Here is a 115,343-nt window from a genome sequence, read left to right on the forward strand (position 1 = left end):
AGATATTCAATTGTGCATTTTGGACAGTGCATTGATTCTCCTATTAGCTATAACGTGTGAACTCATGGGCCGGTTTGTAGCCGCGAAGCGGCGGAGAACCGGTCCCGTGAAGTGATTTGTTATGAGTGCGATCACTTCCAGCTAAATGTGTATGATCGAGAAACCCCTTCAGAACTCCCACTAGTTTTTATGTATTCTATTTTCGATTTTACACAGAGCTCAGAATTCTTAGTCATTTCTTCAAATTCATCTGGGGAGTAACCTCTTCCAATTGGAAGCCCATTTTTTGAGGCACTGCAACCAGGAAGAGTCGAAAGAAGTTCTTTGTCAAACTCAAATGTCGTAACGACATAGGTGCTTAGGTAGAGACTAACGACGGCAATTGTGCAAAAAAGATACACGAAAATCTTTAATTTCTTATTCATAGCTATATTGCTCATAACGCCCGCGTAAAGCGCGCGAGGTACGAGCGTCGCCTTTGACGCGCTTGTTAGCACTTTTCACGCTTATACTGGTCATAATTTAAACTGTACGTTGGCAGCTCTGAACCGAAGTGGAGCTCTATTTCTCGGGCTCCTGCTCCTAAGCAAAGCTCCCGATAGACTCGCTCTTCAATTCCGGTAACTCCACCCTCTAGTTTCTCCATTGGATGAAATATGACCCTAGGCGACGGTGCTATCCACCTGTTTTTGTGTAGCTCTCGAAATCCATGCATTAATAGTTTCTCTGCAACTTGGAAATCGTGAACTAGAAGCCTTGGATGCTGAAAGGGGTTGACAATGATATCCCGCTCGCTCGAAGGCAAAGCCTTCACAGAGTTTCCGATCGCAACAACAACCCGCTGGCCTTTTTCATTGTTTTTCAGCGCCATCAATGGCTCTTCATCGAAGACCTCTTTTGTGTCAATACAATAGATCTTGAGTCGGCCAGCCCAAAGCTGAATATAAAGATCGCTTGAGAACACTGCCTTAAGGTATTGAAGCATAGTTTTCCTGATTGATAGCTAACGCCCAACTCAGCGGGCAATTGAAGCGCAGCGTAAATTGATCCGCTGCAGTTGTTTGTTAGGCAATTGGGCACTCGCTAATTTTGCGTGCAAAGTAATACTCCTTTGCCCTGGAAACGGATTCTTTGTTTACTTCTGCTAATTGCTGTCTGCTAATCTTTTGATCTGACCCCCCAGCCCAGAATGCCAATTTGGGAGAGATAGGGATAAAAGCAAAATCCCCGTAGCCATCTGCGACTATGAATTCACCATCTTGAGCCTCAATTAGCCCCCATTTAAAATCGCTACACATGTGCCAATCACGATCAAGACTAATTTGAATTTGTAGACCAGACGCAAACCTAGATGCCACCACTCCACCGTCTCTAACAAAACTAGCATTTTTGCTTTCCAGTATTTCTTCCTGTTCCTTGGTTAAACCTGACCCCGACACTCCTTTTAGCACGACGTCTGCTGGACTACCGAGATGGTAATCGTGCCTTAAACGCCACAGAAGACAATATTTTGAAATTGCCTGATGATTTCTATCTGAAAAACTTTTTATATCGTCAATTTCTTTATGGAAAGCATTTTCTATAGGAACCATGTATCCAGTTTCCGCACGTTGGTCCCACGTGCGTTTGGTGCTAAATATTTTTGCTCTCTTATGCCTTTTGACTATCGCACCAGAGGAGAGCTCCATTACTTCTACTTTCTGATCTGAATCATAGAATAATGAAATCGCATGAGCCGTGTGGAAGTGTTGCTCGATGGCCAGCTGTCGCGGATTCTTTTTGATGGTAGGTTCGTATGCCATGTCTTTTTTTTGCCTAACAGTGATTAGACCGCGTTCTGCGGTAATGACTAATGAAGGCTTCGGCTTAACGTCGGCCTTCATTCCTTTTCTTAGCTCGTTAACCATATTTAAATCAATGTGTTAGCTGACCACTGAGTAATTCCTTCGCTATTCGCTTGACTTCTCTATTTCGGGAATCTATTACTACTGTATGGATAAACAGTATAGGAGCCAGCATGGAAGCCACCTCTCCAAAACCTCGCCTTCGCGATCAGTTTCGCGCGGTAATCCGCGTTAATCATTACAGCATTCGTACGGAAAAAAGCTATTGGTACTGGATACGCTATTTCATCCGCTTCCATCAGTTGCGCCACCCGCTTGAGCTTGGGCCGGCGGAAGTGAATGCTTTTCTGAGTTGGCTCGCCACTGAACGACAAGTGGCCGCGGCTACGCAGAATCTTGCGCTCAATGCCATCGTGTTTCTCTATGCCCGGGTGCTTGAGCAACCTCTGGGTGATATTGGGGAGACAGTGAGGGTCAAACGCCCTGCTCGGTTGCCGACGGTGCTCACCCATGCCGAGGCGACAAAAATTATTGCTGGGCTACAGAAGCCATACGATTTACTTGCTGCGCTCATGTACGGATCGGGTTTACGCGTGGTTGAGTCAGCACGTTTACGAATCAAGGATATCGATTTTGACAAGCAGGTCATTGTCGTCCGAGATGGTAAGGGCGCGAAAGACCGAACCACTCTGCTTCCTGCCCCCCTAATGGATCGGTTGAGGGAGAGGCGACGAGCAATACGCGACGCTTGGAAGGCGAAGGACCCGTTCTTCCAGGTCCCGGTCAGCTTGCCGTTTGCGTTACGCCGGAAGTATCCGTGTTCACCCTACTCTTTCGAGTGGCAATGGCTTTTTCCTTCATCAACTATATCTGTCGACGAGGATGGCACAATCGTTCGGCACCATATTCACGTCAGCTCGATACAAAAAGCCGTGAAGCAGGCAGTACGCCAGTCTGAGATAGGCAAACCGGCGGGGTGTCATACGTTTCGCCACACCTTCGCTACTGAACTGTTGCGGCGAGGAAGCGACATACGCACCGTGCAGACCTTAATGGGTCACTCTGACGTCAAGACCACCCAGATCTACACCCATGTACTCGGTCAGGGCTTTGCCGGTGTGCAAAGCCCCCTGGGCTGAGCCGTCTTCAGGCACGCTACCGCCCTATCCTGTTCCCGGACAATTGGAAAATGCGCATTATTATTGGTTTGCAAGGAGTGCAGGCAGTCCGTGCCTGGGAGCGGGGATGTTTCTGGCATTCCTTTGCTGTCTTTGAGATTAATTCAGAGCAGCGGGAAATGTCCAAGGAGATTTACCAGGGATGTGATCTGCTTGCCCAAAAGCAGAACCCCGGCGAGGGCCGGGGTTCTGTTTACTCATTGGGGCGGCCTTAGCCGACCCAGACTCGTGCGTTACGGAACATGCGCATCCAGGCCCCGTCTTCGCTCCACTCGCTGGGATGCCAGGAGTTCTGCGAGGCCCGGAAGACGCGTTCCGGGTGCGGCATCATGATAGTGACGCGGCCGTCACGTGTGGTCAGGCCGGTGATGCCACGGGCGGAGCCAGCGGGGTTGGCCGGGTAACGCTCCGTCATGCGGCCACGGTTGTCGACGTAACGCAGTGCGACGCTGTTGCTGGCTTCGCAGGCGTCCACTGCCCCACTATCGGCAAACTCGGCGTGGCCTTCACCGTGGGCAATTGCGATCGGCAGACGCGAGCCAACCATGCCGCTGAGGAAGATCGATGGCGAGGGCTGGATTTCGACCATGGCGACCCGTGCTTCAAACTGCTCGGAGCGGTTGCGTACAAAACGCGGCCAATGGTCGCTACCGGGGATCAGCTCGCGCAGGTTCGAGAGCATCTGGCAGCCGTTGCATACACCTAACGCAAAGGTATCGGGGCGGGCAAAGAAGGCGCTGAAGTCTTCCCGGGCCTGGGCATTGAAAAGGATCGATTTGGCCCAGCCTTCGCCGGCGCCAAGCACGTCACCGTAGGAGAAGCCGCCACAGGCAACCAAGCCTCGGAAATCCTCGAGGTGTACCCGGCCGCTGAGAATATCGCTCATGTGCACGTCCACGGCGGTAAAACCGGCACGCGTGAATGCGGCAGCCATTTCCACCTGACCGTTGACGCCCTGCTCGCGCAGGATGGCAATACGCGGACGGGTGCTGCCGCTGATATAGGGTGCTGCTACATTTTCGTTAATATCAAAGCTCAGCAGCGCCTGCAGGCCAGGGTTTGCATCATCGGCTAGCAGTTCGAATTCCTGGTCGGCGCAGTCCGGATTGTCACGCAGGCGCTGGATGTGCCAACTGGTTTCGCTCCAGGCACGCTGCCAGCTTGCCCGGGTGCCGGTCAGTACGTGAGCGTCATCAAAGGTAAACCAGAAATCCTGCGGTGCCTGTGGCTGGCCGATCACGGCGCTACAGTCACCCAGGCCTGCTGCGGACAGCTGGCTGAGCACGGCTTCGGTATCGCCCTGTCGCACCTGAATCACCGCGCCCAGTTCTTCGTTGAACAGCACTGCGGGCAACTCGCTGGCTGAATCGGCCAGTACATCGAGCTGAATATTCAGGCCACAATGACCGGCAAAGGCCATTTCCGCCAGGGTAGTCAGCAGACCGCCGTCGGAGCGGTCGTGGTAGGCCAGCAACAGTTCATCGTCATTCAGACCCTGGATCACGGCGAAGAAAGCCTTGAGGTCTTCGGCGTCGTCCAGGTCTGGAGCGGTCTGACCAATGCTGTTATATACCTGCGCCAGAGCGGAACCGCCAAGGCGGTTCTGACCGCGCCCCAGATCGATCAGGATCAGGTCGGTATCGCCCTGGTCCAGATGCAGCTGTGGGGTCAGTGTCGCGCGCACGTCCTGTACCGGAGCAAAACCGGTGACGACCAGGGACATCGGCGAAGTCACGCTGCGATCTTCGCCAGCATCATCCCAGCGGGTCTTCATCGACATGGAGTCCTTGCCCACCGGAATGGTGATGCCGAGCGCCGGGCACAGCTCCATGCCGACGGCGCGAACCGTGTCATACAGACGGGCATCTTCGCCAGGGTGGCCGGCGGCGGCCATCCAGTTGGCCGAAAGGCGGATATCGGAGATGCTGTCTATGCGCGAGGCGGCCAGGTTGGTAATGGCCTCGGCGACAGCCATACGGCCGGAAGCCGGTGCGTCGAGCAGCGCCAAGGGTGTGCGCTCGCCCATGGCCATGGCTTCACCTGTGTACACATCGAAACTGCTGGCTGTGACGGCGCAGTCAGCGACAGGCACCTGCCATGGGCCGACCATCTGATCGCGGGCAACCAGACCGGTGATGCTGCGATCACCAATGGTAATCAGGAAGCTCTTGCTGGCAACCGACGGCAGACGCAGCACACGGTTAGCTGCCTCTTCCAGGGGCAACTCGCTGGCGTCGAATGCGTCATTGGGCTCTGCTTCACGCTCGACGCTGCGGTGCATGCGCGGCGGCTTGCCGAGCAGTACCGACAAAGGCATATCAACAGGTTGATTGTCGAAGTGGCTGTCGCTCAGGGTCAGCAACTGCTCTTCAGTCGCTTCACCCACTACGGCAAAGGGGCAGCGCTCGCGCTCGCAGATGGCCTGAAAGCGATCAAAGTCGCTGTTATCAACGGCCATCACGTAGCGTTCCTGGGATTCGTTCGACCAGATCGCCAATGGGCTCATGCCCGGCTCATCGTTGGGGACGTTGCGCAGCTCGAAACGCCCACCACGACCGCCGTCGTTAACCAGCTCGGGGAAGGCGTTGGACAAGCCGCCGGCACCCACATCATGAATAAAGGCGATCGGGTTCTTGTCGCCCAACTGCCAGCAGCGGTCAATCACTTCCTGACAGCGGCGCTCCATTTCCGGATTCTCACGCTGGACCGAGGCAAAATCCAGGTCTTCAGCGCTGCTGCCGGTATCCATTGAGGAAGCAGCACCGCCGCCCAGGCCGATCAGCATTGCCGGTCCGCCGAGCACGATCAACTTGGCGCCCACCGTAATTTCAGCTTTCTCGACATGGCCAGCACGGATGTTGCCCATCCCGCCGGCAAGCATGATCGGCTTGTGGTAGCCACGGATCTCCGGACCCCGTGGTGAGCTGACGGTCTGCTCCCAGGTACGGAAGTAACCGGTCAGGTTGGGCCGACCGAATTCGTTGTTGAAAGCAGCGGCGCCCAGGGGACCATCAATCATGATCTGTAGTGGCGTAACAATGCGCTCGGGCTTGCCGTTGTCTTCTTCCCAAGGCTGCAGGAAGCCGGGAATGCGCAGGTTGGATACGGTAAAGCCAGCAAGCCCCGCCTTGGGCTTGCCGCCGCGGCCGGTAGCACCCTCGTCACGAATCTCGCCACCGGAGCCGGTTGCGGCGCCGGGGAAAGGGGCAATCGCGGTCGGATGGTTATGCGTCTCGACCTTCATCAGAATATGCACGGGCTCTTCGTGGGCACGATACTCGGCACTGCCTGCCACGGGGAAGAAGCGGCCGGCAACAAAGCCTTCAATGACTGCCGCGTTATCCTTGTAGGCGGAAAGAACACCTTCGCTGCGCAGCTGATAGGTGTTCTTGATCATGCCGAACAGGCTCTTGTCCTGAGCCTGGCCGTCGATGTCCCAACTGGCATTGAAGATCTTGTGGCGGCAATGCTCGGAGTTGGCCTGGGCGAACATCATCAGCTCGACGTCGCTGGGGTTGCGCTTGAGCTCCTTGAAGCTGTCGACCAGATAGTCGATCTCGTCATCAGCCAGGGCCAGACCGAGGCTGACGTTGGCCTGTTCCAGTGCCTGACGGCCACCGGCAAGAATATCCACACGCTGGAAAGGCTGCGGCTCTGCGTGGCGGAACAGGTCCTCAGCGGCCTCAGCGTTATCCAGCACGCGCTCGGTCATGCGGTCGTGCAGCAGCGCCGCAACCAGTTTGTTATCCGCGTTGCTCAGCTCGCCGCTCTCGCAGGTGACGTGATAGGCAATGCCGCGCTCCAGGCGGATAACAGATGCCAGGCCGCAGTTATGCGCAATATCGGTCGCCTTGCTGGACCAGGGAGAAATGGTGCCAAACCGCGGCACTACCAGAAACTGGCTGCCTTGCGCCTCTTCCGCCGGGACCGATGGACCGTATCTGAGGATGCGCTCAAGCACCTCCAGCTGCGTTTCATCGAGCGCTTCGCGCAGCTCGGCAAAGTGCATGAACTCGGCATACACGGCGCTCACGCCGGGGACCCGTTCCTGCAGTCGGGCGAGGAGCTTGTCACGGCGGAATTGAGAAAGGGCTGGGGCGCCACGCAGTGTATGCATGCTGGTTACGGCCTCGGAGAAGTGAAAAAAGGAAGGCCCATAGGATACCCCAAGCTGGCCCCGGGGGCCATGCCAGGCTGATGACACATAGTCGAACAGCAAGCGGCTATTTACGCCCGTTGGTTTTGCATATACTGATGGGATGCCAGCCAAACTGACTCGAATCGCTCTGCTGCCGCTTTCGGCAACTTTCCTTGTTGCGGCATTGTTGTCGGGCTGCGAGCAACCTACCACCCGCCTGGAGCAAATGCGCGACCAGGGTACGGTGCGCATGGTCACCCGTAATACGCCGACCACCTTCTATCAGGATCGCCACGGCAATACGGGCTTGGAGTACGAGCTCAGCAAGCGTTTTGCCGACAGTCTTGAGCTGGAGCTCGACGTACAGACGATCGATACGCTGGACGAGCTGTACGGACAGATTGCTTCCCCGACCGGCCCGCAAATAGGTGCAGCCGGAATAACGGTCAATCCGCAACGCACCGATCAGGTTCGTTTCTCAACGCCCTACATGGAAGTCACCGCCCAGGTGGTGTACCGCCGTGGCGATTCTCAACCGCGCTCAATCGAGGATCTGTACGGAAAACGAATCATGGTGCTCAAGGGCAGCACCCTGGCGGATCAGTTACGTGATTTACAGATTGAGCATCCCCAACTGGTCTTCGAGGAGTCGGATCGTGTCGAAGTGGTCGACCTGCTGCGTCTGGTCAACGATGACGAGATAGACCATGCGGTGGTGTATTCCAACGAGCTGGTGGTCAATCAGGCGTTCTATCCTGCAGTGCGTGTCGGTTTTGATCTCTCCGACCCGCAACCGATGGCATGGGCCCTGCCACCCGGGGAGGATGACAGTCTGCAGCAAGCGGTAGATGTCTTTTTCGCCAGCATTCGCGCCGATGGCACACTGGACCAATTGATCGAACGCTTCTACGGCCACGCCGATGTACTGGATTACGTTGGTGCCCGCGGCTTCGCCAGGCACATGCAACAGCGTCTGCCGCGCTACGAAAACCTGTTCCGCCAGGCTGGCGACCAATACGGGCTGGACTGGCGTCTGTTGGCCGCGATGGGCTATCAGGAATCCCTGTGGGATCCGGATGCCGTTTCGTTCACCGGCGTGCGCGGCATCATGATGCTGACGCTGCCGACGGCCAAGTTCGTCGGCGTGACCAACCGCATCGATCCCAAGCAAAGTATTTTCGGCGGTGCACGGTATCTGATCTGGGTACGCGACCAGTTACCCGAAGACATCCCCGAGCCCGACCGTACATGGTTTGCCATGGCCGCCTATAACGTGGGCATAGGCCACCTGGATGACGCCCGCAATCTGACCCGCAGCAACGGTCGCGACCCGAACCGCTGGATTGACGTGAAGGATCACCTGCCGCTGTTGTCGAAAAAAGAGTGGTACAGCAAGACTCGTTACGGTTATGCCCGTGGCGCCGAGCCCGTGCACTACGTACAGAACATTCGCCGCTACCACGAGATACTGCAGTGGGTGACCCAACCCCAGGCGGAGATGGCACAGGCAGATGCTGAGCAATACCACGCGCCGGGAATTCTCGATCAACTACCCCAGGGTTTCTGAGCTACCCCTGATCGCTTCAGGCTTCTAACCAATGACTACCGCCGCCCCTTGAAAAACGCCTTGAGTATCGCCCCACACTCCTCGGACAAAATCCCGCCCTCCACCTCGATCCTGTGATTCATCCAGGCCTGATCGAGCACCTGAGCGCGGCTGATCACCGCGCCAGCGCGGGGCTCGCTGGCCCCGAATACCAGGCGCGAGACGCGGCTATGGATAAGCAGCCCCGCACACATGGTGCAGGGTTCGAGGGTGACATAAAGGGTGGTATCTGGAAGACGATAATTGCTCTGCGCCAGGGCAGCCTGGCGAAGTGCAACCATCTCCGCATGGGCGCTGGGATCCTTACTGCTGATCGGCTGATTGAAGCCCTTACCGATCACCTGCCCCTGATAAACCAGCACTGCACCCACCGGCACCTCACCCAGATCTGCGGCAAGTTGCGCCTCGGCTAGCGCCAGGCGCATGAAGTCGATGTCGGCGGGCTTCATCGGCTGACGCGATCAGATCAGCTTACGGGTTCTGAGCAGCTCTATTACCTCGGCAACGCAGGTGTCCAGATTCTGCTTGCTGGTATCGAGAACCAGATCTGCATCGTCCGGCGCTTCGTACGCATAGGAAACACCCGGTACGGTGCCCTCGGCATTGGCAGCATACAGCCCCGACGGATCGCGCTCCTGGCAGACGTCCATGGGTGTATCCAGATACACCATCAGGCAACGCTCACCGAGAATGTAACGGGCCTGGGCGCGACTTTCCGCGGTTGGAGCCACGAATGCACCCAAGGCAATAAGGCCCGCCTGGTTCATCTGCCGAGCAATACGCGCGCCCTTGTGCAGGTTTTCAGCACGGCCTGCAGCGTCCTGGGTAAGACCCTTGCTCAGATCCTGACGCAGTTCCTTGCCATCAAGCACGTAGCAGGCACGGCCACTGTCGAACAGCTTGCGCTCGACCGCATAGGCCAGAGTGCTCTTGCCTGAACCGGACAACCCGGTGAACAGCAGAGTAACCGGCTCCTGGCCGAAACGCTGGGCACGTTCACTGGCGGTCACATGGGCGAAACCGCCATGGCGACTACCGGTGGTGTTCTGGCCCAGCAGACCCTTGGCGACAATCATGCCGGCGCCGACGGTGCCGTTGGTCATGCGGTCGATCACGATAAAGGATCCGCTGGTGCGGTTGGCACGGTAATCGTCATAGGCAATCGGACGCTCGAGTGACAGCTCTACCCTGCCAATCTCGTTCAGGCCCAATTCGGGCGCATCCTGCTGCTCCAGCGTGTTGACGTCTATGCGATGCACGATGCGCGTAAAGGAGCCCGGGCTGTTGCTGGTGGCGCGCTTGATATCGTACTTGCGGCCCGGCTGCATTGGCTGGTCGGCCATCCACACCAGGTTGGCTTCGAACAGATCGCCAATCAAAGGACGGTTGTCGATATGCGCGAGTACGTCGCCGCGGGATATGTCGATCTCGTCTTCAAGGGTCAGGGTAACTGCCTGGCCGGGGCCGGCACTTTCCAGCTCGCCGTCGAAGGTCACGATGGATTTGACCCGGCTGGTCTTGCCCGAGGGCAGCACCACAAGCTCGTCACCCTTGTGCACTACACCCGATGCCAGCGTGCCGGCAAAGCCGCGGAAGTTCAGGTTAGGACGGGTAACCAGCTGTACCGGAAAACGCAGGTCCTTGAGGTTCCGGTCGGCCGCCACTTCTACGGTTTCGAGGATTTCCATCAGGGTCTGGCCGGTATACCAGGGGCTGCGCTCGCTACGGTTGACGACGTTGTCACCCTTGAGGGCAGACATCGGCACGAAATGCACACTATTGCCGTCGAGCGTTTCCAGTCCCTTGGCAAACTCGCGGTAATCGTCACAGATCTGATTGAAAACGCCTTCGTCGAAGTCCTTCAGGTCCATCTTGTTGACGGCCACGACGATATGCTTGATGCCCAGCAACGAGGCAATGAAACTGTGACGCTTGGTCTGCGTCTGCACACCGTAGCGGGCATCAATGAGGATAATCGCCAGGTCACAGGTCGAGGCGCCGGTGGCCATGTTGCGTGTGTACTGCTCGTGGCCGGGGGTGTCGGCGATGATGAACTTGCGTTTGGCGGTGGAGAAATAGCGGTAGGCCACATCGATGGTGATGCCCTGCTCCCGCTCGGCCTGCAGGCCATCGACCAGCAGCGCCAGATCAACTTCTTCGCCCGTCGTGCCGGACTTCTTGGAATCGCGAGTAATGGCTTCCATGTGATCTTCGTAGATCATCTTGGAATCATGCAATAACCGCCCGATCAGCGTACTCTTGCCGTCGTCGACGTTGCCGCAGGTAAGAAAGCGCAGCAGTTCCTTGCGTTCGTGCTGGCCCAAATAAGCCAGGATATCTTCGCTGATCAGTTCTGATTGGTGACTCATGTATCTCTCCGGGCTAAGCGCCCCGCTTAGCTGAAGTTAGAAATAACCCTGGCGTTTCTTTTCTTCCATCGACCCGGCTTGATCGTGGTCGATCATGCGGCCCTGGCGCTCGGATGTGCGGGTCAGGAGCATTTCCTGAATGATTTCCGGCAGTGTGGCGGCCGAGGATTCGACCGCCCCGGTGAGCGGGTAACAGCCCAGGGTACGGAAGCGAACCATTTTCATTTCCGGCTTCTGCCCCTCTTCCATGGGCATACGATCATCATCGACCATGATCAACGAGCCATTGTGCTCGACCACCGGACGCTCAGCGGCGAAATACAGGGGGACGATCGGGATGCTTTCCAGATAGATGTATTGCCAGATATCCAGCTCGGTCCAGTTCGACAGGGGAAAGACCCGAATGCTTTCGCCCTTGTGTACCTTGCCGTTGTATACGTTCCACAGCTCAGGCCGCTGGTTCTTGGGATCCCAGCGGTGGTGCTTGTCACGGAAGGAATAGACGCGCTCCTTGGCGCGGGATTTTTCCTCGTCGCGACGGGCGCCGCCAAAGGCTGCGTCGAAGCCGTACTTGTCCAGCGCCTGCTTCAGTGCCTGGGTTTTCATCACATCGGTGTGCACTGCACTGCCGTGGGTGAAGGGACCTACGCCCTGGGCCAGACCCTCGGCGTTCTGGTGCACGAGCAGATCCAGATCCATTTCTTCAACCATGCGCTCGCGGAACTTGTACATCTCGCGAAATTTCCAGCCGGTATCAACGTGCAACACCGGGAACGGCAAGCGGCCAGGATAGAACGCCTTGCGCGCCAGGTGGAGCATCACGGCGGAGTCCTTGCCGATCGAGTAGAGCATCACCGGGTTCTGGAACTCCGCAGCCACTTCACGAATGATGTGGATGCTTTCCGCTTCCAGTTGCTTGAGATGAGTCAGTTTTTCCAGCATGGCGTACTCGCGATATCAAGGGGACGACGCGCATCCCGAGGTCAGTTGGCCGCATTGTAACAAACGCCCGGCAATCTAATAAGGCGTGTTTTAATACCTTTAAAGCATATCAATATAGCTCGCGACGCCGTACCGACCGCGCATCAGACCGGGTTGTCGATATCAATAAATTCATGCTCCAGCCCAAACCGCTCGGCCAGATGCTCGCCCAGGGCCTTGACGCCATAACGTTCGGTCGCATGGTGCCCTGCGGCAAAAAAATGAATGCCGTTTTCCCGCGCTGCGTGAACCGTGGGCTCCGACACTTCCCCGGTCACGTAGGCGTCTGCGCCTAATGCGATTGCACGCTCGATATAACCCTGGGCTGCCCCGGTGCACCAGGCGATGCGCTTGATAGGTCGGTCATTACCGGCAATATGCAGCGGCTCGCGCTGCAGCACATCGGCCATATGGCGGGCCAGCAGATGGCCTTCCACTGCATCGGGCAACTCACCATAGAGCCCTACGGAGCGAGGGTTATCCGGCTCAAGACCGCCCAACACCTTCCAGCCCATCAGTCGAGCAAGCTGCACGTTGTTGCCCAGCTCGCCATGCACGTCCAGAGGCAGGTGGTAGGCCAGCAGATTGATATCTGCGCCCAGTAGCGCCTTCAGTCGGCGGTGCTTGATACCGGTCACAGCGGAGGACTCGCCTTTCCAGAAGTACCCATGGTGCACCAGCAGCATCTGCGCGCCTGCGGCAATGGCAGCATCCACCAGTGCCTGACTGGCCGTCACGCCCGTCACCAGCCGCTGTATCTGGCTTGCGCCTTCAACCTGCAGGCCATTGGGGCAATAATCCTGGAATGCATTGGATTGCAGCAGATCGTTGCAGTAGTCGACCAGTGTTGATCGGTCCACCATGGGGAACCCTCCTGTGTGTAAAACGTGCATGTATTGTCTGCCCTGAGCGTCTGTTTGGCCAGTTCTGCGCCTGACGGACCAATCCCCCGCGCGACACCTGCTTTTATGGATGTGATCCCCTTATACTGTGCACCATTGATAGCCATTGGCTGTGGGCGGAATCGGGATCGGGACTGATTAATGAATGAATTGATGCGCGACTGGGGCTGGCCAGTGGCCTGCGGCGTGCTGCTGGCACTCGTGCTACTGCAGTATTACCCGCAGTCAATGGGCATACCTACGAGTGAGACTATTATCGAGGTCGCCTCATCGGCTGAACCCAGTCGTTCCGGCCAGGGCACCTCATCCTACCGCCTGGCTGTGCAGCGTGCAGCTCCGGCGGTCGCTAACGTGTATACCACCAAGCGTGTGGCCAACCAGGCTGATCAGTCTGCGCAGCCCCAAAAGGCTACGGGTGATTACGCTGACGCCCTGCCCGCGCCGGGCACAAGCGATTCCAGCCTGGGCTCGGCAGTGATCCTCAGCCCCGATGGCTATCTACTGACCAACAATCATGTGATTGCCGGTGCAGAACAGATACTGGTCGGATTGCGCGATGGTCGCGAAGCGATAGCTACCCTGGTGGGCACCGACCCTGAAACCGATCTGGCCGTGCTCAAGATCCAGCTCGGTGACCTGCCATCAGTATCCATCAGCGCTGCCGGTGAACAGCAGGTTGGCGATGTTGTGCTGGCCATCGGCAATCCATTCGGGCTGGGCCAGACGGTAACAATGGGTATCGTCAGTGCGACAGGCCGAAATCAGTTGGGTCTCAATACCTACGAAGACTTCATTCAGACGGATGCCGCTATCAACCAGGGCAACTCGGGTGGTGCACTGATCGACACCGCAGGGAACCTGGTGGGCATCAATACCGCCATTTTTTCCCAGTCAGGTGGCTCCCAGGGTATCGGTTTTGCGATCCCGGTGAACCTGGCAGCGGAGGTGATGCAGGAAATCATCAAAAATGGACGAGTGGTCCGAGGCTGGCTGGGGGTTGAAGTGCAACCCCTGACCGCCGAACTGGCCGAAGCGCTCAAGGTGGATGCAGGCACAGGCCTGGTCATCTCCGGCGTTTACCGCGATGGCCCCGCATCCCAGGCGGGTCTGAGGCCGGGTGACGTGATACTGCGAATCGAAAACGAGCCGGCGATCACGGGTCGACAAGCAATGAACCAGGTAGCCACAGCAGACCCCGGGGAAACCGTTACCATTGAGGTGCTGCGCGAAGGCGAGGCAATAAGCTTCGAGGCGGCGGTTGGGGTACGTCCCAACTTCCGCCCCTGACCACGGCTATCTCAGAGCAGATCCTGAAGCGCAGCAATGAGCTTGCTGTTCTGCTCCTCGGTGCCTACGGTGATGCGCAGAAACTGATCGATACGCGGCTTCGCAAAGTGCCGCACAATAACACGCTGGTCCCTGAGCCCTTTCGCCATTGCAGCGGCGTCATGCTCAGGGTGCCGGACAAACACGAAGTTGGCCGTCGACGGCAGGACTTCAAAGCCCATATCCTGCAGCGTCTGCGCAAGGTGAACCCGACTCTGGATGACCTTTTGCCGAGTCGCTTCAAAATAAGCGGTATCGACAAAGGCTGCCTCGGCCCCGGCTAAGGCCAGGCGGTCCAACGGGTAGGAGTTGAAGCTGTTCTTTATCCGCTCCAGCGCTTCGATGAGATCGGCGTTACCCACTGCCAGGCCAACGCGCAAACCGGCGAGAGAGCGTGACTTGGACAGGCTCTGAGTGACCAGCAGGTTCGGGTAGCGATCGACCAGACTGATCGCAGTCTGGCCGCCAAAATCCACATAGGCTTCATCTACTACCACGACTGAATCGGTATTGGTCTTGAGCAGCCGCTCGATTGCATCCAGGCCCAGTGCAATACCCGTAGGCGCATTGGGATTGGGAAAGATAATGCCGCCATTGGGCTGCTGGTAATCGTCGACATCGATACAAAAGTCATCGCTCAGCGGTACGGTCTGCGCCTGGATACCGTACAAGCCGCAATAAACCGGGTAGAAGCTGTAGCTGATATCCGGAAACAGCAGCGGCTGCCCATGTTGGAACAACCCATGGAACACATGCGCCAACACCTCGTCAGAGCCATTGCCAACAAACACCTGGGCGCTCTGCACTCCGTAGTACTCAGCGATCGCCGCCTTCAGACCCTCGGCATCGGGCGCAGGATAAAGCCGCAGGCTATCATCGGGTACCGCTCGAATGGCTTCTATCGCCTTGGGCGAGGGTCCGTAGGGATTTTCATTGGTATTCAGTTTGACCAGATTGTCCAGCTTTGGCTGTTCACCAGGCACATAGGGCACCAGGTCTTTGACAAACGGGCTCCAAAATCGACTCACAGGTAAGTCCTCGCCAGCATGGAGCCAGAAGCGGGAAGCTGAAACTGGAAAGAAAACCAGACACCAGACCGGTATCGGACTTACTTCCAGCTTCCAGCCTTAAGCTTCCAGCTATTAAGGTTTGATCCGGTATTCCGCGCTGCGCGCGTGTGCAGTCAGGCTCTCACCACGGGCCAGCACGGAGGCTGTCTTGCCCAGCTCGGAGGCGCCGTCGGGCGAGCAAAAGATCACCGAGGAACGCTTCTGAAAATCATATACGCCTAGCGGCGATGAGAAACGCGCTGTGCCAGAGGTAGGCAATACGTGGTTCGGACCTGCGCAATAATCACCTACCGCTTCAGGGGTATAGCGGCCCATGAAGATGGCGCCGGCGTGGCGAATCTGCGACAACAGGCTTTCCGGGTCGGCGACCGATAATTCAAGGTGCTCGGGAGCAATTCGATTGGATACTTCGCAGGCGTGTTCCAGGCTGTCTACCTTGATCAGTGCCGCACGGTTTTCCAGGGACACCCTTACAATGTCAGCCCGCTCCAGACTGTCGAGCAGCCGATTGAGACTGGCCTCAACGGCGTCAAGAAAATCTGCATCCGGCGATAGCAATATGGACTGAGCATCTTCGTCGTGTTCAGCCTGGGAAAACAGGTCCATGGCGATCCAGTCAGGATCGGTTTGCCCGTCACATACCACCAGAATCTCGGAAGGTCCGGCAATCATATCGATGCCAACCTGGCCGAATACCGAACGCTTGGCAGTCGCCACATAGATGTTGCCGGGGCCGACAATCTTGTCGACGCGCGGGACCGTTTCGGTTCCGTAAGCCAGGGCCGCTACTGCCTGAGCCCCGCCGAGGGTAAATACCCGATCGACGCCTGCCAGACACGCAGCAGCCAGCACCAGCTCATTGATCTCGCCACGGGGCGTGGGAACGACCATGACAACCTCACGCACACCCGCCACCTTGGCCGGAATCGCGTTCATCAATACGGATGAGGGATAGGAAGCTTTACCACCCGGCACATAAAGACCAGCCCGATCCAGCGGCGTGATCTGCTGGCCAAGAACGGTGCCGTCCGGCTCGGTGTAACGCCAGGAAGGCTGCACCTGATGCTCGTGGTAAACACGGATTCGCTCGGAAGCAAACTCAAGAGCCGTGCGCTGCTCGGGCGTAATACGCTCCAGCGCCAGTTCCAGGCGCGCACGGTCCAGGGTCAGGTCAGCCATGGAAGTGACATTCAACCCGTCAAATCGGGCGGTATATTCGATCAGCGCAGAATCGCCACGCTCCCGGACAGCAGCGATGATCTCTTCAACACGTTGATTGACGCTTTTGTCCGAGACGCCTTCCCAGGCCAGCAAAGTGTCGAGATGCTGGCTGAAGTCAGGCTGACTGGCGTCCAGACGGGCAATTTTCAGCGGTGCATTCATCTCATTCACCTTTCAGATCAACTGGGTTTTTCGGGAATTCTCAGGCCGTCCGCTGCTCAACGGCAGCAGCGAGCAACTCGATCAGTGCCTTGATGCGGGCGTGCTTCATTTTCATTGCCGCCTTGTTGACCACTAGCCGGGAGCTGATAGTGGCGATCAGCTCCTGGGCCTCAAGGCCATTGGCGCGCAGGGTATTGCCGGTATCGACTACGTCGATGATCTTGTCTGCCAGGCCCACCAGCGGTGCAAGCTCCATGGAACCATACAGCTTGATGACCTCGACCTGACGGCCTTGCTCGGCATAGTAACGGCGCGCCACGTTGACAAACTTGGTGGCGACCCGCAGTCGACCTTTGGGCTCGGGGGTGTTCACCGGGCCAGCGGTCATCAGTCGGCAATTGGCAATCTTCAGATCCAGCGGCTCATAGAGCCCCTGGCTGCCGTATTCCATCAAGACGTCCTTGCCAGCTACACCCATATCCGCCGCACCCAGCTCCACATAGGTAGGCACGTCGGTGGCGCGAATAATCAGCAGCCGTACATCAGGGTCAGTAGTCTCGAAAATCAGCTTGCGGCTTTTTTCCAGATCTTCCAGCGGCTCAATGCCAGCCAGCTTCAGCAACGGCAGTGTGTCGTCGAGAATGCGGCCCTTGGACAGGGCGATAGTCAGACTCTGGGTCATGGGTGATCCCTTGTTTGGCTCAGGAAACGCGGCGGATGATACCGCCGAGCATCTGTAGCTTTTCCTCAATGCATTCGTAACCGCGATCAATGTGGTAAATCCGGTCGACCAGGGTTTCGCCCTCGGCAACCAGGCCAGCAATAACCAGGCTGGCCGAAGCGCGCAGGTCTGTGGCCATGACTGGCGCACCCTTGAGTTTCTCGACTCCGGTCACAATTGCGGTGTTGCCCTCAATGGTGATGTGCGCACCCATGCGGTTCATTTCCTGTACGTGCATGAAACGGTTTTCGAATACCGTTTCTATGACCGTTGAAGTCCCTTCGGCAACCGCGTTCATTGCAATGAACTGGGCCTGCATGTCGGTGGGGAACGCAGGATAGGGCGCCGTACGCAGATTGACTGCCTTGGGCCGATTTCCTTTCATGTCCAGGGAGATCCAGTTCTTGCCGGTATCGATCTGGGCACCAGCCTCGGTCAACTTGAGCAATACGGCTTCAAGAATGGTCGGATCGGTATCCTTGAGTTTGATGCGCCCGCCCGTTGCCGCAGCAGCGACCAGGTAGGTACCGGTTTCGATACGGTCAGGCATGACCGAATAGCGCGCTCCGCTCAGACTCTTCACACCATCGATAACGATAGTATCGGTGCCGTGACCGGTGATGTTTGCACCCATGGCGATAAGGCACTCGGCCAGGTCCACCACCTCGGGTTCGCGCGCAGCATTTTCCAGAACGGTCCGGCCGTTGGCCAGGGTAGCGGCCATCAGTATGTTTTCGGTGCCGGTTACCGAGACCACATCAAAGAAAAAGTGCGCGCCACGCAGACCGCCCTCTGGCGCACGGGCCTTGATGTAACCCTCTTCGACGGTAATCTCGGCGCCCATGGCTTCAAGACCACGAATATGCAGATCTACCGGGCGTGAGCCAATAGCACAGCCACCGGGCAAAGCCACCTCGGCATAGCCAAAATGCGCAACCATCGGACCCAGCACCAGAATGGACGCACGCATGGTCTTGACCAGCTCATAGGGCGCTACCAGCGTAGTGATGCGCGTCGGGTCAACAGCCACATTCATCCGCTCGTCGAGCACGGGCTCCACGCCCATACGACCAAACAGCTCGATCATCGTGGTGATGTCGTGCAGGTGTGGCAAATTGCAGACTGTCACCGGTCCGTCCGCCAGCAGGGTGGCCGCCAGAATCGGCAGCGCAGAGTTCTTGGCCCCGGAAATGCGAATTTCTCCATCGAGGCGATTACCGCCGGTGATGAGCAGTTTGTCCATGTGCAGTATTTTCTCTTGTCGGGCGCAGTAGCGCGCCAGGTAAGTGTGGCTTTGAGGTGTTACCGCGTTAGGCGCGCTGACTCCAGGCGTCACGGGTAAAGAATTTCATGGTGACGGCATGGATGCTTCCATCCGCTATCTGGTCGCCGAGTAACGCATAGATCTGCTGTTGACGCTTGACCGGGCTCATCGCCGCCAGGCTATCGCTGATCACCATCAGCTGAAAATTACAGCCCTCGCCTTCCACCACTACCTCAGTGTCGGGCAACTGCGGCTCTATCAATTGTTTAACCTGTTCGGACTGCATGTATTTCCCATCCGTTTTTAAAAAATGATCAGACTGTGAGCGTGGCCAGCCAGTCTTCCAGTTCACAGACCCGGGCAATGCTCTGCAGGCCAGCGGGCACATTCTGCAACCGCAAACTGCCTGCTCGCCCCTCAAGGGCGCGAGCAGCGACCAGGATCAAGGACAACCCGACACTATTGGTCAGGGTGACCTTGCCGAAGTCGAGCGTGACATCGCCGGACTGCGTCTTGATGGCATCCACAATGTCGGTTCGCAGACTTACCGCGGAAGTAAAGTCCAGCTCGCCCTCAATGCGGATCAGCCCACTGCTGTCACTGGCAATACTGGCGCTCAATTCTTGGCCTCTTTTTCCACTGTCTTGGCTGATTCGGCAACCACGCTGCCCCAGTTGGCGATGAGCGCATCCAGATCACCACGATGGGTCTGCATTGCCTGGGCAAACTGATCGCGGAACAGCAGCCCCATATTGATACCTTCGACTATGACGTTACGTACCTTCCATTGGTCGTCAATGCGCACCATGGTGTAGGTAACGGGGTACACCATACCGCTGGAGGTACGAACCTCCATGTCGACACTGGTGCGGTCATCCCCATATGTGCCCCGCCCTGTGGGCGGCAGCACCGTGATCGTACCGCTATCAAATTCAAGCAGGGCATTACCGTAAAACTGCACCATGCTGCGCTTGAAGGTTTCAATGAAACGATCCATCTGCTCCTCTGAAGCCCGGCCGCTGTAACGCACAGTCATCACACTGCGAGCTATACCGCGAAAATCCACTACCGGGTTCATGATTTCATTGAGCCCGTTGAGGAAAGCCTCGGTATCCTGCTTGTAAGTCTCACGGTTGGCGTCCAGAACCTCCATAACTCGTACGGAAGTATCTTCGACGACTTCATGGGGCGTTAGCGCTGCATGCACCGAGAGAGGAGCAGCAAGGGCCAGTACCAGCATTGCTTTGAACATGGCACGCATAATCATTCTCCGTATTAATCTTCTTTGACAGTACTGAGGAGGAAACGCCCGATCAGCTCTTCCAGTACCAATGCAGATTGAGTGTCCACAATTCTGTCGCCATCCTTGAGCATGGTCTCTTCACCGCCCACGCTGATGCCAACATATTTTTCACCTAGCAAACCCGCAGTCAGAATCGAAGCTGCACTATCAGAAGGCAAGGTGTTGACGTCACCATTGATCGCCATCTCGACGCGCGCAGCGTAGCGGGCCTTGTCGAACTCGATTGCAGTGACCTGACCGATAGTCACACCGGACATGGTGACCTTGGCGCGGGGGGTCAGCCCCGCGATATTGTCGAAATGGGCATGGACGGTGTAGCTATCTGTCCCCGGGCTGACGCTCAGCCCACTGACCCGAAGCGCCAGGACCGCCAACGCCATGATGCCCAGCAATATGAACAGGCCAACGGTCAACTCTAAAGTACGGGTACGCATGTCTCGTTTCCTTGCTGATCAGAACATCAAAGCTGTGAGAATAAAGTCCAGGCCGAGCACGGCAAGGGAGGCGTAAACTACGGTACGGGTGGTCGCCCGACTGATACCTTCCGAAGTGGGTTCGCAGTCATAACCCTGGAAAACCGCAATCCAGGTAACAACAAAAGCAAAGGCCACCGCCTTGATAAGACCATTAATGATATCGCTGCCAAACTCGACAGAGTTTTGCATGTTGGCCCAGTAAGAACCTGAATAAACGCCGAGCCAGTCAACCGCGACCATGGCTCCACCCCAGATCCCTACAACGCAGAAAATCATTGCCAATAGCGGCATGGACACGAAACCTGCCCACAAACGCGGTGCTATGACGTACTTGAGCGGATCGACACCGATCATCTCCAAGCCCGAGAGCTGCTCGGTAGCCTTCATCAAACCGATCTCGGCCGTCAGAGCTGAGCCCGCGCGTCCGGCAAAAAGTAGCGCTGTCACAACAGGCCCCAATTCACGCAGCAGGGTCAGCGCTACCATCTGGCCGACTGCCTGCTCCGAGCCGTAGGTGCTGAGAATATTGTAGCCCTGCAGGGCCAACACCATGCCGATGAACAGTCCCGAGACAATAATGATTGCCAGCGACAACACACCGACCGCATAAAGCTGTTTAACGAAAAGATTCCAGCCGCTACCGAAGTTGGAGCGACCCAGGATCGCATGGAACAGAAACACCCCGGATCGGCCCAGAGCTGCGATCACATCCAGCCCCGAGGCACCCATCAATGCCACGCGATCAGCAAGCGTTTTCATTTGTGTTCACCCTTTCGCAGCAAATCATCGGTGAATTCGTCCGCGGGAAAGTGAAACGGTACCGGACCATCGGGCTCGCCTCGCATGAACTGACGAATGCGCGGGTTATCCGACTCCATCAGTTCCTCGGGCGCACCATGGCCAAGCACACCACCATCGGCGACGACGTAAAGATAGTCGGCGATACTGGCAGTTTCGGCCAGATCATGGGAAACCACGATACTGGTCAAGCCCAAGGCATCGTTCAGCAGCCTGATCAACCGTACCAGAACCCCCATGGAAATCGGGTCCTGACCTACAAATGGCTCATCATACAAAAGCAACTCGGGATCCAGGGCGATGGCCCGGGCAAGTGCCACGCGCCGCTTCATGCCCCCCGAAAGCTCATCAGGCATAAGCGCGTGTGCGCCACGCAAGCCAACCGCCTGCAGCTTGAGCTTGACGATGTCAGCAATCATGTCTTCGGTAAGCTGGGTGTGCACGCGCAGGGGAAAGGCCACGTTTTCAAACACGCTGAGATCGGTAAACAGCGCTCCGCTCTGAAACAACATGCCCATATTCTGACGGGCACGGAAAAGAGCCTCGCGCTTGAGCTTGGGTATATCCTGACCGTTGATCAGTACCTGGCCGCTTTCCGGTTTCAACTGCGCACCAATCAACCTCAACAGGGTCGTCTTGCCGCACCCGGAGGGCCCCATGATACCCGTCACCTTGCCACGCGGAATACGAATATCCACACCATCGAAGATGATGCGCCCGCTGCGCTTGAAGGTGACCTGCTTAAGGTCAACGATGAACTCTGAATCGTCGGTCATAAAAAAATCGGGCTTCCTGGCTGCCGGCACAAAGCGGGCAAATTGAACGCGTTAATATAACAGTTCGGAGTATCCAGCCCAAGTAAGGGCTGAACAATTAAACCACGGCGCAATATCCACCAACACATTGCCGGCCCGGCACGACCTCGAAAGCCGCACTGGAGCCGCGAACGGATGAGTTAACGCCAACAAGCGGCTATACTCCTGGACCTGTTTACAGATGAAGTGTGCATATGCCTGAATTTGATTTTACAGCCTCCGCGCGGCGCAGTATCGAGATGGAACGTGACGCGGTTCACAGCCTGCTGGAACGTCTTGATGACGACTTCGTAAAGGCATGCCAAGCCTTGCTGGCATGCACCGGACGCATTGTGGTGACCGGCATGGGCAAGTCGGGACACATAGGCAAAAAGATAGCAGCTACCCTGGCCAGCACTGGCTCCCCGGCTTTTTTTGTACATCCGGGCGAGGCCAGCCACGGCGACATGGGCATGATTACCCGGCAGGACGTGGTCATTGCCTTGTCCAACTCGGGCAACACAGCCGAAGTAGTCACACTACTGCCATTGCTCAAGCGTCTTGGCGTGCCGCTGATCAGCATTACCGGCAATCCGGAATCAGTCATGGCCAAAGCTGCCTTGGCCAACCTGCATACCGGTGTTGCCCAGGAAGCCTGTCCGCTAAATCTGGCACCCACATCCAGCACGACTACCGCATTGGTCATGGGCGACGCTCTGGCTATCGCCCTACTTGAAGCCCGCGGTTTCAGCGCCGAGGATTTTGCCTTTTCTCACCCTGGCGGCACACTCGGACGCCGACTGCTGCTATTGGTGGACGACATCATGCATGGCGGGGAGCGTATGCCCATGGTCGCCCCGGAGACGTCCCTGCGCGACGCACTGCTGGAAATGACCCGCAAGGGTCTGGGCCTGACTGGCGTATCGGACCAGCAAGGCCGACTTGCCGGGATATTCACCGATGGCGACCTGCGTCGCACGCTGGACCAGAATCTGGATATCCATACCTCCAGCATTGCCCTGGTGATGACGCCGCAATGCAAGACCGTAAGCCAGGGCGCCCTCGCCGCCGAGGCGTTGAAAATCATGGAGGACGCCAAGATCAATGGCCTTTTCGTGATCGACCAGGATGGACGCCCGGTGGGCGCACTTAATATGCATGATTTACTGCGCGCGGGGGTGGTATGAACCCATCAACAACCGGCATGGATACAGACCTTGGCCGCCGTGCAGCGGGCATTCGGCTGGCGATCTTTGATGTCGACGGCGTGCTGACTGACGGCAAGCTGTTCTTCATGCCGGACGGTACCGAGTTCAAGTCCTTCAACACTCTGGATGGTCATGGCATCAAGATGCTGATGGCATCAGGGGTGGAAGTGGCGATTATCAGTGGTCGCAAGTCACCGCTGGTGGAGAAGCGGGCAGCTAATCTGGGGATCAAGCACCTGATCCAGGGCCGCGAGGACAAGCTCAACGCACTGTCCGAGCTACGCGCGATACTGCCTTTCGAGCTCGAGCAGATCGCCTTTCTCGGTGATGATTTGCCAGACCTTCCGGTCATGCGCCGCGTCGGGCTGGGTGTGGCCGTGGCCACGGCTGACAGTTTTGTGCGCGAGCATGCCCACTGCGTCACCGGGGCTGCTGGTGGTGCTGGGGCCGCCCGAGAATTCTGTGAAATGATCATGGCCGCACAGGGCACGCTGGACAAGACACGCGAGGCTTATCTCTGATGATTGCCATCCCGCGCTACTTACGCACTGCAGGGCTTGTAGGACTGACAGTAGCCCTGGCACTGGCCGTAGGGTATTTCAATATTCGTCCTTCCTCCTTCGACCAGGAGATACTGGTGACTGATCCTCTGCAACCGGACTTTTTCATGGAAAACACGCAGATCCTCATGTTCAACGAACAGGGAACACCTGCATACCAGTTGCGCAGCGCCCGGGCGACACATCAACGCACTGATGACAGCACGCAGTTGGAGCAACCGAATCTGTTGTACTATCGCCCTGGCGAAGAGCATCCATGGCTGCTTCGGGCACAACAGGGCTCGGTGACCAAAGGCGGAGATCAGGTCGACCTGATGAACGATGTGCTGCTGCAGCGTCAGGATCCGAACGACCCATCAAGACGCATGACAACGCAGGCCCTGACCCTGTTTCCCGAGCGTGATTATGCCGAAACGGCACAAAGCGTTAGAATCGAGAACGCTGGCAGCGTGACAACCGCTGACGGCATGCAGGTTTTTCTAGATGACGGCCGCCTGGAGCTGCTGTCCAACGTACGAGGTCAGCATGAGCTGCAATAAATTCCTGTCTGTGGCTGCACTGCTAATGGTTGCCAGCCTGCCGGCAGTGGCATTACCCCAGGACAGCAACCAGCCGATCCGTATCCAGGCCAACAGCGCCTCGCTGGACGAGCGTCGCAACACCGCTGTCTACCGAGGTAACGTCATCATTACCCAGGGCAGCATGCGCCTCACCGGAAACCAGGTCACGCTGGCTACCGACAGTGACGGCGCAGTGAGCAAGATAACCAGTGTGGGAAGCCCGGCAACCTACGCCCAGACCCCGGGTCCGAACGATGGCGAAGTGAACGCCCGTGCCCAGACCATCGAATACTTCGCCGATAGCGAACGAATAGTGTTGATTGACCGTGCACGCCTGGAACAGCGCGGCAACACCTTTCAGGGCGACTACGTCAGCTATGACATCAACAAACAGATTGTGGATGCTGGGCGCCCGACAGCGGGCGGCTCGGGTGATCCGGGACGCATCGAAATAGTGATTCAGCCACGCCAGCGCGATGAAGCGGCCAATCCATGACCGGATCCTCCATGACCGAATCTGCTGCAACCATTCTCGAAGCGCGCCATCTGGCCAAGGCCTACAAGGCGCGAAAGGTCGTTGAAGATGTCTCCATCTCTATCCGCAGCGGCGAAGTAGTCGGATTGCTGGGCCCCAATGGCGCGGGCAAGACCACCTGTTTCTATATGATTGTTGGGCTGGTGAAGGCCGATAATGGCCACATACTGGTCGATGGTTTCGACGTGACGCATCTGCCTATGCACGGTCGCGCCCGCCAGGGCATCGGCTACCTCCCCCAGGAGGCATCCATCTTCCGCAAACTGAGCGTCGCCGACAACATCATGGCGATACTGCAGACTCGCAAGGATCTGGACCGCAAGGGCCGGCTCGACAAGCTGAGCTCCTTGATGCACGAATTTCATATCCACCACCTTGCCGACAGCAAGGGCATGAGTCTGTCCGGCGGAGAGCGCCGCCGTGCAGAGATTGCGCGCGCACTGGCAAGCGATCCAAAATTCATACTGCTCGATGAACCCTTTGCCGGTGTGGATCCCATATCGGTAAACGATATAAAACAGATCATCCAGCATCTCAGGGACAAAGGCATCGGTGTACTGATCACCGACCACAACGTGCGCGAGACCCTCGACATCTGCGACAAGGCTTATATTGTCAGCGACGGCCACATCATTGCCGAGGGTAACGCACAGGCTGTACTCGACAATCAGCTGGTCAAGGATGTGTATCTGGGCCATGAGTTCCGGCTATAAAATCAGGCCCAATTCAGGCATGCTAGATTCAGGCCAGCCAAGAACCAACGCCAGTAACAGCGCATAAGGTAATACGTCCGATAATGAAACCTACGCTCGTCCTCAAGATGGGGCAGCAGCTGACGATGACGCCGCAGCTGCAGCAGGCCATCAGATTGCTCCAACTATCGAGTCTCGACCTCCAGCAGGAAGTCCAGGAGGCTCTGGAAGCCAATCCCATGCTGGAAATGGCTGACGAGGGCGACGACGATCATGGCAGCTCCGGGACCGATGGCGCCGACAATGACGAAGCGCCCGCTGTCTCTGTACCCGAACCCGTTGAAATGGATGCTATTGATCAACATTCACAGGCCGCCGAAGAAGGCAACTGGAATGAACAGATCCCCAGCGAGCTGCCCGTCGATACCCAGTGGGAAGACGTCTATCAGACCTCAGCAAGCTCACTACCCAGCGGCGATGATGACGACTGGGATTTCACGTCCCGCACCGGTACCGGCGAAACCCTGCAAAGCCATCTGGAGTGGCAACTGAACCTGATTCCGCTTTCGGAAACCGATCAGCTGATAGCGCTCTCGATTATTGATGCAATCAATGCTGATGGTTACCTTGAAGAGCCCCTGGAGGAGATCCTTGCCTCCATCGATCCAGAACGCGAAGTCGAGCTCGACGAAGTTGAAATGGTGCTGCACCGGATTCAGCAGTTCGAGCCAGTAGGTGTAGGTGCGCGGGATCTGAGTGAATGCCTGTTGCTGCAACTCCGCCAACTGCCACCCGATACTCCCCTGCTGGAGCAGGCGCAAAAGGTTGTGCGTGATCATCTGGGCCTGCTCGGCAGTCGCGACTTCAGTCAGTTGATGCGTCGCACACGCCTGAAAGAGGACCAACTGGGTCGCGTCATCGCGCTCATCCAGACGCTCAATCCCCGCCCAGGCTCGGAAATAGCCTCGGGTGAACCCGAATATGTGATTCCCGACGTGATCGTCCGCCGCGACAGCAACCGCTGGATTGTCGAACTCAACCAGGAATCCGTTCCCAAGATCCGTGTCAACAGTCAGTACGCCTCCATGGTACGGCGCGCCGACTCCAGCTCGGACAACACCTACCTGCGTAATAACCTGCAGGAAGCACGCTGGTTCATCAAGAGCCTGCAAAGCCGCAATGAAACACTGATGAAGGTCGCGACCCAGATCGTCGAGCACCAGCGCGAGTTTCTCGAGTACGGCGAGGAGGCCATGAAGCCCCTGGTCCTGCACGATATTGCCGAAGCGGTAGGCATGCATGAATCAACCATCTCGCGGGTTACCACGCAGAAGTTCATGCACACACCACGGGGTATTTTCGAGCTCAAGTATTTTTTCTCGAGCCATGTCGGTACATCTGAGGGCGGCGAATTTTCATCTACGGCCATTCGGGCACTGATCAAAAAACTGGTCTCGACAGAAAACCCGAAGAAACCGTTGAGCGACAGCAAGATCGCTGGTTTACTGGAAGAGCAGGGAATTGATGTAGCCCGCCGTACTATCGCCAAGTACCGCGAATCGCTCAACATTGCTCCGTCAAGCGAGCGCAAGCGGATTGTCTGATCGGCGGGCCTGATACGCACAGTACAAGAGTGGGCACTATGGGGAACCGACTTCGTTTCCCTGTTTCATCAAGCCAATCAGGAGAAGTCATATGCAACTGAACCTAAGCGGTCATCAGCTCGACATTACCGATCCACTGCGCAATTACGTGAATGAGAAAATGTCCCGCCTGGAGCGACATTTCGACAAGATAACCAACGTCCAGGTCATACTCGAAGTCGAAAACTTCCGACAGAAAGCTGAAGCGATCCTGCATGTAGCCGGCGGTGAAGTAGTCGCCAACGCCGAGCATACAGACATGTACGCCGCAATCGACCTGATGACCGACAAGCTTGATCGGCAGCTGATAAAGCACAAGGAAAAGAACCTCAATCGCCAGCAAGGCGTCAACGACCGCTAAGGCAACCGTAGCCAAAACCCATGCAAATTGATCACATACTGACCCCCCAGCGCACCTTTGCCGGCGTGCAGGGGGGCTCCAAGAAAAAGATGCTCGAACTGATCGGCAAGATGATTGCCCAGCACAGCCATCTTGATCCAGACAGCATTTATCAGAACCTGATAGCCCGGGAGAAGCTCGGCTCGACAGGATTTGGTAATGGCATAGCCATACCCCACTGTCGCCTGGAGGATTGCCACAAGCCGGTAGGCGCCCTCTTCCAACTGCAATCGAAAATCGATTTCGACGCACTGGACGGAGAGCCTGTCGATCTTATTTTCGTGCTGCTGGTTCCCCAGGAAGCCACCGAACAACATCTGCAGATTCTCAAGATGCTCGCCGAAAAGCTCGACCAGGCAAATCTGCGTGACTCCCTGCGCGAAGCAGATGATGCCGATACGTTGTATCGGATCATAACTTCAGACACGGGTACCTGAGCCCCATGCATCTGGTCGTCGTCAGTGGTCGCTCAGGATCAGGCAAAAGCACAGCGTTGCATCTGCTTGAAGATAACGGATTTTATTGCATTGATAACCTGCCGGCAGGGCTTTTGCCGGACCTGGCGCGCCAGGCGAACGACGCTGGCATGCAATTACCCAAAGTCGCCATAAGTATCGATGCGAGGAATCTGCGCAGTGATCTGCAGCGGTTTCCCGAATTGCTGGCGCAGGTGCGCAACAGCGGCATTACCTGTGATGTGATTTTTCTCGCAGCCACCGACGAAGTACTGATAAAGCGTTTTTCAGAAACCCGTCGCAAGCACCCTCTCACTGACCAGAGCCACTCCCTGGCTGAGGCCATTGCGGCTGAGCTGAGATTGCTCGAGCCCATTATCGACCTGGCCAACCTCAAGATCGACACCAGTCATCTCAACCTCTATCAGTTGCGCGACACCCTCAAGCAACGCTTGCTGGGAAGTCAGGGCAGCACGCCGTCGGTTCTTATCCAGTCTTTCGGCTTCAAACGGGGCGTGCCGGTGGATGCGGACCTGGTATTTGATGTGCGCTGCCTGCCCAACCCTTACTGGAAGCCCGAACTGAGGCAATTCTCCGGCAAGGATCAGCCTGTTCGCGACTTTCTTGATGCACAGCCGGATGTGCAGGAGATGTACCAGGATATACGTGCGTTTCTGGACAAATGGCTACCCCGATATGCAGCAGGCGAACGCAGCTACATGACCATCGCCATCGGCTGTACTGGCGGCCATCATCGCTCGGTCTACATAGCCGAGCGCCTTCTGCTGGATCTCGGCAACAAGACCGCCAACATGCTTATTCGCCATCGGGATGTGCCCTGACCATGCTCACCAGGCGCACGCTGATCATCAACAAGCTTGGCCTGCATGCCCGAGCAGCGGCCAAGTTCGTTGGCGTAGCCAACCAGCACGGTTGCGAGGTCCGCATCGGCACGACGGAAGACAAGCAGGTCAACGGCAAAAGCATCATGCAGGTCATGATGCTGGCTGCCGGCAAGGGCAGCGAAGTGTGCATCACCTGCGAGGGCGAAGATGCCGAACAGGCGATGCATGAGCTACTGGCGTTAATTGAGGATTATTTCGAAGAGGGGGAATAAACCCCTCGGCCAGATCAGACCTGGATCCACACTTCGGATTTCAGGCCGCCCTTACTCACCGCCCACCGTCATTCCGTCAACCAGCCAGCTTCCGGTCAGGTTGTTGCCGCGGCGCTCGATGTCGGAGCCCACACAACGCAGGTTGGCGAACATATCCTTCAGATTGCCGGCAATGGTCACTTCCTGCACCGGATGCTGAATCTTGCCGTTCTCTACCCAAAATCCACCGGCCCCGCGGGAATAGTCCCCGGTCACGCCGTTCACGCCCTGCCCCATCAACTCCGTAACAAGCAGGCCAGTGCCCATTTCCTGCAGCAGGGCATCAAGATCGCCCGCGTTACTGGTGACATGCAGATTATGCACGCCCCCAGCGTTGGCTGTACTGGGCAACCCGAGCTTGCGCCCTGAATAGGTACTGAGCACCCAACTGATCAATTTGCCCTGATCCACAAAAGCCTGTTCGCGCGTAGCCAGGCCGTCACCATCGAAGGTGGAACTGCCAAGAGCACGCGGCATGTAGGGGCGCTCATCAATCGTCACCCAGGATGGGAAAATAGGCTGACCCAGTGCATCGAGCAGAAAGGTGGACTGACGATAGACTGCACCGCCGGCGATAGCGCCAATCAGATGCCCAAGTAAACCGGCGGCCTGGTCGGCCGCGAACAGAACGGGTACCTTTGCCGTCTTGATCGGCCGTGAGCCCAGCCGCGCCAGCGTACGCTGTGCAGCCTTGCGTCCCAAAGCCTCGGGGGTCGGCAGATTGCTTGCCTGACGATCCACGTCATACCAGTAGTCGCGCTGCATACCCTGATCCGACGCGACAATCATGACCGCCGATGCGCTATGCCGGGTACCCATGGAGCTGCCGATAAAACCGTTACTGTTGCCATAAACACGGCAGCCTTCCTGGGTGCTGACATTCGCACTGTCGCTGGTCAGGCGCGAGTCTGTTTCCAGGGCGGCAGCCTCACAGGCAAGTGCTCGCTCAATAGCTTCGCTGGCGTCAAGATTCCAGGGGTGATACAGATCAAGATCAGGCAGATCGCGGGCCATGAGGTCAGGGTCTGCCAGTCCGGCATAACTGTCCTCGGAGGCATGCTTGGCGATACCCAGAGCTGCCTTGATAGCCGCGCTGATTGCCTCATCGGAGGTATCGGAGGTGCTGGCCGAACCCTTGCGCTGTCCCACGTGCAAACTGATCGCAAAACCCTGATCGCGATTGAATTCCACCGTTTCCACTTCGCCCTGGCGCACCGCAACGGAAAGTCCGGTGTTCTGGCTCACCCCCACTTCACAGGCAGTCGCTCCCTGGCGACGTGACTCCTCGAGAATGAAGGCAACTCGCTGCTCCAGTTCATGGCGCAATGTATGGGGATCTTGCTGTCGGGCGGGCTGATAATCGGTCATGTAATCTCCTCTCAGGCGGGCATTGTACCGCGGACAGCTCCGCTGTGAACGGGTATCATGGCGCATTGAACAGTAACCGCATGTAGTAACGGCAGGCGGGCCGCAACGAGGTGACGATGACAGACTTCTACGACGAGGAACAGGACGACGAGGGCGTCAGCAGATCGCAGCTCAAACGTGAACGCGATGAGCTGCGGGCCCTTGGGCGCCGACTGATTGACCTCAAGCCTGCACAGCTGGCCAAGCTCAACCTGACCGATAAATTGCTGGCCGCGCTGGAAGAGGCGCCTCGGCACACGGCCCGGGGTGCATTAAAACGGCATTTGAGTTTTGTGGGCAAACAGATGCCAGACCAGGACGTGGATGCCATTCGCGCCTATCTGGACCGGCTGGACAGCAGCAGCCAGGCCCACGCCCAGCATTTCCATCAGATCGAACGCTGGCGCGACCGGCTGCTCACCGGCAATGCCGAAGATCAGGAAGCTTTCATGTCGGCCTACCCCCAGACTGACCGCCAGCAATTGCGCCAGCTGATCCGCCAGGCAGCAAAAGAGGCTGCTGAAAACAAGCCACCCGCGGCGTCGCGCAAGATATTCAAGCTGGTCCGCGAAACAGTCGAACAGGATCTCTGACCTCCCCGGGGCTGCGCCTTCAGGCAGCCCCTCAGCATCTCCCCCCTGGAATCTCACTTGCTGGATGCTTCTTTGGACAGCCTGTCACGGCAACGCTGACTCACTGATTCGCGCCTGGTTCTCACGCAAAAAAAAAGCCGCACCCTTGCGGGAGCGGCCTTCGAATTCGCCAACCGGATCTATCAATAACCCAGTGCGAAGTTCTCTTCTGCCATATCCATCAGGTCGTCAGCACCTGACAACATCGCATCCACATGCATGCGAGTACGCGGCAGGATACGCTTGAAGTAAAAGCGTGCGGTCTGCAGCTTGGCCTGGTAGAACGCCTCGTCCGAGGTACCTTCCGCCAGCTTGGCAGCTGCCAGACGGGCCATGTCTGCCCAGAAATAGGCCAGGCATGCGTAACCGGAGTACATGCAATAGTCGACCGACGCTGCACCGACCATTTCACGATCCTTCATCGCCGCCATGCCAATTTTCATGGTCAGATCGCCCCATTCCTTGTTCAGCGCGTTCAGCGGTGCAACGAACTCGGAAATAGCTTCGTTACCCTCTTCGTTCTGGCAGAACTTGTGAACGATCTTGGTGAAGCACTTGAGCGCCTCGCCCTGGGTCATCAGCACCTTGCGGCCGAGCAGGTCAAGCGCTTGGATACCAGTGGTCCCTTCATACAGCATGGAAATACGCGCATCACGTACGTTTTGCTCCATGCCCCACTCGGCGATAAAGCCATGGCCACCGTAGATCTGAACGCCGTGGTTAGCCGCTTCAAAACCGACTTCGGTCATGAATGCTTTTGCGATAGGCGTGAGGAAGGCCAACAGAGCATCAGCCTGCTTGCGCTGCTCTTCATCCTGGCTGTTCTTGACGATATCGACCTGCTTGGCAGTGAAATACACCATGGCGCGGTTGCCTTCGGCAAACGCCTTCATGGTCAACAGCATACGGCGAACGTCAGGGTGCACGATAATTGGGTCGGCAGCCTTCTCGGGCGCCTTGGGGCCAGTCAGTGCGCGCATCTGCAGGCGATCACGAGCGTACTGGATGCCGCCCTGGAAACCGACTTCGGCATGGGCCAGACCCTGCAGAGCGGTACCCAGACGGGCAGTGTTCATAAAGGTGAACATCGCGTTCAGACCCTTGTTCGGCGGCCCGATCAAAAAGCCGGTGGCACCGTCGAAGTTCATCACACAGGTAGCGTTACCGTGAATACCCATCTTGTGCTCAAGCGAACCGCAGTTCACGCCGTTGCGCTCGCCTTTCTCGCCATTGGCGTCGGGCAGGAATTTGGGAACGATGAACAGCGAAATGCCTTTGGTGCCAGCCGGCGCGTCGGGCAGGCGAGCCAGAACGATGTGGACGATATTCTCGGCCATGTCGTGCTCACCGGAGGAAATGAAGATCTTGGTGCCGTTAAGCTTGTAGCTGCCGTCGGCCTGAGGCTCTGCCTTGGTGCGCAGCATGCCCAGGTCAGTACCACAATGGGATTCAGTCAGGCACATGGTGCCGGTCCACTGACCGGAAACCAGCTTGGTCAGATAGGTGTGCTTGTGCTCGTCAGTGCCGTGCTGCGCGATAGTGTTCATGCAGCCATGGGACAGGCCGGGGTACATGCCCCAGGACCAGTTGGCCTGACCTACCATCTCGCTGACTGCCAGACCCAGGGACTCGGGCAGACCCTGGCCGCCGTGGTCGACGTCGTGGGCCAGGCTCGGCCAACCGCCTTCAACGTACTGGGCATAGGCTTCTTTGAAACCGGTTGGCGTCTTCACGCCTTCTGCACTCCAGGTACAGCCTTCGGTATCGCCTACGCGATTAAGCGGAGCAATGACCTGCTCACAGAATTTGGCGCCTTCTTCAAGAATGGCGTTAACCATGTCCGGGGTCGCGTCTTCGCAGCCGGGCAGGCTCTTGTAGTGTTCTTCATATCCGAGGAGTTCGTCACGGACGAAGCGGATGTCACGCAGGGGAGCCTTGTAATCGGGCATGGTACTTGACCTCAACGGTTATAACTGGATGCAAGAGCAGCTGGTGGCTGCGGATAAGTAGCTGCTTCAAGCAGCTGATTCAAACAGACGTTTGAAACATACGTTTAGACCAGGAATATGTCAAGCCCCAGCCAAGCGTTGACCTCGGAATTATTTGTAACCATCACGGACTCTCCCCTAGCGCCACAGGAAACAGGGCACAGGGTAATAAGGGAAAGGGTTGAGAATTGCAGTAAGGCTATGCCGGGTGGTTTCAGGCGCTAGCGCTGAAGGCGGCCTGTTCATACCTGGATGATGAGTCTATCTGTCGATAGGTGGCCAGCTCCCGGGAACCCGTAGCCGCCGGCGCAGTATCGGCCTGCTCAACGGTATCAACTTCTGATTCACCGGATTCATCAGTTGGCACGGCAGCCCCTGACTCACCTTCAACACTGCTGGAAGCGATCTCCGAACGTGCCTGCGCAATCAGTTGTGCTGCCTGGGCGGCCACGACTCGATCCTGACCCGACGGTTCGGCAGGTGCCAGCGCGGCGCGCTGTACCTGTTGCATCTTGTTGATGGTCGCTGACGGATCACCTGATACGGGGGATATGTCAATCGAGACCGAGCCGCCCGTAGCGTATAGACGACCATCGGGGCCACGACTGTAATCGTAACTGACACCGCCCGCATATTGGCCACCAACCGCCATGTGCGCCTGCTCATGGGCGCGGACCTCACGATCCCTGGCTGCCAGATCCTGGATCTCGGCCTGTTCGATCATTTCCAGCTTGGCTTCCTTGGCCGCCAGTTCCTGACGAACTTGTGCCTCGCGCTCATTGCTGCCTGGAGATTCTTTTGAAGCAGACCTTGCCCCCGAAGAAGGTCCCAATTGACCGCCAGCGGAATTGGTAGCCTGATCGCTCGCTGTGTCACCCCTTTCACCCGGAGCAGTAGATACTTGAGTCGCAGAAACAGCCTTGGGTAACTGATCATCCACGGGGGCGGGGCGCACGACTTCCGCGCGACTTAAAGAAGGTATGTAGGAGGAAGGCGGAGAATAAGAGCCGATGCTACTCATGGGGTTTCAGACGGCCTGACAAACTCAGGCGGTCACGTCCAGAAGAGTACCCAGCACTTCGGATGCCGTGTCGATGACGGAGGCACCCGCTTCAGCCTCGCGCTGACCCTGTCGCATCTCGACCAGGCTATCAACAAGATTTACCGGCCGATTACTGTCCACCGCTGTGGTCGCGGCTGGTTTGTCAGTAGCAGGCTGCAGAGGCACAGCCTGGGAAGCAGCCGGATCAGCAGCAACACCCACCCTTGCGATCTCTGCAGCTGCAGTCGACGCACGGTACTGGCCCTGACGAACACTGTTCATGCCTGCTGACATCAGATCGAGACTGGGCATGGGCATACCTCCCTTGAAGATAATTGATCTTATTGAAGCACAAAGCCAGTACGCGGAATACCGGCTGCCCTCGCTTTCAGACCAGCGGTGTTATATCCAGACAATCCGCCACAAGATCCGCCGAAGCATCCGCCAGCCATGGCACATGGCCCAGATACGGGGCCTTTATGAGGTTTTTCAGTGTAGCCAGATTCTCCTGCGGACGGCTCATATCTGGATCTACCTGATTGGCGACCCAACCGGCCAGCTCCAGACCGTCCGCCGCTATCGCCTCAGCAGTCAGAATAGCGTGATTGATGCACCCCAGGCGCATACCTACCACCATGATGACCGGCACACGGAGCTCGCGCGCCAGATCCGCCAGCGTCTGCTCGGGGTTGAGCGGCACGCGCCAGCCACCCGCACCTTCCACCAGGGTAAAATCAGCCTTGCGATCAAAGACCTGCAGACAACCACCTTCAAGCAGCTCGACCGTCAGAGTCGCCCCCTCTTCAGCCGCAGCGATATGCGGTGCAATTGCAGCTTCCAGGGTGACCGGATTGATCAGCTCATAGGCTAATGCCGGATCGCATTGTGCCTGCAAGGCCAAGGCATCCTCATTGCGCAAGCCCTCGCTAGTGCGTTCGCAACCGGCAGCGACAGGCTTGGCCGCTGCAGTTGTCAGCCCGGAGCGCCGGGCTGCACATAGCAGGCCACAGGCAATGGTTGTCTTGCCTATTTCAGTGTCGGTACCGGTCACAAAGTAGCGCTTGAGCATGTCATGACTCCTTGAACATGAGGATCTGTGCTACCTGATAGGTAGCGGGCAAGCCTTCGGTTTGGCGAAACGTTTCGTAAGCCTGGGTCAATGCGCGCAACCGGGCGCGTCCGGTCAAACCGCCCGGCCTACCCTGGTTGATATTGTGCGCACCCAACGCCTTGAGCTCGCGGGTCAGCTCACTGAGCTGTGCGTAGCGCAGCACATGGGTTTCTACCTCACACCTCCAGTGAGTAAAACCGGAGGCGTTGAGTATCTGGTGGAGCTCGTCGGTGGGCATGAATCGGTTAACGTGCACAAAGCCGTCTACCGCCTGCCAGGCGCGCTGCAGCTCGAAAAGTGTGCCTTCAACCAGGGTATTGAAAGCCAGGCAACCACCCGGACGCAGCGCTTGCCTGGCCTCTGCAACAGCTCGCGCAAGGTCGGGGCACCACTGCAACGCCAAGCTGGAAAAAATCAGGTCCTGGGATGCCGGACGCAATGGCAGGGCCTCTGCATCGGCTACTACCCATCGGGGGTGCCTGGAGAGCAGTTCATGCTCAGGGCCGTTGCACTGGCGGGCGAAACGTAGCATGCCCTCTGCCAGATCCAGACCGGCAACAGGCGCTGCGAAACGATGTGCCAGCGCCCGGGTGAAGTAACCGGTGCCAGCACCGAGGTCAACAATATCGAGGGGCTCGAGCTGCGGAGGCAGTTGCGCCAGAAGATTACTCCCGGCACTGCGCTGAAAAGCTGCCGCCTGATCGTAGGTAGCGGCTGCGCGACTGAATGAATCTGCAACCCGCTGCTTGTCTATAGAGGCGTCAGACATCGGCGCTCTCCAGGAAGCCCGCGATCTGCTCGGCAAGCCAGAGTGGCTGCTCCAGCACAATTGCATGGCTGGCGTCCGGATGCACTACTACCCGTGTCTGCGCAACGGCGGTCTCGGCCAGGCGTTCCAGTGCCACAGCAGCATCGATGGGCACCAACGCATCATTACCACCCAAACAATGCAGCATAGGCGCCGTGCTGCGCGATAAGGGCACACGATTATCGAGTACCGCCAGCAGCGCCAGACCATTTAGGCGTTGCTCATAATCGGCCTGATCCCATGCCAGTCTCTTGCCCAGGCTGCGGCGCTGCTCGCTGCCCTGGGTCACCAGTAATGCGAAACGCTTGAGGGTCTTCTCCGGCTCGCTGCGCATGTCCGCGTAAAACTGCTTGAACGTGCTCGAGGGCATTGCCGTCGTCCAGTCCGGTCTTGCGGCAAAACAGGCATTACTGGCAATGGTGACCACCGCGGGAAAACGCTCTGGAAAGCGTCTATGCAACTGCACTGCGAGCATGCCACCCAGGGACCAGCCGACCAGGACGCCCGGTCGCAGAAGTTCGGCCATGGCAGCCAGATCCGGCTCCATGCTGGAAAGCTGAATCAACGGCAGCGGATAGCTCTGAACATGGCGGCTCGGCAAACGTTCCAGCAATGCCTCACATAACGGCTGCATTGTTTCCGGCGCCATTGCCCAACCGGGCAACAGGCTGATATCAGTCATGGGTCTGCTCCGGCAGTTTGGTCAATGCATGCTTCAGGGCGGTGATCAATTGCGCCACATCATCCTCGCTGTGGGCGGCGCAAAGGGTGACACGCAACCTCGCAGTGCCTTGCGGCACAGTGGGCGGCCGAATCGCAGTAACCAGAATTCCTTGCTCACGTAGCGCAGCGGATAAGGCCAGCGCGCGCGCACTGCTACCAATCACAATGGGCTGGATCGGGCTGGGGCTGTCCATCAGCTCCAGCCCGAGGCCTTTGATGCCATTACGGAAAAGCGCAATCAACCGCTGCAAATGATCCCTGCGCCAGCACTCGTCGCGCAGTATTTGCAGACTGGCCAGCGTGGCGCAGGCGACTGCCGGCGGCTGGCTGGTGGTGTAAATGTAGGGTCGGGCAAACTGGATCAAGGTTTCCACCAAGTCTTGGCTACCAGCGATGAAGGCGCCCGCGGTACCAAACCCCTTCCCCAGCGTGCCAATCAGCACCGGCACATCCTCCTGGCTCAATCCAAAATGCTCGACAATGCCACCGCCGGTTTTGCCCAGACAGCCAAATCCGTGGGCATCATCGACCATGACCCAGGCGTCCCGGGGATGGGCGGCGGCGCAAATGGCAGGCAGATCAGCCAGATCACCATCCATGCTGAAAACCCCATCTGTCACGACCAGGGTATTGCCCACGGCTTTTTCCAGTCGGGATGCCAGGCTGGCGGGATCGTTGTGCAGATAGCGCGAAAAACGCGCCCCGCTGAGCAGACCCGCATCCAGTAACGATGCGTGGTTGAGTCGATCCTGCAACACGGTATCGCCCTTGCCCACCAGCGCCGTCACTGCTCCGATATTAGCCATGTAGCCGCTGGACATGAGCAGGGCCCGAGGACGGCCAGTAAACTCGGCCAACGCTTCCTCAAGCTGGTGATGCGGCTCACTGTGGCCGACCACCAGATGCGAGGCACCTCCTCCGACGCCCCATTGGCGCGCACCACGGGTGAAGGCATCGATCACTTCCGGATGATTGGCCAGGCCAAGATAATCATTACTACAGAATGCCAGTAACGCCTGCCCGTCTACCCTCACTCGCACGCCCTGGGGCGACTCAAGTAATGGGCGCTGGCGATACAGATGAGCAGCGCGGCGCTCGGCGAGGCGGGACGATAGGTCGAACGGCACGGTTGAGGCTCGGTATGGGGAAGTTAACGGGCGCAAGGTGGCAAGAGAACTTGAGCTGGAAGCTGGAAGCAAAACCTTGGCGCAGCGCTGCGGTTCCGGTTATAAGCTTCTAGCTTCCAACTTCTGGCTTTACGCTTTTCTCGATCACCCTGCGGCGTTGACGAACATCGCGCTATCACGTTGCTCGACCAGGGCTTGTTCGATCGCGGCCTGGTGAACTTCGTCATCGTGTTCCTGGCGTTCTTCGGGTTTGATGCCCAGGCGATCAAACAGACGCATGTCTTTCTCTGCCTGCGGGTTGGAGGTCGTCAGCAGGCGGTCACCGTAGAATATCGAGTTGGCGCCAGCGAAAAACGCCAGGGACTGGGTCTGCTCATTCATCTGCTCACGACCGGCGGACAGACGCACATGGGATTTGGGCATCATGAGGCGCGCAACAGCCAGGGTGCGGATAAAGTCGAAGGGGTCTACGTCTTCTTCATTTTCCAGCGGCGTACCCTTGACCTTGACCAGCATATTGATCGGCACGCTCTCGGGATGCTCCGGCAGGTTGGCCAACTGGATCAGCAGGCCGGCGCGGTCTTCCAGCGACTCACCCATGCCCAGAATACCCCCGGAACAGATCTTCATCCCCGCATCGCGCACGTAAGACAGGGTCTCCAGGCGATCACCGAATGTACGGGTAGTAATAATCTTGCCGTAGAACTCCGGCGAGGTGTCCAGATTGTGGTTGTAATAGTCAAGACCTGCGTCAGCCAGTGCCGCTGTCTGCTCCTTGGTCAGCTTGCCCAACGTCATGCAGGTTTCCAGGCCAAGCTTGCGTACACCTTTTACCATCTCCAGGACGTAGGGCATGTCCTTCTCGGAAGGATGCTTCCAGGCCGCGCCCATGCAGAAGCGTGTCGCGCCAATTGCCTTGGCGGCGACTGCTTCATCCAGCACCTTCTGAACTTCAAGCAGCTTTTCCTTCTCCAGACCGGTGTTGTAATGGCCGGACTGCGGGCAATACTTGCAATCCTCAGGGCAAGAGCCGGTCTTGATCGACAGCAGCGTTGAGACCTGTACCCGGTTGGCATCAAAATGCTGGCGGTGTACGGTCTGGGCCTGGAACAACAGGTCGTTGAAGGGCTGACGAAACAGGGCCAGCACTTCGGCGGGAGTCCAGTTGTGGCGGGTTACTGAAGCTGTCATGGGTTCAATCCTGGCAGTTGCACGGAAAACGTCGTTAGTGGAATCTAAGCACCGCATGATAACGATGGCAAGGAGGCTGTCAACCATTGAGCGCTCACGCGGTTTACAAGTGGCTAAAAAACACTCAACCCGGCCAATGCCTGCTTTGCCTGGGCACCAACCCCCAGACCACGCCCGGCCTCTGCGACCCGTGTCGATCCGACCTGCCCTGGCTCGGCAGTCAGTGCCGCCGCTGCGCTTTACCGCTGCCTTTTGACGACCAGCTCTGCGGTCAATGCCAGCGCAACACTCCTGCCTTCGCTCAGGTGGTCTGTCCGCTACTGTATCGATTCCCGATCGATAGTCTTATTCCCGCCTTCAAGTACCACGACCAGCTGATCTACGGGAGGCTAATGGCGCGTCTGCTCGCAGAGGCGGTGCGCTATCACTACAATGAAAATGATATGTCTTTCCCTGACAAGCTACTGCCGATGCCACTGCATAGGGCGCGACAGGCCAAACGCGGCTTCAACCAGGCACTGGAGCTGGCAAGACCGATCGCTGCCCAACTACAGATTCCCTTTTGTCATCGCAGCCTTTTGCGAGTGAGGCATACACAGGCCCAGCAGGGATTGAGTGCCGAAGACCGCAGACGCAATCTGGAAGGTGCTTTTCTGAGCACGCCGTCGTCAGCAATTCAGGGCCTGCATCTGGCCCTGGTAGATGATGTGGTTACCACGGGTGCCACCGCTGACGCCGCCTCTCGCGTGTTGATTGAGGCGGGGGCAGCAAGTGTGAGCATATGGTGCCTGGCCAGGACGCCCTGAGCGGTCGCGGCCAACCTGCCGCTTGCAGCTTGAAGCTTCTCCCCATAAGCGCCACCATGGCTGCCTATACTTGCCGGCTGCATAATCATGGACTCGCAACATCCCTTCGCTTCGCTGACACCCGATACCGTACTTGATGCGGTTGAATCCCTGGGATTTCTCAGCGATGCACGCACCCTGACGCTGAACAGCTACGAGAACCGCGTCTTCCAGATCGGCATAGAGGGCGTGCAGCCGCTGATCGCCAAGTTCTACCGGCCTGCCCGCTGGAGCGATGGGGCCATTCTTGAGGAACATGCCTATTCACTTGAACTGGCTGACCGGGATATTCCCGTGATACCTCCAATGCAGGTTGACGGCCGGACCCTGTTCGAATTTGCCGACTTTCGATTCAGCCTCTTCAAACGTTTTGGCGGGCGGGCGCCCGAGCTCGATAATCCAGATCACTTGCTAATGCTTGGCCGCCTGGTCGGCCGACTCCACGCCGTCGGGGCAATGCGGCCTTTCGAGCACCGTCCTTCGCTTACGGTGCAGAGCTTCGGACATGACAGCTTGCACTGGCTGCGTGAATCCGGAGTAGTACCGGAAAATCTTCGCCCAGCCTATTTTTCAGTCGCCGACGATTTGATGCAGGTCATCGACCAGCGTATGCAGTCCGTCCCATTCAAAACAGTACGGTTACATGGCGACTTGCACGTCGGTAATTTGCTCTGGCGCGATGAAAGTCTGTACATGGTCGACATGGACGACTGCCGCCAGGGCCCGGCAATTCAGGACCTGTGGATGATGCTGTCAGGGGACCACAACCAGCGTCAGGCACAACTGGCTGAACTGGTAGAAGGTTACAACGAGTTTCACGACTTCGATCCACGCCAGCTGGCTCTGATAGAATCGCTAAGAACACTGCGTCTGATTCATTACAGTGCCTGGTTGGCGCGCCGCTGGGACGATCCGGCCTTTCCAAAACACTTTCCCTGGTTCGCCAGCGAGCGTTATTGGGCCGACCAGGTACTGACGTTGCGAGAACAACGGGCTGCGCTGGATGAGCCGCTGCTTCGGCGGTTCTGATCAGGCGGCATAAGAGATATCAATGGCCGTTTTCAGTCACCTTTTGACTGAATACACTGCACGCACTTTTTACAGAGGCACCGAGCATGTCCGATACCCTACTTGATTCCCGCAACCTGGCCTTCGAGCTTTATGAAGTGCTGGATGCCGAAGGCCTGACCCAGCGGCCGCGCTTTGCCGATCACAATCGTGAGACCTTTGACGCAGCAATCAACACTGCGCGCACCATTGCAGACAAGTTTTTTGCTCCGCATAACCGCAAGAACGACGAAAACGAGCCCCAGTACGTGGATGGTGCGGCCGAGCTGATTCCTGATGTGAAGCCAGCCGTTGACGCTTTCCTGGAGGCCGGTTTCCTGAACGCAACGCGCACCTTCGAGCAGGGCGGCATGCAGATGCCCAATCTGCTTTCCCAGGCCTGCTTTGCTCACTTCCAGTCAGCCAACATTGCGACGTCTTCTTACGCGATGCTGACCATGGGCGCATCCAATCTGATCGAAGCCTTCGGCAGTGATGAACAGAAAGAGCGTTTTTTGCAGCCCATGATCGACGGCCGGTTCTTCGGCACCATGGCGCTGACCGAGCCCCACGCAGGCTCATCGCTCTCGGACATCCGCACCAAGGCAGAACCTGCCGAAGACGGTAGCTACCGCCTCAAGGGCAACAAGATTTACATTTCCGGTGGCGATCATCCCCTGTCGGAAAACATAGTCCATATGGTGCTGGCCAAGCTACCCGATGCTCCTGCGGGCGTTAAAGGTATCTCGCTGTTCATCGTACCGAAATTCCTGGTCAACGATGACGGCACTGTCGGAGAGCGCAACGATGTCGCTCTGGCAGGTCTGTTTCACAAGATGGGCTGGCGCGGCACCACCTCGACCGCTCTCAACTTCGGTGAGAAAGGCGAGTGTGTTGGTTATCTGGTAGGTAAGCCGCACAATGGTCTGTCCTACATGTTCCAGATGATGAACGAGGCGCGTATCGGTGTGGGCATGGGCGCCGTGATGCTCGGCTACGCCGGTTACCTGTATTCGCTGGAGTACGCCCGCGACCGTCCGCAAGGCCGTCTGCCCGATGGCAAGGACCCGTCTTCGCCGCAGGTGTCGATTATCCAGCACACTGACATCAAGCGTCTGCTGCTGACCCAGAAAGCCTATGTGGAAGGCGCCTTTGACCTGGGTCTTTATGCTGCCCGTCTGTTCGACGACACCGAAACCCTGGAAACTGAAGAAGAGCGCAAGACCGCCCTGGAACTGCTGGATCTGCTCACGCCGATCGTCAAGTCCTGGCCGTCGGAGTTCTGTCTCAAGGCCAACGAACATGCAATCCAGATTCTCGGTGGCGCCGGCTATACGCGCGAGTATCCGGTCGAGCAGTACTACCGCGACAATCGCCTGAACCCGATCCATGAGGGCACCCATGGTATCCAGTCCCTGGATCTGCTGGGCCGCAAGGTAGCAATGAACAAGGGCGCCGCCCTCAAGCAGCTTTCCAGCCTTATTCAGGAGACCTGCAGCAAGGCACGCGAATACGACTCGCTGAACGAACTGCGCGAGCCACTTGAAAAGCTTCATGCGCATCTCGGCAAGGTGACCCAGGCATTGCTCGGCGACATGATGCAGGGCAAGGTCAACCAGGCGCTGGCCAACTCGGCCCTGTACCTGAATACCTTTGGCCACATGGTCATCGGCTGGCGCTGGCTGGAGCAGGCAGTACATGCCCAGCGCGGACTGGATTCGGGCAAGGCAGTGGATGCCGATTTCTACCAGGGCAAGTTGCAGGCCGCCCGATTCTTCCTTACCTGGGAAGTCCCCGGCTGCCATCACGCGTTGCAAATTCTCGACAATCGAGACGTGACCTGCATGGAAATGCAGGACAGCTGGTTCTGAGCCGACAGACGGTTCCGAATCCAGCCTGACGCGGTGTGACTTGAGCCACACCGCCAGCATCAGAAAAGGCCGCCCCTGTGCGGCCTTTTCTGTTTCTGCCTTCCCAAGCACCCACAGTAAGACTACGCTGCTCCCTGATCCATATTGCCTATCGGAAAGACATCCATGCTGCCTCGCTCCCGTGTCCTGCTGTCCTTCGTCCTGCTTGCGCAATTGCTCTTCGCTGGCACCGTCCTGGCGGCAAGCGAACTGGAAGAGACCCTGGACGCCGCACAGACGAAGCTCGAAGCGCTTGCCGCCAGCAGCATGCCCGACACGGAAAAACAGGAGCTGCAGGAGCTCTATCAGAACACTATCGATTTCCTGCAGAAAACCATAGCGACGGAGAAGGAGCAGGCCGAGTTGCAGGAGCAGCTCAAGAACGCTCCCGAGGAAGCCAGACGCGTACGCCAGCGCGCGGACAGCATCCAGCCGCGCACTGTCGAGGCGATCCGCGACAATTTCGAGAACCAGAGTCTGGAAGTGCTGCAAGCCCGGCTGACCGAAAAGGTCACCACCATGTTCGACTGGCAGAACCAGTTGACTGCTATCAACAGCGACCTGATCGCCGCCCAGACGCGACCGGAACGCACCCAGGCACAGGTGACTGCCAACCAGACCCGCAGCCAGACCATCGCCGAACAACTGCGAGCGCTGCAGCGCCAGGCCGACAGTCCACAGAAAGCCGCACGCCAGGCAATGCTGAAAGCCGAACAACGCAGCCTGGAGACCGCCAACAGTCTCTTGCGCCAGCAGCTGTCATTCAACAACGTGCTGCAGGATCTGGCCAGCCATCGCCGTACCCTGATGAGCCTGCAGATTGCCGATATAGAGAAGGAGGTGCAGGCACTCCAGGACGTGATCAACGACAAGCGACTGGGCCAGTCCGAGCAGACTGTCAGCGACACCACGGCAGAGGCATTACAGGGCGCCAGCAACCACGAACTCCTCAAGACCCAGGGCAGCCTTAACCGGCGGCTCAGCGAAGAGTTGCTCGCGGCCACCAGCGAAATGGGCGAACTGACGCGCAAGAACATCATCACCAAACAGCAGATCGACAGCGCCACCCAGGTCGAAGACGCCCTGGAACAACAGATCGACGTGCTCGAAGGCAGCACCCTGCTCTCACGCATCCTGCATCAGCAAAAGCAGGCCCTGCCCTCTGTGCGCCTGGATACTCGCATCGCCGACCGCGTGGCAGATCTGCGTCTGCGCGAATTCGAGCTCAACCAGCTGCGTGAACAGCTAGCCGATCCCGAGGCCTATCTGGCACAACTGCTGGCGCCGCTACCACCGGATCAGCGCGAACTGCTGGGCGATGATATTCGCAAGGTCATTGCCAGCCGAACGCTTCTGACCGAACAACTGAGCAACAACATCAGCACCCTGTTGAGCCTGGCGATCACATTACAGATCAACCAGCGGCAGCTGCAGCAACTCAGCAGCCAATTACGCCGCACTATCGACGATCAGCTGTTCTGGGTCGCCAGCAGCCGCCCGATCGACAAGGCCTGGGTACTCGCCCTGCCGGTCCAGATACAGACGCGGTTCGAAGACCTGAAACTGCCCGAAAGGATGCGCACACTGGCGGCGACCATCGGCGCTCGCTGGCCCGGTCCCGCCCTGCTGGTCATCCTGTTGGCCGTCTATGCCTGGCGCCGGCGTCGCTGGCGCGCCCAGCTGCGCGACATCAACGCCGATGTTGGCCATTTCCGCCACGACAGCAGCCGGCATACCCCCAAGGCACTGGGGCTGACCGCGCTTATCGTGCTACCGATGCCGATCATTTTCTGTGGCTTCGGTGTCCTGCTGCTGGCTGGCGACCCCACGCCCCTCCCTGCCCTGGGCGCAGCGCTGCTGAAGCTGGCCATTGCCTGGTTCGTACTGCACTTCCTCTACCGGGTGCTGGAACCCAATGGCATTGCCGTACGTCACTTTCGCTGGGAGAGCGAGCTGGTCACCCGGCTCCACCACCTGATCCGCAACGGCGCCTGGGTGCTGCTGCCCCTGGTACTGGTCATTGCCCTTGATACTGCCAACCCCGCGCACCTGGGCGATGACGTGATCGGTCGAGCCACCATGCTGATCGGCATGCTGCTGCTAAGCCTGCTGCTGGGGCGGGTCATGTGGAAAACCGAACCGCTGTACCACTCGAGATTGCTGCACATTGGCGCCACACTATTGCTGGTACTGGCGCCGCTGGCGCTGGCAGGCATGTCGTTCTGGGGCTATCACTACACCGCCATACGACTGGCCGATCGCTTTTTCATAACCCTTTATCTGATTGCCGGCTGGATGGTGGCCCAGGGTACGGTCTCACGCAACTTGAACGTTGCCGGACGCCGTCTGGCCTATCAGCGCGCGCTGAACAAGCGCCAGGCAGCACCTGCCCGTGAGACCCAGGATGCGGAAATGGGGGTGGAGATCCCGGAGATGGATATTCGCCAGATCAACCAGCAGTCCCTGCGCCTGGCGCGGCTGATCCTGACCATCGTCTTCGCAGTTCTGGTCTATCTGACCTGGGCGGACCTGCTCAGTGCAACCTCCTATCTCGAATCGGTGACCCTTTGGGAGTACAACAAAGGCACCTCGGACAACCCGCTGATGGCACCGATCAGTGCCGGGGATGTACTCGTGGCCCTGATCATCGTGATTCTCACGATCGCGCTAGCACGCAACCTGCCCGGCCTGCTGGAAATACTGGTGTTATCGCGGCTGAACCTGCGCCAGGGTAGCAGCTATGCGATCACAACCCTGCTCAGCTACGTTATTGTCAGTGTCGGCGTGGTCTACGGCCTGTCCGCCCTCGGCGTCAGCTGGAACAAGCTGCAGTGGCTGGTGGCAGCGCTGAGCGTGGGACTGGGGTTTGGTCTGCAGGAGATCTTCGCCAACTTCGTCTCGGGTCTGATCATCCTGTTCGAGCGCCCGATCCGCATCGGCGACGTGGTAACCATTGGCGATCTGTCCGGCACGGTAAACCGTATCCGTATTCGCGCCACCACCATTACCGATTTCGACCGCAAGGAAATCATCGTCCCGAACAAGACATTCGTTACCAGCCACCTGATCAACTGGTCCCTGTCGGACACCGTTACCCGGGTGATCATCAAGGTCGGCGTGGCCTACGGATCAGATCTGGCCAAGACCCGAGAACTGCTTTTGCAGGCAGCCAGAAACAACACCCGAGTGCTGGATGATCCGGAACCACTGGTATTGTTCCTGGCCTACAACGAGAGCACCCTTGACCATGAACTTCGGATTCATGTGCGCGAACTGATCGATCGCAATATGGCCATCGACGAAATCAATCGGGAAATCGACAGGCTCTTTGCTGCCAACGGAATCGAAATTGCCTTCCGTCAGCTGGATGTCAACCTGCGCACCAGTGCAGGGCTGGACAAACTGATTTTCAGCCAGCGCGAGAGCCGGCGACCTGATCAGCAATCCGACTCGGACCCGGTGAAGCCGCAAAGCGACCCCGACACACCGTCCAGCAATAGGAAAGAAGCAAAGCCGGAGTCCCCGGACAGCGAGTCGGCGTTAGGAGCCGGCCCGGACAACCCCACGGTCTGAGCTTACCGGTTCAGACCGATTCTCACAGATCCCTGCTTGAAGCGAGCACGGCCGAGCAAGCACAATAGCCGCCTTTCCTCTATCGAGTGTGTTGAGTCATGCCCAGAGCCGCAGAACTGAAAAAAGGCCAGATCGTGCAGATCAATGGTCAACCCTATATCGTGTCGCAGATCGACGTGAAAAGCCCCTCCTCACGCAGCGGTACTACGCTGTACAAGGTGCGTTTCAACCACGTGCAGACCAAGCAGAAGCTCGATCAGAGCCTGACCGGCGATGACATGCTCGCCCCCATCGATTTCCAGAAGCGAGCCATCCAGTACCTGTATCAGGACGCCGATGGATATACCTTCATGGATAATGAGGATTTTGCCCAGTTCACGCTCAACGCCGAGCAGATCGAAGATCAGATCGACTATATTTACGACGGCGTCGACGGGCTCTACGGGCTGATTGTCGAAGGCAATCTGGTTGGGGTCGAGCTGCCCGCTGTGGTGGAAATGCCTATCGAGGAAACACCCCCGGCGATCAAGGGCTCTTCTGCCAGCGCCCGCACCAAGACCGCCCGCTTTGCGACCGGCCTGGAAATCCAGATACCCGAATATCTGGAAACCGGTGAAGTTGTGCGCATCAATACCGAATCCGGAAAATTCATGTCCCGCGCCTGACGCGGCAACAGGAGCTACCTAATGAGTCAATCACCACTGGTTATCGATCCGCCCGGTCAGGCTGATGCCTGTATTATCTGGTTGCATGGACTGGGTGCCGACCGCTACGACTTCGTGCCGGTCGTCGACGCACTGAATCTGCCCGCTGGCCACGGCCTGCGGTTCATTTTCCCACAGGCTCCTACTCGCCCCGTTACCATCAACGGCGGTATGCCAATGCCTAGCTGGTACGACATCATCGGTATGTCTCCGGCACGTGCAATCAGCCAGGAACAACTGCAGGAATCGGCCGATACGGTCCGCTCGATTGTCGACGAGCAAGTCGCCAAGGGCATCAAGATCGAACGCATCATCCTTGCCGGATTTTCCCAGGGCGGCGCGGTGGTTCTGCACTCGGCACTGCAGTCGGGACTGGCACTCGCCGGCGTCATGGCACTTTCTACCTATGGCCCGACAATCGAGGACCTGCTCGGCGAGACAGACAAGAAGCTCGACATGTTCTTTGCCCACGGTCGTCAGGATGCGATGGTCCCCCACGCCATGGGTCGGCTGGCCCACGATCTTGTAGAAAAAGCCGGGCATCGGCCGCAATGGCACGATTACAACATGGGCCATGAAGTCTGCCCGCAGGAGATCTCCGACATCAATACCTGGTTGCGGCAGCGCCTGAGCTTCTGATAATCAGCTTTTGCGCCCCGGCAGATATTGGTCAAAAAACGACCTGCCGGGGCTTCGCGAAAACTCCCCCGTGCTTTACACTGGCCGGTGATCATTCAAACGCCATGTAGAGAGATGCCTGTGCTGAAAGCACTGAAAAAGCTGTTTGGGGCCGCAGATGCCCCCGTCGATAAAAACCAGCAACCCTTCCGCGAAGATTCCAGCACCACTGCCAATAGCCACACTGGCGCAAAACCAAAGCCGGAAGAGAGTGGTTCACGGTCACGCCAGCCTTCAGCCAACCAGGCACGCAAGGAATCCAGGCCGCCACGGGGCACGTCGCCCCAGAAACCAACACCCCCAAGGGCCGAGAGTAGACCCGAAACAAAACCGCAAGAAAAGCCATGGTCCCTGTCAGAATTTGCCGTCGAACCCGCAGAAGGCAAGACCCGCTTCCACGACTTCCCTCTTCCCGACAGTCTTATGCAGGCCATTCAGGCCCAGGGCTTCAGCTACTGCACACCGATCCAGGCCCAGGTTCTGGGCAATACGCTCAAGGGACAAGATGCAATCGGGCGCGCCCAGACCGGTACCGGCAAAACTGCAGCTTTCCTGATTTCGACTATTACCCAGCTGCTGGAAACGCCACCACCGGATGAGCGCTTCATGGGCGAGCCACGGGCGCTGATCATTGCTCCGACTCGAGAACTGGTGATGCAGATCGCCAATGACGCGATCGGCCTGACCCGATTCTGCGGCCTGAATGTCATGTCCTTTGTCGGCGGGATGGACCTGGACAAACAGATCAAGCAGCTGGAAAAACGCCATTGCGATATCCTGGTGGCCACCCCCGGCCGGCTGCTGGATTTCTGCAACCGTGGTGAGGTGCATCTGGATCTGATCGAAGTGCTGATCCTCGATGAGGCCGACCGCATGCTGGATATGGGCTTTATTCCCCAGGTGCGTCAGATAATCCGCCAGACTCCGCGCAAGGGTGACCGTCAGACGCTGCTGTTTTCAGCCACCTTCAGCGACGACGTCATGAACCTGTCCAAGCAATGGACTCAGGACCCGGCTATCGTCGAGATCGAACCCGAGCGCGCCGCCTCGGCCAATGTCGACCAACAGGTCTACGCGGTCAGCAGTGACGACAAGTACACGCTGCTCTACAACCTGATCACCCAGTTAAACCTCAGCCGGGTGATGATCTTTGCCAACCGCAAGGACCAGGTCAGGCGCATCCAGGAGCGCCTGGTGCGCGATGGCATCAACGCTGCACAACTGTCGGGGGATGTCCCGCAGAACAAGCGGGTGCGTACTCTGGATAGCTTCCGCGATGGCAGCCTCCGTGTGCTGGTCGCCACCGATGTGGCCGGCCGCGGCATTCACGTTGACGGCATCAGTCACGTGATCAATTACACCCTGCCAGATGATGCCGAGGATTACATCCACCGTATCGGCCGCACAGGTCGGGCCGGCGCCAAGGGCACCTCCATCAGTTTTGCCTGCGAGGATGATGCCTTCCAGATCCAGCCAATCGAGGAGTTGCTGGGCAACAAGCTGGTCTGTATTCCCCCTGAAACCCACATGCTGCAGAAGGTCCCGGCCCGCAATCAGACGGATGCCGAAAGAGCCGCAAGCGACGCGAATGAGGCGGAGCAGGCTGCGGCTGCAGCCGCCAATCGCAAGCGCGCAAGCGGTGGTGATCGGCAACGCCGCCGATAGACCAGGCAACATTCGGTAGCTAAAAAACCCTCTCCAATCCTGGCTGCGCCTTGCAGCCAGGTATCTCAGCCATTAGGGTTCCTGCCTCAATTCAGGCGACTGCAATGCAGTTGGAGCAAGGTGTCGATCGCTTTGCGTCCCGTCACGTGACGAGCCCCGACAGGAGTTACCCATGCTGAAAAACCGAGTTTCAAATATTCTTGCTCTAAGCAGCATTGTCCTCGTGGGGGCCGGCTGCGCCAAAAATCAGCCTACAGCGGCCGACATGATGCGCGACCATGCTGCGGTACAGGGCGCCGAAGTGGCGATCAAGCAGAATCTGGCCAAGGACTGGGAGGAAGGCACCAGGCTGATCGTGACGGGCGAAGAGCGTGTGGAGGAAGCCAGGAAAGACATCCGCCAGGCGGAAAAAGAGCTGCGCGATTCACGCAAGGAGCTGCAGAAAGGCCAGCGGGAAATAGATCGTGGCACCAAGCTCAAGGCCAGCAGCGAGCGGAAATTTCGTAGCGAATTCCCTGAAAGCTCCCTGACTCTCTAACTGATTCGGAGCTGGTATTGGCGGTGTCATACTCGCTTTGATACCGGCTTCGACCACCCTACCCTGCAGCACGGCCTATCAATATAACGGGTTTTTCCGGCCCCTGAATATGCCCGTTGGTCTATTCGCAAAATATTCCCAAATTGCCGTTTCCACGCTTGTGAATGTCATCCCAAGTGCGCTATAAATTTCTTAACCGGCCGATTTCTGCAGGTGATCCCTTGATACCTGCAGACCGATTGAGCCGGTCCTGCGGACTGCCAGACGCTGCCACAGGCGACTGATACAGTTACGGATATACCGCTCCTGCGAGGTGCCAGCTTATGGAAGCGTGCGGACCAACCCGACACACCTTCTACGTCCTCGATACCAACGTCCTGATCCACGATCCAAACGCCATCCTCAACTTCGAAGAACACCACGTCATCATACCCATGACTGTTCTGGAAGAACTCGACAAGCTCAAATCCGGAAAAACCAGTATTGCAGCAGATTGTCGGCAGGCCATTCGCCTGATCGATCTCACGCTTGCCGACGCACCGCCAGAGCTGGTTGAAGAAGGGGTGCCTATTCAGCGTGGCAAATTGGGTAACAATGGCAGTCTGGCGATTCTCATGGACCGCAATATCATCCCCGCCCATTGCCTGCCCAACGACTTGAACGATAACAAGATCATCAACCAGCTCTGCCACTTGCAGAGTCGTCATCCCGATGTCCGTGTTGCACTGGTATCCAAGGACATCAATATGCGACTCAAGGCACGTGGCTGTGGCATTGATGCGGAGGATTATCATACTGATCAACTGGTCGACGATATTGCGCTGCTGGCACGCGGTTACCACGAGGTAGCGGGTTCATTCTGGGATACAGTCAACCGCGTGGAAACTCACCAGCGCCTGGGCAAAACGGTCCATGAAGTCCAGTTAATGGCGAAAATGCCGGGACTGCACATCAACGACTTCATCATTGACGGACAAGGATTTATCGGTTGGGTGTCCGCCATCGATGGAGACCGGGTAGTGCTGCGTGATCTACACCAGGAGCCGCTTCTGCATCAGGAGGCATGGGGGCTGCATCCAAGGGATATCTTCCAGGCTCTGGCCATGTATGCCCTGCTCGATCCGGACATCCATCTGGTCAACCTGACCGGGGCCGCTGGCTCGGGCAAAACCATCCTGGCGCTGGCCGCAGCCATAGAGCAGACGATGGTCAGTAAAACCTATCGACGCATCATCGCCACCCGAAGTACCCAGGGACTGGATGAAGATATTGGTTTTCTGCCAGGGACCGAAGCAGAAAAAATGGAACCCTGGCTGGGCGCGATTACCGACAACCTCGAAGCGCTGCATATGGACGATGAAAGTACCCACGGCAGCGTGGAATACATACTCGATCGCGTTCCACTGCAATTCAAGTCACTGAACTACATTCGAGGGCGAAGCTTTCAGCAGAGCTTTATTCTGATCGACGAAAGTCAGAATCTCACTCCACACCAGATCAAGACCATCATCACCCGAGCGGGAGCCGGCTCCAAGGTGGTTTGTCTGGGCAACCTCGCGCAGATCGATACCCCATACCTCAATGCAACAAGCTCTGGCCTGACCTACCTCACCGAGTGCTTCAAGGATTTTCCCCACGGTGTGCATATCCATCTACAGGGTGTTCCCCGTTCGGTACTGGCCGAGTATGCGGAAACGCACCTTTAACAGCAGCAAGAGAGCTCTTTCTGGTTTCCCTGGGTCGAGTCAAGGCCCAGAGAAACCAGTAGCTTTCGCTCTACACACATCCTTTGAAGCCTGCAGATTGCCCCTATAAACCACGCCTATCAGCCCAATACAGAGCACGCCCCCAATCAATCCGGCATAATATCCATCAGTCCGATATGGAGGTTTATATGCTGTTGGTTATTTCGCCTGCCAAAACCCTTGATTACGAAACACCCCCGGTTACCAGCACCCACAGCAAACCGCGTTTTTTGGAATACAGCCGCGAGCTGATCGATATTCTCCAGGAGAAGTCACCGCAGGACATTGCCAAGCTGATGTCTCTTTCCGACAAGCTCGCCAGTCTCAACGTGGCTCGTTATGGCAGCTGGAGTGACCAGTTCACCAAGGAAAACAGCAAACAGGCACTGCTTGCATTCAAGGGTGACGTCTACACCGGCCTGGCTGCCGAGGATTTCTCCGAGGAAGACTTTGATTTCGCCCAACAACATCTGCGCATGCTTTCCGGGCTCTACGGCATCCTGCGCCCGCTGGATCTGATGCAACCCTACCGGCTGGAAATGGGCACCAAACTGGAGAATGCGCGCGGCAAGGACCTTTACAGCTTCTGGGGTGAGCACATCAGTGAGTGGCTGAACGAGGACCTGAAAAAGCAGGGAGACGACGTGCTTTTGAACCTGGCCTCTCAAGAGTACTTTGGAGCGGTCAAACCCAAGCAGTTAAAGGCGCGGGTGATCGATACCGTTTTCAAGGATCAGAAAAATGGCGAGTACAAGATCATCAGCTTCTACGCGAAGAAGGCGCGCGGCCTGATGGCTCGCTACGTGATCAAGGAGCGCTTGAAGGACCCTGAACAACTGAAAGCTTTCGACCTGGACGGCTATTACTTTGATACCGCCAGTTCGACCGCGGACAAGCTTGTATTCCTCCGCGACGAGCGGCGCTGAGAAATGCCCAGCCCTGCAGCTCGACCCTAGACCGCGGCAGTGGCGGGACCTGCAGCGCATTCAGCCTTAACGGGTAAATGGCGGAATACCAGGTAATGTGCCAAAACCTGCTCTGGCGCTTCTACCTGGGGATAGTGGCCAATGCTCTCCAGCAACACCACATCAGCAGCCGGAATCAACTCCCGGTAACGTTCGGCCATGTGCTTTCCCGAGACAGGATCTACCGCTCCGTCGATCAACCGCAACGGCACATGACTATGCTGCATAGCCTGCAACCAGCGCTCGCGCTGCACCTTGCGCTCGGCTATATAGCGAATCAGCAGATGCATGACGGCCCGACCCTGATTGAATTCGATCATGCGCCAGAACGCATCCAGCTCGGTTTCATCGGGCTGAGTTTGTGGACCGAATATGTTGCCGAACGTCTGCGCCATACGAGCCCTGCCGTAGAGCCGGCCGATGAGAAAGCCAAGGGGACTCATGAGCAGTTTTTGCATCAATACCGGGTGATGGGTTTCCGGAAAGAGCCCGCCATTGAGAAAGCAGACTGAGCCCAACTTGCGCGGACCTGAGCGGTCCCGTGCCAGCAACTCCTGGGCGACGCTGTCGCCGTAGTCGTGGGCCAGTATGTGATAACCGCCCACATCAAGGTGATCAAGAACTGCCTGCAGCAGATCGGCCTGGTCCAGCAAGCTGTACTCGTAATGGCGAGGCTTGGCGGAAAAACCAAAACCGATCATATCGACTGCAATCACTCGATAGCATGCAGCCAGCTCGTTCCACAGATAATGCCAATCCCAGGACCCGGAAGGAAAACCGTGGATCAGCAGTAACGGCTCACCGTTTCCGGCCGACCAGTAGCGAACCCGCTGCCCCCGGTACTCAAGTTCGCTCCCCCTGGCTACCCATTCATCCAGGGGGATCCCAACAGCGGTGCGCACCAATCAGTGATCGAAACCGGGGTTCACGCGCTGCAGTTTACGCAGCAGCGCAGGCCAGGCAATGTTGCCACCAGCGCCCCGGGTTACCTTGCGCATACTTTCCTTCGCGCCATCGAGAATAGCCTGCGGTATGGTGATCAGCTCGCCGCTCCCTGCCTGGGCAGCAATCTGTATTTCACAGCAACGCTGCAGCGTGTACATGCCCAGAAATGCTTCGGCCACCGACTTGCCACAGGTCATCAGACCATGATTGCGAAGTACCATGGCATTGGTCTTGCCCAGATCAGCCTGCAGACGGGCCTTCTCTTCGTCGTTCAAGGCCACACCCTCATAATCGTGATATGACAGGTTGCTAAGCACAAAGATAGATTGCTGGGAAATTGGCAGGATGCCTTCCTTTTGTGCAGAAACACCGACGCCCGCGGCGGTGTGTGTATGCAATACACAGGCGGCGTCGTGGCGTACTTCATGCACCGCACTGTGTATGGTAAAGCCGGCCGGATTGATGTCGTAGGGCGTGTCCATCAACTTGTTGCCCTGCAGATCGATCTTGACCAGATTGGATGCGGTCATTTCCTCGAACATCAGGCCGTAGGGATTTATCAGGAAATGCTCGGTTCCGGGGATCTTTGCCGACACATGGGTAAAGACCACGTCGTCCCAGCCGTACATTGCGATCAACCGATAGCAGGCCGCCAGATCAACACGGGTCTGCCACTCGTCGGCACTGACCTGATCTTTCACGTCCACGACCGGAAGGGGTTGTATTGCATTCATCGTGTCAATCCTCGTTCTGTTGGGTTTGGGCTACGCACACAGGAGACAACTTGCGGCATAATTGGGCAAATCAATAACAAGGAGTGTAAGGCGTGACAGAGAGAAGGACTGTCAAGCACTTTACAGTGTCCCCGGCACCCGACGCTGCAGTGTTCCGCGACCTGTTGCTGCGTAATCGGTGGCTACGCGATCTCCCGCGTGATTCCCTGGACGATATGGCTGCGCTGGCTCGCTTGCTTCGACTTGACGACGGACAGCTGCTGCATGCCAAGGATGATCCCGCAGACGGCCTCTATGGTGTGGTCAGCGGTACCATTAAGGTTAGCAGCACCGGGCTGGATGGGCGCGAAGCCGTGCTGACCGTGCTGAGTCCGGGTAGCTGGTTCGGTGAAATCTCATTGTTCGACGGTTTGCCACGGACACATGACGCCCACGCCAACGGACTTACCGAGCTGATAATGATTCCACGCCGGGGGTTTCAGGACCTCCTTGATCGACGACCGGAGCTGTATCCGCATTTCATGCAGTTGCTTTGCCGACGCATTCGGCTGTCGTTCGCGATGCTGGAAGACAGCGCACTTCTGCCGCTGTCCTCGCGATTGGCAAAACGACTACTGATGCATGCACACAATTACGAGCAGACCGACCAGGGAACCAACCAGGCCACCATCCAGTTGTCACAGGAATCCCTGGGACTGATGCTCAATAGCTCCCGGCAAAGCATCAACAAGCTGCTTAAACGCTTGGAACAGGCCGGCTGGCTGCGCATCCATTACGGCCAGATCGTAATCCTGGACGAAGCAGCACTGGCAAGCCTGGCCCGTGGAGAGGTGGCCTCAGAGATCTAGGCCCGAGGCTTTATCGACTCGATAAGCTGGTCCAGCCAGGGCTCGGCATCCAGCTCGGGGGATACTGTCTCGCTCGCATCCAGACGCAACATCGGCAACGCTTCTACCGCCTGCAACTCAACAAGCAGCTCTCGCAACTGCTCGCCCCCCTGACAGAATGTATCCCCGTAAGCCGAATCCCCCAGACCGATGACAGCGAAGCGCTTGCCGGTCAGCAATGGAAAGCGATCTTGCAGCTCAATAAAAAAGGGTACGAACGAGTCCGGCAACTCCCCCATGCCAGTGGTTGAAACGCAGCCCAGGATAATATCCGGAGCCGCATCAAGCAGAGCATCCACAGTCGCCGGCTGGATTCTCGACACATCCAGACCAGCGTCGCGACACCTCAACACAGCCTCATCCGCAACAAGATCAGCGGTGCCGTAAACCGAACCACTCAGTACAGCCAGTCGCATGTTCACCTCCACGTTGACGGTGCAAAAGCGCACATTATGCCCCACTCTTTGCCCATCGGTGCTGTGGACAGCGCCAGATGTTGCTATAGAATGTGAACACACATACGGAGAACGCTGTTGCAATGATCAATGCCAAACTACTGCAGCTCGTGGTTGATGCGTCCAATGATGGAATTGTGGTTGCCGAGCAGGAAGGCGATGACAACATCCTGATTTACGTCAACAAGGCTTTCGAGCGCCTGACCGGATACGAGACCGATGAGATCCTCTATCAGGATTGCCGGTTCCTGCAGAAGGAAGACCGCGATCAGGATGGTCTGCGCGCCATACGCGACGCGGTAAAAAACGGGGAGCCTTCCCGCCAGATTCTGCGTAACTATCGCAAGGATGGAACACAGTTCTGGAACGAGCTATCAATCACTCCTGTTTACAACCAGGCTGACCAGTTGACCTACTACATTGGTATCCAGAAGGATGTAACCGAACAGGTTGAGGCTGAAAAGAGGGTGGCCGTGCTGGAAAAAGAGGTAGCTGAGCTTCGCGCCCGTTTGAAGTAGCCGTTGCAGGGATATCGAATCCTGTTCAGCTCGTTTAAAAAACCCCGGTAGCCCAAAAGGGGAAGATGGCTACCGGAGTGCGCAGCTTTGAAGAAACATCCTCGCATTGCTGCAAGGCATGTACATAAGCTATACAAGAATAGCCTTCTTGTACAGCTGCTAGCGTAACCAGATATTCCAGAACCTTAAGTTAACTGTGCGGCGTATCCAGGCGCCCCGCCAACAAGTTGCGTACCTGGGTAACCATTTCTTGCCCGTGGACTGCAAGCACCGTTATTCCCGCCCTCTCCAACTCAACAGGCTGGACTTCACAAAGGGGGCCAGTCACTGCAACCTGACAGGTAATTGACTGCTCCAGTCGAGGCAGTCCCCTGCTGAGGGCGTCTGCGTCCAGAGCGTTGTTACCGTAAAGCAGCAATAAGTCGCAGCCCGATTGCTCGACCATTGCGGCCAACTCCGCATACGAAGAGACATCCGGAACCAGGGTCACATTCGCGTCAGCTTCAGCAGCAAGGGCCGCATTGACTAGAACCTCGAACTCCTCGCCACTGCCGGGCAGGGCCGCCAGCAATACGGTGGGCAAGGCTGGCCGCAGATAACCAATGCGCTGAAACAAACGGCCACGCATAAACGCATCCATGAATGACCACTGGCCGGAAACCCCATTTGGGCCGGCTTTATCACGAAACAATTGCCACACCGGCAACACGATGTCGCGCAAAACAGTCGCAACCGGAAAGCTGGAGTGGACCTGGCCGTAGACACCATCGAGTCGAGCCAGATTGACGCTGTTCACAGCGTCAACCAACTTCGCCTGCCATTCCCTCAATCCGGCTGAATCATCGGCATTCGCTGAATCATGTTCGACGGCAGAGGTTTGGCTGGCGGCCACTTCACGGTCAATAATCGAAGCAACCTTGCTTACCGCCACACCGCGATCAATCCAGGCAGTAACCTTGCGCACACGCTCAATGTCGGCCATGGAATACAACCGGTGACCACTATCGGTCCGATGGGGAACCAATAACCCGTAGCGGCGCTCCCAGGCGCGAAGCGTAACCGGATTCACACCCGTCAGGCGCGATACTTCACGTATCGGATAAAGATCTTCGCCCTCCAGTTCCGCATCAAGGGCTGCATAAATCGGGTCGTTGGTTTTGGTCATATCTGTTTACAGAGGAAGTCGGTATCACGGCCGTTTACGTTTGCGGAAACCGCATCCGGCCCGTTAGATTGCAGCTCTATTGTACAGAACTTGCGCAACAGCAAAAGCCTGTACATCCGCACTCTTCCGCAAAACGGAGCAATCACGTGCAAATCAACAACCCCGAGTGGCCTCTCACGTTGTTTTATGACGGGGAATGCCCCCTGTGTCTGCGCGAGATACGCATGTTCGAAAAACGTAATGGCCAGGGCAGACTAGAACTGGTGGATATAGCGGAACCTTCCGTCGAGCCTTTGCCAGGACTTACACGGGCGAACATGCTCGACTGTCTGCATGCGCAATTCAACGACGGCCAACTGGTTACGGGCATAGACGCCACTTACTGGAGCTACAAGTCAGTAGGACTGGGCTGGCTGGTTGTACCTCTCAGGTGGTCGTGGGCACGCCCGTTCTGGCAGTGGGCATACCGACAATTCTGCCGTCTTCGCCCGGCACTCGCCCGCATCGTACCAATGCCGGGTTCCGATGCTGCTGCCACCTGCGATAGCGACCGATGTTCTCCGGGGAAAAAGCACGATTAACGTCCGATCACCTCATCCTGCGCAACGGTTACCTGTAATACAGGTGGCACGATGCCAAGTCGACGCAGCGAGCTTTGCAGTTTTGCCAGCGATAGCCAGTACTTCGGTCTGCGACCGCTACTGGCTACCATAGCTGTTCCTGCGCCCCTAGTGACCACTCGCACTGCGTAACGATTCAGGCCGCTATGCGTGATAATATTGATGTCCAGTACTTCACCAGCTTGATGGGCGGCGCCGAGTTGTTTGAGATTCATTTGGTTTTCCTGATCTGAGCATACGGAAGCGGCTATTTATCCGACTTGTACTGTACAAGAAGCAAATAGCAATACTAATATACTGTACAGATATCTAATCTCGTATAACTTTAGTCGAGGATTTGGTCGCTCGGTCCGTTGCCGCTTTACCCCCGGACCGAGCGACCGAATCCTAACCCTGAACAAGAGAAGCACATGACGGTCAGCAAAACCATTCTGATTACCGGGGGAGCACAGCGTGTAGGATTGCACTGCGCCAGACGCCTGGTTGAAGATGGCTACAGGGTGATCATAACCTGCCGCACCCTGAGGCCCGAATGGCGGGACCAGCCGCTGAGCGGAATCGACGTCATGCTTGCGGATTTTTCAACGATCGCAGGTATTGAGGATTTCTTGATACGTTTGCGGCAGCAGGCCCCCACGCTAAGAGCAATCATCCATAATGCGTCGCTCTGGCTGGACGACCATCAGGGCGCAGAGGCCATGAGTCAGATGTTCATGGTGCATGTACAGGCGCCTTTCCTGATCAACAGAGCAGCTGAAGTCCTGCTGGACCCTCACCAGGTTACAGATATCATCCACCTGACCGATCACGTAGCCCAGCGCGGCAGCAAGAAACATATGGCTTACTGCGCCAGCAAGGCGGCCCTTGAAAACCTCACGCTATCTTTCGCTGCCCAACTGGCACCAGGCGTCAAGGTTAACTCGGTAGCCCCCGCCCTGATCATGTTCAACACCGACGATGACGAAGAATACCGCCGCAAGACCCTGGCAAAATCGGCGCTGGGCATCGAGCCCGGACCGGAGGTAGTTTACCAATCCATCCGCTATCTGATGGATAACACCTATATAACAGGTACCAGCCTGACCCTGAACGGCGGCAGACACCTGAAATGACCCCGAAGAGACTCCTCAGATGAGCCTAGAAAACCTCACCCGCAATTACCATGACATTATCGCCAACCTGGGCGAAGATCCCGAGCGAGATGGGCTCAAAGGCACACCACAGCGTGCCGCAAAGGCAATGCAGTTCCTGTGCCGGGGGTATGATCAGTCGCTTGAAGAAATAGTCAACGGCGCGCTGTTCGCCTCAACCAACGACGAGATGGTGATCGTCAAGGATATCGAGCTCTATTCTCTGTGTGAGCACCACCTGCTGCCATTTATCGGCAAGGCCCATGTTGCCTACATCCCGACTGGCAAGGTCATCGGTCTCTCCAAGGTTGCTCGAATCGTCGACATGTATGCTCGACGCCTGCAGATTCAGGAAAACCTCACCAGGGAGATTGCCGAAGCCCTGCAGTCGGTGACCAACGCCAAGGGCGTGGCAGTAGTGATCGAGGCCAAGCACATGTGCATGATGATGCGTGGCGTGGAAAAGCAGAATTCTTCCATGCATAGCTCAGTGATGCTCGGCGCCTTCCGCGAATCATTCAACACCCGGCAGGAATTTCTGCAACTGATCGGACGATGAGCATGAGCAAGCTGACACCAGGCATGGCGCGTATCCGGGTCAAGGATCTGCGCCTGCGCACTTACATTGGTATCAAGGAAGAAGAGATCCTCAATCGTCAGGACGTGGTCATCAATCTGACCATTCTTTATCCGGCGGCCGAGGCCGTGGAGGTCAACGAGATTGACCAGGCCCTCAACTACCGCACCATTACCAAAGCCGTCATAAGGCATGTCGAGGAAAACCGCTTTGCTCTCCTTGAACGCCTCACCCAGGAGATTCTTGACCTGGTGATGGCGCATGCAAAGGTGAGATACGCCGAGGTTGAAGTCGACAAGCCCCACGCATTGCGCTTCGCCGAGTCCGTCTCGATTACGTTAAGCGCCCAACGGGACGCCTGACTGGCGAATGATTGCTGCCGGTGCGAGGTGTCAGTATGATCCGAGCCAGCATCCAATTGCCGTTTAAACACGCGGAGCAGAGCATGACCAAGCAAGAGCGAATCGAACTGGAAGCTGCAGCATTTCGTGATCTGCTAGCCCATCTGAACAGCCGCAAGGATGTTCAGAACATTGAGCTGATGACACTGGCCGGTTTCTGCCGCAACTGTTTATCAAAGTGGTACAAGGCGGCAGCCGATGACATGGACATCGAACTGAGCATGGACCAGGCCAGGGAAGCCATCTACGGCATGCCCTATGCTGAATGGAAGTCCCGCTACCAGAAGGAAGCAAGTCCGGCGCAGCAGGCTGCCTTTGCCAAAACCCAAAGCGGGGCCGACAAACCGTGAAACCGCAAGAACTGCTCGATCTGCTCGGAACCCCAGGTCATTGCTTCGCCGACACACTCAGCTTTATTGACAGCTACTACCTGTATCAACCCAGCGGCTTCGACAATGGCCCGGTCCGCAATAACGCAGGAGAGAATCAGGGCTCTTGCAAGGTACTGGCTATGGCACTGGATCTTGGTCTAAACGACCTGCAAACACTGCAGTGCTTTGCTGAACATTATCAATCGGTTCTGGCAAGCCCGGATGGCCATGACCACGCCAATATACGTGCGTTGTGCGATCATGGCCTCGCTGCGGTCACGTTTGACTCATCCCCACTGATCCGGCGTTAAGCGCCGTTTGCCACAAGAAGCTGCGGAGCCCTGATGCCCACTCGACAACTTGATCCCGCCGGCGTCTTTCCGGCTACTTCCCTGGGTCGACGACTGATGGTCGCCGGCTATGATCTGTTTTTGCTGATCGCTGCCTGGATGGTCGTCACCTTTGCCTACCTGGGGATACATATTTTCTTTACGGGCGAGCAGGTCGCGCAACAACAGGCAGAGGCCGGTGGATTTATCGGTGACTACCTGCTGACGCTCATCATATTCGGCGTGAGCCTGCTGTTTTATCTGAGTTTCTGGACGCTCAAGGGGCAAACCCTGGGTATGCAGGTCTGGCGCATAAGGGTCCAGCAGCCCGGAGGCCTGTCTATTACTCGGCGTCAGGCAGTAATACGCTTCTTGGTCGCGCAGGTTGCCTGGCTCTGTGTGGGGTTAGGGTTTCTCTGGTCGATATGGGACCCGCAATCCCGTACCTGGCATGATATGGCCTCGGGCACCGAACTGGTCACCCTGCCCAAGGGCACATTCAAGAAGTAAGTGCGCCTGAGCAGACAGGCGACTAACCAGCCCGCTTCAGAAGTATTCCACCCAGCACGAAAAGCAGCAGAATCGGAGCCAGGACCGCCACCAGGGGTGAGAATCCGAACACCAGGCTCGAAGGTCCGAGCAGGTCCTGGATTATGCGGAAGCTGAACCCGACCAGCACCCCGGTAAATACCCGCTGTCCCAAGGTAACCGAGCGCAAAGGCCCGAACACGAAGGAAATTGCGACAAATACCAGGGCCAGGGTAGCCAGGGGCTGCAGCAGTTTTTTCCAGAAAGCCAGACGGTACTGTGCATTACTCAGATCCTGCTCAGCCAGATAACTCTGGTAATGCCAGATCCCGGAAAGGGATAGCACATCAGGATCAAGCACCACTACTCTCAGCAGCTCCGCCGACAGCAGCACATTCCAGCGCTCTTGCTCGCTGGTAACCACCTCACTTCGATCAGGTGCAGGAAAGCGCGTGGTCTGCACGTCCGCCATCAACCAGGTGCCATCCTCGACAACGGCTCGACTGGCAAAACTGGCTTCCAGCAACTGACGCTCTTCATCGAAACGATAGCGGGTAATACCCCGCAATGCGCCATCGGGCTGCACTGCATTGATGTGTAGAAAATCGTTCCCTTCGCGGTGCCAGAAACCCCGCGACTTGAAAGCCTGCTCCGTTCCCTGGGCTATGGCGCGGCGGCTCTCGGCGACGTTCTCGCTATAGGGTGCTGCGTACTCACCCAGCAACACACCCGCCACCAATACCAGCACCAGTGGTTTGAAGACGGCTGCGACGATGCGCGGAATCGATATGCCCGCCGCGCGCATGATAGTCAGTTCGGAGTTGCTCGCCAGGGTACCCAGACCTATCAGGCAGCCGATCAGAGCCGCCAGCGGCAGCATGTCGTAAAGCCGCCTAGGAAGGGTAAAAAGCGTATAAACCAAGGCATCCAGTGCACCGTAACTCCCTTCAACGTCATCCAGCTCACCGATGAAAGCAAAGAGCAAATCAAGCCCGAGCACAATCAGCGCCACAACCAGAATGCTGAACAGAACGGTGGAACCGATATGCCGATCAAGAATGCGCATGGCTGACCTCCCGAGGCGCTGGCTGGCGCATCAAAGCCTGTCGATTGAGCGCAACACCTATCAGCAGGAACAATACATGCACCCACCAAAGGCCCAGGGCCGGCGGTAGCTTGCCTGATTCCATCCAGCCACGAGCGCTGATCAACAATGCCAGGTAGGCCATATACAGCATCACAGCCGGCAGCAACTTCAGAAAGCGACCTTGTCGCGGATTGACTCTCGACAGGGGCACTGCGAAGAAGGCGACCACAAAGACCAGCAAGGGTATCGCCAGACGCCACTGCAGCTCCGCCTGCAAATCGATATCCGCTTGTCCAAACAGCGCCAATGTCGGCATGGCTTCGTGATCTGTCACCTCGGTAGCAATCTCTGGCTTGGGGAGCAACACGCCGTAGGTTTCATAGCTGATCACCCGGAAATCGGCCGACCCGGGCGTACCGTCGTATCGGTAACCGTCATACAACACCAGATAGCGGCTACCATCAGCATTCATTTGCTGGCGTCCAGATTCCGCTACCAGCACCCCTAGCTGTGTATCATCGGTGCCGCCAGCGCGCTCGGTAATGAAAAGATCCTGCAGTTGAGTGCGATCTTCCGACAACCCTCCGGCATAGGTCACTCGCTGACCACTGCCCAGAGACTGGAAGCGTCCGGCGGCCAGCGTATCGAATTCAGTCATCGCTGCCTGCTCATTCAATAACTGTTGCGTCTTCAGAACCCCCGCCGGCGCTACCCATAGACTCAGCAGCGCTACAACGGCAGCCACCACCAACGCGGAACCCTGGGTGTACCAGAGAATACGTCGGTCACTGAACCCATTGGCAGACAACACCGTCATTTCGCTATCCAGATACATTCGCCCATAGGCCAGCAGGATGCCGAGAAACATGCCTAACGGAAGAATAAGCACCACGAAGCCTGGCAGCCGGTAGCCCATGATGAGAAACAGCACACCGGGGTCGAGCTGACCTATAGCCGCCTGTGCCAGATACTTGATGAAGCGGCCGCTCATGATGATAAGCAGCAGCACCCCACTGACGGCGGTCAGGGTTATCAGGACTTCACGACTTAGATAACGAAAAACAATCACAATAACTTCCTTGGCCCCAGGCGCACGAATAAGCCAGAATGAGGGGATATCGAGTCTGGTTGCAAGCGCAACTCCGGTCACAGCGCATGGCAGTCCGACTCGCGGGCTGTATTATCAGTCAATAAACATCATTTGTCTTGGGGAGTACCAATGGACTTCAACGTCAAGCACGGCACACTGGAAACCATCAAGAGCGGCTGTCTGGTGGTAGCCATCAGCGAGGGAGCAACACTTGATGGCGCCGCTGCCGAACTCGACCGCGCCTGCAGCGGCCAGATCAGCGCCGCGATCAAGCACGGCGACATCACTGGCAAGAGCGGTCAGACACTGCTGCTGTTCGGTTTGCCGGGCATTACCGCGCAACGCATTCTGCTGGTGGGCCGTGGCAAGGAGGCTGAGCTCAGCGATCGGCAATTCCGCAAGCTGGTGCAGAAGGTCATTGCCACTCTGAAGGATGGAGGCGCCACCGACGCTCTGCTGACCCTTGCAGAGTTACCGGTGATAGGCCGCGATCTGTACTCGCGAACCCGCTTGATGCTGGAAACCCTCCGCGAGAGCCTGTATCAGTTTGACCAGTTCAAAAGCCAGAAAGCCACTAAACCGCGCCTGAAGAAGTGCCAGGTGTGGTCGGCTGACAAGGCCGATGCCGAGCAGCTCAAGCGAGCAGTGACTCACGCCCAGGCCATCAGCGACGGCATTGACCTGACGCGGACACTGGGTAACCTGCCCGGCAATGTCTGCACCCCTACCTACCTGGCCAATCAGGCCAAGGCGCTGGGCAAGACACACAAGGAACTCGAAATCGAGGTACTTGAAGAAAAAGACATGAAAGCGCTCGGAATGGGAGCACTTCTGTCGGTTAGCGCTGGCAGCGCAGAACCGGCCAAGCTGATTCGCATGAGCTACCAGGGCGGCAAGTCCAAGGACAAGCCACACGTTCTGGTCGGCAAGGGCATTACCTTTGATACTGGTGGCATCAGCATCAAACCCTCACCCAACATGGATGAGATGAAATACGACATGTGTGGTGCTGCCACGGTCTTTGGCGTCATGAAAGCAGCCGTGACCCTGCAGCTACCAATCAACCTCGTCTGCCTCGTTGCCGCTGCGGAAAACATGCCCAGCGGAACCGCCACCAAGCCCGGCGACATCGTCACCAGCATGTCCGGACAGACAATCGAAATTCTCAATACTGATGCGGAAGGCCGCCTGGTGCTCTGTGACGCCCTGACCTACGCCGAGAAGTTCAAGCCCGCCAGCGTGGTCGATATTGCAACGCTGACAGGCGCCTGTATTGTCGCCCTGGGCAGCAATGCGTCAGCTGTAATGGGTAACAATGAAGATCTGGTGCAACAATTGTTGAGCGCTGGCAAACAGGCAGATGATCGCGCCTGGGAACTGCCATTGTTCGATGAATATCAGGAGCAACTGGACAGCCCCTTTGCCGACATGGCCAATATCGGCGGCCCCAAGGCGGGCAGTATCACCGCCGGTTGCTTCCTGTCACGCTACGCCAAAGCCTACCCGTGGGCCCACCTGGATATTGCCGGTACCGCATGGATCAGTGGCGGCAAGGACAAAGGTGCCTCCGGACGCCCCGTGCCCTTGCTGATGCAATATTTGCTCAATCAAGCCGGCTGATGCCGGCAACCCGGCGAGCACCAGGCGGCAAGCTGTTCACCCAGCCTGCCGCTGGTACGTCGAGGTTGGTAGTTGGCTTGAAGCTTGTAACTTGAGGCTGCTTTTACAGTGACGCGTATCGATTTCTATCTACTGACCAGCACAAATCCAGACCTGCGCCTGGATTACGCCTGCAGGCTTGCCCACAAGGCCTGGAGCAAAGGGCATCGGGTGTATCTCAATTGTAGCGATTCTGTCCAGGCGGACGATATTGACCGTCTGTTATGGCGCTTCCGAGACGATGCTTTTTTACCCCACGCCCTGGCAGCGGATGATCCTGAGGAAGCCGTTGTTTGCGGCAGCGGGGAACCCCCGGTGACGCATAACGATCTGCTGATCAATCTGGCGGATACAACCGCCGACTCGTTCAGTCGCTTTACCCGAATGGCCGAGATCGTTATCGAGCACGACCCCGTGCGCCTGCCGGCACGTGAGCGATTTCGCTTTTACCGCGAACAGGGCTATCCTCTGCAAACCCATCAGATACGGACAGCGGGATGAATCATGGCGCAGCGCGACCCTTCGGAACCATCACGTCTGCTAAAGGATCTGGAGTCCATCCGCACCCTTCTGGACGAACCAACTGAAGCGGATGATTCTTCAGCGCCCCTGCCTGGCGTAGGCATACCCGAGACGCAATCCGGTGAAGATGCTCAACTGGATATTCCGCTCCTGCAGGACATCATTACCGATGCACCCGGCCTGGATCTCAGCAAGCCATTGACTCCGATCGTATCCGACGAGCCCTATCTGCCGGCCTCATCTGCCCCTTTTCCGCCTTTACCTGCCAGACCCGCCGCACCCAAACCCAACCCGTTTCTGCCATATGATCAACTTGCAAGACTGGCTGAGGAACGCGTACAACTCGACCGACTGATGGCCGGTCATATACCACCACCCCCGGCAAGCCCCTCCTCACGCCAAAGCACTCGTCGCGATAGTGTTCACACCGGCGCACGGGAAGTCCGCATGGAGGCGCGATTGCAGGCCGAGGCGCAGTTGATTCTGCAAGAAGTCATAGACGACCTGATGCCAACCATTGAAGCCGAGCTGCGCAATCGTTTGCAGGACAAGCTGCAACAGTTGGTAAGCGAACAACTTAAATAAGCACCTGCGGGCTGGGCCTCGAAGCCCCGCGCCCGCTATAATGCCCGCTTTTGCGCGATGATCCTGGCCTGCCCTGCTGCAACCGGCAACGCCCGTCGCCGACTGACCAATCGGATACCCAGCATACCCATGGACAAGACTTACCAGCCCCACGCTATCGAATCTTCCTGGTACCAGAACTGGGAGCAGAACAACTATTTCGCCCCCCAGGGTTCGGGCGAGTCCTACACCATTGCATTGCCGCCACCTAACGTGACTGGCAGCCTGCACATGGGCCATGGTTTCAACAACTCGATCATGGACGCACTGATCCGCTTCCGCCGTATGCAGGGCCGCAATACCCTGTGGCAACCCGGCACAGACCACGCCGGCATCGCAACGCAAATGGTGGTTGAGCGTCAACTCGGCGCACAGGGTCAGTCTCGCCATGATCTGGGACGCGAACAGTTTCTGGAAAAGGTCTGGGAATGGAAAGAAGAGTCCGGTGGTAACATTACCCGCCAGATTCGACGACTGGGTAGTTCGGTAGACTGGAGCCGCGAACGCTTCACCATGGACCCGGACATGTGCGAAGCAGTCAAGGAAGCCTTCGTGCGCCTGCACGAGGATGGCCTGATTTACCGTGGCAAGCGGTTGGTAAACTGGGATCCGGCGCTGCACACCGCGATATCCGACCTGGAAGTAGAGAACCATGACGACACCGGTTCGCTTTGGAATCTACGCTATCCGCTGGCCGATGGTGCCACCACCGCCGACGGCAAGAATTACCTGATCGTCGCCACTACACGACCGGAAACCATGCTGGGCGACACAGCGGTAGCAGTTAATCCGGAAGACGAGCGCTACCAGGCACTGATCGGCAAGTTCGTTGAATTGCCCCTGGTAGGCCGGCGTATTCCGATTGTCGCCGATGATTACTGCGATCCTGAGTTCGGCACTGGTTGCGTGAAGATCACCCCGGCCCACGACTTCAACGACTATGAAGTTGGCAAGCGCCATGCGATGCCGCTGATCAACATCCTCGACAAGGATGCGGCGATTCTGGCCCGCGCCCAGGTCTTCAATATTGACGGCAGTGTGAACAACGATGTGGACGCCAGCTTGCCTGCAGCTTATGCCGGGCTGGACCGCTTCGAGGCGCGCAAACGCATCGTCGCCGACTTTAAGTCCGCCGGCCTGCTGGAAAAGATCGAACCCCATGCCCTCAAAGTACCCAAGGGTGACCGCTCGGGTGTGGTGATCGAACCCTGGCTGACCGACCAGTGGTACGTGTCGACCAAGCCGCTGGCTGAACCGGCGATAGCCGCCGTGGAAGACGGCCGTATCCAGTTCGTGCCCAAGCAGTACGAGAACATGTATTTCAGCTGGATGCGCGACATCCAGGACTGGTGTATCTCGCGACAGCTTTGGTGGGGTCACCGCATTCCAGCCTGGTATGACGAAGCTGGCAATGTCTATGTTGGTCGTGACGAAGCGGAGGTCCGCGCCAAGCACAATCTGGGTGACGCGGTATTACGCCAGGATGAAGACGTACTTGATACCTGGTTCAGCTCCGGTCTCTGGACCTTCTCTACCCTCGGCTGGCCAGAGCAGACCCAGGCGCTCAAGACCTTCCACCCGACTGACGTACTGGTCACCGGCTTCGACATCATCTTCTTCTGGGTCGCGCGCATGATCATGCTGACCATGCACCTGATGAAGCACGAAGACGGCAGCGCCCAGGTACCCTTCAAGACGGTCTATGTCCATGGCCTGGTCCGCGATGGTCAAGGCCAGAAGATGTCCAAATCCAAGGGTAACGTGCTCGACCCGCTGGACATCATCGACGGTATCGATCTCGAGTCCCTGGTCACCAAGCGCACCAGCGGCATGATGCAGCCCAAAATGGCGGCGAAGATCGAGAAGCAGACCCGTGAAGAATTTCCCGACGGGATCGCAGCCTACGGTACCGATGCATTACGCTTTACCAACTGCTCGCTGGCCTCCACCGGACGTGACATCAAGTTCGATATGGGCCGGGTGGAAGGCTATCGCAACTTCTGCAACAAGATCTGGAACGCTGCTCGCTACGTAATGATGCAGTGCGAGGACAAGGATACGGGTACTGATGGCTCTCCCGTCGAATTGACCCTGGCCGACCGCTGGATCATTTCCGCCCTGCAGCGCACCGAAACCGAAGTGACTCGTCAACTTGATCAGTTCCGTTTCGACCTGGCTGCCCAGGCGCTTTACGAATTTATCTGGAACCAGTATTGCGACTGGTACCTGGAGCTGTCCAAGCCGGTTCTGTGGGACGAGAACGCTCCAGCAGAGCGCCAACGCGGGACACGCCGAACGCTGGTAAGGGTCCTGGAAGCGGCCCTGCGCCTGGCGCATCCGTTCATGCCCTTCATTACCGAAGAGATCTGGCAGCGGATCGCACCCATGGCAGGCAAAGGCGGCCCAACCATTATGTTGCAGCCCTGGCCGCAGCCCGACGAAAACCGCCTGGATGAAACCGCCGAGCAGGACATCGAGTGGCTCAAGGGGTTGATCCTGGGGGTACGTAACATCCGCGGCGAGATGAACGTGGCCCCCGGCAAGGAACTCGATCTGTTATTACGCAATGCCGGCAACGAAGACCTTCGCCGCTTACAGGAGAACGAGGCGTTTCTGAAAAAACTGGCCAAACTCTCATCAGTCAAGGTGCTGGCCGCGGGCGATGACGCACCCCTATCCGCCACTGCGCTGGTAGGCGAGCTAGAGGTCCTGGTACCCATGGCTGGTCTGATCGACAAGACCGCCGAATTGGCCCGTCTGGACAAGGAAATCCAACGTCTTGAAGGCGAAACCAAGCGCATCGGCGGCAAGCTTAGCAACGCCGGTTTCGTCGACAAGGCCCCGCCAGCGGTCATCGATAAAGAGCGCGGCAAGCTCGCCGATGCCGAGAAGGCCCTTGCCCAGCTCAGCGAACAACGCAGCCATATTGCCAGCCTCTAGGCTCAAAGCGGGCCGGATATCAATCCGGCCCGTCAGGCCTTCGCAACAGAAGAGATACCATGCCCATCGATAACAGCATCGTTCATCAGATTCACAAGAAGCCCGACGGCCAGCCCGCCAGCCTCAGCCTGCGCGACAGCGAACTGGCCAATTCCGAAGCGCTGGAGCAACTGCTCGCGGGCCTGATCGAAGCCTACAACAGCAAGCCGAACAAGGCCTGGGGCTATTTTCAGCCGGAAAGTGGTGCCTATCCGTTCAGTGGCTGGCTACAACAACTGGTCGACGGCGAGCAGGATTTTATTGGTTTCTCGAGCCAGGCAACCGAGCAATTGAAAACCCTGATGGAGGGATCAAACCTGGCACTGGGCGGCCATGTACTGTACATCCGCTACCGTCAGGGCATGACTGCGTTCCTGATTATTGCCCTGCTGCACCACACCGAGGGCGTTACCGTCACGGATAACCTGGAAGTCGCACAGGCGCGGCACCTGGATCTGTCGAGTCTGAACATGGCCGCACGGATCAACCTGACCGAATGGAAACAGAACGCCCAGTCGACCAAATACATTTCCTTTATCCGCGGACGCAGTGGCAAGCGCGTTTCGGACTACTTCCGAGACTTCATCGGCTGTATCGAAGGAGCCAATCCAGAGGAAGAAACCACCACCCTGCTCCAGGCCTTCAGCGATTATGTCGGCGAAGCAGACTTCCAGCCCGATGCTCTGCGCGACAAGACCAAGGCCATGAGTGGCTACGTCAACAGCCAGGCCCGCCAGGGCGAGCAGGTAGCGCTGGAGGAGCTCTCCGGGGTGATTGACGAAGAGCAGCCACGCGCTTTCTACGACTACATCCGCAACAAGGATTACGGCCTGTCCCCCGAGATCCCGGCGGACAAGCGCACCCTGAGCAACTTCATGCGCTTCTATGGCAAGGCCAATGGCCTGTCGATCAGCTTTGAAGCACATCTGCTTGGTGAGCAGGTGGAGTACGACGAAAGCCAGGATTCACTGGTGATCAAGCATCCACCCAAGGGGCTGGTACAGCAGCTGCGCAACAAGAAAGGTCGCTGACAGCGCAGCCGGTTTGGCTGATTGTGCAACAGGTCGCAGACACCGCGGCATAAATTGAGCACCATGGCGCAATGATCAGACAAACCCTGCTCGACACCTTCGGCTTCAGCCAGTTTCGCCCCGGCCAGGAGCCGGCCATCAACTCGGTGCTCGCTGGCCGCTCTGCAGCGGCAATCTTCCCGACCGGCTCCGGCAAATCTCTGTGCTATCAGTTACCTGCCCTGCACCTGCCACACCTGACCCTGGTAGTTTCGCCGCTGCTGGCGTTGATGCAGGATCAATTGCAGTTCCTCGAGCGCCATGGCATTGCCGCCGGCAGTATCGATTCTGCACAGGACCGCGAGCAAGCCAACCGGGTCATGGCCAGTGCGCGCAATGGTGAACTGAAGATCCTGATGATCTCGGTCGAGCGACTCAAGAACGAGCGCTTTCGCAACTTCATCCAGCAGGTTCCAATCTCACTGCTGGTTATAGACGAAGCACACTGCATCTCGGAGTGGGGCCATAACTTTCGTCCCGACTACCTGAAGCTACCCGCATACCAGAAGGAACTGAATATTCCGCAGGTACTGCTGCTGACCGCAACGGCGACGCCGCCAGTAATTGCCGACATGCAGGCGCGCTTCGCCATTGCCGCAGATGACGTGGTGACTACCGGGTTTTATCGCCCCAATTTGCATCTCGGCGTCGAACCGGTCGCGACCATGGACAAACCCGCGCGGCTTACCCAGTGGCTTGACGCAAGGCCCGGCGAGGCCTCTATTGTCTACGTAACGCAGCAGAAGACGGCCGAAGAGGTGGCCGGGCAACTGAGCGGCCAGGGCATCGAGGCCAGTGCGTATCACGCCGGCCTGCCCCATGAGCGCCGGGAAGCGATACAGCAGCAGTTCATGGCCGGGCAAATCAACTGCATCGTCGCCACCATTGCCTTCGGCATGGGTATCGACAAGAGCGACATCCGCAACGTCGTGCATTACGACCTGCCCAAGTCGATCGAGAATTATAGCCAGGAAATAGGCCGCGCCGGCCGTGATGGCAAGCCGTCACGCTGCCTGATCCTGGCCAATCGGGACAACCTCAACGTCCTGGAAAACTTTGTCTATGGTGATACGCCCGAGCTGAACGGCATACGCGCCGTACTTGACGACCTGTTGGCTGTCCCCGCGTCCGGACCGGATAGCCAGGGACAATGGGAGATCATGCTCAACGCACTCTCGTCCCAGAGCGATATTCGTCAGTTGCCGCTCAAGACCCTGCTGGTGCAGCTGGAGCTGCGCGGCATCATCACGCCGCGCTATGCCTATTTTGCCGAATACCGGTTCAAGTACCTGTTGCCAGCGGAGCAACTGGTCGACCGCTTCCAGGGAGAACGCCAGCAGTTTGTGCAATCGATTGTCAGTACCTCGCAACGGGCACGTACCTGGTGCACCGTCGACTTCGACACCCTCTGGCAACAGCACAATGCCGACCGTGGGCGGGTGATCAAGGCGCTGGACTACTTCCAGGAGCAGGGCTGGATCGAGATGGAAAGCAAGCAAATGACCGAGGTGTATGCGCTGCTTGACCGGGACTTCGACGCGCAAACACTGGCCGAGGATCTACACGGCTATTTCGTCATGCAGGAGCAGAATGAAATACGCCGCATTCACGCCATGCTTGATCTATTTGCCGCTAACCAGTGCCTGAGTCACAGCCTGGCGCGGCATTTTGGCGACGATCAGGCGCCAGCACACTGTGGACACTGCTCTGTCTGCGAGGGCCAACATCAACAGCTGCCCGAGCCACCGCACCTGCCTTTGCCTGACGGGAACAGGGTTGCAGCCATGGCGTCGACCTTCGTCGAGCGCCACACAGCGCTGACCGGATCAGGCCCGGGCAGCGAATGCCTTACGCGGTTTCTCTGCGGGATAACCACACCCCTGTTCACTCGCATGAAAGCTCGGCAGATACCAGGCTTCGCCGCGCTACAGGATCACCCTTATGCGCAGATCAGAGCTCTGGCCGGTAACATGAATGTCGATCCCGGCCAGTAAAGTGCGCCACCTGCAGGCGAGTTCCAGCTCATCTCACGGACCTGAATAGCACTGACTTCATCGAAATCCATGATGAAGTCGTACTCCTCTGGCAGCTTTTTGTAAAACCAGTGTCGGCTCAGGGCTTGAGTCGGTAGCCTGTCTTGAATATCCACCAGACGATGCCGATGCAGACGAACAGAAATATGCTGGTCATCCCCAGGCTGACAGCAATGTGCACATCGGCCACCCCATAGAAGCTCCAGCGAAAACCGCTGATCAGATAGACCACGGGATTGAACAGCGTGATGGTTTGCCAAAGCGGCGGCAGCATGTTGATTGAATAGAAGCTGCCACCCAGAAAGGCAAGCGGCGTGACGATCATCAACGGAATGATCTGCAGCTTTTCAAACCCGTCTGCCCAGATACCGATAATGAAACCGAACAGGCTGAAGGTGATGGCGGTCAGCACCAGAAAACCGAACATCCAGACCGGGTGCTGAATTTCATAGGGCACAAAGATCCTCGCCGTGGCGAGTATCAAAAGACCCAGAATGGTCGATTTGGTTGCCGCGGCGCCCACGTAGCCGATAACAATTTCCAGCGGCGAGACCGGTGCTGACAGAACTTCGTAGATAGTGCCGGTGAACTTGGGCATGTAAATACCGAAGGAGGCATTGGAAATACTCTCGTTAAGCAGCATCAGCATGATCAGGCCTGGAATGATGAATGCGCCATAACCGACGCCATCAATCTCTGCCATGCGCGAACCAATCGCCGCGCCGAACACCACGAAATACAAGGAAGTGGAGATAACCGGTGAAGCAACACTCTGCAGCAGGGTGCGGCGCATACGGTTCATCTCGAACTGATAGATAGCTTTTATTCCGTACAGGTTCATGACAACTCCTCTGCCATGCGTGCCGTCCCCGTTGAGTCAGTCGGTGGGTTATGTACCAACCCGACGAAAATATCCTCAAGCGAGCTCTGACTGGAATGCAGATCCTTGAACTCGATTCCCTCGCGGGCCAGCGCACGCAACAGTTCGGCAATACCGGTCTGCTCCTTCAGCGCGTCGAAGGTGTACACCAGCACATGCCCTTCCTGCTCCAGCGCGAGCTGGTAGCTCGATACTGATTCGGGTATCAGTTCCAGGGGCTGCTGCAGGTGGATGCTGAGTTGTTTGGTGCCGAGTTTACGCATCAGCGCTGCTTTCTCCTCGACCAGAATCAATCGACCGCCGTTAATTACACCGATTCGATCGGCCATCTCTTCGGCCTCCTCGATGTAATGGGTAGTCAGAATGATAGTGACACCACTAGCACGAAGCTTACGGACCATTTCCCACATGTCACGACGCAACTCCACATCAACCCCTGCGGTTGGTTCGTCGAGAAACAGGACATCGGGCTCATGGGAAAGCGCCTTGGCTATCAACACGCGTCGCTTCATGCCACCAGACAGACTCATGATCTTCTCGTTACGCTTGTCCCATAGCGACAGATCACGCAATACCTTCTCGAGATGCGCAGGATCAGCCGGCTTGCCGAACAGCCCTCGACTGAGCTTCAGGGTCGCCCATACAGTGTCAAACATGTTGTTGGTCAGTTCCTGGGGCACCAGCCCGATTGTCTTGCGGGCGGCCCGGTAGTCGCCGACGATATCATGCCCATCAACCAGAACCTGCCCGGCACTGGCGTTGACTATTCCACAAATGATACTGATCAGTGTGGTCTTGCCGGCCCCGTTGGGTCCAAGCAATGCAAATATTTCACCGCGGCGAATGCGCAGATTGACGTTGTCGAGTGCCTGAAAACCCGTTGCATAAGTTTTGGTCAGGCCGCTTACCTGGATAATGTCGCTCAAGTTATCTCCTTCACTGCGTATGCAGTCCCTGACCACCCAGGTGGCACGGCTGCTTGGCGCATATCATCGCATGCTCATCGAGGAACGGGCGGGCCTGTGAACGCCTATTCGATGTGGGGATATGTCCGGTTGATCTCACTTTCAAACGGGGGCCGGGTAAAAGGCGCGATTCTCTCCTCCATGCAAATGCCGTGACGCAGGAGAAACACGCCATTGACTGCACGGACCAGAGCGCTATTGGCTCTCTGCAAAAACTCTGCTGCTGCCACGCGATCCTCAATACTGCCCAAGGGCAATTGGGCGGCACGTGACGCAGCCACATCGAACAGGTATTCGGACTCGATGAAATCCCGTCGTACTGCATGACAATAGGCATCTGCGGGCAGGTCGAGGAAATCGTCAGTCACCTGAGCAAGATGGTAGCGATAGACCGCCCTGCACTTCTTCAGATGGACAAGGAATTGCTGACGCAAGGTCTCGTCAAGCGCCTGCGTAGCAGAGGCCTCAGCCAGGTCAGAGGAAAACTGATAAGCCGGTGCGGCACAAAGGGCTTGAGCATCCTCGAGGTCAGCGGACGCCTCTTCGGCCAGCAATGGCCACGGCGAAGCCAGCCAGATGGCTGCCACCAAAAGTAAAACGCGACGGATGAGAGTGTTCGTGGTTGCAACCATTACGCTTGCCGGCTGATTCGAGTACCGTCCGGCGGATGACGGATCGGGGCATTACATGTTGACCACTGGCCGCTCAATGTTCAAGCGCGCAAGTGACAATCCATGCTCCGGAGCATTGTACATTTTACCCTTAGGGGTGCGGAGCTGCCTTCCCGGTCACCACAAAGCCGGGAAGGCGTTGATCCCTATGCTACTGAGCCTGGATGCGGAAGCCAAAGCGGGGGAAGTGGACCTGAACACGACCTGCACGATCGTCTTCGCGTGTTATGACCATCTCCTCGGCATCCTCATAAACCAACTCGCCAGCCACCGGATCAGTACCGTAATCCACGGCGCTGACCTGCACCGCCTGGCCTACCTGCAGCCCGGCAGGACTGACAAAATCACTTGCGGCATAGGTCCGAGGCGTAGCATCTCGGGCTATCTGCACCGCGTCAGCCGCGTCCAGGTCAGTGTGCGAACCGTGACCGAAGTCGGCAATGCGCGCCATCCATTCGGCTACTGCAGGATAACCGTCCAGCATGTTCGCGACAGCCTTGTTGCTGGCGACGAACCAGAGGGGATGATAATAGGCAAAGTCCGCAACGCATGCCTGGCTGCCCAGCAGGTACTCGCCGTCACGCTGCAGCTGAGTTTCCAGACGACCGAGCAGGGTCGGCCACTGTGATAGCGCCACCTGCGCCTCAAGACGGCTGGCACTGCCGCCCTGGAAAAGCTTCTGCCGGTCCGCCATGAAGCCCTTGACCATCGCCTCAGGAGCTCCGGCAAAACGGGCTGCCAGACCGTGGGGCTGAAAGTTGATGGCTACTGCATGCTGGAACAGCACCTGATCGGCGAATTGCGCCATCGCGGTAGCTGCTGCCTCGCGGCCTTCGGGAATCAGAGCAGGCGTGCTCTTGGTCTCTTCCAGCAAGCGGGCGATCAGGGCCGTATCGCAGTAGATATCGGCACCAACCTGCATTACTGGTGTGCGCCGATAACCGCCTGTCAGAGCAGTCAGATCCGGCTTTGGCATTGCCGCCGGGATCGTTACCGACTGCCACGCCAGGCCTTTGTAGCCCAGCATCAGGCGGGCTTTTTCGGCGAAGGGCGATTGCGGATAATGGTGCAGAATCAGATCACTCATGGGTATTCTCCAGTCAGGGTGAGCTCAGCTTAGCTGGTGTGCCAGGCACTGCACAGTCACTCGCTGTGCTTGATGACGCGCCATTGAGCTGACTGATCAGTCGCTCCTTGGCTGCCTTGTTCAGCGCCTTGATCGCCAGCTCCCGACGCAAAGCGTCAGAGTGATCGACACAGCGATCAACCCAGACCAGAGCCTGGGCAGGGCTGCGATTGAAAAAGCGCGCACCCTTGCCGCGCCGATGCTGGGCAAAGCGCCGCACGGGGTCGGTACTGATGCCTGTATACAGGTAGCCGTTCTGCGCCCGGACCATGTAAACCCACCAGACTTTTACCAGTAAGGGTATTTCGGGGCTGTGCGCGGATGGATCTGAGGTCATACTAAGCAGTACTGATCAAGGAGTCAGACATGTTTATACAGATTTTCAGCATCGGCGGCACCATCGACAAGGTCTATTTCGACGCCCTGAGCGAGTATCAAATAGGTGAACCCATGGCACCGGAGCTCATGCAGCAGGGTCGTGTGGGTGTGGATTTCGCCGTCGAGTCGCTAATGAAAAAGGACAGCCTCGAGCTCGATGACGCTGACCGTGATCTGATCAGAGCGCGCGTAGGCGCCTGCCCGCATGATCGTATCCTGATCACCCACGGAACCGACACCATGACGATTACAGCCGCTGCGCTGGCTGATATAGAGGACAAGACCATTGTTCTGACCGGCGCCATGCAACCCGCCCGTTTCCGCGATTCCGATGCGCTATTCAATATAGGCCTGGCCGTAGGTGCGCTGAACGTCTGCCACCCCGGAGTCTATATCGCCATGAGCGGACGGGTGTTTGCCGCCGACGAGGTACAAAAGAACCGTCTGGCAGGGCGTTTCGAGCCGCGCTGATCCACAAAGATCTTTATAGCGCAGTTCAAAAGGGTTCAGCGCTTTTTCAGCCCTCTTCATTCTTGGCAGGCGTGGCTAGCATCAACTCAATGAACTCCCGCGTACTGTCCCATTTACCTGATACATCAGCAGCATCAAACATCGCCACCTGCGCAGCAAGGGTCTCCAGTGAGGCCCGATCCTGCCGCAAATGGTAGACATCCGCCAGAATGCGGTAGCTGGCCACGGAATCGGGGGCCGTGGAAATGGCTTTTTCAGCATAAACCTGCGCGTCACTCAAAAACTTTCTTCGCAGGGCATAGCTCGCCAACTCATGCCAACTGTCAGCATCATCATGCAATATTGCTGCTCGCTGGGCCCTATGGAACCTCTTCAGCTCAGGATATTGCTCGCGCTCAATGGCAGCTGCCTCCTGCGGCCGCTCGGCCCAGCCCGGGCCGGTGTCCAGTACCCGCAGTGACGCATGGGAGCCCAATAGAACCAAGAGCACAACAAGCAGAACCGGCAACCGCCTGGACCACCCTCGCACCTGCCAGAGATGGATAATCGTATTCGCGGCAAAAGGCAAAAGCAGCATGAAAATAGGCAGGCGGTAACGTTCCCCTATAAAAAAGACCCATATGCTGATCGTATACCCCAGCAGAGCATATACCAGCACTCTAGCCTGAGGTTTTTCCCGCCAGGCCCTCGTGCAAACCAGCGTGGCTAGAGCCAATGCCAGGACCAGGGAATAACTGACGGGAGCAAGGATCATGGATGGTCGCCGCTCCTTGGCGACGGCAAGCTGCTCTGGTAACCCATAGGACTCAGCGGCAACCAGCAATAGAGCTTTCCTCCCCTGTAAACCCAAATATTCCAGCGGGTGTTGTCGGTAATAGTCCCAGGATCGTTTGAACCAGAACTGACTAACCTCCCCGCGACTGAGCGGCCGCCCCACCCGGCTTTCGACAAACCCCCTGCTGTTCAGGAAATGTCCTTCAATGTCATCTCTCAATCCGGATACAACCGTATAGGTGCCCCGCGAGTTCGGGCTGTTACCCACATAGAAGTTCAAACCAACCGGAGAAAAGAACGGTTGTTCGACTGAATCCAACTGCCAACCCGAAACACTTGCGACCAACACCAGGGCAGCAAGACCTGCAAAGGTCATAGCCCGTAACCTTACTGCCCAACCCTGACCGGGGAAACCATACTGCCAGGCCAACACCGCGTAAGGGAGCAACGCAACGGCGTAATTATTGCGATCAATCAGTGCCAGCCCTAAAAACAATAACGACAAAAAAAATCGCCAGAGCCCAGCAACATCCAGAAAACGTATGAAAAAATAGCTTGAACCCGCGATAAAAAACAGCTCCGCGTTGGTCTTCACAGTCAGACCCGCAAAGAACACGACCAACGCACTGAGCACAAAACCGCAGCCCGCCAACCAAGCTGCTGCGGGGCCGAACAGCCTCAAGGCTATAAGCGCAGTGAAGACCGCCGCGCCGCTCATCAACAGCGCATTGACCAGAAACGGAGTAGCACTGCCAGGGCCGAGCAAAGTGAACCCCGCCGTGAGTAGCCGGACATATGGAGAGAAGGGAATGAAACTCCCCATGTAGCCCCCGTCCGGCTCCATAAAAGCCCGATACCAGGCAGCCTGCATATAATAAAATGCGTCAGACACGGGATAGGATGACAAGAGCTCTGCGCCCCAGCCAGCCTGGGCAATGTGCTGAATCTGCAGGGCAAATGAGACGACAAACACTGCAATTGCGATGCTTGCAGGCTTTTTCAGCACGACGATATGCCCGGGGTCCGGACGCATCATGTCCACACCATTTGCAAGCGGCGCCTTATACCGAAGCGGCAGTAGACCCTCAGCGTATCGACAAGCGCCCTGGCACCGATCTTTTTCCCCTGTGCATAACTGCGAGGTGAATAACTGACCGGCACCTCGAATATTGCTTCACCGCGCTTAAACAACGCTGCCGTAATTTCGGAGTCAAAGCCGAATCTATCCTCTTTCAGAGATAGAGATCTCAAAAGCTTGGCATCGAACACCTTATAACCCGTATGCAGATCGCTTAGCTGGCCCCCCAGCAACCAGTTGCCGGTCGCAGTCAGCAGATAATTGCCGTACCTGTGCCACCAGTAGGAGGCTTTGCTGCCGCACCCGAAACGATTCCCATAGACAACCCGTGTCTTACCGGCAAGGATTGGTGAAATAAGGGTTGGATAATCGGCTGGGTCATACTCCAGGTCTCCGTCCTGAATCAGGACCACGGCCCCAGCTGCTGCTGCAACGCCGACTCTGACGGCGAAGCCTTTGCCTCGATTGGTGGGCAGCCTTATCAACTGCCACTTGCAACGCGGGTCCCCTTCAAAACGCTTTTGCAGGGCAACCAGATGCTCCCAGCTTCCGTCGCTTGAGGCATCATCCACGACGATCAGCTCCATATGCACAGCGACCCGGCATATACGCTCCAGCACCGCATCAATGTGATGCGCCTCGTTGAACACGGGCACAATCACCGACAGCAGTGGGCTTTCAGCCAGTACATTCCCTGTGTGCAATGCTAAGGTCCCTTGGATGGCAGATTCTAAAATGTGCCAGATTCCCATCTACTTTCCTACAGAAATTAGACATGTCCCTGCGAAAGTCACCTTGAAAAAAAGCGTAATAGATAGGCAGTATTGCTAATTAGCCCATAAGGTTTAATTTCAAACGACTTCCGCTACACGACATATCGAAACAGGTCGCTGTTTGATAGTGATACAGGGGTGCTTACCAGACCCATTTGGCCTTTCGAATGGTCTCTGAAATTAATCTGGCCGGATCGTTAAAACGGGCAATTGTGTGATCACTCAAAGACCTCTCAGTGACAAATACGATGTCATCATCATAGGCAGCGGCCCGGCTGGCCTTTCAACAGCGATGCGTCTGGCATACCGGGGAATAGCAAAAATTGCGGTAATTGAAAGCGGCTCACTCAATCCTTCGGCAAGCGCGCAGCGGCTCTCTGAAGTGACAGGGGAGTCCGACCTGGGAGTTGACTACTTTGCTTTCCATTCGCAGAGAACCTTTGGTGGGACATCTTCAATCTGGGGTGGATGGTGTGCGGCATTGGAAAGACGCGCCTTTGAACTAGGGGAGTGGCCCATAGCCTACGAGGAGATTGACCGTTATTACCCCGAAGCTGCCGAAATTCTGAAAGTCTCGCCCGATGCATACCTCTACCGGGAGAGCGCCATTACCAGCAGCCCGTACCTTGTGTACAAGCCCTTCTACCTGAGCAATCGCGTTAGATTCGGAATGCGGTACAAAGCGTGGATCGCGGAGCACCCGCAGATCGAACTGATAGTCGACCAAACCTGTGTGAAGCTCGTGAAGGAAGGGAGGGCCGTAACCGAGGTGCTGCTTCGCAATTCGGTGGATCCGGGCGCTTCACCTCTTTTACTCAAGGCCGATCATTTCGTGATGGCATGCGGCGGGCTTGGCAATCCCCGATTGCTGCAGTTGTCCAAAATAGCCCCGGACTCGCCTGTTGGCCGCAACCTGATGGACCACCCGCACATTTACAGACCCGCCAGGATTTATCTGAACAAGGAAAAGCTTCAACCGTATTTCCCCAGAAATTCAAAGGTCGTGCACGCCCTTCAGCTGTCGACCGAGCATTGTCTGGAGCAGGGGCTTTTGTCTTTCAGTGTCGCCTTCAACCTTGACGATATCCACAGCAAACCGCTGCTTGGCAAAGCGCAACAGCTCGCTCTGACCGACGTGACAATAAGAGCAGAAATGCCCCCGGACCCCGACAACCGTATAACCCTTGGCATAGCGACCGACGCACTGGGACAAGCCAAGGGACATGTCCGTTTTCGCCACAACTACGAAAGTCTTGCTCGCCAATCCTGGCAGGTCTTTTCCGAGTTGTTGCTCAAGTCAGGACTGGGTAGGCCAGCCAGCTTACCCTCAGAGCTACAGATCGAAGGCGGTGGCCACCTGATGGGCACCACACGCATGGGTGCATCTGAATCCGAGTCTGTGGTCGACGGCAACTGCAAGGTCCACGCAACCGATAATCTTTACGTTACCGGATCTTCGGTATTTCCCGCAGGTGGAGCAGCCAATCCGACATTCAGCATAGTAGCGCTGGCGTTGCGGCTGGGAGATCACCTATCAGCCGTGATGTGGCGAGCCAAAGATGAATAGACGTCTTTTCCTTACCCGCCTGAGCAGCTTGACCACAACATTAGCGGTGTATGGCGTTTCCGGATTAGCGCTTTCTGGCTGCAGCTTCAGCGAGGAGAAAAGGCAGTCCCTGGCCCCCGCCCAAATACCAGTCGGGCTGGGCCTTCAGCTTGCACACCTGGCCGATGCCGATTTCAGCGAATATGCCGAGCAGTACGTAAAACTTGAGCTTTATACCAGCCTGCTGGCGGCGGATATTTTTTCTGAAACTGGGGAATATCAGCAAGGCAGACTCGAACACGTTATGCGCAGGGAACCCATGCTGGAGTATCGTGGTTTCTATTACACCAAAAGCGAGCTTCAGCTTTACGCACTGTCTTACTTGTTACGTCAGGAGGCGGTTCAGATGGGCGATAGGAGAGTTGTCGAACAACTCCCTGTGCTTTGAGCTGGAAGGGCCTGCTGCCATAAAGAGCGAGTAAGCCACCCGTCTATCTTGCTCGCTAGCGGCGACCCGCTGTCGCGATCAGCCCGTCCCGCCTACGGTAATCTGATCGATCTTGACGGTCGGCTGGCCTACGCCAACCGGGAGGGATTGGCCATCCTTTCCACAGGTACCCACACCACTATCAAGAGCCAGGTCGTGACCGACCATAGACACCCGATTCATCACTTCCGGCCCATTACCGATCAGCGTTGCTCCCTTGACCGGAGCAGTGATCTTGCCATCCTCGATCAGGTAGGCTTCGCTGGTAGAGAAAACGAATTTGCCGCTGGTTATGTCGACCTGACCACCGCCCAGGTTGGCGCAATATATGCCTTTTTTCACCGACTTGATGATGTCCTGGGGATCGCTCTCGCCGGCGAGCATGTAGGTATTGGTCATGCGCGGCATCGGCAGATGCGCATAGGACTCTCGCCGACCGTTACCCGTGGCTGGCACGCCCATAAGTCGCGCATTGAGCTTGTCCTGCATGTAGCCCTTGAGAATGCCATTCTCGATCAGAGTAGTGCAGTTCGTCTGATTGCCCTCGTCATCCATGCTCAGGGACCCACGACGACCCGGCAGCGTCCCATCGTCGACAATGGTGCATAGGCTGGAAGCCACCTTCTCACCGACTCGACCGCTGTAGGCGGAACTGCCCTTGCGATTGAAGTCGCCTTCCAGGCCGTGGCCGACAGCCTCATGCAGCAGAACACCGGACCAGCCTGGCGCCATGACCACCGGCATGCTGCCGGCCGGTGCCGGAATCGCATCCAGATTGACTATTGCCTGGCGTACCGCTTCACGGGCATACCCCATCGCCCGCTCTTCTGCCTCGAAAAAGCGATAATCGGTACGCCCGCCGCCGCCCGAGCTACCACGCTCGCGACGACCCTTGTTTTCGATAATGACACTGACATTCAGTCGCACGAGTGGGCGTATGTCGCCAGCCCAGGTGCCGTCGCTGGAAGCGACCAACACGGTATCATGCACACCACCCATGCTCACCGATACCTGGGTGATACGGGAATCCAGACTGCGCGTATAGGCATCCAGGCGCTGCAAAAAAGCGACCTTGTCTGCCTGGGCCATGACATCCAAGGGATTGTCTGCGGGGTACAAAGCGGTACTGTTACCGCGATCCCAGGCCTTGACGCTGCCGGTCTGGCCGGAACGAGCAATCGAACGCGCTGCCCCTACCGCTTGGCTCAACGCAGGTAGCCGCACATCATTGCTGTACGCGAAACCGGTTTTTTCGCCCGACTGGGCCCGCACGCCGACGCCCTGATCGACGTTGAAACTGCCATCTTTGACAATGCCATCCTCGAGCACCCAGGACTCGCTGATCTGATGCTGAAAATACAGGTCGGCGGCGTCGACGCCCGGGGCCGAAACCAGTTGACCGAGCACAGCTGCGACATTATCGGGGCTCAGGTCAGCCGGCATCAGCAGGCGATTTTCCACTTGGGCTAGTACATTACTCATTCAGTCTGACTCCTTGGCGGCTGCGGCAATCGCTTGCGCAGGCACTAAGCGACGATGCTGGGCAACCGGCATCCGCGCACGAATAGTATTGAGATAATCAGGATCGATGCTCTTGCAGAGCACCCCTTCCCCTGTGGTCAGCGAATCCATGACCTCGCCCCAGGGATCGACCAGGCAACTGCGGCCAAAGGTCTCACGGCCACCCGGGTGCAGCCCACCCTGATTGGCTGCCAGAATGTAACACTGGGTTTCGATAGCCCGTGCCCGCAGCAGGACCTCCCAATGGGCAGCGCCGGTAACCGCAGTAAAAGCCGCGGGGACGACGATAAGCTCCGCGCCAGCCTGGCGTAAAGCCACATAGAGCTCAGGAAAACGCACATCGTAACAGATGCTCAACCCAACCCGGCCAACGGGTGTATCGACACAGACTATCCCGTCACCATACCCGTAATCACGGGATTCGCGGTAGCTGCGGTGACTGTCCTCAACCTCTACGTCGAACAGGTGCAACTTGTCATAGCGCGCGACCTGCTGACCCTGGTCGTCATACACCAGACAGCAGGCCATGGGCTTTTCTCCCTGGGCGCGAGGTAAAGGAATGCTGCCGCCAATAAGCCATATCCCGTGCTGTCTGGCCTGGTCGGACAGAAAACGCGTGATCGGCTGCTGACCGGAAAACTCCTGCGCACCAATCTCCTGCAAACTGTGATTACCGAAAGCTGCGAAGCATTCTGGAAGCAGTACCAGCTTGGCTCCGGCCTGCGCTGCCTGTGCAATAAGTGGCGCTGCCTGGTTCAGGTTGGCCTGAACATCCGGGCCGCTGATCATCTGTATCGCTGCTACCTGATGCATATGAATCACTCCTCCAGGGCTGCCTCGCTATCAAAGGCTTTTTCGAATTCGACTGTGGGCTGCTGCCAGTCACCACTGACGCGATATTTGACCGAGGCGAAGCGTGCTACGCGGTCGCCGAGTATCTTGTCAGCGAGGAACAGTGCTCCGCCAATATAAGGCGCGCCAGCAATGATTGCTGCCAGCGGTAGATTGTTGGTTACCGGTAAGGTTACCAGCATACCCATATCGATGCGCCGCTCCGGCAGGTCGATATGACCATCGAGCTGAATCTTGGCCCCAGGACCATCCATCACCAGCGGGCTTCGAGTGCGCATCACACCGTCGGTCAGGGCCAGATCAGCGGTCAGGGTGTCATAGGCTGTGCCACGACCAAAAAGATCACTGAAATCCAGGCGCAAGCGGCGCGTCAGGGCGTTGAAATTGAGCAGTCCGAATACCCGCAGCGCGTCTGCCGACCCCTCGCCGCTTTGCAGTGTCCCGTTACGCGCATCAAGCACAATACTGCCGGTGCTGCGGCTCAACGCGAAGAATGCCGGGGAACCAGACCAAGTCAGATCGGCCGTGGTTGAAAACTGCCGGCTAGTCACTGTCGGGGCGTACCCCCAGCCCTTCAGGACCTCACCGATATCACCGGCTTGCAAGCCTCCTCTGAACTCGCTTGAAGAGCTATCAGCATGCCAATCCAGATCACCTGCCAACTGCAAACCCCTTAAATCCATCACCAGCCCGGATATACTCGCACCCTGATCTGTTGGGCGCATCTGAAAACGCACCGGCCCGACCGGATCGCTACCCCGCGACAGCATATCTATGTTCACATCCATGGCCGGTAAAGCCCGCGGATCAACGTCACGCAGCGGATCCTCAGGGATCAGCGGGCTAGCCAGCGCATCCACCCGGGGCTCGCTCTCGCTACTGGCGAGCGATAGCCGCTGCATATTGAATGCGACTGGCTGGGAACGCAGATCCGGCAAAATGATCTGTCCGCGTACCCGGGTCTGATCTATATCGAACAACCAACCTTCATCACTGCGCACACCACTGATAGCCAGATCATTCAGGCGCTGTCCAAGGCCAAGGAATTCTTCTGCGCGCAGATCCAGCGTGCTGATGCTTTGGATAGCTGCACTGGGCCGCATCCCTGAGGCAACAGCACCCTGACCCACTACGGATGACAAGGCGCGCTGGCTTTCCACCCAACGCCGCCACTCAATCAGATCAAACTGTTCGAAACGCGCCCCGATGCTGAGTCCTGGCTCCGGTCCCAATATCGGTTCACCATTTCGGTAAAGTAGATCACCACGCAAGAATCCTGCACCGGTCTGAACCACACCACGGATATCCGGCCCAAGATTGAATCGCCAGTTATTTTTTTCATCATTCCGAGCCAGGGTCAGACGGCTTTGCCAGGATCGGTTTGCCTTCTTGGCCAGCGCGCCAGGAAGATCCATCTCAACACCCTGAAGATCACTGTCCAATTGCAGCCAGGCAGCTCCTGCTTGCAAGGCGGCGCGGGCCTTCCAGGACAACTCACCAGTCACCATATCTGTTGGCAACTGTGCGAGCAGCGGCCATGATTTAAGCTGCTCGATACTGTGCTGTCCGCTGAATCTCGCTTCCTGCCTCCCCCCCTGACTGCTTATCTCACCGACAACTCTGCGGCCCAGAAAGGTTCCCTGCAGCCCGCTAGCCTCCAGGCCGGCCGCGGATGAGAAGGTAAACTCCCCGTCGATATCGCCCAGCGAGGCCTGCAGTAGCGGAATTGACAGGCTCTCGGCGTCCAGGCTCCACCTGGCATCTACCAAGGGCGCTCGCGACTCCTGCAGTGCAAGTCCAAGCTCGAATTGCCCTTGAACCTGACCATTTCCCTTCCAGCCCCCCAGCTGATCACCGATTGCGGAGGCAAGGGGGGTGTCCTGCATGAGACGCAGAGCATCCGCGAGCGGCCCGGCAAAGTCGCTCCCGATGTGCAATTGGAGTCCATCGGCAGGTTGCTCACGTTGCGTGTCGACACGAACATTGGTCAGAGCCGTCTCCCAGAACCGTGCTGACGCATTCTCGATATGCACCTGTTGATTATCGAGCCTTAGAATGGCGTCAACCTGCTCAATTCGGGGCCAGCCGGGTTGAAAAGCCAGACTGCCAGAATCCAGCTGGGCATACAGGGACAGGGATCGCTCGCCGGGTTCAGCATTGCGTCGCAAGGAACCCTGGTATTCGAAAACGGCCAGCGGGACGCTCCCTTCAATCTGTGCCTGATTCAACCACTCAGCCAGTTTGGGATTGAACGCAGGAGAGAGGGTTGGTATGTAATGCTTGCTGGATGTCGCCTGAGCGTTGGTCAGCGAGACCCTTAACGCCATTGTCGGGGTCTGGTCGCTCGGAGGCAGTTGAAGCTGCAGGGCGACAGAAGCAATGCCATCATCACCCTGGGCGCGCATTCCAGGCGCCATCAGACGCAGCCCCTCGCTCTCGGACCACTGCCAGTCCATCTGGCCGACAAGCTGCTGGTATGACCAAGACTGGGGAAACAGCCTGGGCAGATGCATGGCCCAGTCATCGCTGACTACTCTCAACTCACCCTTAAAAGGGCTGCCTGAGAGGCTCCCACTGATACCCTGAAATGAAGGTGCGCCTTGCCATGCACCGACACCCACATCAGTGAGCATCGCGCTCAGACTCATGCTACGCCAGTCCACGGGCAGCCCTTCGCCCTGCAGGGATACAGCGGACAAGGTTCCGGTAGGTTGCAAGGTCTCCAGTGCGCTGGAGGCCCGTTCGGACAACACACCGGCGGGTACTAACTGGGTCAGTACATCCAGCGGCAAGGTATCGACCTGCACTTGCCAATGGCGGGTAATCGTATTACGCCATATAGATAAGCGACTGCGCTCCCAGTGCCGATCACCAAGATCAAACTTCAGCCCCTGCACACGCAGCTGCTGACGCTCACCCTGCTCAAACCAGAATGCGCTCTGCAGTGCAGTCAGCTCAGGCACATTCTGCGATTGATCCAGGCGCAGGAGGGGCATCGCCAACTGACCGCGCAGATACTTCAATTTCTGGTTCTGCCATCCACCCCAGAAACGACCGCCAGCAACCATCTGATCAAGTCGAGCCCGCTCAAGCCAGGCCGGGGGTAACTGCTCGACCCAGTCAATGGGCGGCAAATCAAGAAAAAATCCCACTGACATATCCTGCCAGCGGTTTCCGTCCTGCAATGCACTGACCTGCCAGCGCACTTGTTGCCCTTCTGGTAAACGAACTCTACCGTCCAGCCGGTGCCAGCCGGGGCCGTTCAGGAGTGTTACTTCTCCCTCCTGGAAGACCCATTGTGGTCGTTCATGGGGGCTGACGAGAACACGGGTATCGAGCAAGGTAATACGGCGCTGCTCGAACAACATGGCCAACGCCGTATCCAGGTCATAATTGCCGGCAAGCCGCTCACCCAAGCCATGCAGGCGCCAGCGTCCGTCTGCGCTTTCAACCAGCTCAAGCTCGAGCCCTTCGATCTGCAGCGCATCCATGACCAGTCTGCGCTCCCAGAGACTTGCCCAAATATCCACGCGAGCCGTTACGTTATTCAGCGCCAGCAGAGTCGGACTGGCCGGGTCCTGCTGTTCGTGCACACGCAAGCCCTGCATTTTCAGCACAGGCTGTGAGCCCTGCATTTCTCCGCGTAAACTTTCCAGCGAGATGGCTCTACCAGTGATCTCCTGCGCCGATGCCAACAACTCAACGCGATAGTCGGCAATAGCCGGTACGAACTGACGGCCAAGACTGACGTAGGCCGCAGCCGCCAGCAACCAGATCACCAGCAAGACAATTAACCCATCGAGGGCACGGATCAACCAGCGTTGAATTTGCATCGGGTCAGCCCGGCATCACATCAATACCACGTCGTACTGTTCCTGGGTGTAGACCGTTTCCACCTGAAAGCGGATAGGCCGCTCAATAAAAATTTCCAGATCAGCCACGTTGCCCGACTCCTCATCCAACAGGCGATCGATCACCGATTGCGAAGCAAGCACCGTATAGGCGCCAGCCTGGTAGGCACGAGCCTCCCGGAGGATCTCGCGGAAGATCTCGTAGCAGACGCTTTCAGGCGTTTTCTGGATGCCTCGTCCGGTGCAGCAGGGACAAGGCTCGCAAAGTATCTGTTCGAGGCTTTCCCGGGTGCGCTTGCGGGTCATCTGCACCAGTCCGAGCTCGGTGATGCCGATGATGTTGGTTTTGGCGTGATCACGTTCAAGCTGCTTCTCCAGCGTGCGCAACACCTGGCGCTGGTGCTCTTCATCCACCATGTCGATGAAGTCGATAATGATGATCCCCCCCAGATTGCGCAGGCGCAGTTGCCTGGCAATTGCCATTGCAGATTCCAGGTTGGTCTTGAAGATGGTTTCCTCGAGATTGCGATGTCCGACGAAGGCCCCGGTATTAACGTCGATAGTGGCCATGGCTTCGGTCTGGTCGATCACCAGATGTCCGCCGGACTTGAGCATGACACGCCGCTCCAGAGCCTTCTGTATTTCATCTTCGATACCGTAAAGATCAAATATGGGCCTCTCGCCGGGATAATGCTCCAGCAGCATTCGTACTGCAGGCATCAGTTCCTGCACGAACATTTCGACCTTCTGAAAAGTCTCGCGGGAATCCACGCGTATCTTCTCTGTACGCGGGCTGACCAGGTCACGCAGGGTTCGCAGGGCCAGGGGCAGATCCTCATAAATCACGGAGGGGGCAGAAGCTGATTGGGTCTGCTGGGATATTTGCGACCAGAGTCGGCGCACATAGCGGATGTCAGCGAGGATTTCTTCTTCTCGGGCTGCCTCGGCCGCGGTTCGCAAAATGAAACCGCCCGCCTCGTCCACGCCTTCGGTTTCGACACAGTTCGCGACTATCTGCTTGAGCCTTTCGCGCTCGGCCTCATCTTCTATCTTGAGAGAAATACCGACGTGGGGCGTGCGTGGCATGTACACCAGAAACCGCGAGGGTATGGACAAGTGAGTGGTGAGTCGCGCGCCCTTGGTCCCGATCGGATCCTTGGTTACCTGTACAACCAGCCCTTGTCCCTCATGCAGCAGCACATTGATCGCCTCGACCGCCTGCCCCTCACGCTCGGACACTTCGGAGGCGTGGATGAAAGCGGCCCGCTCCAGGCCGATATCCACAAAGGCTGCCTGCATTCCAGGTAAAACCCGAACCACCTTACCCTTGTAGATATTGCCGACTATCCCCCTGCGCAAGGTACGCTCGAGGTGTACTTCCTGCAGCACGCCGTTTTCCACCAGGGCAACCCGGGTCTCCATTGGCGTGATGTTAATCAGAATTTCTTCGCTCACAGGCTCTGCTCTCCACACCAGATCACCAGGAAGCGGCGTCGATCGCGATACTCTGACGACCTGGATTCTATGCTTGTGTTGTTCCGGGTAAGGAGTTCGCCCGGTGCTCCTGCCAGCAACCTACACCGAAACTTGATAACAGCCTCTCGGTTTCCGCCAAAGGCAGCCCAACTACTGCGCTGTAACTCCCCTGAATCATCGCGACAAAAATCGCGCCCAGACCCTGAATGGCATAACCGCCAGCCTTGTCTGCGGGCTCACCAGTCGACCAATAGTCTTTAATCTCGTGTTCCATGATCGGCCGGAAACTGACATCAGCGTCCACCCGAACTACCTCTATTCGTTCACCGCTGGCAACGGCAATCGCCGTCATGACCCGGTGCGTTCGCCCCGAAAGGGCGCGAAGCATCGCCGCGGCATCTTCGGCGTCAACCGGCTTACCGAGAATTCGGTCATCGATAACCACCGCCGTATCGGCAGACAGCACTACTGCACCATCGGGGGCATGCCGCTGCCCGGCCAGAGCCTTGGCCCGGGTGACGCGCTCCACATACTCCACGGCGCCCTCTCCTGCTTGCACGCTTTCGTCAATACTGCAGGCGAACTGCTGGTGCCTTACTCCGATCTGGGTCAACAATTCACTACGACGCGGGGAAGCCGACGCCAGATAAAGTGTCTCATCGCCTTGTTCAGAGTACATGAAACCGCTTCCTTACGCCGCGTAGTACCGAATACACCCAGGGCCAAAGAATGGCGCTGACAAAGGCCGGTAACAGAAAGAGCAACGTGGGCGGGCGATTACCGGTCAGGCTGTTAAGCCAAAGCAGCAACATCTGGGCTATACCCAGCACAGGCAGCATTACCAGACTCTGTTGCCAGAGCGGGAATCGACGAATGCGTTGATGTAACAACAGCATCATCCAGGCGACCACGGTCATGACCAGCGCATGCTGACCGAACAGCTGACCATAGAGCACATCAGTCGCCAGACCCATGATCCAGGCAGTCAACAAACCTACTCGATGGGGCAGAGCCATAACCCAGTAGGCAAGAACCATTGCCAGCCACATTGGACGGCCAAGCTCCAGCACGGTGGGCATGGGCATCACACTGAGCAGAAGTGCGACGACAAAGGTGAGGCCAATGATGAGACTATTGCGCACTGGCACCCTCCTCCGCGGTTGGTGGGGCCACACCCGCTTCAGCATCCCCGGCTGCGTTTTCATCAGGCGCAGTGGCTTCAGCTTCGGGTTGGTCCAGCTCGAGCGCAGGGACAACCTCCCCATAGCCGGACTCGGCACTGAAAACCAGCAACATGTATCGACTGCGATTGAGCTGCGCGGTTGGAGCTACGCGCACATCAGCGAAGGGCTGAGCGGGGTCCTGACTGACAGAGACGACCCTGCCCACTGGATAACCTGCAGGGAAACGCTGACCCAGGCCCGAGCTGACCACGATATCACCGACCCGAATATCCGCCGTATCACTGATAAAGCGAAGTTCGAGCCACTCGTTATTACCCGTTCCGCTGGCAATCGCGCGCAGCCCATTGCGATTCACCTGAACCGGCAGACTATGGGTGGCATCGGTAATCAGCAGAACTCTAGCGGTGTAAGGCATGACCTCCACCACCTGACCCATCAGACCGGTTGCATCGAGTACCGGCTGACCAAGGAACACACCGTCGCTATCACCCTTGTTGATCAATATGCGCTGGGTGAAGGGATTGGGGTCCACACCTACCAGCTCGGATACCAGTACTCTCTCGTCAACCAGTGATGAGGAGTTGAGCAACTCCCGCAGGCGTACGTTCTGCTCAGTCAGGGTCGCCAGTTTCTGCAGCTTGCGCTTGGTCAGCAGGGCCTCGGCGCGCAGACGCTCATTCTCGGCAAGCAGATCCAGGCGACTGGCTACCAACTGATAGCCAGTGTCCCACGCGCGCACGGGTAGATCGGCCATGTAATAGACAGGTGTCAGTAGCAGGCTCAGATTCGAGCGCAAGGGTTGCAGGGCAGCCACGCGGGCGTCGACCACCATCAGCGCAATCGATAGCACTGACAGAACCAGAACCCTGACGCCCAGCGAAGGACCTTTGATAAACAGCGGTTTGATGGCGAGCTCCTCGCAGCTGCAAGCCTTGGCCGATCAACAGCAGACCGTGCAGGTAAAGGCGCTACCTGCACGTGCGCTGCCCGGCGTCGGATTACTCGGTAGAGAGCAGATCCATGGTGTGCTGATCCATCATTTCAAGCGCCTTGCCGCCGCCCCGGGCGACGCAGGTCAAGGGCTCTTCAGCCACAATCACCGGCAACCCGGTTTCCTGGGTCAAGAGCTTGTCCAGATCACGCAACAAGGCACCACCGCCAGTGAGAATCAGGCCTCGCTCAGCGATGTCGGAAGCCAGCTCTGGCGGTGACTGCTCCAGGGCACTCTTGACGGCCTGAACGATAGTTGCCAAGGATTCCTGAAGCGCCTCCAGAACCTCATTGGAGTTCAGAGTAAAGGCGCGCGGGACGCCTTCGGCAAGATTACGACCGCGCACATCAACTTCGAGCACTTCACCACCAGGGAAAGCGACACCAATTTCCTGTTTGATGCGTTCAGCGGTCGACTCGCCGATCAGGCTGCCGTAGTTACGTCGCACGTAGGTCACGATCGCCTCATCAAAGCGATCACCACCAACCCTGACTGATTCGGCATAGACCACGCCATTGAGGGAGATCAATGCTATTTCAGTCGTACCACCACCAATATCCACGACCATGGAGCCACGAGCTTCTTCAACCGGCAAGCCGGCACCGATAGCAGCGGCCATCGGCTCCTCGATCAAAAATACCTCACGCGCACCCGCTCCGAGTGCCGATTCGCGAATGGCACGGCGCTCGACCTGGGTGGATTTGCAGGGTACGCAGATCAAAACCCGCGGACTGGGCTGAATAAAGCTGTTTTCGTGAACCTTGTTGATGAAGTACTGCAGCATCTTTTCACAGACACTGAAGTCAGCGATGACCCCATCCTTCATGGGGCGAATGGCCTGGATATTCCCTGGCGTGCGGCCCAGCATGCGCTTGGCGTCGGTACCGACGGCCACGACGCTCTTCTGGTTACCGTGGGTACGAATAGCCACTACGGAGGGTTCATTGAGTACAATGCCGCGGTCACGGACATAGATAAGCGTGTTGGCAGTGCCCAGGTCGATGGACAGATCACTGGAAAACATGCCACGAATTTTTTTGAACATGCGTTGAGTACACCCTAGGACGCGTGGGTTAAATGTAAAAGAAACACTGATAAGCTACCTGCTTCAGGGCCTAACCAGCCACGGGTTAGATCCGGGGCGGCGAGCGGCCGAACTGGCAGGGCGGCGATAGTGAATGCGCTCGCAGGTAACTGATCGGTACTTCCAGAAGTGTCGCAACTCTAACAACGGCGGGGTTTTTGGGCAAGGCGAGACTGTGGTAAATTCGCCCCTTTGTCCGGTTTAACGCGACAAAATCACCTTACGTTGAGCACATCAGGTAAATTCACTCCGCTCAGCCCTGTTTCACGGAGAACAGCACTATGGCATTAGACCGCAAGGCAGTGGAAGACATTGCTCACTTGGCCCGGATTGCCCTCAACGAAGACGACATCCCCGCCACCACGGCCAAGCTCTCCGGCATCCTCGATCTGATTGACCGGATGCAGGCGGTCGACACCCAGGGTGTCACTCCATTGGCACACCCGCTGGAGACCATTCAGCGCCTGCGTCCCGATGCGGTTACCGAGACCAACCAACGCGATGCGCTTCAGACCATCGCGCCGGCTACCGAAGACGGCCTCTATCTCGTGCCAAGGGTTATCGAGTGACGCCTGATCAGCTTTATCGATCCAGAGTCAGCGGCATTGTCAGTGACCCTATGCCCATGCGCAACAGACTGCGCCCAGCTATGAGACTATCCCATGCATGAGAACACCCTGGCCCAGCTTTCGCAGGCCTTGCACAGCAAGACGCTGTCCAGCGTTGAACTGACCGAACACTACCTCAAACGTATCGAGCAGCTCGACCCGCTACTTAACAGCTTTATAACGGTTTCACCGGAGCTGGCACTGGCCCAGGCGAAAGCTGCCGACGCACGTATCTCTGGAGGTACCGCTACGCCATTGACCGGCATACCGCTGGCGCACAAGGATCTGTTCTGTACGACCGGCCTGCGCACCAGTTGCGGCTCGAAGATGCTCGACAACTTTATCGCGCCCTATGAATCAACAGTCACCTCGCGATTTATCGATGCCGGCACAGTGACCCTGGGCAAGACCAACATGGACGAGTTCGCGATGGGCTCCTCCACCGAATCGAGTTTTTATGGCCCGACGCGCAACCCCTGGAACCCCGAACACGTCCCCGGCGGCTCCTCGGGTGGCTCTGCTGCGGCGGTAGCCGCACGCCTGTGCGCCGCTGCGACAGGCACGGACACAGGGGGCTCGATTCGCCAGCCTGCGGGCTTCACCGCCCTGACCGGTCTCAAGCCGACCTATGGTCGCGTATCGCGCTGGGGCATGATTGCCTACGCCTCCAGCCTCGATCAGGCCGGACCGATGGCGCGCACCGCCGAGGACTGTGCGCTGATGATGCAGGTCATGGCCGGTTTCGATAAGAAAGACTCGACCAGCGTGGACGAACCCGTAGCCGACTACAGCAAGGGCCTGAACGACTCACTTAAAGGTCTGCGCATAGGCTTGCCCAAGGAATATTTCAGCGCTGGACTGGATGCTGCCACCGCGGATGCAATCCACGCCGCGGTCAAACAGTTCCAGTCCCTGGGGGCCGAGGTAAAAGAGATCAGCCTACCCAATGCCGAGCTGGCCATTCCAGCCTATTACGTTATTGCCCCGGCTGAAGCCTCCTCTAACCTGTCGCGTTTCGATGGCGTTCGCTTTGGCTACCGCTGCGACGATCCTGCGGACCTGACCGACCTGTACAAGCGCTCGCGGGGTGAAGGCTTCGGAGCCGAGGTAAAACGCCGCATCATGGTCGGCGCATATGCGTTGTCAGCGGGCTATTACGATGCCTACTACCTGCAAGCGCAGAAGATTCGCCGCCTGATCAAGAATGATTTCATGGCGGCCTACGAGCAGGTGGACGTCATTCTCTGCCCAACCTCCCCAACACCCCCGTTCAGGATCGGCGAGAAGATCGACGATCCGGTCAGTCTGTATCTGACCGACATCTACACCATTACCGCCAACCTGGCCGGCGTGCCAGGCGTTGCATTACCTGCGGGCTTTGCCAACGGGCTGCCTCTGGGCATGCAGCTGCTGGGCCCCTATTTCAGCGAGGCGCGCCTGCTGAATATCGCACACCAGTACCAGCAGGTGACTGACTGGCACAGCCGCGCTCCGGCCGGCTACTGAGAGGATCGAATACAGACTATGCAATGGGAAATTGTTATCGGCCTGGAAATCCATGCCCAGCTCACCACCGCCTCCAAGATCTTCTCCGGCAGCGCCACGACCTTTGGCGCGGAACCCAACACCCAGGCCAGCCTGATCGACCTGGGCATGCCGGGCACTCTGCCGGTGCTCAATGCTCAGGCCGTGCGCAATGCGGTCAAGTTCGGCCTGGCGATCAATGCCGAGATTGCACCGACCAACGTATTTGCCCGCAAGAACTACTTCTATCCCGACCTGCCCAAGGGTTACCAGATCAGCCAGATGGATCTGCCTATCGTGGGCAAGGGGTTTGTAGACATAATAATGGACGACGGCACCATCAAGCGCGTGGGAGTCACCCGTGCGCACCTGGAAGAAGATGCTGGCAAGAGCTTGCACGAAGATTTCCAGGGCATGAGCGGTATCGACCTTAACCGCGCAGGGACTCCCCTGCTGGAAATCGTGTCAGAGCCGGACATGCGCAGCGCCAGAGAGGCCGTAGCCTACGCCAAAACCATTCACTCGCTGGTGCGTTATCTGGGCATCTGTGACGGCAACATGGCTGAAGGCTCACTGCGTTGCGACTGCAACGTTTCAGTACGCCCCAAGGGTCAGGAAGCCTTCGGTACGCGTTGCGAAATCAAGAACGTCAACTCCTTCCGCTTTATCGAGAAGGCGATCAACACTGAGGTCCAGCGCCAGATCGAACTGATTGAGGACGGCGGCACAGTGACCCAGGAAACTCGCCTGTACGACCCGAGCAAGGATGAAACGCGTTCGATGCGCAGCAAGGAAGAAGCCAACGATTACCGCTACTTCCCCGATCCCGATCTATTGCCAGTGATTATCGAGCCGGCTTTCCTCGAGGAAATCCGCAGCGAACTGCCGGAACTGCCTCAGCAGAAACGCGAGCGCTTTGAAAGCCAGTTTGGTCTGTCCAGCTACGATGCCAGCGTGCTATCGGCCCAGCGGGAACTGGCCGATTACTTCGAGCTGGTTCAACAGACCTGTGGCGATGCCAAACTGGCCGCCAACTGGGTCATGGGCGAGCTCTCGAGCCTGCTCAATCGCGAGGATCTGGATATAAGCCAATCACCTGTTTCTGCTGCCCATCTGGGTGGAATGATCTCGCGGATCAAGGACAACACCATCTCCGGCAAGATCGCCAAAACAGTATTTGAAGCCATGTCGGCAGGTGAAGGCGATGCTGACCAGATAATCGAGAAGCGCGGCCTAAAGCAAGTGACCGACAGCGGCGCGATCGATGCGATGCTCGACGAGGTTCTGACTGCGAACGCTGAACAGGTAGAACAGTATCGCGCCAGCGACGAGAACAAGCGCGGCAAGATGTTCGGTTTCTTTGTCGGCCAGGCGATGAAGGCATCGAAGGGCAAGGCCAATCCGCAACAGGTCAACGAGCTTCTGCGCAAGAAGCTCGAAGGCTGAGATACCGGCGGGTAGCCGGACTTCGGGCGCAATGCCCGGAGCCCGCGCCTGCCGGTAACAGCTCAGTCCATTTGTGCTTACAGCGCGTCGGCGAAACCGTGATTCACATCGCGGTGCCCAGCCTCATCTGCGCGGACCGCCACTATCACCTCGCGCAACCGCGCATCGGCTGGCAGATCCCAATAGTCGATAGCCAGTTGCGGCGCGGGTATGTTTTCGTAGGTACCGTTATCCACGCCCTCCAGATACTGCGTATAGCTGTAAACAGCCTCCTCCTCGAGGTATCCGACAATCCGGTGCGCAGTGCGTGAAGAGCAAAGATAGAGTATGAAAAAAAGGTTATAGAACACGCCCTGGGCGGTAATCACCAGTGCCCGCTCCAACCGTGATGGCTGGGCGATCTGGACGAACGTCAGCAGGTGCATGCGTTCGTTCTCTGCCTCATTGAGCAACTGCTGAATCCAGCCATCGTCATCTTTCATCCGGCGCAGCGAGTTCAGATGCTGAATTGCTCCACCGACCATTCCGGGCACTGCGGCAACCGTTTCCAGCACCACAGCACGATTGCCATACCGATTCGAGAAGAAGGCATCGGCAAAGAAGCGCATCAATTTCACTGTACCCAGGGCGATTCGGTCAGATAAGCAATCAGGTTCATGGTGTTGCAGCAACTTCTGTTGTTCATCCATTCATCACCTCTTCATCGGACCTCATTATCTCCTTCCAGGAAAACCAAGGGGCTCCGGCTGATCGTTGCACCTTGGCGGGAAACACCAGCACTTCCTGCTTATCATCCTCGGTCAGCGCCCATGGGACACGTCCGAACATGCTTCATGAACCACGCTCGGCGGTGGTCAAGCACTGGCCTGCAACTTGACCAGGCTGGACCCAAGGCCCAGCCTCGCCTGGATTTAGCGCTGCAATACTCGGACTATTTCCGAATCCTTGAAAACGCGCGTCAATGCATCACTCATCACTTCTGATACCAACCGAGTGTTGGTCGCCTGGTTGGGTGCATAGCCGAACCGATGCTGTGCAGAGGCGCCGTAGCGTCCCTGATAACGGGTATTGGCAGCCTGCGCCTCGGCAACAAAGGTTGCCGCAATGTTGGCTTCGGTCACATAGGTGGTGGCAGTGGGCGACTGATACTTCAACTCAGCCAGACTGACTGTCAGATTGTTCGCATTGGGAGTGCCCTCAGGCACCACGTTGAAACCCAACTGACGCAAACCCTGCTCTACCTGCTGTCGCACCTTGGGTAACGTCTGCTCACTCACGGTAATGCTGCTGGAATCGGGATAGATACCGCCGCGCGTCCCCAGGATCTTGGATGGGCGGGTATCGCGAACAGTGACGATCACCGGCTGCTGGCGAGCAACCGGATTCAGCGGCACCAGCAATTCTGGTTGCACGCTGAGCTGCTGCGGACTATGGGCGCAGCCCACAAGCACCAGGGCAAGGCCCGCTACCAACAGCATGGACAGACGATTAATCATTTTGACACTCCTGCAAGAAACCAGTGGAACAACAAAGTAGCGGCGTCACACCTGACCCCACAGCGCCTAGCATATCGCGGTTCACGCCGAGTGAGCAGCGCTGGCGCCTGTCATCACAATGCAATGGAAAAAGGACAGACTCGAATAAGACCACTGAGGAGCCGAAGATGTTCATTGCACGATGGTTAGAGCGCAAACAACCCCGGTTTTACGCCCGGCTGGATGAAATGAATCGCTGCGAAACCCTCTGGGCCGCATGTAACCCGCCTGATACAGGCCGATGGGTAGAGGTAGTCGAGCTCAATCCGTTCTGGATTGGCAAAACCCTGCCTGCCTCTGCCCGATACCATGCTCGGACCCCCGTGACAGCAACAGGCATATACATCTAACGTGCTCCAGCACGCTCCAGCGCTACAACATAGTCTTCGCCCTGGGCATGCTCACGGATGGTCTGCAGGAAACTATTGCCTTGCGCATCCGCGGCATTCAGATCGAAGCCCTGCTGCTTGAACATCTCGATAAATCGCTCAAAATCATGGGCACGCAAGCCACGGTAGGCGCGGGTCAACATATGCTGCTCGACCGACTCGCCTGCATAGGGGCGTGCGGTCAGGAACGCCGCAATCTGTTCATCTGTCATCGGCTCGCCGATTACTTTCTCTTTGTCTTTACGCATCTGCCACCCCTTCTTTTGCCATAGGCTTATTCAGTCGCCGCATTGTACCCACGGGACACGCTCGCCACTAGAGTCCGTGCTCGCCGGGAAGACTTCCGTGCCACCAGTGCGTCATTTGGCCCAATACCCGCGGGACCCGGCCTGTGTTATGACTGTAATGCGCCTCCCTCTGCCGTCTTTCCCGTCACCCCAGGGGTCGCGGCACTCGAATCCTCTCCCGGACATTTATCATGGCATCGAAAAAGCAGCGTAGACCGGTTCTCTTCGCAGCCCTGCGCGACAGCTTCAGGCAGGGTTACGACACCAGGATGCTAAGGGGTGATCTGATTGCCGGGGTCACGGTGGGCATTATCGCCATCCCCCTGGCAATGGCGCTGGCAATCGCCGTGGGCGTCGCCCCACAACATGGCCTTTACACCGGCATCGTAGGCGGCCTGATCATCGCTCTTAGCGGGGGTTCGCGTTTCAACATATCAGGACCAACCGCTGCCTTCGTGGTTATCCTGCTGCCCATTACCCAGCAATACGGCATTGGCGGGCTTCTGCTGGTAACCGCCATGTCAGGTCTGATACTACTGGCACTGGGTTTTGCACGCATGGGCAACCTGATCCAGTTCGTTCCCTATCCGGTGGTTTTGGGATTTACTGCCGGCATCGGGATTGTCATAGCAACCTTACAGTTCAAGGACTTTCTCGGATTGCAGGGTGTAGGCCAGCATGAGAGCTATCTGGACCAGGTACAGGCTCTGGCAGCGGCTCTCCCCACCGTCCAGGCAGGTGATGCTCTGGTAGGCACAGTGACTCTGGGGGTTCTGATCGCCTGGCCTTATCTGACCCGGCGCGTCCCCGGTCATCTGATTGCATTACTGATCGGCAGCGTATTGGCGGCATTTTTACTACAACTGGATATGCAGGTAAGCACTCTGGGCACACGCTTCAGTTATGAAATCGATGGCATCACGCACGCGGGTATCCCCCCCTTTGCACCCCAATGGCTGCTCCCGTGGACATTACCGGGTGCTGACGGCCAACCCCTGAAAATCGATTTCAATCTGCTGCGCGAACTGCTTCCCTTTGCCCTGACCGTCGCGATGCTGGGCGCAATAGAATCGCTTCTTTGCGCTGTCGTTGCCGACGGCATGGCAGGCACGCGCCATGATCCCAATGCCGAACTCATGGGTCAGGGCCTGGGCAACCTCGTAGTGCCATTTTTTGGTGGAATCCCCGCCACCGCCGCAATCGCGCGCACCTCCGCCAGTGTGCGCTCGGGGGCGCGCACACCGATAGCCGCTGTTACCCATGCCATAGTCATTCTGCTGGCGGTGGTACTGCTTGCCGATCTGTTCTCCTATCTGCCAATGGCGTCTCTCGCGGCCATGCTTCTGGTCGTCGCCTGGAACATGAGCGAACTACCGCATGTGCTGCGCATGCTGCATATCGGGCCCAGACAGGATACCTGGGTTCTGGTCACCTGCCTGATACTGACCGTTCTATTCGACATGGTGCTGGCGGTGGGAGTTGGTCTGTTACTGGCTTCGGCCCTGTTCATCAAGCGCATGGTAGACCTGAGCCAGGGCAGCGCCGTGTCTCACCATAGCCACCAGGCTCTTTCAGGTCTGCCTGACAGTGTTGGTCTTTACCAGATTGACGGGCCACTCTTTTTCGCCGCCGCCGACAAGGCCCTGAGCGCAATGGCCCGACATGGTGAGAATGTCCGCTATATGGTGATAGACATGCGCGCGGTACCAAGCATGGATATGAGTGCCTTGGTGATGTTCACCAAGGCACTCGAAGAACTTGAGCACAGGGGAATCGAGGTCTACTTTGTCGGCGTCAACGCGCGGGTGCGCATGAAGCTGAGCCGCGCGGGCGCAGGCTCAGCACTGGGCCAGCGACTGTTCGTTGCCAGTGCCGAAAGGGCGGCAACTCTGATCAGACGCAAGCTCGCTGAGGCGCCATCTGACACTTTCTAGATCAAGGCCTCGGACACAGGTACTGCCTATTCAGGAATGGCAAAAATCCCTGCGGCATTGCGCCAGTAGCCTTTGTAGTCCAGGCCATAACCAAAGATGTAGCGGTCGACTACATCAAGTCCGGTGAAATCGGCGCGCATCCCTTCGTAGGCCTTGCGATCATGCTGCTTGTCCAACAGAACGGCAGTAAGCACCTGGGCTGCACCCGCGTCACGACAGTATTCGCTTATTGCATCCAGAGTGTGACCTTCATCAAGGATATCGTCGATGATCAGCACGGTGCGCCCCACCAGAGAATGCTCGGCACGAGCCTTCCAGAACAGTTCGCCGCCGGAGAGCTTGTTACGGTAGCGAGTGGCATGCAGGTAACCCACCTCCATAGGAAAATCCAGCCGAGTCACCAGTTGCCCCGCAATGACCAGTCCACCGTTCATCACGCTATAGACGATCGGGTTACTGTCGGCAAGCGACCGGTTTATTTCTGCGGCCATACGATCCATCGCTGCTTCTACCTCGGCAGCGGTGAACAGGCAATCGGCCTCTGCCATAACCTGCTTGATGTGTGCCAGATCGACGGACATGGGCAATCTCCAAAAGGGGGGGAGCGGTTTAAAGGCTGGGCAAAATACTGATCTTAACCTGCAAAGGCAAGCAAACCGAGGACGGCGGCTGCAATCGGGTGACCGCACTGACTCATTGGTTTAGGCTATAGCGCATTTCCAGCGCACCGCACGAGAACATACGCCATGAATGTGAAAGAGATTCGCCATCCCCTGATTCGTCACAAACTCGGCCTGATGCGCCGCGCCGATATAAGCACAAAAAACTTCCGCGAACTGGCCCAGGAGGTTGCATCCCTGCTGACCTACGAAGCGACCCAGGACATGCTGCTGGAACCCCAGCAGATCCAGGGATGGTGTGGAGCCGTCGAGGTAGAAAAGCTCTCCGGCAAAAAGGTGACCGTCGTTCCCATTCTGCGCGCTGGCCTGGGTATGCTTGACGGCGTTCTGAGCCTGATACCCAGTGCCAAGGTAAGCGTGGTTGGCCTGGTCCGTAACGAGCAGACCCTGGAAGCCGATACCTATCTTGAAAAGCTGGTGGACAATATGAATCAGCGCACTGCACTGATCATTGATCCCATGCTGGCAACCGGGGGCTCAATGGTCGCTACCATCGATATGCTCAAACGCGCCGGGGCGCGGGAAATACGTGCGCTGGTTCTGGTCGCTGCGCCTGAAGGTATCAAACGGGTATACGATGCCCATCCAGACGTTCAGATCTTCACCGCTTCGGTAGATGATCACCTTAACGAGCAGGGTTACATCATTCCTGGACTGGGCGATGCCGGTGACAAGATATTCGGTACCAAACAGAAGGACGTGCACTGATGGAACCAATCAACACCACCGGCTGGCGATCGGCGCTAGCTGGATCGCAAATGCTGTTTGTTGCTTTCGGGGCCCTGGTGCTTATGCCCTTGATCACCGGGATGGACCCTAACGTCGCGCTCTTCACCGCGGGTCTGGGCACTCTGATGTTTCAGTTCACCACCCAACGGCAGGTGCCTGTATTTCTTGCCTCCAGCTTTGCCTTCATTGCCCCCATTCTTTATAGCAACCAGACCTGGGGCCTGGCAGCGACGCTGGGGGGACTGCTGGCAGCCGGCCTGATGTATATTTTATTGAGCCTGCTGGTGCACCTGCGCGGACCCGGTTTCATTCGTCGTCTGCTCCCCCCGGTAGTGGTCGGTCCGGTCATCATGGTGATCGGCCTTGGGTTGGCGTCGGTCGCGGTAAACATGGCGATGGGCAAGGCTGGCGATGGCAGTGCGCAGCTGGTCGATTATCCCCTGGCCATCATGATCTCAATGGCTTCACTGATCACGACCATCGTTGTCGCCGTGTTCGCCAAGGGCATCTTCCGACTGGTACCTATTCTGGCGGGTGTGGCCGTGGGTTATGCGCTCTCCTGGCTGCTCGGAGTAGTGGACTTCTCTGCGGTCGGTCAGGCTAGTTGGCTCGCAGTGCCAGCCTTCGTCACCCCCGAGTTCAAGCTGGCGGCGATTCTGTTCATGATTCCGGTAGCGATAGCACCAGCCATCGAGCACATCGGTGACGTGCTGGCTATCGGCTCTGTCACTGGAAAGGATTACATTCGCAAGCCCGGCTTGCAGCGCACGCTCCTGGGTGACGGTCTTGCCACATCAGCCGCCGCCCTGCTTGGCGGCCCACCCAATACAACCTACTCCGAGGTAACGGGTGCGGTCATGCTGACACGCAACTTTAACCCGAACGTAATGATATGGGCGGCGTGTTTCGCAATGACGCTGGCTTTTATCGACAAGTTTGGCGCTGCCTTATTGAGCATGCCGGTACCGGTAATGGGCGGTATTCTTTGCCTGCTGTTTGGCTCCATTGCGGTGGTCGGGATGAATACCCTCATTCAGAATCAGGTGGATCTGTCACGGCCGCGCAACCTGTGCATCGTCTCTGTGACCCTGGTATTCGGCATTGGCGGATTGATGATCGGCAATCAGGACTTCAGCCTGCAGGGCATCAGCCTCTGCGGCGTTGTAGCGATCGTTCTCAATCTGTTACTGCCAGACCCCGACAAGGTAGAACAGGTAACCGAGTAGTCCTGGCTGCGGACCTCAGCGGCGCCAGCAGCTGGCGTCTGCGGGGGTGCGCTGACCAACCTGATTGAAGGTGTAAATGGCGCAGGTATCGCCCGCCATCAAACCGCCAGGAACCGCAGTGGCCGTGAGCGTATAGGTATTCGGCCCGCGTACCGTGGCAATAGTGTAAATTGCGTTGCCACTGGTGGGGCTCTGGGTCGCCAGTGGCGCCACTCCGGTGTCGTAGGCACCAACGCGGGTAAAGTGGCGCTCAAGAAGCTGGGCATTCTCCAGTAGCACACTGGCCACCTCGGCTCTGCGGGTCTGGCGCACCTGCTCCTGATAGGACGGATAGGCAATTGCCGCCAGAATGCCGACCACCGCCACCGCTATCATCAGTTCAATCAGCGTGAAACCTGAATACCTCGATTCGTTCATCATGCCTCTCTATGTTGCCTATGTTGCGCGGTGGTGCGAGCTGGCCGCTACATCAACTGCCGCCACATGACTCGCCTGAAACTGCACTGCCCCGAACCTGCAACCAGCTCCAACGTATTTGTGGTCTGGCTGTAATTGAACTCCTGGCCACAGTAAATATTCTTGCAGCTGGTATCTGCCGGGTCGCATACACAATCGTCCACGCTAGGGTCACAGGGACAGAACTCCACCGATGGATTGCAGCTGCCTGGAGCCAGCGGGTCAGCTGGATCAAGTGGCTTGATGCGCGGTAGCTCCAGTACGGTCAGATCACCGGGCAAACCCCCGGACAGATTTACACCGGCACTTAACGGATCCCGTGAATCAACCAGTCCATCACCATCGCTATCCAGGGTTGCCACTGGCAGCATCCCACCTGAAAAGCTGTCAATCGACATCAGCCATCCTGCACCGGCGCTGACACAGGGATCGATGCTGGGCTTGATTAGTCCTGTGTTGAAAAGCACCCGCCCTCCGCGCGTCACAATGTTGCGGGTTACACGCTCCCCCGTGGGACTGCCATGTACAAGGGGCAGGTACCAACCGTCCGCTGCGTGCCAATTCACGCGGTGGGTACTAAGTGTGCGCACCTTGCGGCCACTTGAAGTCTTTTCACTCACAATTGCCTGGGGCTGCAGACTGCTGGAGTTCAGATTGCCGGTGCCGCCCGGTTTGTCCCAGACCGCGTAGAATGCCTGAACACCGGTGTCCTGAAGATCGACCGCCTCAAGAAACTGACCGGTGCCAAACAGGATCAGCCGTCCGCCCTGGGGATGATCAAGCAAGGCTGGCTGGACGGTGATGGGTTGCTCGGGGTTGGCAGCTATGCCGGTACGAAACAGGGGGTCCCCGGCGAAGGCAACTCGCCAGTCCCCAGGTGGTCCGGCGAGATCGAATTTCCACAACCTGCCTTGCAGATCGCCTGCATAAGCGGCCAGTACCTGGCCGTTGGTATCGGTAGCTACCCGGGGAGCCGAAAGGCCGTTCCCACTGGCAGGATCGGCGATGCCAGCTGTCATACTTTTAACAAGGCTGCCATCAGCCAGATCAACCACATAGAGCTCAGCCTGACCAGCCGCATTGCCATAGCCATTGCCGATGATAGCCACCCAACGGCCATCCAGCCGGACAATGACCGGTTCACCATAAACATGACCCAGGTTGGCATAACCGGCGGTTGCCGGACTGATTTCCCACAGGCCACCCAGGGCTCCGTTCCCCTGGCTATGGTCAAACAACCGGATGGCGGTCAGCCCTCTCCCTCCCGCGCCATAACCCGCGAGCGCCACGGTGGTCCAGATACTGTTCAGCAGGACATCACCCAGGACTACTGGGCCGTCGACCCCGGACTGATGACCGTTACGCACGAAATCCACGCTGGCTCTGGCACCTAAAGCTGTCTGTAACGCCGCAGGCAGAAAGGCCAGCCGATGGGCTCCGTCTCGAGCGGCCAATACATGCACGAAGCCATCATTGGCGCCGGTAAGCAGGGATGACACCATATTCCGGCGCTTGTCTGCCCTGTAGGTCGGATAGCCCGCATGGCTGCTGGTAGCTAATGCCTCGCCGGCTCGTGCCAACACAAGGGCGGAGTTCACTACATCCCCCATCAACCGTGCACGGGTCCGGTAACCGGGAACAGCCCGCCCCAGACTCCAATCCAGCAAATCCTGACCGCTGTTCGAGCCCGCGGCGCGGTCGAGAGCCGCTTTCTGTGCGTTACTCAGGACTGAATAGGTATTGCCATTCAGAGTAACAACCGAACCGCGGCGCACACCCGGAGCCTGTCGCCAGGTCTGATAAAGCGCATTGCTGTTTGCGGTGACGGCAGTGTCAGTTGACCAGACCAGGGATCCGGCACTACCGTCGCTGTTGATCGCATGGGCTTCTACAGCTCCGCTCCAGTCGGCGGGATCATACTGTGAGCGGTAGAACTGCGAACCAGCGGCAAGCTCTGGTCCGCTGGCAACAGCTGCGCCCCCTGAGCCTGGCGTCGAATTGATTTCACCCAGCGCACTGTTCAGGGCCCTGTCGAGCTCCAAACGATTGGCTGCCGTATAGTAACGACCACCACCAAGCGTTGCGGCACGCTCCAGGTTGGCATCGTTCAAGGCAAACCCCACCGTATAGGTAAGCATATTCTGTATCCCGAAATCGGGATCGTCCCAGCCCATCCCGGCCAGGTCGGTGGACACGCCACTACGCTTGGTGTTTCGCATATCAACGTCGAAGGCGAACCGGGCAATGTCGTCCAGGTAGAAAGTGCTTCCTTCATCACCAGGATCACTGCTGTTTACGTCCCCCGTAACATCACCATCCCAGTCGGGCAGATTGATGCTGCCAGCGATGCCTGGGTTAGTGATCTCAGGCTCGATACCGGCATCCACAGGAAACTGGCTATCGTAGGTAGGCAGGCCATCGGTAATCACCAGACCGAAGTTTCGCTGGCAACGATACTGCATGGGGCTGGCAAACTGTTGGCGATTGACCGCAGACACCGAGGGTGGATAGAACGCAGGAAGCCCACGTAAGTACCGAGTCATCTCATAATAGGTCTCGGCCAGTGGCGTATAGGTATAAGGCGCAGATGCACTGGGTTTGATATTGTCGAGACGCGTCAACAGAGCATTGAACCGTGCCGTGCCGGCAGCCGTCCCCGGTGCGATATCTCCCACCTCTACGAGCAACTCGCCCCCAGGCGCGTCACGGCTCATTCCGCTGCCCACCGTGTCCCGAAAACCGAAGAGACCAAAACGCACATTGCGGTTATCGGTGATGACATCCTTGGCCACATCGCGGGCGATTTTCAGCCGAGTCTCACTGCCAACACGGTTAAGTACCATACTGGAAGAATTGTCGAACAGCATGAGGACGTTGGGTGCCACTGCCGGAGCAGATAATATCGGACCGCTCAGCGGGTTGAATGCTGCCTGCGCGGGCAGCGAGAAGCAAAGCGCTGCCAGCATTCCCGATACAAGGCCCGGCATGAGGGGCCGCCGCTCAGACCGCATAATGCACATAGACGCTCTCCAATACCGTCCGGGTGGTTCCGCTAAACGTCACTACGACTATGCGGTACAAGTTGCCTGAGCCCTCGTAGGGAGGATTCCTGCTTGCCATTTTTGCCGGTGCGAGGGTTTCGCCCAGGCTGGTGATGCGGTACCAGACCTGCATGTTATTGGTCGCCGGTGAGGTGGGTATCTGCACCCAGCCGGGACCCGGCGCGACGTTGGAGTCCAGGTCAAATGCCGCAGCTTCCGTATTGCAGAGCGCGCCTGCGCAGGGGTTAGGTAGCGGCTTGTTGTTCTCGGCTGCCTGAGCCAATTGCCTCTGAATATCACGCAGGGCAGACTCCGCCGCCTGCAAGCTGTCGGTCTTGAGCCTGAGGTTACCTGCCATACGTTCCTGACTGGTTGAGGATCGAATGCCTGTCACGCTCACCAGGGTGAGAAGGAGAAGAAACACGAGGCTGACAATCAGTGCCGAGCCTCGCTGATGCGGTAGTCTTTCTCTGTTCATGGTGCAGTGCTCCTGCAATCAGTCAATCGCATTGCGGAGGGCCACTACCTGTTTGACCTCCCGCGCCTGGACGCTGCCGCTGGCCGGTGCCGCCGGATTATCGCTGAGCTGCCACTGCAGATTGACACTACGAATACGCCTGGCATCGATCCCCGGGGCGGCAACCACGTAGCCGCCGCTGATTCGGGTATCCGCCGCAGTTGCAGCCAACCCGAAGCTCACATTCAGGTCGGCAATATTGTCGACCAGCGTCTGAAAGTTGCCCGCCCCATTGCTGCGCACCTGAATCGCGTTATTGCTGAAGCGGTACTCCATCTGCCGCAGGGGAATCACAATGTCACCTGGCCGCACGACCAGTGGGCCACCGTCTGATAGACGCAGATCACCGGTATCCTTGCAGTTGGTTGCGATCAGCCAGTTGGCTCCGTAGTCACCAGGCGTGCGCATTTGCGCTATGGCTACGCTTTCATGATTTGGCACTGCGGTAACCAACTTGAGGATGCTGTTACCCGCGCTACTGGAGTAGCTGATTGGACTGTTGAAGACAGGGGGTATGCTGTTGCGGATACCCGCGGGCAACCTGTCGAGGTCCACGCAGCCGAACATGCCGACCATGCGCAGTTCCCGGCTCAGCCGACTGGTAACGTAGCGCGCGTCTTCGCTGAGGCCTGCAGCGGTGCGCTGCATAACAAAGGTCTGCTTGCTGGCGACGAAGACCTGAACAACCCCGAGCACCAGCACCAGGCCCAGCGTCAAGGCGACCAGTAGCTCGATCAGCCCGAACCCCCGTTGCAAAGGGCCTGGTCCGTATCTCATCGGATCACCGAGGAGACCGCGAAAGTGGTGTCGCCTGCGTTTGCCACTGCTCTGGCGTCAGACCAGGAAATAGAGACTGTCGCTCGACCACCGCTAACAATGATGCTGGCACTGGCCAGGGGCAACTGACAGGTCACTGCCTGGGTAAAATCCGCCATATCCTGGGTGGCAACGCTGGCACCACCCGCGTTTGACGAGCAGGCTCCGGTGACTGACGCTGTCGCATAGCTGGCCAAAGCCGATGGGTTGGCCCGCATCCGGTCCAGTACGTCACGGGCAATCAGAGTGGCCCGGGTGGCATAGTCGGCACTGGCGCTGTAACGGATGGCATTGAGCTGAAGTGACGCCGCGCCAAGCACGCCAACGGAGAGCACCAGCACGGCAATCATCACCTCAAGAAGGCTGATCCCGTTCTGACAGAAGCGCGTTGTATTAGTGTCGGCGTGCGCCAGAAATCTCTTCTCGCGCAGCCCATTGATATCCCGTAATGGCTTCCCAGCCTGCATGACCATCTCCTTGAGGTCTGTCGCTTTCCTCACTGAAGCGATGCATTGGGAAAAAGCCTACCGGGGATAAAGCGCGACTGTTATCCCTCTTTCAGGTGAGATAAAAGTTGCGCACTTGTGCGGTTGCGGCTGTGTATTGACGTACCGACAGGAACGGCCGATGAGGTAAAATGGGAATTTACCCGGGGACACCGAATGCCGTACCTGAATGAATTTCTACTGGTAGCCGCAGCCCATCTACTGGCTGTGATGAGTCCTGGGCCGGATTTTGCCGTGGTGATACGCAATAGCGTCGGTATCGGACGCAAGGCCGGCATACTCACCGCCCTGGGGGTGGGCTGCGGTATCAGCCTGCATGTAGCTTACTCACTACTGGGTATCGGGCTGGTGATTTCCCAGTCAGTCTGGCTATTCAACCTGATGAAAATGCTGGCAGCCGGTTATCTTGTCTATATCGGCATCCGGGCGTTGGGTGCCCAACGCATGAGCGGCGACCCCACGGCCCTCACCAGCGCTACCGTTTCGAACGGGCGGGCATTTGCCAATGGATTCATTACCAATGGTCTGAATCCCAAGGCTACGCTGTTCTTCCTGTCGCTGTTTACGGTTGTGATCAGTCCCGACACTCCTGTTGCGATACAGGCGGGTTACGGCGTTTATCTGGCCATAGCCACTGCAGCCTGGTTCTGCATGGTTGCGGTGCTCTTTAGTCAGACGCGCGTTCGCCGCGCATTTGTTCGCATGGGGCACTGGTTTGATCGGGTTATGGGTGCCATGTTGGTAGGTCTGGGGCTGCACCTGGCACTTGGAGAGTGGCTCGGGCTCAGCGCCCGGCCACAATAAGATCATTCAGGCTTGGGTGGGCTCGTTTTCGCACCAGGTGGCCAGGGTTTCCACCCACTGTGGATGATCATTCAGACAGGGGACCAGCACCAGCTCCTCCCCTCCCGCCTCGACAAACTGCTCCCGAGCCCGGTCGCCGATTTCCTCGAGGGTCTCAATGCAATCGGAAACGAATGCCGGACACATCACCAACAGGCGTTTGACCCCCTGGGCTGCCAGCTCGTCAACGCGAACCTCGGTATAGGGTTCGATCCATTTGTCCTTGCCCAAACGGGACTGGAATGCCAGCGACCACTGATCATCGCGCAAACCCATGCGGGAAGTGAACTCTCTGGTGACCGAAACACACTGGGCTCGGTAGCAGGTGGCATGGGCTGGCGAGGGACGATCACAACAATCAGGAAATGCCAGGCAGTGTGATCCGGTCGGATCCGCCTTGCGCAGGTGACGCTCCGGCAAGCCATGGTAGCTGAACAGCAGGTGGTCAAATCCCTGTTCCAAATGCGGCTGGGCGCTGGCCACCAGTGCATCGATATATCCAGGCTTGTTGTGAAAGGCCGGCACGATAGTCAGTTTCAGGTCGAGCTTGTGCTCGGCCACCACCCTTTGCGCCTCCATGATCGAAGTGGTGGTGGTGCTGTCGGCGTGCTGCGGGTACTGGGGCATGAAAAGCACCTCCTTGATACCCGGCTTGGCAGCCAACGCCAACAACCCCTTCTCTATGGACGGCTCGCCGTAGCGCATTGCCAGTTCCACCGGCATGTCCAGACGTGCCTGCAATGCCTTCTGGACCCGCCGACTGATGACCACCAGAGGTGACCCGTCCTCCCACCAGATGGAAGCGTAGGCCTCTGCCGACTTTTTCGGACGCAACAGAAGGATCAGTCCCACCAGCAGCCGACGCAGGGGCCAGGGAAGATCGACCACGTAGGGGTCCATCAGGAACTGGTTCAGGTACCGGCGCACATCAGCCACATCAGTGCTCGCTGGGGAGCCAAGATTGGCAAGCAATACCGCACGATCAGACATCGACAGAATACTCCTTCAGGTTTTGATCGCATCAGCCAATGCGGCTTGCAGATGCGTATAGCGAAACGTGTAACCGGCATCCTGCACTTTTTTCGGCAGGGCATTTTGACCGGTCAACAACAAACGGGACATTTCACCCAGCCCCAGCTTCAAAAGCGGCGCCGGAAGCGGAATGATCGCAGGACGGCCGAGGGTACTGCCGAGGGTCTTGACGAACTCTCGATTGGTCGCCGGATTGGGTGCAGTCGCATTAAAAGGGCCCTTGCAAGAAGTGTCTTGCAATAGCAGCATTATAATCCCGACCATATCGGCGCGGTGTACCCACGGCATATATTGCTTGCCCGATCCGATAGGACCACCGAGGCCCAGCTTGAATGGCGGCAGCATGCGCTGCAGAAATCCGCCCCCCGGCGCCAGCACCAGGCCAGTGCGCAGCAGGCAGACCCGTATTCCGTGGGAAGCTACACGCTTGGCCGCCGATTCCCAGGCGTCACAGAGCGTATGGGTGTATTCGACCTGAGGATTACTGCTCTCGGTAATGGGTTGGGCCCCACCATCCCCATACCAGCCTACGGCAGAACCACTGACCAGCACTTCCGGCTTGGTTGAACGTTGCCCAAGCCAGGCTACCAGCTCCTCTGTCAGCGTCACGCGGCTGTCCCAGAGTAACTGTTTGCGCTTTCTGGTCCATGGCCTGTCAGCGATCGGCGCTCCAGCCAGGTTGACTACCGCGTCGATTTTTTCACCTCCAATGTCCGACAGCTGACTTACACCACGCACCTTCGCGCCACAGATGTCGGCCACTTTGTCAGGGGTGCGGCTGAGCACCGTTACCTCGTGGCCCTGGGCTATCAGTTCTTTGCTCAGGGCACTCCCGATCAACCCTGTACCGCCTGTGATGAGTACGTGCATTCTGTGGACTCCATGCCTTTGGGTGAGGATTTCCCGTTACGTTCAGCGCATTAGCACCGCCAGTAGAAGTGACGCCTTGCAGACTATTCGACGCTCTGTATAGACCATAGCCCAAGGGGCCCTGGCCGGCACAATTGCGGCATTACAACAGGATTGCAGCGGTCAGTATTGAGTCTAGCAATGCTATACAACAAGAATCTAATGTACAAGTTGTGTTGAAGAGGCTCATTGATACACATAAACTGCGTCCCATATCGTCCGTTCATATTGAGACCCGAACCATGACTCAGATCTTCAAAATTGCAATTATCGGTGCAGGCATGGCGGGGCTCAGCGCTGCCAGTGCGCTTACCCAGGCAGGCCATAATGTCGTTCTTTTCGACAAGAGCCGAGGCAGCGGGGGTCGCATGAGTACCAAGCGGACCGAGTCGGGTGATCTGGATATGGGCGCCCAGTATTTCACCGCCCGTGATAATCACTTTCGTAACGCTTTACAAACCTGGATAGCCAATGGCTGGGTAACTGAGTGGACTCCGCGCCTGTTCATACGCAACGAAGGCGAACTCGTCGAGTCACCGGACGATCAGCAACGTTATGTTGGCTCCCCGCGGATGACCAGTCTTTCCCGAGGCTTGCTCGAAGGTCTGGAGCTGGTAGGCCAGACACGCATCCAGAGTCTGGAGCATAACGACGACAATAGCTGGGGATTGAAAGACGAAACGGGCACCGTGCACGGCCCATTTGATCGTGTGGTGGTTGCAACCCCCGCACCACAGGCAGTTCCATTGCTGGCGGCTTCCGGACACCTTGAGCAAGCGACTGCACAGGTGGAAATGCAACCCGGCTGGACCCTGGCCCTGGCCTTCGCCGAGCCTCTGGATACGGCGGTGGAAGCGTGTTTTGTAAGGGTCGGCGCCTTGGACTGGATTTCACGCAATAGCAGCAAGCCAGGGCGTCAGGGGCTTGATACCTGGGTGCTCCAATCCAATCCCCGCTGGGCCATGGGCAACCTCGACACTGACAAGGCGGAAGTCAGCCGACAATTGCTTGCCGAGTTCGCCGACGCTCTGTCCATCAATATCCCGGTACCGGTTTACCAGCATGCGCATCGTTGGCTTTACGCGCGATCTGAGGGCGCTTGCAACTGGGGAGCCCTGGCAGCGCCTGAAAAAGGACTGTATGTCTGTGGTGACTGGTGTCTCGGGGGTCGGCTGGAAAATGCATGGCTGAGTGGTCAGCAGGCGGCTCAGACTCTTATGGAACGCAAGTGAACCGAATCAACCCGGAAAAACTGATGCTTTCCAAGTGGACCGCGATCCGCCCGCAGAATCGGGAGAAGCATTTTGTTGTGATCAGCTGCCAGCGTGACGAGGACGACAATGTCACCACGGTAGAGATCGAAGCCGTATTGACCCGGCGCAGCGACACAGTGCCCTGGCAGTGCTTACAGGACGCCAGTAAATGGCGCATGGGCTGGGGCTGAAAACAGCTGGCAACAAATACTTGTACAAGTCCGGAAGTTATGTACACTATTTCCTATACAGACCTTAAACACTGTACAAGGAAATAGTGCCATGCACGTCAGATTCCGCTTGATAATCGCCTTTCCGGCTCGCCCGGATCTAGGGTTTGCAGCATGACCATGGGCGAAATGATCCCTATCAGGGAAGTGTGCAAAGCAACCGGGGTCAATCCCGTGACCCTGCGTGCATGGGAACGACGCTATGGTCTTATCACTCCGCACCGCACTGAGAAAGGTCACCGGCTTTATACCGAGGCCAATATCAGGCAGATTCAGGACATACTATTGTGGTTGAGCCGCGGCGTCACCGTCAGCCAGGTGAAACCATTGCTCGACAGCCCCATACCCGAGGAAAACGATCTGACCTCCCCTTGGGGCGCCCTGCGCCAGACTTTCCTCGAGGCCATTATTTCTTTCGACGTTGCCCTCCTGAACCAGCAAATCGATCGTGCATTCCGGCTCTACAGCACTGCTGATCTGTGCATCAATATGCTGGAGCCGGTCCTGCTGCAGCTCCAGCAACGCTGGCAAGGACAATTCGGCAGTCAACTGGAAGAGGTTTTCTGCAACAGCTGGCTACGCACCAAGCTGGCCGTATCATTGGAACAGGGCAATGCCAGGTCAACGTCCGGACCGGTCATTCTGGCAAGCCTGTCGGATGAGCATTGCGAGATGGGCCTCTGGTTATTGGCGCTCATGCTGAGCGCAGATGGTTACAACATAGACATCCTGGAGTGGAACGTACCAGCCAGTGAACTGTCATTATTGAGTGATCAACGCTTGCCAGCAGCTCTGGTACTGTTCAGTAGTCAGGCACTGTCTGCAGCCCAACTGCGCCGGCAACTGCCACGCCTTGGCCAACACCTGCCGAACGTCCTGATGATGGCCGGCCCGGCGGCCATGATTCACGCCGATGAACTGAGTGAGCTCGACATACACGCCCTGCCTGAACGCGCAACCCTCGCCTATGCAGCATTGGCCGGGCGCCTGGGAGCACTATCATGAGTAACACTCAGCTCTACTGGCTGCGCAATGACCTGCGCATCCATGACAACCATGCACTCTGGCATGCATGCCAAAAGGGCTCGGTGATCGCCGCCTGCGTTCTGACCCCTGATACCTGGCACGAGCATGATGATGCTCCGGTCAAAATCGATTTCTGGTTGCGCAGCCTGAGGATTTTGAAAGACAGTTTCGACAACCTCGGTATTCCGCTCAGGGTCATTCAAGCCAAGCGCTTTTCCGACTCGGCCCAGGCGTTGATGGATCTAGCCGAAGAGACAGATGCTCAGGGCATTTTTTTCAATGACGAATACGGCATCCATGAGCAGGACCGCGATAACGCCGTAGCCGAAGCCTTCGCTGCCGCATCGCTCACCTGCCATCGCTACGCCGACCAGGTTTTGTTCATGCCCGGCTCCCTGCGCACCCAGGAAGGCACCATGTACAAGGTCTTCAGCCAATTTCGCAAACAGGCAAACCAGCGCCTGCATGACCGGCTTCCAGACTGCCTGCCGGCACCTGGCAAACAGACCATGACCGGTGTTGCTTCTGACGCAGTGCCTGAGTCGATCCCGGGCTTTGCGTCAGCCACCAGGGTTCAACAGGATTCCTGGCCAGCCGGCGAACAGGCGGCACATGAGCGCCTGAAACTATTCTCCGATGATATCCTTTTCGATTACAAGGACTTGCGCGATCAGCCAGCGGTAGATGGGACCAGTCGCATGTCCACCTATCTGACCAGCGGAGTGCTCTCCGCGCGTCAGTGTTTGCATGCCGCCGTTGCCGCGAATCAGGGCGAATTCGATAGCGGAAACCCGGGCGCCGTGGCCTGGATCAGCGAGGTGCTTTGGCGAGAATTCTATAAACACATTCTGGTCTGCTATCCCCGTGTATCTCGCAGCCGCGCCTTTCGCCCGGAAACGGAGGCAGTACCATGGCGGAACGATCCCGAAGGCCTCGAGGCCTGGCAGCAGGGCCGTACCGGGATACCCATAGTCGATGCTGCGATGCGTCAACTGCTGGCCACAGGCTGGATGCATAATCGCCTGCGCATGATCAGCGCAATGTTTCTGACCAAGAATCTGCTCATCGACTGGCGCGAGGGAGAAAGCTGGTTCATGCGCCACCTGATCGACGGTGACCTGGCATCCAACAACGGTGGTTGGCAGTGGAGTGCTTCGACGGGTACCGACTCGGCGCCCTACTTCCGCGTTTTCAATCCCGTAACCCAGTCCCAGCGGTTTGACCCAGAAGGTGAGTTTATCCGTACCTGGATTCCCGAGTTGCGTGATCTCGATGCCAAGCAGATACATCAACCGCCCGCTGGCGACTTGCTGGGCTCGATCGATTATCCGCGCCCGATAGTCGATCTGGGGGAGTCGCGCAAACGTGCAATTGCCACATTCAAGAGCCTGGGAGAGCAATCATGAGTAGCGATTTTCCGACCCGCTTCGCGCACATATTTGCCAGCCTGGACAAAAGTAACC

General features: G+C 57.5%; 114 protein-coding genes (1 of these 114 running past the window's edge). 55 read left to right on the plus strand and 59 right to left on the minus strand.

Annotation, left to right across the window (positions count from 1 at the left end; translation table 11 throughout):
• Positions 1 to 490: 490 nt before the first annotated feature.
• On the minus strand, positions 491 to 985 hold the full coding sequence (locus tag AAC076_RS06095; RefSeq protein ID WP_320332100.1) for a rod shape-determining protein: 495 nt from the start codon (positions 983 to 985) through the stop codon (positions 491 to 493).
• 79 nt (positions 986 to 1,064) lie between these two features.
• Positions 1,065 to 1,883 (minus strand): hypothetical protein, encoded by an 819-nt coding sequence (locus AAC076_RS06100; RefSeq protein ID WP_339843645.1) that lies wholly within the window; start codon positions 1,881 to 1,883, stop codon positions 1,065 to 1,067.
• Positions 1,884 to 2,017: 134 nt separating this feature from the next.
• On the opposite strand from AAC076_RS06100, the gene AAC076_RS06105 reads away from it, so the two are divergent.
• Positions 2,018 to 2,983, plus strand: a complete 966-nt coding sequence (locus tag AAC076_RS06105) for an integron integrase (RefSeq protein WP_339843647.1) — start codon at positions 2,018 to 2,020, stop codon at positions 2,981 to 2,983.
• Positions 2,984 to 3,233: 250 nt separating this feature from the next.
• Here AAC076_RS06105 and purL read toward each other — a convergent pair whose 3' ends face one another.
• Positions 3,234 to 7,139 carry a phosphoribosylformylglycinamidine synthase gene (gene purL, locus AAC076_RS06110; protein WP_339843649.1) on the minus strand — a complete coding sequence of 1,302 codons (3,906 nt, stop codon included), beginning with the start codon at positions 7,137 to 7,139 and terminating at the stop codon, positions 3,234 to 3,236.
• A gap of 142 nt (positions 7,140 to 7,281) precedes the next feature.
• Between purL and mltF the strand changes: the two genes are divergently transcribed.
• Positions 7,282 to 8,727 (plus strand): membrane-bound lytic murein transglycosylase MltF, encoded by a 1,446-nt coding sequence (gene mltF, locus AAC076_RS06115; protein ID WP_339843651.1) that lies wholly within the window; start codon positions 7,282 to 7,284, stop codon positions 8,725 to 8,727.
• Positions 8,728 to 8,762: 35 nt separating this feature from the next.
• On the opposite strand, the gene tadA is transcribed toward mltF, so the two are convergent.
• The 4 genes from tadA to AAC076_RS06135 all read right to left on the minus strand — a co-directional run bounded on the left by tadA (position 8,763) and on the right by AAC076_RS06135 (position 12,979).
• Complete coding sequence (gene tadA, locus AAC076_RS06120) at positions 8,763 to 9,215, minus strand: tRNA adenosine(34) deaminase TadA (RefSeq protein ID WP_339843652.1); 453 nt, start codon at positions 9,213 to 9,215, stop codon at positions 8,763 to 8,765.
• 12 nt (positions 9,216 to 9,227) lie between these two features.
• On the minus strand, positions 9,228 to 11,135 hold the full coding sequence (gene cysN, locus AAC076_RS06125; RefSeq protein WP_339843653.1) for a sulfate adenylyltransferase subunit CysN: 1,908 nt from the start codon (positions 11,133 to 11,135) through the stop codon (positions 9,228 to 9,230).
• A 36-nt stretch (positions 11,136 to 11,171) separates the two neighbouring features.
• Positions 11,172 to 12,077 (minus strand): sulfate adenylyltransferase subunit CysD, encoded by a 906-nt coding sequence (cysD, locus tag AAC076_RS06130; protein ID WP_339843654.1) that lies wholly within the window; start codon positions 12,075 to 12,077, stop codon positions 11,172 to 11,174.
• A gap of 143 nt (positions 12,078 to 12,220) precedes the next feature.
• A complete protein-coding gene (locus AAC076_RS06135) occupies positions 12,221 to 12,979 on the minus strand; it encodes a Nif3-like dinuclear metal center hexameric protein (RefSeq protein WP_339843656.1) in 759 nt (252 codons plus the stop codon).
• A gap of 180 nt (positions 12,980 to 13,159) precedes the next feature.
• Between AAC076_RS06135 and AAC076_RS06140 the strand changes: the two genes are divergently transcribed.
• Positions 13,160 to 14,305, plus strand: coding sequence for a trypsin-like peptidase domain-containing protein (locus tag AAC076_RS06140; RefSeq protein ID WP_339843658.1), 1,146 nt, complete (start codon positions 13,160 to 13,162; stop codon positions 14,303 to 14,305).
• Between the two features lie 11 nt (positions 14,306 to 14,316).
• Here the strand turns inward: AAC076_RS06140 and hisC are convergent, their stop codons facing one another.
• The 10 genes from hisC to AAC076_RS06190 form a co-directional block, all read right to left on the minus strand.
• Positions 14,317 to 15,372, minus strand: coding sequence for a histidinol-phosphate transaminase (gene hisC / locus AAC076_RS06145; protein WP_339843660.1), 1,056 nt, complete (start codon positions 15,370 to 15,372; stop codon positions 14,317 to 14,319).
• Positions 15,373 to 15,486: 114 nt separating this feature from the next.
• A complete protein-coding gene (gene hisD, locus AAC076_RS06150) occupies positions 15,487 to 16,797 on the minus strand; it encodes a histidinol dehydrogenase (protein WP_339843661.1) in 1,311 nt (436 codons plus the stop codon).
• Positions 16,798 to 16,837: 40 nt separating this feature from the next.
• Positions 16,838 to 17,479 (minus strand): ATP phosphoribosyltransferase, encoded by a 642-nt coding sequence (gene hisG, locus AAC076_RS06155; RefSeq protein ID WP_339843663.1) that lies wholly within the window; start codon positions 17,477 to 17,479, stop codon positions 16,838 to 16,840.
• A gap of 19 nt (positions 17,480 to 17,498) precedes the next feature.
• A complete protein-coding gene (gene murA, locus AAC076_RS06160; RefSeq protein ID WP_339843665.1) occupies positions 17,499 to 18,761 on the minus strand; it encodes a UDP-N-acetylglucosamine 1-carboxyvinyltransferase in 1,263 nt (420 codons plus the stop codon).
• A 67-nt stretch (positions 18,762 to 18,828) separates the two neighbouring features.
• Entirely contained in the window at positions 18,829 to 19,068 is a 240-nt protein-coding gene (locus AAC076_RS06165) for a BolA family protein (RefSeq protein WP_339843668.1), read from the minus strand.
• A 28-nt stretch (positions 19,069 to 19,096) separates the two neighbouring features.
• Positions 19,097 to 19,402: an STAS domain-containing protein gene (locus AAC076_RS06170; protein WP_339843670.1), complete on the minus strand. Its 306-nt coding sequence runs from the start codon at positions 19,400 to 19,402 to the stop codon at positions 19,097 to 19,099.
• Positions 19,399 to 20,046, minus strand: coding sequence for an ABC transporter substrate-binding protein (locus AAC076_RS06175; protein ID WP_339843838.1), 648 nt, complete (start codon positions 20,044 to 20,046; stop codon positions 19,399 to 19,401). Before AAC076_RS06175 ends, AAC076_RS06170 begins: the two co-directional genes overlap by 4 nt.
• Positions 20,047 to 20,057: 11 nt before the next feature.
• A complete protein-coding gene (gene mlaD / locus AAC076_RS06180) occupies positions 20,058 to 20,519 on the minus strand; it encodes an outer membrane lipid asymmetry maintenance protein MlaD (protein WP_339843671.1) in 462 nt (153 codons plus the stop codon).
• Between the two features lie 18 nt (positions 20,520 to 20,537).
• Entirely contained in the window at positions 20,538 to 21,320 is a 783-nt protein-coding gene (mlaE, locus tag AAC076_RS06185; RefSeq protein ID WP_339843673.1) for a lipid asymmetry maintenance ABC transporter permease subunit MlaE, read from the minus strand.
• Entirely contained in the window at positions 21,317 to 22,135 is an 819-nt protein-coding gene (locus AAC076_RS06190; protein WP_339843675.1) for an ABC transporter ATP-binding protein, read from the minus strand. Before AAC076_RS06190 ends, mlaE begins: the two co-directional genes overlap by 4 nt.
• Positions 22,136 to 22,368: 233 nt before the next feature.
• On the opposite strand from AAC076_RS06190, the gene AAC076_RS06195 reads away from it, so the two are divergent.
• From AAC076_RS06195 to AAC076_RS06240, 10 genes are all read left to right on the plus strand, one after another.
• Complete coding sequence (locus AAC076_RS06195) at positions 22,369 to 23,340, plus strand: KpsF/GutQ family sugar-phosphate isomerase (protein ID WP_339843677.1); 972 nt, start codon at positions 22,369 to 22,371, stop codon at positions 23,338 to 23,340.
• Positions 23,341 to 23,357: 17 nt separating this feature from the next.
• The gene (locus AAC076_RS06200) at positions 23,358 to 23,882 is read left to right on the plus strand and encodes an HAD hydrolase family protein (protein WP_339843839.1); all 525 of its coding nucleotides are present in this window, start codon (positions 23,358 to 23,360) and stop codon (positions 23,880 to 23,882) included.
• Positions 23,882 to 24,460 carry an LPS export ABC transporter periplasmic protein LptC gene (lptC, locus tag AAC076_RS06205; protein WP_339843678.1) on the plus strand — a complete coding sequence of 193 codons (579 nt, stop codon included), beginning with the start codon at positions 23,882 to 23,884 and terminating at the stop codon, positions 24,458 to 24,460. Before AAC076_RS06200 ends, lptC begins: the two co-directional genes overlap by 1 nt.
• Positions 24,447 to 24,977, plus strand: coding sequence for a lipopolysaccharide transport periplasmic protein LptA (lptA, locus tag AAC076_RS06210; RefSeq protein ID WP_339843679.1), 531 nt, complete (start codon positions 24,447 to 24,449; stop codon positions 24,975 to 24,977). The genes lptC and lptA overlap by 14 nt, the downstream gene beginning before the upstream one ends.
• 11 nt (positions 24,978 to 24,988) lie before the next feature.
• On the plus strand, positions 24,989 to 25,729 hold the full coding sequence (lptB, locus tag AAC076_RS06215; protein ID WP_339843680.1) for an LPS export ABC transporter ATP-binding protein: 741 nt from the start codon (positions 24,989 to 24,991) through the stop codon (positions 25,727 to 25,729).
• Positions 25,730 to 25,812: 83 nt separating this feature from the next.
• Positions 25,813 to 27,312, plus strand: coding sequence for an RNA polymerase factor sigma-54 (locus tag AAC076_RS06220; RefSeq protein WP_339843681.1), 1,500 nt, complete (start codon positions 25,813 to 25,815; stop codon positions 27,310 to 27,312).
• 91 nt (positions 27,313 to 27,403) lie between these two features.
• The gene (gene raiA, locus AAC076_RS06225; RefSeq protein ID WP_150279238.1) at positions 27,404 to 27,712 is read left to right on the plus strand and encodes a ribosome-associated translation inhibitor RaiA; all 309 of its coding nucleotides are present in this window, start codon (positions 27,404 to 27,406) and stop codon (positions 27,710 to 27,712) included.
• Positions 27,713 to 27,732: 20 nt separating this feature from the next.
• Positions 27,733 to 28,188, plus strand: coding sequence for a PTS IIA-like nitrogen regulatory protein PtsN (ptsN, locus tag AAC076_RS06230; RefSeq protein ID WP_339843682.1), 456 nt, complete (start codon positions 27,733 to 27,735; stop codon positions 28,186 to 28,188).
• A 5-nt stretch (positions 28,189 to 28,193) separates the two neighbouring features.
• Positions 28,194 to 29,048, plus strand: coding sequence for an RNase adapter RapZ (gene rapZ / locus AAC076_RS06235; RefSeq protein WP_339843684.1), 855 nt, complete (start codon positions 28,194 to 28,196; stop codon positions 29,046 to 29,048).
• 2 nt (positions 29,049 to 29,050) lie between these two features.
• The gene (locus AAC076_RS06240) at positions 29,051 to 29,323 is read left to right on the plus strand and encodes an HPr family phosphocarrier protein (protein ID WP_339843685.1); all 273 of its coding nucleotides are present in this window, start codon (positions 29,051 to 29,053) and stop codon (positions 29,321 to 29,323) included.
• A 51-nt stretch (positions 29,324 to 29,374) separates the two neighbouring features.
• On the opposite strand, the gene pmbA is transcribed toward AAC076_RS06240, so the two are convergent.
• Entirely contained in the window at positions 29,375 to 30,730 is a 1,356-nt protein-coding gene (gene pmbA / locus AAC076_RS06245; RefSeq protein WP_339843686.1) for a metalloprotease PmbA, read from the minus strand.
• Positions 30,731 to 30,846: 116 nt separating this feature from the next.
• Here pmbA and yjgA point away from each other — a divergent pair, with 116 nt between their 5' ends.
• Entirely contained in the window at positions 30,847 to 31,362 is a 516-nt protein-coding gene (gene yjgA / locus AAC076_RS06250) for a ribosome biogenesis factor YjgA (protein ID WP_339843687.1), read from the plus strand.
• 182 nt (positions 31,363 to 31,544) lie between these two features.
• Here yjgA and AAC076_RS06255 read toward each other — a convergent pair whose 3' ends face one another.
• The 8 genes from AAC076_RS06255 to bioB form a co-directional block, all read right to left on the minus strand.
• Positions 31,545 to 33,350, minus strand: coding sequence for a phenylacyl-CoA dehydrogenase (locus AAC076_RS06255; protein ID WP_339843689.1), 1,806 nt, complete (start codon positions 33,348 to 33,350; stop codon positions 31,545 to 31,547).
• A 253-nt stretch (positions 33,351 to 33,603) separates the two neighbouring features.
• On the minus strand, positions 33,604 to 34,344 hold the full coding sequence (locus tag AAC076_RS06260) for a putative metalloprotease CJM1_0395 family protein (RefSeq protein WP_339843691.1): 741 nt from the start codon (positions 34,342 to 34,344) through the stop codon (positions 33,604 to 33,606).
• A gap of 90 nt (positions 34,345 to 34,434) precedes the next feature.
• Positions 34,435 to 34,743, minus strand: coding sequence for a hypothetical protein (locus AAC076_RS06265; protein WP_339843693.1), 309 nt, complete (start codon positions 34,741 to 34,743; stop codon positions 34,435 to 34,437).
• A gap of 76 nt (positions 34,744 to 34,819) precedes the next feature.
• Positions 34,820 to 35,500 carry a dethiobiotin synthase gene (gene bioD, locus AAC076_RS06270; protein WP_339843694.1) on the minus strand — a complete coding sequence of 227 codons (681 nt, stop codon included), beginning with the start codon at positions 35,498 to 35,500 and terminating at the stop codon, positions 34,820 to 34,822.
• Position 35,501: 1 nt separating this feature from the next.
• On the minus strand, positions 35,502 to 36,311 hold the full coding sequence (bioC, locus tag AAC076_RS06275) for a malonyl-ACP O-methyltransferase BioC (RefSeq protein WP_339843696.1): 810 nt from the start codon (positions 36,309 to 36,311) through the stop codon (positions 35,502 to 35,504).
• Positions 36,304 to 37,032 carry an alpha/beta fold hydrolase gene (locus AAC076_RS06280; RefSeq protein WP_339843697.1) on the minus strand — a complete coding sequence of 243 codons (729 nt, stop codon included), beginning with the start codon at positions 37,030 to 37,032 and terminating at the stop codon, positions 36,304 to 36,306. The genes bioC and AAC076_RS06280 overlap by 8 nt, the downstream gene beginning before the upstream one ends.
• The gene (gene bioF, locus AAC076_RS06285) at positions 37,025 to 38,200 is read right to left on the minus strand and encodes an 8-amino-7-oxononanoate synthase (protein ID WP_339843698.1); all 1,176 of its coding nucleotides are present in this window, start codon (positions 38,198 to 38,200) and stop codon (positions 37,025 to 37,027) included. Before bioF ends, AAC076_RS06280 begins: the two co-directional genes overlap by 8 nt.
• Positions 38,201 to 38,344: 144 nt before the next feature.
• Positions 38,345 to 39,391, minus strand: a complete 1,047-nt coding sequence (gene bioB / locus AAC076_RS06290; protein ID WP_339843700.1) for a biotin synthase BioB — start codon at positions 39,389 to 39,391, stop codon at positions 38,345 to 38,347.
• A gap of 86 nt (positions 39,392 to 39,477) precedes the next feature.
• Between bioB and AAC076_RS06295 the strand changes: the two genes are divergently transcribed.
• The 10 genes from AAC076_RS06295 to yaaA all read left to right on the plus strand — a co-directional run bounded on the left by AAC076_RS06295 (position 39,478) and on the right by yaaA (position 53,022).
• Entirely contained in the window at positions 39,478 to 40,197 is a 720-nt protein-coding gene (locus tag AAC076_RS06295) for a ComF family protein (protein ID WP_339843702.1), read from the plus strand.
• Between the two features lie 87 nt (positions 40,198 to 40,284).
• Positions 40,285 to 41,265, plus strand: coding sequence for a serine/threonine protein kinase (locus AAC076_RS06300; protein WP_339843705.1), 981 nt, complete (start codon positions 40,285 to 40,287; stop codon positions 41,263 to 41,265).
• Positions 41,266 to 41,351: 86 nt separating this feature from the next.
• Complete coding sequence (locus AAC076_RS06305; protein WP_339843707.1) at positions 41,352 to 43,154, plus strand: acyl-CoA dehydrogenase; 1,803 nt, start codon at positions 41,352 to 41,354, stop codon at positions 43,152 to 43,154.
• 165 nt (positions 43,155 to 43,319) lie between these two features.
• Positions 43,320 to 46,766, plus strand: a complete 3,447-nt coding sequence (gene mscK, locus AAC076_RS06310; RefSeq protein WP_339843709.1) for a mechanosensitive channel MscK — start codon at positions 43,320 to 43,322, stop codon at positions 46,764 to 46,766.
• Positions 46,767 to 46,864: 98 nt separating this feature from the next.
• Entirely contained in the window at positions 46,865 to 47,431 is a 567-nt protein-coding gene (gene yeiP / locus AAC076_RS06315) for an elongation factor P-like protein YeiP (protein WP_339843712.1), read from the plus strand.
• A gap of 21 nt (positions 47,432 to 47,452) precedes the next feature.
• On the plus strand, positions 47,453 to 48,109 hold the full coding sequence (locus AAC076_RS06320; protein WP_339843714.1) for an alpha/beta hydrolase: 657 nt from the start codon (positions 47,453 to 47,455) through the stop codon (positions 48,107 to 48,109).
• Between the two features lie 120 nt (positions 48,110 to 48,229).
• The gene (gene rhlB / locus AAC076_RS06325) at positions 48,230 to 49,813 is read left to right on the plus strand and encodes an ATP-dependent RNA helicase RhlB (RefSeq protein ID WP_339843715.1); all 1,584 of its coding nucleotides are present in this window, start codon (positions 48,230 to 48,232) and stop codon (positions 49,811 to 49,813) included.
• Between the two features lie 172 nt (positions 49,814 to 49,985).
• Positions 49,986 to 50,351, plus strand: a complete 366-nt coding sequence (locus AAC076_RS06330; RefSeq protein ID WP_339843716.1) for a hypothetical protein — start codon at positions 49,986 to 49,988, stop codon at positions 50,349 to 50,351.
• Between the two features lie 323 nt (positions 50,352 to 50,674).
• Positions 50,675 to 52,057 carry a PhoH family protein gene (locus AAC076_RS06335; protein WP_339843717.1) on the plus strand — a complete coding sequence of 461 codons (1,383 nt, stop codon included), beginning with the start codon at positions 50,675 to 50,677 and terminating at the stop codon, positions 52,055 to 52,057.
• 188 nt (positions 52,058 to 52,245) lie between these two features.
• Entirely contained in the window at positions 52,246 to 53,022 is a 777-nt protein-coding gene (gene yaaA, locus AAC076_RS06340) for a peroxide stress protein YaaA (RefSeq protein ID WP_339843718.1), read from the plus strand.
• A 26-nt stretch (positions 53,023 to 53,048) separates the two neighbouring features.
• Here yaaA and AAC076_RS06345 read toward each other — a convergent pair whose 3' ends face one another.
• Positions 53,049 to 53,963: an alpha/beta hydrolase gene (locus tag AAC076_RS06345; protein ID WP_339843721.1), complete on the minus strand. Its 915-nt coding sequence runs from the start codon at positions 53,961 to 53,963 to the stop codon at positions 53,049 to 53,051.
• A gap of 3 nt (positions 53,964 to 53,966) precedes the next feature.
• The gene (locus AAC076_RS06350) at positions 53,967 to 54,740 is read right to left on the minus strand and encodes a class II aldolase/adducin family protein (protein ID WP_339843723.1); all 774 of its coding nucleotides are present in this window, start codon (positions 54,738 to 54,740) and stop codon (positions 53,967 to 53,969) included.
• Between the two features lie 92 nt (positions 54,741 to 54,832).
• On the opposite strand from AAC076_RS06350, the gene AAC076_RS06355 reads away from it, so the two are divergent.
• The gene (locus AAC076_RS06355) at positions 54,833 to 55,588 is read left to right on the plus strand and encodes a Crp/Fnr family transcriptional regulator (RefSeq protein ID WP_339843724.1); all 756 of its coding nucleotides are present in this window, start codon (positions 54,833 to 54,835) and stop codon (positions 55,586 to 55,588) included.
• On the opposite strand, the gene AAC076_RS06360 is transcribed toward AAC076_RS06355, so the two are convergent.
• Entirely contained in the window at positions 55,585 to 56,043 is a 459-nt protein-coding gene (locus AAC076_RS06360) for a flavodoxin domain-containing protein (protein ID WP_339843726.1), read from the minus strand. The genes AAC076_RS06355 and AAC076_RS06360 overlap by 4 nt on opposite strands.
• A 122-nt stretch (positions 56,044 to 56,165) precedes the next feature.
• Here AAC076_RS06360 and AAC076_RS06365 point away from each other — a divergent pair, with 122 nt between their 5' ends.
• A complete protein-coding gene (locus AAC076_RS06365; protein ID WP_339843727.1) occupies positions 56,166 to 56,600 on the plus strand; it encodes a PAS domain-containing protein in 435 nt (144 codons plus the stop codon).
• A gap of 190 nt (positions 56,601 to 56,790) precedes the next feature.
• Here the strand turns inward: AAC076_RS06365 and AAC076_RS06370 are convergent, their stop codons facing one another.
• Positions 56,791 to 57,765, minus strand: a complete 975-nt coding sequence (locus tag AAC076_RS06370) for a MerR family transcriptional regulator (protein WP_339843729.1) — start codon at positions 57,763 to 57,765, stop codon at positions 56,791 to 56,793.
• 146 nt (positions 57,766 to 57,911) lie between these two features.
• Between AAC076_RS06370 and AAC076_RS06375 the strand changes: the two genes are divergently transcribed.
• On the plus strand, positions 57,912 to 58,346 hold the full coding sequence (locus AAC076_RS06375) for a DUF393 domain-containing protein (protein ID WP_339843731.1): 435 nt from the start codon (positions 57,912 to 57,914) through the stop codon (positions 58,344 to 58,346).
• Here AAC076_RS06375 and AAC076_RS06380 read toward each other — a convergent pair.
• On the minus strand, positions 58,343 to 58,600 hold the full coding sequence (locus AAC076_RS06380) for a hypothetical protein (RefSeq protein WP_339843733.1): 258 nt from the start codon (positions 58,598 to 58,600) through the stop codon (positions 58,343 to 58,345). The two genes, AAC076_RS06375 and AAC076_RS06380, sit on opposite strands and share 4 nt — an antisense overlap.
• Positions 58,601 to 58,795: 195 nt before the next feature.
• On the opposite strand from AAC076_RS06380, the gene folM reads away from it, so the two are divergent.
• The 6 genes from folM (at position 58,796) to AAC076_RS06410 (ending at position 61,703) form a co-directional block, all read left to right on the plus strand.
• Positions 58,796 to 59,497 (plus strand): dihydromonapterin reductase, encoded by a 702-nt coding sequence (gene folM, locus AAC076_RS06385; RefSeq protein WP_339843734.1) that lies wholly within the window; start codon positions 58,796 to 58,798, stop codon positions 59,495 to 59,497.
• Between the two features lie 19 nt (positions 59,498 to 59,516).
• Complete coding sequence (gene folE, locus AAC076_RS06390; RefSeq protein WP_339843735.1) at positions 59,517 to 60,074, plus strand: GTP cyclohydrolase I FolE; 558 nt, start codon at positions 59,517 to 59,519, stop codon at positions 60,072 to 60,074.
• Between the two features lie 2 nt (positions 60,075 to 60,076).
• Positions 60,077 to 60,454 carry a dihydroneopterin triphosphate 2'-epimerase gene (gene folX / locus AAC076_RS06395; RefSeq protein ID WP_339843737.1) on the plus strand — a complete coding sequence of 126 codons (378 nt, stop codon included), beginning with the start codon at positions 60,077 to 60,079 and terminating at the stop codon, positions 60,452 to 60,454.
• An 83-nt stretch (positions 60,455 to 60,537) separates the two neighbouring features.
• Positions 60,538 to 60,843, plus strand: coding sequence for a DUF1244 domain-containing protein (locus tag AAC076_RS06400; protein ID WP_339843739.1), 306 nt, complete (start codon positions 60,538 to 60,540; stop codon positions 60,841 to 60,843).
• Complete coding sequence (locus AAC076_RS06405; protein WP_339843741.1) at positions 60,840 to 61,175, plus strand: HopJ type III effector protein; 336 nt, start codon at positions 60,840 to 60,842, stop codon at positions 61,173 to 61,175. The genes AAC076_RS06400 and AAC076_RS06405 overlap by 4 nt, the downstream gene beginning before the upstream one ends.
• A 33-nt stretch (positions 61,176 to 61,208) precedes the next feature.
• Complete coding sequence (locus AAC076_RS06410) at positions 61,209 to 61,703, plus strand: RDD family protein (RefSeq protein WP_339843743.1); 495 nt, start codon at positions 61,209 to 61,211, stop codon at positions 61,701 to 61,703.
• A gap of 22 nt (positions 61,704 to 61,725) precedes the next feature.
• Here AAC076_RS06410 and lptG read toward each other — a convergent pair whose 3' ends face one another.
• Together lptG and lptF are read right to left on the minus strand one after the other, a co-directional pair.
• Entirely contained in the window at positions 61,726 to 62,787 is a 1,062-nt protein-coding gene (gene lptG / locus AAC076_RS06415) for an LPS export ABC transporter permease LptG (RefSeq protein WP_339843744.1), read from the minus strand.
• On the minus strand, positions 62,774 to 63,877 hold the full coding sequence (gene lptF / locus AAC076_RS06420) for an LPS export ABC transporter permease LptF (RefSeq protein ID WP_339843746.1): 1,104 nt from the start codon (positions 63,875 to 63,877) through the stop codon (positions 62,774 to 62,776). Before lptF ends, lptG begins: the two co-directional genes overlap by 14 nt.
• A gap of 150 nt (positions 63,878 to 64,027) precedes the next feature.
• Between lptF and AAC076_RS06425 the strand changes: the two genes are divergently transcribed.
• The 6 genes from AAC076_RS06425 to AAC076_RS06450 all read left to right on the plus strand — a co-directional run bounded on the left by AAC076_RS06425 (position 64,028) and on the right by AAC076_RS06450 (position 72,746).
• Positions 64,028 to 65,518: a leucyl aminopeptidase gene (locus AAC076_RS06425; RefSeq protein ID WP_339843748.1), complete on the plus strand. Its 1,491-nt coding sequence runs from the start codon at positions 64,028 to 64,030 to the stop codon at positions 65,516 to 65,518.
• Between the two features lie 108 nt (positions 65,519 to 65,626).
• Entirely contained in the window at positions 65,627 to 66,058 is a 432-nt protein-coding gene (locus AAC076_RS06430; protein ID WP_339843750.1) for a DNA polymerase III subunit chi, read from the plus strand.
• A gap of 3 nt (positions 66,059 to 66,061) precedes the next feature.
• Entirely contained in the window at positions 66,062 to 66,664 is a 603-nt protein-coding gene (locus AAC076_RS06435; protein WP_339843752.1) for a hypothetical protein, read from the plus strand.
• 129 nt (positions 66,665 to 66,793) lie between these two features.
• Entirely contained in the window at positions 66,794 to 69,643 is a 2,850-nt protein-coding gene (locus AAC076_RS06440; protein WP_339843841.1) for a valine--tRNA ligase, read from the plus strand.
• A gap of 59 nt (positions 69,644 to 69,702) precedes the next feature.
• Entirely contained in the window at positions 69,703 to 70,713 is a 1,011-nt protein-coding gene (gene yejK / locus AAC076_RS06445; RefSeq protein WP_339843753.1) for a nucleoid-associated protein YejK, read from the plus strand.
• A gap of 71 nt (positions 70,714 to 70,784) precedes the next feature.
• On the plus strand, positions 70,785 to 72,746 hold the full coding sequence (locus tag AAC076_RS06450) for an ATP-dependent DNA helicase RecQ (RefSeq protein WP_339843755.1): 1,962 nt from the start codon (positions 70,785 to 70,787) through the stop codon (positions 72,744 to 72,746).
• Between the two features lie 118 nt (positions 72,747 to 72,864).
• On the opposite strand, the gene AAC076_RS06455 is transcribed toward AAC076_RS06450, so the two are convergent.
• The 5 genes from AAC076_RS06455 to AAC076_RS06475 form a co-directional block, all read right to left on the minus strand.
• Positions 72,865 to 73,626: an ABC transporter permease gene (locus AAC076_RS06455; RefSeq protein ID WP_339843757.1), complete on the minus strand. Its 762-nt coding sequence runs from the start codon at positions 73,624 to 73,626 to the stop codon at positions 72,865 to 72,867.
• Positions 73,623 to 74,591, minus strand: a complete 969-nt coding sequence (locus AAC076_RS06460) for an ABC transporter ATP-binding protein (RefSeq protein WP_339843758.1) — start codon at positions 74,589 to 74,591, stop codon at positions 73,623 to 73,625. The genes AAC076_RS06455 and AAC076_RS06460 overlap by 4 nt, the downstream gene beginning before the upstream one ends.
• 104 nt (positions 74,592 to 74,695) lie before the next feature.
• Positions 74,696 to 75,262, minus strand: a complete 567-nt coding sequence (locus tag AAC076_RS06465; protein ID WP_339843759.1) for a hypothetical protein — start codon at positions 75,260 to 75,262, stop codon at positions 74,696 to 74,698.
• A 190-nt stretch (positions 75,263 to 75,452) separates the two neighbouring features.
• Positions 75,453 to 76,388: a glutathione S-transferase family protein gene (locus AAC076_RS06470; RefSeq protein WP_339843760.1), complete on the minus strand. Its 936-nt coding sequence runs from the start codon at positions 76,386 to 76,388 to the stop codon at positions 75,453 to 75,455.
• Positions 76,389 to 76,401: 13 nt separating this feature from the next.
• The gene (locus tag AAC076_RS06475; protein ID WP_339843761.1) at positions 76,402 to 76,764 is read right to left on the minus strand and encodes a GIY-YIG nuclease family protein; all 363 of its coding nucleotides are present in this window, start codon (positions 76,762 to 76,764) and stop codon (positions 76,402 to 76,404) included.
• 29 nt (positions 76,765 to 76,793) lie between these two features.
• Here AAC076_RS06475 and AAC076_RS06480 point away from each other — a divergent pair, with 29 nt between their 5' ends.
• Positions 76,794 to 77,276 carry an asparaginase domain-containing protein gene (locus AAC076_RS06480; RefSeq protein WP_339843762.1) on the plus strand — a complete coding sequence of 161 codons (483 nt, stop codon included), beginning with the start codon at positions 76,794 to 76,796 and terminating at the stop codon, positions 77,274 to 77,276.
• Positions 77,277 to 77,322: 46 nt separating this feature from the next.
• Here AAC076_RS06480 and AAC076_RS06485 read toward each other — a convergent pair whose 3' ends face one another.
• Both AAC076_RS06485 and AAC076_RS06490 read right to left on the minus strand, forming a co-directional pair.
• On the minus strand, positions 77,323 to 79,086 hold the full coding sequence (locus tag AAC076_RS06485; RefSeq protein ID WP_339843763.1) for a hypothetical protein: 1,764 nt from the start codon (positions 79,084 to 79,086) through the stop codon (positions 77,323 to 77,325).
• Positions 79,083 to 79,832 carry a glycosyltransferase family 2 protein gene (locus AAC076_RS06490; RefSeq protein WP_339843764.1) on the minus strand — a complete coding sequence of 250 codons (750 nt, stop codon included), beginning with the start codon at positions 79,830 to 79,832 and terminating at the stop codon, positions 79,083 to 79,085. Before AAC076_RS06490 ends, AAC076_RS06485 begins: the two co-directional genes overlap by 4 nt.
• A gap of 283 nt (positions 79,833 to 80,115) precedes the next feature.
• Here AAC076_RS06490 and AAC076_RS06495 point away from each other — a divergent pair, with 283 nt between their 5' ends.
• Entirely contained in the window at positions 80,116 to 81,468 is a 1,353-nt protein-coding gene (locus AAC076_RS06495) for a GMC oxidoreductase (protein WP_339843765.1), read from the plus strand.
• Positions 81,461 to 81,895, plus strand: a complete 435-nt coding sequence (locus tag AAC076_RS06500; protein ID WP_339843767.1) for a hypothetical protein — start codon at positions 81,461 to 81,463, stop codon at positions 81,893 to 81,895. The genes AAC076_RS06495 and AAC076_RS06500 overlap by 8 nt, the downstream gene beginning before the upstream one ends.
• Before the next feature lie 78 nt (positions 81,896 to 81,973).
• On the opposite strand, the gene tldD is transcribed toward AAC076_RS06500, so the two are convergent.
• From tldD to mreB, 8 genes are all read right to left on the minus strand, one after another.
• Complete coding sequence (gene tldD, locus AAC076_RS06505; RefSeq protein ID WP_339843769.1) at positions 81,974 to 83,416, minus strand: metalloprotease TldD; 1,443 nt, start codon at positions 83,414 to 83,416, stop codon at positions 81,974 to 81,976.
• Positions 83,417 to 84,268 (minus strand): carbon-nitrogen hydrolase family protein, encoded by an 852-nt coding sequence (locus AAC076_RS06510; protein ID WP_339843770.1) that lies wholly within the window; start codon positions 84,266 to 84,268, stop codon positions 83,417 to 83,419.
• 5 nt (positions 84,269 to 84,273) lie between these two features.
• Positions 84,274 to 88,140: a YhdP family protein gene (locus tag AAC076_RS06515; RefSeq protein ID WP_339843772.1), complete on the minus strand. Its 3,867-nt coding sequence runs from the start codon at positions 88,138 to 88,140 to the stop codon at positions 84,274 to 84,276.
• 15 nt (positions 88,141 to 88,155) lie between these two features.
• Positions 88,156 to 89,613 carry a ribonuclease G gene (gene rng / locus AAC076_RS06520; RefSeq protein WP_339843774.1) on the minus strand — a complete coding sequence of 486 codons (1,458 nt, stop codon included), beginning with the start codon at positions 89,611 to 89,613 and terminating at the stop codon, positions 88,156 to 88,158.
• A 67-nt stretch (positions 89,614 to 89,680) separates the two neighbouring features.
• Positions 89,681 to 90,313 (minus strand): Maf family protein, encoded by a 633-nt coding sequence (locus tag AAC076_RS06525; protein ID WP_339843775.1) that lies wholly within the window; start codon positions 90,311 to 90,313, stop codon positions 89,681 to 89,683.
• Positions 90,303 to 90,776 (minus strand): rod shape-determining protein MreD, encoded by a 474-nt coding sequence (mreD, locus tag AAC076_RS06530; protein ID WP_339843776.1) that lies wholly within the window; start codon positions 90,774 to 90,776, stop codon positions 90,303 to 90,305. The genes AAC076_RS06525 and mreD overlap by 11 nt, the downstream gene beginning before the upstream one ends.
• Entirely contained in the window at positions 90,766 to 91,710 is a 945-nt protein-coding gene (gene mreC, locus AAC076_RS06535; protein ID WP_339843842.1) for a rod shape-determining protein MreC, read from the minus strand. The genes mreD and mreC overlap by 11 nt, the downstream gene beginning before the upstream one ends.
• Before the next feature lie 106 nt (positions 91,711 to 91,816).
• Complete coding sequence (gene mreB / locus AAC076_RS06540; protein WP_096344701.1) at positions 91,817 to 92,854, minus strand: rod shape-determining protein MreB; 1,038 nt, start codon at positions 92,852 to 92,854, stop codon at positions 91,817 to 91,819.
• 320 nt (positions 92,855 to 93,174) lie between these two features.
• On the opposite strand from mreB, the gene gatC reads away from it, so the two are divergent.
• From gatC to gatB, 3 genes are all read left to right on the plus strand, one after another.
• A complete protein-coding gene (gene gatC, locus AAC076_RS06545) occupies positions 93,175 to 93,462 on the plus strand; it encodes an Asp-tRNA(Asn)/Glu-tRNA(Gln) amidotransferase subunit GatC (protein ID WP_339843779.1) in 288 nt (95 codons plus the stop codon).
• Positions 93,463 to 93,555: 93 nt separating this feature from the next.
• Positions 93,556 to 95,007 carry an Asp-tRNA(Asn)/Glu-tRNA(Gln) amidotransferase subunit GatA gene (gatA, locus tag AAC076_RS06550; RefSeq protein WP_339843781.1) on the plus strand — a complete coding sequence of 484 codons (1,452 nt, stop codon included), beginning with the start codon at positions 93,556 to 93,558 and terminating at the stop codon, positions 95,005 to 95,007.
• A gap of 18 nt (positions 95,008 to 95,025) precedes the next feature.
• Positions 95,026 to 96,471, plus strand: a complete 1,446-nt coding sequence (gene gatB, locus AAC076_RS06555; RefSeq protein ID WP_339843782.1) for an Asp-tRNA(Asn)/Glu-tRNA(Gln) amidotransferase subunit GatB — start codon at positions 95,026 to 95,028, stop codon at positions 96,469 to 96,471.
• Positions 96,472 to 96,548: 77 nt separating this feature from the next.
• Here gatB and AAC076_RS06560 read toward each other — a convergent pair whose 3' ends face one another.
• Together AAC076_RS06560 and AAC076_RS06565 are read right to left on the minus strand one after the other, a co-directional pair.
• Complete coding sequence (locus AAC076_RS06560) at positions 96,549 to 97,160, minus strand: alternative oxidase (RefSeq protein WP_339843783.1); 612 nt, start codon at positions 97,158 to 97,160, stop codon at positions 96,549 to 96,551.
• 222 nt (positions 97,161 to 97,382) lie between these two features.
• Positions 97,383 to 97,967, minus strand: coding sequence for a YajG family lipoprotein (locus AAC076_RS06565; RefSeq protein ID WP_339843785.1), 585 nt, complete (start codon positions 97,965 to 97,967; stop codon positions 97,383 to 97,385).
• Between the two features lie 167 nt (positions 97,968 to 98,134).
• Here AAC076_RS06565 and AAC076_RS06570 point away from each other — a divergent pair, with 167 nt between their 5' ends.
• The gene (locus tag AAC076_RS06570) at positions 98,135 to 98,356 is read left to right on the plus strand and encodes a hypothetical protein (RefSeq protein WP_339843786.1); all 222 of its coding nucleotides are present in this window, start codon (positions 98,135 to 98,137) and stop codon (positions 98,354 to 98,356) included.
• Here the strand turns inward: AAC076_RS06570 and AAC076_RS06575 are convergent.
• Positions 98,353 to 98,643 (minus strand): PA4642 family protein, encoded by a 291-nt coding sequence (locus tag AAC076_RS06575; protein WP_339843787.1) that lies wholly within the window; start codon positions 98,641 to 98,643, stop codon positions 98,353 to 98,355. The genes AAC076_RS06570 and AAC076_RS06575 overlap by 4 nt on opposite strands.
• A 230-nt stretch (positions 98,644 to 98,873) precedes the next feature.
• Here AAC076_RS06575 and dauA point away from each other — a divergent pair, with 230 nt between their 5' ends.
• On the plus strand, positions 98,874 to 100,616 hold the full coding sequence (gene dauA / locus AAC076_RS06580; protein ID WP_339843788.1) for a C4-dicarboxylic acid transporter DauA: 1,743 nt from the start codon (positions 98,874 to 98,876) through the stop codon (positions 100,614 to 100,616).
• A gap of 26 nt (positions 100,617 to 100,642) precedes the next feature.
• Here the strand turns inward: dauA and AAC076_RS06585 are convergent, their stop codons facing one another.
• Complete coding sequence (locus tag AAC076_RS06585; protein WP_339843790.1) at positions 100,643 to 101,197, minus strand: hypoxanthine-guanine phosphoribosyltransferase; 555 nt, start codon at positions 101,195 to 101,197, stop codon at positions 100,643 to 100,645.
• A gap of 165 nt (positions 101,198 to 101,362) precedes the next feature.
• On the opposite strand from AAC076_RS06585, the gene upp reads away from it, so the two are divergent.
• Positions 101,363 to 102,004, plus strand: coding sequence for a uracil phosphoribosyltransferase (gene upp / locus AAC076_RS06590; RefSeq protein WP_339843791.1), 642 nt, complete (start codon positions 101,363 to 101,365; stop codon positions 102,002 to 102,004).
• On the plus strand, positions 102,004 to 103,251 hold the full coding sequence (locus tag AAC076_RS06595) for a uracil-xanthine permease family protein (protein WP_339843792.1): 1,248 nt from the start codon (positions 102,004 to 102,006) through the stop codon (positions 103,249 to 103,251). The genes upp and AAC076_RS06595 overlap by 1 nt, the downstream gene beginning before the upstream one ends.
• A gap of 15 nt (positions 103,252 to 103,266) precedes the next feature.
• On the opposite strand, the gene AAC076_RS06600 is transcribed toward AAC076_RS06595, so the two are convergent.
• The 5 genes from AAC076_RS06600 to pilV are packed head-to-tail and all read right to left on the minus strand — an operon-like array spanning position 103,267 to position 108,548.
• Entirely contained in the window at positions 103,267 to 103,668 is a 402-nt protein-coding gene (locus AAC076_RS06600; RefSeq protein ID WP_339843794.1) for a type IV pilin protein, read from the minus strand.
• Positions 103,669 to 103,715: 47 nt separating this feature from the next.
• Positions 103,716 to 106,694 (minus strand): PilC/PilY family type IV pilus protein, encoded by a 2,979-nt coding sequence (locus tag AAC076_RS06605; RefSeq protein WP_339843795.1) that lies wholly within the window; start codon positions 106,692 to 106,694, stop codon positions 103,716 to 103,718.
• A 13-nt stretch (positions 106,695 to 106,707) separates the two neighbouring features.
• Positions 106,708 to 107,226, minus strand: coding sequence for a PilX N-terminal domain-containing pilus assembly protein (locus AAC076_RS06610; protein ID WP_339843796.1), 519 nt, complete (start codon positions 107,224 to 107,226; stop codon positions 106,708 to 106,710).
• Positions 107,227 to 107,244: 18 nt separating this feature from the next.
• Complete coding sequence (locus tag AAC076_RS06615) at positions 107,245 to 108,042, minus strand: prepilin-type N-terminal cleavage/methylation domain-containing protein (RefSeq protein ID WP_339843798.1); 798 nt, start codon at positions 108,040 to 108,042, stop codon at positions 107,245 to 107,247.
• Positions 108,039 to 108,548 (minus strand): type IV pilus modification protein PilV, encoded by a 510-nt coding sequence (gene pilV, locus AAC076_RS06620; protein WP_339843799.1) that lies wholly within the window; start codon positions 108,546 to 108,548, stop codon positions 108,039 to 108,041. The genes AAC076_RS06615 and pilV overlap by 4 nt, the downstream gene beginning before the upstream one ends.
• Positions 108,549 to 108,743: 195 nt before the next feature.
• On the opposite strand from pilV, the gene AAC076_RS06625 reads away from it, so the two are divergent.
• A complete protein-coding gene (locus tag AAC076_RS06625; RefSeq protein WP_339843800.1) occupies positions 108,744 to 109,391 on the plus strand; it encodes a LysE family transporter in 648 nt (215 codons plus the stop codon).
• Between the two features lie 6 nt (positions 109,392 to 109,397).
• Here AAC076_RS06625 and hemH read toward each other — a convergent pair whose 3' ends face one another.
• Both hemH and AAC076_RS06635 read right to left on the minus strand, forming a co-directional pair.
• Positions 109,398 to 110,420 (minus strand): ferrochelatase, encoded by a 1,023-nt coding sequence (hemH, locus tag AAC076_RS06630; protein ID WP_339843801.1) that lies wholly within the window; start codon positions 110,418 to 110,420, stop codon positions 109,398 to 109,400.
• Between the two features lie 15 nt (positions 110,421 to 110,435).
• A complete protein-coding gene (locus AAC076_RS06635; protein WP_339843802.1) occupies positions 110,436 to 111,332 on the minus strand; it encodes a TIGR01777 family oxidoreductase in 897 nt (298 codons plus the stop codon).
• Positions 111,333 to 111,613: 281 nt separating this feature from the next.
• Between AAC076_RS06635 and AAC076_RS06640 the strand changes: the two genes are divergently transcribed.
• From AAC076_RS06640 to AAC076_RS06660, 5 genes are all read left to right on the plus strand, one after another.
• Positions 111,614 to 112,603: an FAD-dependent oxidoreductase gene (locus AAC076_RS06640; RefSeq protein ID WP_339843803.1), complete on the plus strand. Its 990-nt coding sequence runs from the start codon at positions 111,614 to 111,616 to the stop codon at positions 112,601 to 112,603.
• Positions 112,600 to 112,815, plus strand: a complete 216-nt coding sequence (locus tag AAC076_RS06645) for a TIGR02450 family Trp-rich protein (RefSeq protein ID WP_339843804.1) — start codon at positions 112,600 to 112,602, stop codon at positions 112,813 to 112,815. Before AAC076_RS06640 ends, AAC076_RS06645 begins: the two co-directional genes overlap by 4 nt.
• Positions 112,816 to 112,968: 153 nt before the next feature.
• Positions 112,969 to 113,859 carry a MerR family transcriptional regulator gene (locus tag AAC076_RS06650; RefSeq protein ID WP_339843805.1) on the plus strand — a complete coding sequence of 297 codons (891 nt, stop codon included), beginning with the start codon at positions 112,969 to 112,971 and terminating at the stop codon, positions 113,857 to 113,859.
• A complete protein-coding gene (phrB, locus tag AAC076_RS06655; RefSeq protein ID WP_339843807.1) occupies positions 113,856 to 115,286 on the plus strand; it encodes a deoxyribodipyrimidine photo-lyase in 1,431 nt (476 codons plus the stop codon). The genes AAC076_RS06650 and phrB overlap by 4 nt, the downstream gene beginning before the upstream one ends.
• Positions 115,283 to 115,343 carry the beginning of a nuclear transport factor 2 family protein gene (locus AAC076_RS06660; RefSeq protein WP_339843808.1) on the plus strand. 368 nt of this gene lie beyond the right edge of the window, so 61 of the gene's 429 nt are visible here — the first part of the coding sequence; it begins with the start codon at positions 115,283 to 115,285; the stop codon falls past the right edge of the window. The genes phrB and AAC076_RS06660 overlap by 4 nt, the downstream gene beginning before the upstream one ends.

The organism is uncultured Halopseudomonas sp. (assembly GCF_963977355.1).
In the GTDB taxonomy this organism is placed as follows: Bacteria; Pseudomonadota; Gammaproteobacteria; order Pseudomonadales; family Pseudomonadaceae; genus Halopseudomonas.

Bases quoted from the DNA above. Each gene is read 5' to 3' on its own strand.
- purL (WP_339843649.1), bottom strand. From the start codon at position 7,139: ATGCATACACTGCGTGGCGCCCCAGCCCTTTCTCAATTCCGCCGTGAC.
- AAC076_RS06255 (WP_339843689.1), bottom strand. From the start codon at position 33,350: ATGCCCGATTACAAGGCTCCCCTGCGTGACATCCGCTTCGTCCGTGAC.
- AAC076_RS06280 (WP_339843697.1), bottom strand. From the start codon at position 37,032: ATGACTGATATCAGCCTGTTGCCCGGTTGGGCAATGGCGCCGGAAACA.
- hisG (WP_339843663.1), bottom strand. From the start codon at position 17,479: ATGACCCAGAGTCTGACTATCGCCCTGTCCAAGGGCCGCATTCTCGAC.
- AAC076_RS06380 (WP_339843733.1), bottom strand. From the start codon at position 58,600: ATGAATCTCAAACAACTCGGCGCCGCCCATCAAGCTGGTGAAGTACTG.
- AAC076_RS06105 (WP_339843647.1), top strand. From the start codon at position 2,018: ATGGAAGCCACCTCTCCAAAACCTCGCCTTCGCGATCAGTTTCGCGCG.
- AAC076_RS06330 (WP_339843716.1), top strand. From the start codon at position 49,986: ATGCTGAAAAACCGAGTTTCAAATATTCTTGCTCTAAGCAGCATTGTC.
- AAC076_RS06265 (WP_339843693.1), bottom strand. From the start codon at position 34,743: ATGCCCAGTCTCGATCTGATGTCAGCAGGCATGAACAGTGTTCGTCAG.
- lptB (WP_339843680.1), top strand. From the start codon at position 24,989: ATGACCGAATCTGCTGCAACCATTCTCGAAGCGCGCCATCTGGCCAAG.
- upp (WP_339843791.1), top strand. From the start codon at position 101,363: ATGAATGTGAAAGAGATTCGCCATCCCCTGATTCGTCACAAACTCGGC.
- mlaE (WP_339843673.1), bottom strand. From the start codon at position 21,320: ATGAAAACGCTTGCTGATCGCGTGGCATTGATGGGTGCCTCGGGGCTG.
- hisD (WP_339843661.1), bottom strand. From the start codon at position 16,797: ATGAATGCACCGCTGAAAATTGCCCGTCTGGACGCCAGTCAGCCTGAC.
- AAC076_RS06605 (WP_339843795.1), bottom strand. From the start codon at position 106,694: ATGCCGGGCCTTGTATCGGGAATGCTGGCAGCGCTTTGCTTCTCGCTG.
- gatA (WP_339843781.1), top strand. From the start codon at position 93,556: ATGCATGAGAACACCCTGGCCCAGCTTTCGCAGGCCTTGCACAGCAAG.
- AAC076_RS06525 (WP_339843775.1), bottom strand. From the start codon at position 90,313: ATGTACTCTGAACAAGGCGATGAGACACTTTATCTGGCGTCGGCTTCC.
- AAC076_RS06410 (WP_339843743.1), top strand. From the start codon at position 61,209: ATGCCCACTCGACAACTTGATCCCGCCGGCGTCTTTCCGGCTACTTCC.
- AAC076_RS06095 (WP_320332100.1), bottom strand. From the start codon at position 985: ATGCTTCAATACCTTAAGGCAGTGTTCTCAAGCGATCTTTATATTCAG.
- AAC076_RS06400 (WP_339843739.1), top strand. From the start codon at position 60,538: ATGACCAAGCAAGAGCGAATCGAACTGGAAGCTGCAGCATTTCGTGAT.
- hemH (WP_339843801.1), bottom strand. From the start codon at position 110,420: ATGTCTGATCGTGCGGTATTGCTTGCCAATCTTGGCTCCCCAGCGAGC.
- bioD (WP_339843694.1), bottom strand. From the start codon at position 35,500: ATGCTCAAGCGCTACTTTGTGACCGGTACCGACACTGAAATAGGCAAG.
- tldD (WP_339843769.1), bottom strand. From the start codon at position 83,416: ATGAGTAATGTACTAGCCCAAGTGGAAAATCGCCTGCTGATGCCGGCT.
- mscK (WP_339843709.1), top strand. From the start codon at position 43,320: ATGCTGCCTCGCTCCCGTGTCCTGCTGTCCTTCGTCCTGCTTGCGCAA.
- raiA (WP_150279238.1), top strand. From the start codon at position 27,404: ATGCAACTGAACCTAAGCGGTCATCAGCTCGACATTACCGATCCACTG.
- mreB (WP_096344701.1), bottom strand. From the start codon at position 92,854: ATGTTCAAAAAAATTCGTGGCATGTTTTCCAGTGATCTGTCCATCGAC.
- AAC076_RS06435 (WP_339843752.1), top strand. From the start codon at position 66,062: ATGGCGCAGCGCGACCCTTCGGAACCATCACGTCTGCTAAAGGATCTG.
- AAC076_RS06515 (WP_339843772.1), bottom strand. From the start codon at position 88,140: ATGCAAATTCAACGCTGGTTGATCCGTGCCCTCGATGGGTTAATTGTC.
- AAC076_RS06565 (WP_339843785.1), bottom strand. From the start codon at position 97,967: ATGATTAATCGTCTGTCCATGCTGTTGGTAGCGGGCCTTGCCCTGGTG.
- AAC076_RS06635 (WP_339843802.1), bottom strand. From the start codon at position 111,332: ATGCACGTACTCATCACAGGCGGTACAGGGTTGATCGGGAGTGCCCTG.
- gatB (WP_339843782.1), top strand. From the start codon at position 95,026: ATGCAATGGGAAATTGTTATCGGCCTGGAAATCCATGCCCAGCTCACC.
- AAC076_RS06650 (WP_339843805.1), top strand. From the start codon at position 112,969: ATGACCATGGGCGAAATGATCCCTATCAGGGAAGTGTGCAAAGCAACC.
- bioB (WP_339843700.1), bottom strand. From the start codon at position 39,391: ATGACAGCTTCAGTAACCCGCCACAACTGGACTCCCGCCGAAGTGCTG.
- AAC076_RS06100 (WP_339843645.1), bottom strand. From the start codon at position 1,883: ATGAAGGCCGACGTTAAGCCGAAGCCTTCATTAGTCATTACCGCAGAA.
- AAC076_RS06320 (WP_339843714.1), top strand. From the start codon at position 47,453: ATGAGTCAATCACCACTGGTTATCGATCCGCCCGGTCAGGCTGATGCC.
- AAC076_RS06640 (WP_339843803.1), top strand. From the start codon at position 111,614: ATGACTCAGATCTTCAAAATTGCAATTATCGGTGCAGGCATGGCGGGG.
- AAC076_RS06480 (WP_339843762.1), top strand. From the start codon at position 76,794: ATGTTTATACAGATTTTCAGCATCGGCGGCACCATCGACAAGGTCTAT.
- AAC076_RS06190 (WP_339843675.1), bottom strand. From the start codon at position 22,135: ATGACCGACGATTCAGAGTTCATCGTTGACCTTAAGCAGGTCACCTTC.
- lptC (WP_339843678.1), top strand. From the start codon at position 23,882: ATGATTGCCATCCCGCGCTACTTACGCACTGCAGGGCTTGTAGGACTG.
- AAC076_RS06200 (WP_339843839.1), top strand. From the start codon at position 23,358: ATGGATACAGACCTTGGCCGCCGTGCAGCGGGCATTCGGCTGGCGATC.
- yaaA (WP_339843718.1), top strand. From the start codon at position 52,246: ATGCTGTTGGTTATTTCGCCTGCCAAAACCCTTGATTACGAAACACCC.
- AAC076_RS06615 (WP_339843798.1), bottom strand. From the start codon at position 108,042: ATGAGATACGGACCAGGCCCTTTGCAACGGGGGTTCGGGCTGATCGAG.
- cysN (WP_339843653.1), bottom strand. From the start codon at position 11,135: ATGAGTCACCAATCAGAACTGATCAGCGAAGATATCCTGGCTTATTTG.
- AAC076_RS06595 (WP_339843792.1), top strand. From the start codon at position 102,004: ATGGAACCAATCAACACCACCGGCTGGCGATCGGCGCTAGCTGGATCG.
- mlaD (WP_339843671.1), bottom strand. From the start codon at position 20,519: ATGCGTACCCGTACTTTAGAGTTGACCGTTGGCCTGTTCATATTGCTG.
- lptG (WP_339843744.1), bottom strand. From the start codon at position 62,787: ATGCGCATTCTTGATCGGCATATCGGTTCCACCGTTCTGTTCAGCATT.
- dauA (WP_339843788.1), top strand. From the start codon at position 98,874: ATGGCATCGAAAAAGCAGCGTAGACCGGTTCTCTTCGCAGCCCTGCGC.
- AAC076_RS06335 (WP_339843717.1), top strand. From the start codon at position 50,675: ATGGAAGCGTGCGGACCAACCCGACACACCTTCTACGTCCTCGATACC.
- AAC076_RS06475 (WP_339843761.1), bottom strand. From the start codon at position 76,764: ATGACCTCAGATCCATCCGCGCACAGCCCCGAAATACCCTTACTGGTA.
- AAC076_RS06425 (WP_339843748.1), top strand. From the start codon at position 64,028: ATGGACTTCAACGTCAAGCACGGCACACTGGAAACCATCAAGAGCGGC.
- pmbA (WP_339843686.1), bottom strand. From the start codon at position 30,730: ATGACCGATTATCAGCCCGCCCGACAGCAAGATCCCCATACATTGCGC.
- AAC076_RS06560 (WP_339843783.1), bottom strand. From the start codon at position 97,160: ATGGATGAACAACAGAAGTTGCTGCAACACCATGAACCTGATTGCTTA.
- phrB (WP_339843807.1), top strand. From the start codon at position 113,856: ATGAGTAACACTCAGCTCTACTGGCTGCGCAATGACCTGCGCATCCAT.
- AAC076_RS06485 (WP_339843763.1), bottom strand. From the start codon at position 79,086: ATGATGCGTCCGGACCCCGGGCATATCGTCGTGCTGAAAAAGCCTGCA.
- AAC076_RS06610 (WP_339843796.1), bottom strand. From the start codon at position 107,226: ATGAACAGAGAAAGACTACCGCATCAGCGAGGCTCGGCACTGATTGTC.
- rapZ (WP_339843684.1), top strand. From the start codon at position 28,194: ATGCATCTGGTCGTCGTCAGTGGTCGCTCAGGATCAGGCAAAAGCACA.
- folX (WP_339843737.1), top strand. From the start codon at position 60,077: ATGAGCAAGCTGACACCAGGCATGGCGCGTATCCGGGTCAAGGATCTG.
- AAC076_RS06370 (WP_339843729.1), bottom strand. From the start codon at position 57,765: ATGACCAAAACCAACGACCCGATTTATGCAGCCCTTGATGCGGAACTG.
- murA (WP_339843665.1), bottom strand. From the start codon at position 18,761: ATGGACAAACTGCTCATCACCGGCGGTAATCGCCTCGATGGAGAAATT.
- AAC076_RS06135 (WP_339843656.1), bottom strand. From the start codon at position 12,979: ATGGTGGACCGATCAACACTGGTCGACTACTGCAACGATCTGCTGCAA.
- AAC076_RS06365 (WP_339843727.1), top strand. From the start codon at position 56,166: ATGATCAATGCCAAACTACTGCAGCTCGTGGTTGATGCGTCCAATGAT.
- AAC076_RS06350 (WP_339843723.1), bottom strand. From the start codon at position 54,740: ATGAATGCAATACAACCCCTTCCGGTCGTGGACGTGAAAGATCAGGTC.
- AAC076_RS06140 (WP_339843658.1), top strand. From the start codon at position 13,160: ATGAATGAATTGATGCGCGACTGGGGCTGGCCAGTGGCCTGCGGCGTG.
- AAC076_RS06625 (WP_339843800.1), top strand. From the start codon at position 108,744: ATGCCGTACCTGAATGAATTTCTACTGGTAGCCGCAGCCCATCTACTG.
- AAC076_RS06440 (WP_339843841.1), top strand. From the start codon at position 66,794: ATGGACAAGACTTACCAGCCCCACGCTATCGAATCTTCCTGGTACCAG.
- AAC076_RS06585 (WP_339843790.1), bottom strand. From the start codon at position 101,197: ATGTCCGTCGATCTGGCACACATCAAGCAGGTTATGGCAGAGGCCGAT.
- AAC076_RS06195 (WP_339843677.1), top strand. From the start codon at position 22,369: ATGCCTGAATTTGATTTTACAGCCTCCGCGCGGCGCAGTATCGAGATG.
- AAC076_RS06470 (WP_339843760.1), bottom strand. From the start codon at position 76,388: ATGAGTGATCTGATTCTGCACCATTATCCGCAATCGCCCTTCGCCGAA.
- tadA (WP_339843652.1), bottom strand. From the start codon at position 9,215: ATGAAGCCCGCCGACATCGACTTCATGCGCCTGGCGCTAGCCGAGGCG.
- AAC076_RS06465 (WP_339843759.1), bottom strand. From the start codon at position 75,262: ATGGTTGCAACCACGAACACTCTCATCCGTCGCGTTTTACTTTTGGTG.
- lptA (WP_339843679.1), top strand. From the start codon at position 24,447: ATGAGCTGCAATAAATTCCTGTCTGTGGCTGCACTGCTAATGGTTGCC.
- AAC076_RS06510 (WP_339843770.1), bottom strand. From the start codon at position 84,268: ATGCATCAGGTAGCAGCGATACAGATGATCAGCGGCCCGGATGTTCAG.
- AAC076_RS06600 (WP_339843794.1), bottom strand. From the start codon at position 103,668: ATGAACGAATCGAGGTATTCAGGTTTCACGCTGATTGAACTGATGATA.
- folE (WP_339843735.1), top strand. From the start codon at position 59,517: ATGAGCCTAGAAAACCTCACCCGCAATTACCATGACATTATCGCCAAC.
- AAC076_RS06240 (WP_339843685.1), top strand. From the start codon at position 29,051: ATGCTCACCAGGCGCACGCTGATCATCAACAAGCTTGGCCTGCATGCC.
- bioC (WP_339843696.1), bottom strand. From the start codon at position 36,311: ATGTCTGACGCCTCTATAGACAAGCAGCGGGTTGCAGATTCATTCAGT.
- yjgA (WP_339843687.1), top strand. From the start codon at position 30,847: ATGACAGACTTCTACGACGAGGAACAGGACGACGAGGGCGTCAGCAGA.
- AAC076_RS06450 (WP_339843755.1), top strand. From the start codon at position 70,785: ATGATCAGACAAACCCTGCTCGACACCTTCGGCTTCAGCCAGTTTCGC.
- AAC076_RS06220 (WP_339843681.1), top strand. From the start codon at position 25,813: ATGAAACCTACGCTCGTCCTCAAGATGGGGCAGCAGCTGACGATGACG.
- AAC076_RS06165 (WP_339843668.1), bottom strand. From the start codon at position 19,068: ATGCAGTCCGAACAGGTTAAACAATTGATAGAGCCGCAGTTGCCCGAC.
- AAC076_RS06570 (WP_339843786.1), top strand. From the start codon at position 98,135: ATGTTCATTGCACGATGGTTAGAGCGCAAACAACCCCGGTTTTACGCC.
- mltF (WP_339843651.1), top strand. From the start codon at position 7,282: ATGCCAGCCAAACTGACTCGAATCGCTCTGCTGCCGCTTTCGGCAACT.
- cysD (WP_339843654.1), bottom strand. From the start codon at position 12,077: ATGCTGGAAAAACTGACTCATCTCAAGCAACTGGAAGCGGAAAGCATC.
- AAC076_RS06575 (WP_339843787.1), bottom strand. From the start codon at position 98,643: ATGCGTAAAGACAAAGAGAAAGTAATCGGCGAGCCGATGACAGATGAA.
- AAC076_RS06360 (WP_339843726.1), bottom strand. From the start codon at position 56,043: ATGCGACTGGCTGTACTGAGTGGTTCGGTTTACGGCACCGCTGATCTT.
- AAC076_RS06305 (WP_339843707.1), top strand. From the start codon at position 41,352: ATGTCCGATACCCTACTTGATTCCCGCAACCTGGCCTTCGAGCTTTAT.
- yejK (WP_339843753.1), top strand. From the start codon at position 69,703: ATGCCCATCGATAACAGCATCGTTCATCAGATTCACAAGAAGCCCGAC.
- ptsN (WP_339843682.1), top strand. From the start codon at position 27,733: ATGCAAATTGATCACATACTGACCCCCCAGCGCACCTTTGCCGGCGTG.
- folM (WP_339843734.1), top strand. From the start codon at position 58,796: ATGACGGTCAGCAAAACCATTCTGATTACCGGGGGAGCACAGCGTGTA.
- AAC076_RS06300 (WP_339843705.1), top strand. From the start codon at position 40,285: ATGGACTCGCAACATCCCTTCGCTTCGCTGACACCCGATACCGTACTT.
- yeiP (WP_339843712.1), top strand. From the start codon at position 46,865: ATGCCCAGAGCCGCAGAACTGAAAAAAGGCCAGATCGTGCAGATCAAT.
- gatC (WP_339843779.1), top strand. From the start codon at position 93,175: ATGGCATTAGACCGCAAGGCAGTGGAAGACATTGCTCACTTGGCCCGG.
- AAC076_RS06500 (WP_339843767.1), top strand. From the start codon at position 81,461: ATGAATAGACGTCTTTTCCTTACCCGCCTGAGCAGCTTGACCACAACA.
- pilV (WP_339843799.1), bottom strand. From the start codon at position 108,548: ATGCAGGCTGGGAAGCCATTACGGGATATCAATGGGCTGCGCGAGAAG.
- AAC076_RS06455 (WP_339843757.1), bottom strand. From the start codon at position 73,626: ATGAACCTGTACGGAATAAAAGCTATCTATCAGTTCGAGATGAACCGT.